This window comes from Stenotrophomonas sp. Steno-C17, assembly GCF_056393165.1.
Genome location: NZ_JBWJPD010000020.1, coordinates 1 through 93,395, shown reverse-complemented (window position 1 = coordinate 93,395; position 93,395 = coordinate 1). Strand labels below are relative to the sequence as shown.

Below are 93,395 nucleotides of genomic sequence, written 5' to 3'. Positions count from 1 at the left end.
GCGTCCCCCGCAACCGGACCCACCCCGCCATCCCACGGATACCCAGCTTTTGACGTTGCTGTTGACGTTGACGTTGATTCAGCAGGTGCAGGGCCGCAGGCCCTGCATCAAACCCCACCCACTGACGTGATGCTCATGCCGCCTGCGCGACCCTGTGGGTTCATGCAATGAGCGAGGGTCTGCGGTGGGCTGGCAACATGTGCAGGACTATCTGTGGCCGATCGGTGCGGCGCTGCTGCTCGGTGGCCTGGCCGCGTGGGGCGTTCTGGCCCTGTATCGGCGCCTGCGTGGGCGCGACCGGCGGCGCGCGCGCATTGGCCGGGTGATCGGGCCGCCATTGGCGATGGCACTGCCGCTGTTGCTGCTGGTGCCGGCGCTGCAGGCCACGCCGCTGCCCGAGCGCATGCTGGACCAGGTGCTGCGCGGCGTGCATATCGGCCTGACTGCCTGTTTCATCTGGCTGCTGGTGCGTGGTGTGGCGGCCGGCGAGCGCGCGATCCTGCGCAGCCATCCCATCGATGTGTCCGACAACCTGGAGGCGCGCCGCATCCAGACCCAGACGCGCGTGCTCAGCCGCGTGTTGATGGGCGGCATCATCGTGCTCGGCGCGTCGCTGGTGCTGCTCACCTTCCCGATGGTGCAGAAGATCGGCACCGCGCTGCTGGCGTCGGCGGGGCTGATCGGCCTGGTTGCGGGTATCGCGGCCAAGCCGGTGTTCGGCAACCTGATTGCCGGCCTGCAGATCGCCGTCACCCAGCCGATCCGGCTGGATGATGTGGTGATCGTGGAAGGCGAGTGGGGCCGCATCGAGGAAATCGGCAGCAGCTACGTGGTGGTGCGCATCTGGGACGAGCGGCGCATGGTGGTGCCCTTGACCTGGTTCATCGAACACCCGTTCCAGAACTGGACGCGGCGCAGTGCCGATCTGCTCGGCACGGCCTTCCTGTGGCTGGACTATCGCGCGCCGATCGCTGCGATCCGTACCGAGCTTGAGCGCATCTGTCATGGCGAGGCGCTGTGGGATGGACGCGTCTGCGTGACCCAGGTGACGGAAACCAGCGAGCGGGCGATCCAGGTGCGATTGCTGGTCAGTGCGCGCAACTCCGGTGATGCCTTCGATCTGCGCTGCCTGGTGCGCGAGCGCATGCTGGATTTCCTGGCCCGTGAACACCCGCAGGCGCTGCCGCAGGTGCGGGCACGGTTGCACCAGGACGATGAGATGGACATGCCGCGCGGGCCGCGCGCGCGTACCGCCGATGTGCGCTCGCCCGGCGCGGAAGATGGCGAGGCGGCGATCGTGCCGGTGGAATCCCTGCCGGACCGGTAGCGCCGGGCCATGCCCAACGCGCGCAGCGGCATGGCGCGATCAGGGATCGCCGGTGTCGATCAGTGCATCGGTGTCGAAATGCGGCGGCCGGCGCGCGCGGGTGCGCTGTTCATAGGCATAGCCCATTTCGATCAGCTTCGGCTCGCTCCACGCGGTGCCCATGAACAGCAGGCCCGCCGGCAGGCCGTCAATCTGTCCCATCGGCACGGTCAGGCTGGGGTAGCCGGCCACGGCGGCGACGCTGTAGCTCTCGCCGGGGAAGTCGTCGCCGCGGCTGCGCAGCGGCCAGGCGGTGCCGGTGGTGGGCGCCACCAGTGCGTCCAGCCGTTGTGCCGCCAGTGCCGCATCAATGCCTTCCGGGCCGGCCAGGCGACGGGCGTCGCTGCGCGCGCGGATGTAGGCCGGGTCGGACAGGCCCGGGGTGGCGTTGGCCTCCTCCAGCAGCGACTGGCCGAAGCGGCCCAGTTCCTGTCCGCGGTTGGCCTGGTTGAAGGCAATCAGCTCGGACAGGCTGCGCAGCGGCGCGTGGTAGGTGGTGAAGTAGCGCTCCAGGCCCGCCTTGAACTCGTACAGCAGCACCAGGCGCTCGGCATCGGCCCAGGCGCCGGCATTGGGCAGTTGCACCGGCACCACTACGGCGCCGGCGCGGCGCAGTTCCGCCGCCGCCTGCTGCATCAACGGGGCCATGCCGGGGTACTGCCACAGCGGGGTCTGCAGCAGGCCGATGCGCTTGCCGCGCAGGCCGTCCGGATCGAGCCGTGCGGTGTAGTCGTAGACCGCGCGGCCAGGCATGGTGGCGGTGGCCGGGTCGGCGGCGTCGCGACCGGCAATGGCGGTCAGGACTGCGGCGGCGTCGGCCACGCTGCGGGTCATCGGCCCGGCCGTGTCCTGGCTGAAGCTGATCGGGATGATGCCTTCGCGGCTGACCAGGCCGACGGTGGGCTTCAGGCCGACCACGCCATTGATGGCCGCCGGGCAGACGATGCTGCCGTCGGTTTCGGTGCCGATCGCTACGCTGCCCAGGTTGGCCGCGACGGCCACCGCACTGCCGCTGCTGGAGCCGCAGGGCGAATGGCTGAGGCGGTAGGGATTGCGGGTCTGGCCGCCGCGTGCGCTCCAGCCGGACACCGAATTGGCGTCGCGGAAGTTCGCCCATTCGCTCAGGTTGGTCTTGCCCAGCACCACGGCCCCGGCCTCGCGCAGGCGCCGCACCAGGTAGGCGTCGCCGGGGCGGAAGCCCTGCAGGGCCAGCGAGCCGGCGCTGGTGGCCATGGGCGCGGCGTTGATGTTGTCCTTCAGCAGCACCGGGATGCCGTGCAGGGGGCCGCGCAGGCGCCCGCTGCGGCGTTCACGGTCGCGCTCGCCGGCTTCCTTCAGGGCATCGGGATTGAGCTCGATGATCGCGCGCAGGCGCGGCCCGGTCCGGTCCAGCGCGGCGATGCGCTGCAGGTAGGCGCCGGTCAGGGTGACGCTGTCCAGTTCCCCGGCGACCATGCGCGCCTGCAGATCGGCCACGTCGGTTTCTGCGTACGGGAAGGGCGCGGTGGCGGCCGCCGGTTCGGCGGCGTGGGCGCTGGGCGCAGGCGAGCTGCAGCCTGCACTGGACAGTGCAGCCAACACAGTGATCAGGCAGACGGACAGGGTAGGCAGGGACAGGCGCATGGCTGGGCGTGCGAGGCTCCGGCAGCCAGTCTAGCCGCTGCTCAGCGCTTGCGCTTGCGCAGGTCGCGCGCCAGCACGTAGACCACCACCAGGTTGATGACCAGCACGCTGGCCGAGGCCCAGCCGGGGTGGCGGATGATGGCGTAGATATCGAAGGGCAGGTAGATCGAGGCGGTCAGGCAGCCCAGCCATGAGGCCCAGGCCTTGGCCTTCCACAGGCCCCAGGCTTCGACCAGGTGCAGCAGGCCGTAGGCGATCATCGCCGCTGCGGCCAGGTGCACCGCGTCGGGACTGATCATGTTCAACAGCGAGGGCAGGGTGCCGTGATCCGGGTCCAGACTGAAACGCCGGATCAGGGCATTGATCCCGTCGCGAAGCGGCTGCGGACCGAGCACTTCCAGCCCGGTCGCGGCCAACAACGCCAGCATCGCCTTGCTCGCTTCGAGCAGGGCGATGACATGGAGGCCCGGATGCCGATGCGGATCCGGGTTGTAGCCATTCTGGCTCACGGTCTGCTGGCTCAGCCGCCGCGCGATGCCTTCTTGCGGTCGCTTTCGGTCAGGAACTTCTTGCGCAGACGGATCTCCTTCGGGGTGATCTCGACCAGCTCGTCGTCTTCGATGAAGTCCAGGGCCTGTTCCAGCGAGTACTTGATCGCCGGGGTCAGCTGGATCGCATCGTCCTTGCCCGAAGCGCGCATGTTGGTCAGCGGCTTGGTCTTGATGGCGTTGACGGTCAGGTCGTTGTCCTTGGAGTGGATACCGACCAGCTGACCTTCATACACGTTGTCGCCTTCAGCAGCGAAGAGCTTGCCGCGTTCCTGCAGCGGGCCCAGCGAGTAGGCGGGGGTGACGCCCGGCGCATTGGCGATCATCACGCCGTTGATGCGCTTGGCGATGGCGCCCTGTTCCTTCGGACCGTAGTGGTCGAACACGTGGAACAGCAGGCCCGAACCCTGGGTGAGGGTCTTGAACTCGTTCTGGAAGCCGATCAGGCCACGGGCCGGGATCGAGTATTCCAGGCGCACGCGGCCCTTGCCGTCCGGCTCCATGTTCTTCAGCTGGCCCTTGCGGGTGCCCAGCTTTTCCATCACGCCGCCCTGGTGCACTTCTTCGATGTCCACCACCAGCTGCTCGATCGGCTCCATCATCTGGCCGTCGATTTCCTTGATGATCACTTCCGGGCGCGACACGGCCAGCTCGTAGCCTTCGCGGCGCATGTTCTCGATCAGCACCGACAGGTGCAGTTCGCCACGGCCGGAGACCAGGAACTTGTCGGCGTCTTCCAGCTGTTCGACCTTCAGGGCCACGTTGTGGACCTTTTCACGGTCCAGGCGGTCCTTGATCTGGCGGCTGGTCAGGAACTTGCCACCGGACAGGTCCTTGTTGCCGGCGAACGGCGAGTTGTTCACCTGGAAGGTCATCGAGATGGTCGGCTCGTCGACGGTCAGGGCCGGCAGGGCTTCCGGGGTGTCCGGGTGGCACAGGGTGTCGGAGATGGTCAGCTCCGGAATACCGGAGATGGCGACGATGTCACCGGCTTCGGCGGTGTCCTGCTCGATGCGCTCCAGGCCCAGGAAGCCCAGCACCTGCGCGACCTTGCCGTTGCGCTTCTTGCCTTCACGGTCGATGACCGCGACCTGCATGTTCTTCTTCAGGGTGCCGCGCTGGATGCGGCCGATGCCGATCACGCCCACGAAGTTGTTGTAGTCCAGCTGGCTGATGCGCATCTGGAAGGCGCCTTCCGGATCGACTTCCGGCTTCGGCGCATGCTGCATGATCGCTTCGTACAGCGGGGTCATGTCGCCGTCGCGCACGGTGTCTTCCAGGCCGGCATAGCCGTTCAGGGCCGAGGCGTAGACGATCGGGAAGTCCAGCTGCTCGTTGGTGGCGCCGAGCTTGTCGAACAGGTCGAACACCTGGTCGATCACCCACTCCGGACGCGAGCCCGGGCGGTCAACCTTGTTGACCACCACGATCGGCTTGAAGCCCATCGCGAAGGCCTTCTGGGTGACGAAACGGGTCTGCGGCATCGGGCCGTCCATCGCGTCGACCAGGATCAGCACGGTGTCGACCATCGACAGCACGCGCTCGACCTCACCGCCGAAGTCGGCGTGCCCCGGGGTGTCGACGATGTTGATCCGGTTCTTGATACCGGTCTTCTTGTCTTCCCAGGTGATGGCGGTGTTCTTGGCCAGGATGGTGATGCCGCGTTCCTTTTCCTGATCGTTGCTGTCCATCACGCGCTCGGCGAGGACGGTGCGCTCGGACAGGGTGCCGGACTGCTTCAGCAGCTGGTCGACCAGGGTGGTCTTGCCATGGTCGACGTGGGCGACGATGGCGATGTTGCGAAGATTTTCGATGGACATGCGAAAGGGGGCCAGTCGGCGCCGGATTTGGAAAAAGAAGTCCAACATTATACGTCTAACTTGACGCTTGGCGAAAACCCATGTTGCAGGACCGCCCGAGCCCCATTCAGCTGGGGCCTGAACGCGGGGCAGGGGCTGCGCCGATGGTCGAAGCCGCCAGCGCCACGGGGCAGGTGTAAACTAGGTGGCTAGACGCGTTCCCCTCTGCATCAAGGATCTTCATGTCCCTCATCGCCACTTTCGACACCACCCAGGGCCCGATCAAGGTCGAGCTGTTCGCCGACAAGGCGCCGCTGACCGTCGCCAACTTCGTGAACCTGGTCAAGCACGGCTTCTATGACGGCCTGATCTTCCACCGCGTGATCGCCGACTTCATGATCCAGGGCGGCTGCCCGCAGGGTCGTGGCACCGGCGGCCCGGGCTACAAGTTCGAAGACGAAACCAACAACGGCGTGAAGCACGAGGTCGGTTCGCTGTCGATGGCCAATGCCGGCCCGAACACCAATGGCAGCCAGTTCTTCATCACCCACATCAAGACCGATTGGCTGGACGGCCGCCACACCGTGTTCGGCAAGGTGCTGGAAGGCCAGGCCATCGTGGATTCGGTCAAGCAGGGCGACGTGATCCATTCGATCACCCTGGAAGGCGATGTCGATGCCGCGCTGGCCGCCAAGGCCGACCGCGTGGCCGAGTGGAACAAGCTGCTCGCCGCCTGATCCCCCTTTGAAACGGCCACCCACGGGTGGCCGTTTCCACGTTCCCCGCCGCCCGCCAGGCCTGCGTGGCCACGCCCGCGGCGTCCTATCCAACGCTTGCAAGCAAGAGGAAACCCCCATGAAAGCACCCGTTCGTGTTGCTGTGACCGGCGCTGCCGGCCAGATCGGCTACGCCCTGCTGTTCCGTATCGCCTCCGGCGAAATGCTGGGCAAGGACCAGCCGGTCATCCTGCAGCTGCTGGAACTGCCGGTGGACAAGGCCCAGGCCGCCCTGAAGGGCGTGATGATGGAACTGGAAGACTGCGCCTTCCCGCTGCTGGCCGGCATGGTCGGCACCGACGACGCCGAAGTGGCCTTCAAGGACGCCGACATCGCCCTGCTGGTCGGCGCGCGTCCGCGCGGCCCGGGCATGGAGCGCAAGGACCTGCTGCTGGAAAATGCCAAGATCTTCACCGCCCAGGGCGCGGCGCTGAACAAGGTCGCCAGCCGTGACGTGAAGGTGCTGGTGGTCGGCAACCCGGCCAACACCAATGCCTACATCGCCATGAAGTCGGCCCCGGACCTGAAGCCGGAAAACTTCACCGCCATGCTGCGCCTGGACCACAACCGCGCGCTGAGCCAGCTGTCGAACAAGCTGGGCAAGCCGGTTGGCGGCATGGAAAAGCTGGTGGTGTGGGGCAACCACAGCCCGACCATGTACCCGGACTACCGTTTCGCCACCGCCGATGGCGCGTCCATCGCCGATGCGATCAACGACCAGGAATGGAACGCCAACACCTTCATTCCGACCGTGGGCAAGCGCGGTGCGGCCATCATCGAAGCCCGCGGCTCGTCCTCGGCTGCTTCGGCTGCCAACGCCGCCATCGACCACGTGCGTGACTGGGTGCTGGGCAGCAACGGCAAGTGGGTCACCATGGGCGTGCCGTCCGACGGTTCCTACGGCATTCCGGAAGGCGTGATCTTCGGCTTCGCCGTGACCACCGAGAACGGCAAGTACACCCTGGTGAAGGATCTGCCGATCGACGACTTCAGCCAGAAGTACATCGACAAGACCCTGGCCGAGCTGGAAGAAGAGCGCTCCGGCGTGGCCCACCTGCTGGGCTGATACGGGCCTCGGCCGGTACGCAGAAAGCGGGGAAGCTTCGGCTTCCCCGTTTTCGTTTGAACGACGACGGACACCGATGATCCACCTGCATTACATCGATGACGCGCTGCTGCTGGCCGAGAAGCCGGCCGGCCTGCTGTCCGTGCCGGGCCGCAGCGAAGAGAACCAGGACTGCGTGGTGGCGCGGCTGCAGGCGCTGTACCCGGACGCGTTGACCGTGCACCGGCTGGACCAGGTCACGTCCGGCCTGCTGCTGCACGCACGCGGCAAGGCGATGCAGGCCGCGTTGTCGATGCAGTTCGAGCAGCGGCGCGTGAGCAAGCGTTACGAGGCGGTGCTGCAGGGCCTGCTGGCCGACGATGCCGGTGAAGTGGATCTGCCGTTGATCGTGGATTGGCCGAACCGGCCGAAGCAGATGGTTGACCACGACCGCGGCAAGCCGGCGCTGACGCGCTGGCAGGTGCTGGCGCGGGATGTGCAGGCGGGCACCACGCGCGTGGCGCTGGAACCGGTGACGGGCCGCAGCCATCAGTTGCGCCTGCACATGGCCAGTGTTGGCCATCCCATCGTCGGTGACGTGCTGTATGGCGCCGCGCCGGCGCAGCGGGTGCATCTGCATGCGTGCGCGTTGGCGTTCACCCATCCGGTAACGGGTGCTGCGCTGGCATTCGAGTCTGCGGCACCGTTCTAGGGGGTTCGGCAGGGCTTGCAGCCCTGCACCTGCTTTGGGGCAACAGCAACAGCAACAGCGCGCATTCCGTGGGATGGCGGGGTGGTGTGGGCTTGCAGGACACGCCGTAAACCCGTCCATGGGGGCTCGTAGGCGCCTTGCTCGCGCGCGCAATCCTGCGCGCGCGGCAAGACCGGGGTTGGGCGTCCTGCCCAACCCGCCCGAGGCATGCCTCGGGCCCATGGCGCCTGCGGTCCTGCAAGCCCACACCGCCCCGCCTCTGACAGATTCACGCGGCTGTTGGTAGGTGTCGACCTTGGTCGACACATCTGTCAGATATCGAATGAATTCATTCGTGTCGACCAAGGTCGACACCTACCAGAGCAGAATGCCTTCCGACAGATCGCAGATAACTGTCGAAGGCGGGGTGGGTCCGGTTGCGGGGGTGTCCGCGGCATGGATGCCGCGGCCAAGCCCCCATGGACGGGTTTACGGCGTCCCCCGCAACCGGACCCACCCCGCCATCCCCAGGAAGCCAGCGTTTGACGTTGACGTTGACGTTGACGTCAGCAGGTGCAGGGCTGCAAGCCCTGCACACCACACCCACCCCCTACCAAGGTAGGGCGGTCCGGGCGCCAGCCCGGCACTATGCTCGATCCCATGACTTTGTCTGGGAGGGCTGCGTCATGAACTACGAGGAAACCTACCGCCGTTCGATCGACGAGCCGGAGGCATTCTGGGGCGAGGAAGCCAAGCGCATCCATTGGCACACCCCGCCACAGCAGGTGCTGGATTACAGCAACCCGCCGTTCCGCCGCTGGTTCGTCGGCGGTGAAACCAATCTCTGCTACAACGCGGTCGATCGCCATCTGGCCGATCGCCCCGATCAACTGGCGCTGGTGGCGGTGTCCACTGAAACCAACGTCACCCGCGAAATCACCTACCGGCAGCTGTACCGCGAAGTGAATGACTTCGCCGCGGTGCTGCAGCACCTGGGCGTGGGCAAGGGCGACCGGGTGGTGATCTACATGCCCAACATGGCCGAAGCCGTGTTCGCCATGCTCGCCTGCGCGCGCATCGGCGCCGTGCATTCGGTGGTGTTCGGTGGCTTCGCCGCGCACAACCTCGCGCTGCGCATCGACGATGCCAGGCCCAAGCTGCTGATCGCCGCCGATGCGGGCATGCGCGGTGGCAAGGTCATTCCCTACAAGGGCATGGTCGATGCGGCCTGCGCCGAGGCGGACAATCCGCCGCCCCATGTGCTGATCGTGTCGCGCGGACTGGATGCGGCCGAGCCGCGCGTGGCCGGTCGCGATGTGGACTACGCCACGCTGCGTGCACAGGTGGGCGAGGTGGACGTGCCGGTGACCTGGCTTGAATCGAGCGAGCCCAGCTACCTGCTGTATACCTCCGGCACCACCGGCAAGCCCAAGGGCGTGCAGCGCGACGTGGGCGGCTATGCGGTGGCCATGGCGCAGTCGATGGAGACGGTGTTCGACTGCCGCCCGGGCCAGGTGATGTTCTCCACCTCCGATGTCGGCTGGGCCGTCGGCCATTCCTACAACGTGTACGGCCCGCTGATCGGTGGCTGCACCTCGCTGCTGTACGAAGGCCTGCCGACCAATCCGGATCCGGGCATCTGGTGGGCACTGTGCGAACAGTATGGCGTGCGCACGATGTTCTCTTCGCCCACGGCGATCCGTGTGCTGAAGAAGCACGATGCCGATTTCATCCATCGCCACGACCTGGATGCGCTGAAGTACCTGTTCCTGGCCGGTGAGCCTCTGGATGAGCCCACCGCGCACTGGATCAACGACGCGCTGGGCAAGCCGGTGATCGACAATTACTGGCAGACGGAAACGGGCTGGCCGGCACTGACCCTGCTGCCCGGCCTGGACATGAAGCCGGTGCGCTTCGGTTCCCCGGGCTTCCCCAATCTCGGTTACCGCATGAAGGTGATCGATGAGAACACCGGTGAAGAAGTCGCCGCCGGGCAGAAGGGCGTGCTGGTGGTTACGCCGCCATTGCCGCCGGGCTGCATGAGCACGGTCTGGAACGACGACGCGCGCTTCCTGCAGAGCTACTTCAGCCACTTCAAGGAACTGCTGTACAGCTCGCTGGACTGGGCGATCCGCGATGACGAGGGCTATACCTTCATCCTCGGCCGCACCGACGATGTGATCAACGTGGCCGGCCACCGGCTGGGCACGCGCGAGATCGAAGAGGCCATTTCCGGCCACCCGCGCGTGGCCGAAGCGGCGGTGATCGGGGTGAAGGATGAGCTGAAGGGGCAGGTGCCGCTGGTGTTCGTCACGCTGAAGCAGGGGTTGCAGGGCGATGATCCGGCGCCGGTGGTGGCCGAGATGATGGCCGCCGTTACCGCCTCGCTCGGTGCGGTGGCGCGGCCGGCGCACATCCACGTGGTCAACGCGCTGCCCAAGACCCGCTCGGGCAAGCTGCTGCGGCGTTCGCTGCAGGCACTGGCCGAACAACGCGATCCGGGCGATCTGTCCACCCTGGATGATCCCGGCGCGCTGGAAGAGATCCGCCGCGCGCTGGGGCGGTAACCCCTGCTCCGGTAGAGTCGAGCTTGCTCGACTGCTCTGAGCAGGGCAGTCGAGCAAGCTCGACTCTACCGGGCTATCTGCAGCAGTCGAGCAAGCTCGACTCTACCGGGCTATCTGGGGCAGTCGAGCAAGCTCGACTCTACGCGTCGGGACATGCGCTAAGCTCGGCCGCAGACAACGCGCACCAGGCAAGGGGGATGCATGGCATTGCTGCATGGCAAGACGGCCGCTGGCCGCCAGGAAATCGAAGATCGGGGCCGGCGCCTGCCGGCGGCGCTGCGTTCGATCCTGCTGATGGTCGACGGGCAACGCAACGACACGGAACTGCAGGTGCTGTTCGACGGCCTGCGTGCACCACCGGATGCCTTGCAGCAGCTCAGCGCGCTGGGGCTGATAGAAGTGGTTGGCGGCGCGGTCGACGTGGTGCCCGCGCGCGGCATCAGCAGCGGGCGCGAACAGGATCCGGCCCTCTACCAGCAGCTGTATGACGCAATGAGCGAGGCGGTGCGCCGCCACCTGGGCCTGAAGGGCTATTTCCTGCAGTTGAAGATCGAGCGCTGCAAGGATGCGCTGGCGTTGGAGCGGCTGTGCCCGGAATTGCTTGCGGCAGTGGGCAGTGCGCGCAGTCCGGCACTGGCCCAGCGCTGGTGGCAGGAAACCCAGGCCCGCCTTGCCGCCACCGTCGCCGGGGTCGTGCCCGGCTGAGGCAGGGCGTACAGTGGTCTGCTTGTTACTCTGGAAGCACCACGTGCAGGACGACATCGACGACACCGACACCCCGGGCTGGGATGCGATCAACGCGGCCCTGGCGCCGCTGTACGCCGGGCAGACGCCGCAGCACTTCGGTACCGCGCTGCCGTACACGCTGGGCGGCCAGGACCCGCTGGACGGCATCAGCGTGTACTGGGCCGACCTGCCGCAGCCGCACTGGCACTACGTGACCTACGGCTTTTCCGAGCTGTATGCCAAGGAAAGCAGCGATGCGCAGGTCAGCGGCTACGGGTTCGAACTGACCTTCCGCCTGGCCGCCCGTGCCGGTGAAAGCGCAGGCAGCACCCCGCCGGTGTGGCCGATGAACCTGCTGCAGAACCTGGCGCGCTATGTATTCGGCAGCGGCAACGTGTTCGAGGATGGCCACCATCTGAATGCCAACGGCCCGATCGCGCTGGAGACTGACACACGCCTGTGCCACCTGGCCTTTGTTTCCGATCCGCAGTTGCCGCCGCGCGATACCGCCAACGGTCACCTGCAGTTCCTGCAGCTGGTCGGCTTGACCGACGAAGAAATGGAAGCGATCAAGCGCTGGTCGACCCGTGGCGTGCTGCAGGTGCTGGAACCGGCCATGCCGCTGTGGATCAGCGATCTGCACCGCGGCAACCTGCTGGACGATCCGGCGCTGGCCGCGCAGGTGCAGGAGGGCAGCCACCGCGAAGGCTCGAGCACCGGCATGCTGTTCGTCGAGACGCTGCACTGGCGGCAGCAGGACGCGGTGACCACGCTGGTGCTCGGCGCGGGCCAGGTGCACAGCGTTGTCGAACTGCTGGGTCTTCGCCTGCGCCACGGCAAGCCGTTGGAACTGGTCAGCGGCGAACGGCAGTGGACGTTCTTTGCGGGGGGCGCGGAAGCGGCCAGCCAGACTGGCGATGACAGTGCGTGCTGGGTGCTGGACGAGGCCAGCCTGCAGGCGGCCGTTGCGGTTCCGGCGCAGCGCGGGGTCTACCCGCTGAACGCGGTGCTGCAGATCGAGGTGGTGCCGACCCAGCTGCGCGATGGCAAGGGCAACGTGATCCGCGAGATCGGCTGAGCGTAGCGGTGAAACCCATGGGGTCGGAGCCGTCTGCTGCGCAGACGGATCCGACCCCGGGGTCAGATCCGTTCGCGCGGCGAACGGCTCCGACCCCGCACTGGCGTCAGGCCAGGCCTTCGGCCTTCAGCACGGCCTGCACGCCGGCGTCGGCGTCCATGCGCGCCTTGTAGGCGGCCAGGTTGTCCAGACCCGAAAGGTCGACCTTGGTGCCGGCGGCCCAGCGCAGGGTGATGTAGAAGTACGGGTCGGCGAAGCTGCGGAAACCTGCCAGCCAGGGCTTGTCGGCCAGCTGCTTGTCGGCGGTTTCGAACAGGGCGCGCAGGCGCTTGTGGGCGGCGGCGCGGATCGCGTCGTACTGGCCTTCGTCGGCAATGAATTTGCCCGGCGCGAACAGCGGCGAGAACGCCGGGTGCACGTCGGAGTTGACGAAGGACAGCCAGCGGGCGGCTTCAGCGCGCTGGCGCGGGCTGCCATCGCCGCCCAGGCCGGCCTGCGGGAAGCTGTCGGCGATGTAGCCCATGATGGCTGCGTTCTGCACCAGCACGAAGTCGCCATCGACCAGCGCCGGGACCGCGCCAGCGGGGTTGATCTTCAGGAATTCCGGACCCTTCAGGGTGTCCTTGTTCAGCAGCTCGACCTCGAACGGCTGGCCGGTCCACTGCAGGGCGATGTGGTCGGCGGTGGAGCAGGCACCGGGCTTGCTGTACAGCTTCATGGGAACTCCAGGGTAGGGCGTGGTGGAAACACCCACTATCCCAGAGCTCCGGCAGCGGCGGCAACGCTGCCGCCGGCAACAGATCGTTACGACTGGCGCGGCTTGAGGTTCTGCACCTTATAGAAGGTGTGATCGCCGATGGTGGCGACCTGGTACGCATTTCGCCAGTTCGGGCTGGCAAGGGCCAGCGCGGCGAAGTGGCTGGCACCGGGCACGATTTCGCGGCGTTCGCCGGCCGGCAGCGCCCAGTTGCGCTCGGCGTCGAAGGCCACGTTCATGGCTTCACTCCAGGCCGCGTCGTTGCCCAGCTGGGTACCGGGCGATACCAGGGTCGGCGCGAACTGCTTGCGCGCGGTGACCACCTGGCACATCGAATCGCCCCACAGCCCGCTGTCGAGGCGGCGCAGGGCCACTTCGGCGACGGCCTGCTGGCCGCGCAGGGTCTGGTCGCGGGCTTCCAGGTAAACGGTGGTGCTCAAACACAGCGAATCAGCCGCCGGCTGCGGCAACAACTGCGACAGCCAGAGAATCCAGGCCAGTTTCATATGACTCCTTGCTCCGTATGGGCCGCACTACGCAGTTCCGGCTGCGGGGGGCGGCCGGGGGGCGGGGTACGACTTGGCGTGATGGGGAGGCGGCCATCGGGGCCGCCCCGTGGGCGGCCTCCGGAAACTTGATCACGAACCGATCAGGGAGGACCGCACCGGCTCACCGGAAACTGGCTGGTGAGCGGAAAGTTGGCGCAAGGTAGGGGGCTGTTACCGAACGTTTCCTGAATCGAGCGGCTTGACATTCAGCTTCGGGGGCGGTGACGGAAATCACACTTGCGCCCCCATTCATCTGCCTATCAGAGCGCGGCGGCGACGCGACTGCCCTGATTGATCGCGCGCTTTGCGTCCAATTCGGCCGCCACATCGGCACCACCGATCAGCTGTGCGGTGATGCCGGCAGCCGCCAGTTCGGCCTGCAGCGCGCGCTGCGGTTCCTGGCCGGCGCAGACCACCACATGGTCCACCGGCAGCAGCTGTTCACTGCCGTCCACGCGGATGCGCAGGCCGGCATCGTCCACGCCCAGGTACTCCACGCCGCCGAGCATGCGCACGCCCTTGGCCTTCAGCGTGGCGCGATGGATCCAGCCGGTGGTCTTGCCCAGGCGGGCACCGGGCTTGCCGGGGCTGCGCTGCAGCAGCCACAGCCGCCGCGGCGAGGCCTCCACTTCGGGCGTGGCCAGGGCGCCGCGCGCCTCGAAGCTGGCGTCCACGCCCCATTCGGCCATCCAGCGTTGCGCGTCCAGCGCGGGGGAGGGGCCGGCATGGCTGAGGAATTCGCCCACGTCGAAGCCGATGCCGCCGGCGCCGATTATCGCCGCGCTCGCGCCGACCTGCACCCGGCCCAGCAGCACGTCCAGATAGTTCACCACCTTGGGGTGGTCGGCACCGGGGAAATCGACCCGGCGCGGCACGATGCCGGTGGCCAGCACCACGTGGTCGAAGCCGGCCAGCGCGGTGGCATCGGCACGGGTGCCCAGACGCAGCTGCACACCGGTTTCTGCCAGCTTGTGGCGGAAGTAGCGCAGGGTCTCGTGGAACTCTTCCTTGCCGGGGATGCGCTTGGCCACGTTGAACTGACCGCCGATCTCATCGCCGGCATCGAACAGGGTGACCTGGTGGCCGCGCTCGGCGGCAACGGTGGCGCAGGCCAGGCCGGCCGGACCGGCGCCGACCACGGCGATCTTCTTCGGCGCGGTGGTGGGGCGGTACACCAGTTCGGTTTCATGCGCGGCGCGCGGGTTCACCAGGCAGCTGGCCAGCTTGTTCTCGAACACATGGTCCAGGCAGGCCTGGTTGCAGGCGATGCAGGTGTTGATGGCTTCGGGACGACCGGCACGGGCCTTGTTCGCCCAGTGTGGATCGGCCAGCAGCGGGCGTGCCAGCGACACCATGTCGGCGCCACCGCTGGCCAGGATGTGTTCGGCCACATCGGGCATGTTGATGCGGTTGGTGGCCACCAGCGGCAGCGTGACGTGCGGCTTCAGCTTGGCGGTGACCCCGGCAAACGCCGCGCGCGGCACCGAGGTGGCGATGGTGGGAATGCGCGCTTCGTGCCAACCAATGCCCGAGTTGATGATCGTCGCGCCGGCGGCCTCGATGGCCTGGGCCTGCTGCACGATCTCTTCCCAGTTGCTGCCGTTGTCCACCAGGTCCACCAGCGACAGGCGGTAGATGATGATGAAATCCGGCCCGCAGGCCTCGCGGATGCGGCGCACGATCTCGACCGCGAAGCGCATGCGCTGGCTGGCATCACCGCCCCAGCGGTCGCTGCGGGTGTTGGTGCGCGGGGCAATGAACTCGTTGATGAGGTAGCCCTCCGAACCCATCACCTCGACGCCGTCGTAGCCGGCCTCGCGGGCCAGCCGCGCGCTGCGCGCATAGTCGGCGATGTGGCGCTCCACGCCGCTGGCGGACAGCGCGCGCGGGGTGAACGGGTTGATCGGGGCCTTCAGCTTCGATGGGGCCACCGACAGGGGGTGGTAGGCATAGCGGCCGGCATGCAGCAGCTGCAGGCAGATCTTCGCGCCGTGCTGGTGGGCGGCGGCGGTGAGCTGGCGGTGCGGGCGGACTTCCCACGGCCAGGACAGCTTGCCGCCGAACGGCTTCAGCCAGCCGACCACGTTCGGTGCGAAGCCGCCGGTGACGATCAGGCCCACGCCGCCCTCGGCGCGCTCGGCGAAGTACGCGGCCAGGCGCGGGAAGTCACGCGCGCGGTCTTCCAGACCGGTATGCATGGACCCCATCAGGACCCGGTTGCGCAGCTGGGTGAAGCCCAGGTCCAGCGGGGCGAACAGGTTCGGGTAGGCGGTTTCGTTGGCTGGCGACATGTCGATACGCTTGCGTACGGAAGCGCGAAGCGTGCCGCGAAACGGCGGCCGGGGCAAGCGCTGGCGCATCGGCAGCGCTTGCTCCGGCCCGGCGACGCGGCTACCCGTGGCCGCGCTGCGCGCTCGCCGGCTGCGGCGAGGCACCCGCTGCCTGCAGCGGCCGACCGATGCCGAACCAGCCCAGGGTGATGCCGCACAACGGTCCGATCGACAGGGCAAAGGCCAGCGTGCCCAGGCCGACGTCGCCGCCCAGCCACCAGCCCAGCAGCAGCACGCTGCCCTCGATCAGGCTGCGCACCTTCCAGATCGGCCAGCCGGTCCGTGCGTGCAGTCCGGTCATCAGGCCGTCGCGCGGCCCCGGGCCCAGGCGCGCGCCGATGTACAGACCGGTGGCCAGCGCGACCAGCAGCAGGCCACTGGCAAACAGCGCCAGTTGCCAGGCCAGACCGGTGGCCGCGGGCAGCAGCCACAGCCCCACCTGTGCCGAGGGCCCGATCAGCAGGACATTCAGGACCGTGCCGGCACCGGGTTTCTGCCGCAGCGGCCACCACAGCAGCAGCACCAGCGCACCGATCGCATTGGTGGCCAGGCCGAACGACAGTGGCGTCTGCGCGGCAATGCCCTGCGACAGCACATCCCAGGGGGCCACGCCGATGCAGGCACGGATCATCAGTGCAGCGCCGAAGCCGTACAGGAACAGACCGGTAATCAACTGCAGCAGGCGCAGGGGCAGGGCGGTGGGCATGGTGGGCTCGGCGGGTGGGGGACTGTTCCCACCCTAGTTCCGATTTCCGCGATGCAGTAGATACAGATGCCAGCCAATCCGCCCGCACAGGTGCAGGTAGAGTCGAGCTTGCTCGACGGTCCTATCCCTCAGTCGAGCACGCGTTGTCAGTCGAGCAAGCTCGACTCTACCCGGCCCTCAATCCCAGCCGGCCAGGGCCAGCTTGCCGATGGTGCGCCCGCTGGCCAGGCGGTCATGGGCGGTCTGCAGGTTGGCGGCGTTGATGCTGCCCAGCGTTTCGCTGAGCGTGCCGCGCAGCTGGCCGGCGTCGATCATGCTGGCCGCGCGGCTCAGGATGCGGTGCTGTTCGATCTGGTCGGCGGTCTGGAAGCGCGCGCGGGCGAACATGAATTCCCAGTGGATGCCGATGCACTTGGCCTTGTAGGGGTCGCCGATGCGCAGTGGCCCGCGCGGCTCGACAACCAGGCCGACATGGCCCTGCGGGGCGACGAGCTGCCCCAGTTCGTCCCAGTAGTGGTCGGTGTCGGCCAGATTCAGCGCCACCTGCACCTGCTCGATGCCCAGTGCCTGCAGCTGCGGTTGCAGCGGCTGGCGGTGATCAATCACCTGCGCGGCCCCCATCCGGCGGCACCAATCGATGGAAGATTCGCGCGAGGCTGTCGCAATCACCTCGAAACCGGCGTGCTGCGCCAGCTGGATCGCCATCGAACCCACGCCCCCGGCGCCGCCGATCACCAGCAGCCGTTGCCCGGCGTGGCGGCGGCCATCGAGCTGCAGGGGCATGCGCTGGAACAGCAGCTCCCAGGCGGTGAGGGTGGTCAGCGGCAGGGCCGCGGCCTCTGCAAAATCCAAGGTGGTCGGCTTGCGGGCGACCAGCCGTTCGTCCACCCACTGGTACTGCGCGTTGCAGCCCGGGCGGGTCACGTCGCCGGCGTAATAGACCTCGTCACCGGAGGCGAACAGGCTGGCCTCCTCGCCGATGGCTTCCACCACCCCGGCCGCATCCCAGCCGAGAACCCGAGGCGCATCAAGCTGGGCGCCGGTGGTGGCCGCGCGCTGCTTGGCGTCGACCGGGTTGACCGAGATCGCCTGTACCCGCACCAGCAGATCACGGCCGCGCGGCGGCAGTGGCGGAGGGAGCTTCACATCGGTCAGCGCAGGCAGAGATTCACGACACAGGGCGACGGCTTTCATCAGGACTCCCGCTCGGTTCGTACGTTCATCATAAGGTTCCTCACCTCGATGGGCGTGCGCTGAATCGTCGCGAGTTTCCCTTTTCCGCAGTTGTCACATTGTGTCCTTAATGCCCCTCAAACCCTTGTGCCACGGGGGGATTGCGGATTTTCATGATCCTGTATAGGGTTTCAACGTCGGACCGGTGGCTGGTCGGGTACGACGCTTCACATGTTACGGGACTGTTAACATGACCTTCACCCGCCTGAGCATAATGTTCGCGGCGGTGGCGTGCTGAATCGGCTGTCTGAACATCGACGCAGTAGTGCTGGCCCATGCCTCTACCGGTTTCATACCCCCGAAATAGGAGCTGTACTCAATGAACAAGAAGATCCTTACTGCCGCGCTGCTGGGCGGTCTGGCTTTCGCCCAGGCTGCGTCGGCGCAGGAGTTCGATGACCGCTGGTACCTGACCGGTTCGGCTGGCTTCAACTTCCAGGACAGCGACCGTCTGACCAACGACGCCCCGTTCGTCACCCTGGGTCTGGGCAAGTTCATCAGCCCGAACTGGTCGCTGGACGGTGAGCTGAACTACCAGAACCCGAACTTCGACGCCAACCAGGACCAGAACTGGTCGCAGTACGGCGTGTCGTTCGACCTGCGTCGCCACTTCATCCAGGAAGGCCGCGGCTGGAACCCGTACATCGTCGGTGGCCTGGGCTACCAGAAGTCGGAAGAAGAGTACCTGAACCCGGTTGGCGTGCTGACTGACCGCAAGGACGGCAACCTGTCGGCCAAGCTGGGCGTCGGCCTGCAGACCACCTTCGAAAAGCGCGTTGCTGTCCGCGCCGAAGTGGCCTACCGCGCTGATTTCGACGACCAGAGCGTTGCCGCTCGCGACGAAAGCTGGTTCGGCGACGTGCTGGCTTCGGTCGGCGTCGTGATCCCGCTGGGCCCGGCCCCGGTGGCTGCTGCTCCGGCTCCGGCTCCGGTTGCCCCGAGCTGCGCCGACCTGGATGACGACGGTGACGGCGTCAACAACTGCGACGACAAGTGCCCGAACTCGCAGCCGGGTCAGACCATCGGTCCGGACGGTTGCCCGGTGCCGGTCTCGATCGACCTGAAGGGCGTGAACTTCGACTTCGACAAGTCGAACCTGCGTCCGGACGCCGTGGCCATCCTGTCGGAAGCTTCGGAAATCCTGAAGCGTTACCCGGATCTGCGCGTTGAAGTGGCCGGTCACACCGACTCGAAGGGTACCGACGCTTACAACCAGAAGCTGTCCGAGCGTCGCGCCACCGCGGTGTACAACTACCTGACCCAGAACGGCGTGGACGCTTCGCGTCTGCAGGGCCCGATCGGCTACGGCGAGAGCCGTCCGATTGCCCCGAACACCAACCCGGATGGTTCGGATAACCCGGAAGGTCGCGCCAAGAACCGTCGTACCGAGCTGAACGTCCAGAACTAAGTTCTGACGCTCTGCCAGTAAGACACAGCAGGACCCGGCTTCGGCCGGGTCTTGTTGTTTGTAGGGCCAGAAAAGGTGATGGTCGGCCCTTGAAGACGACCGTCCATCGGCTTTTTCTCTAGAAAACCAACGAGTTGCCGTATTCATTGAAGGTTCCGCTTGAAAGCTGGGCCGGCATTGCTAAACTCGCCGCGTCACTTCCTTTCCTGGATGCCCCTCATGCTGCGCTCTGCATCGGCCGCCGTTCTGGCGCTGGCCCTGGTTCCCGCTGCCCATGCCGCGGTTGATTGCTCGGTCAACACCAGCGCTTCGCCGCTGCCCCTGCCCGCTACCGCCATCGCGCCGGTGGCCGACGAGCTGTACATCCGAGGCAGCCAGCTGGGCATGTCTGCCGGTGTACTGGGCAGCAGCTATGACCCGTCGCAGTCGCTGGACCAGGTGCTGCAGCGCCTGCGCATCGATGGCTGCCAGAACATCGCCAAGGCCATTCCGAGCGCACCGGCGGTGAAGCCGAACGATCCGGCGGCCTACAAGCCGCAGACCGAGTTCGACAACACGCCGTGGCGCTTTGACATGAGCCAGAACGGCAAGCGCATGACCGCCGAAGAGTTCGACGCCTGGATGAAGGCGCGCGGTGTGCGCGTGGTCAAGGCACGTCCGGCCCCGGCTGCAGCGCCGGCGCCCGCCACCGAAGCACCGGCTGAGACCAAGCCGGGCGAGAAGAAGTAAGCCGCGCGGGGAGCAGAGGCTTGCGTACGCGCCGCCCGCCTGCCACCCCCGCCGCCCGCGCCCACGCACCGCGTGGGCGTGCGACCGCCACTGCCGCACCGGCGGGGGTGCGCCATGGCCTGGCCCGCGTGCTGTCCAAGGCCGGCGTCTGCTCACGCACCGAAGCCGCGCGCTGGATCGCCGAAGGCCGTGTGCGCGTGTCCGGGCGCATCGTGCGTGACCCCGAATTCCCGATTGCCAGCCCGGCGCCGCCGATCGAGGTGGATGGCCAGCCATTGGCACCGCCGCAGCGCCTGTATCTGATGCTGAACAAGCCACGCGGGGTGGTGACCACCGCGCAGGACGAGCGTGGGCGCGACACCGTGTACCGCTGTTTCGATGGCGCCGGCCTGCCGTGGATCGCCCCGGTAGGGCGCCTGGACAAGGCCAGCGAGGGGCTGCTGCTGTTCAGCAACGACCCGCAATGGGCCGCACGCCTGACCGATCCGCAGACCGGGCCGGACAAGACCTACCACGTACAGACCGACCGCCTGCCGGACGACGCCACCCTGGCGGCGCTGCAGGCCGGCATTGAAGACGAGGGCGAATTCCTGGTCGCCCGTGCCGTGCGCGTGCTGCGCAGCGGCGACAAGACCGCGTGGCTGGAGGTGGTGCTCGAAGAGGGCCGCAACCGCCATATCCGTCGCCTGCTGGCGGCCTTCGACCTGCAGGTGCTGCGCCTGGTCCGGGTCGCGATTGGCGGGCTGGTGCTCGGCGATCTCGGCAAGGGGCAATGGCGGGTCTTGCAGGTCAGCGACCAGCAGCAGCTGCAGGCTGCTGTACCGGGCTGAAGTCCGGCCCACGGCTGGCCGCGGCCAGCCACCGTTCCAGGCGTAGGGGGCGCCTGGTTTTCGATTTACTTGAACGGAGTGTGCCCATGTACCCGACCCTCAACCGAACCCTGCGCTGCGCCGGCCTGCTGTTGCCGCTGGCCGTGCTGACCGCCTGCGGCGGCCACAAGAAGGTGGCCAAGGCCGAAACCCCGGCCGAAGCCCCAGTGGTGGAGGTAAAGACCCCGGAACTGGATGGCCGTGGCAGCTACCGCTTCATGATGAGCAACGGCGACCAGAAGATGACCGCCGACCAGTTCGACGCCTGGATGAAGGCCAATGGCATCCGCGTGGCCAAGGGCAACGCGCAGGACGCCGCCGCCAAGCCGGTGGTGGTGGCCAGCAAGGACGAGCCGAAGGGCAAGCAGAAAAAGAAATGACGCGCCACGCGCGTCATTTCGGTAGCGCCGGGCCATGCCCGGCGAGCGCGTAGCGCGGATATCAGGAAGCCGCCGGGCATGGCCCGGCGCTACCGTTGATCAGCCCTTGATCACGCCCAGTTCCACGCCAATGCGGGTGAACGCGTCGATCGCGCGGTCCAGGTGCGCGCGGGTGTGGGCGGCGCTGATCTGGGTACGGATGCGCGCCTGGCCCTTGGGCACCACCGGGAAGAAGAACCCGATCGCATAGATGCCTTCTTCCAGCAGGCGTTCGGCAAACTTCTGCGCCAGCGGTGCGTCGTACAGCATCACCGGGCTGATCGGGTGCACGCCCGGCTTCACGTCGAAGCCGGCCGCGGTCATCTTCTCGCGGAAGTAGGCGGTGTTCTCGGCCAGCGTGCTGCGCAGGTCATCGGCGGCGGCCAGCATCTCGAAGGCCTTGATGCCGGCAGCGACCACGTGCGGTGGCAGCGAGTTGGAGAACAGGTAGGGGCGCGAGCGCTGGCGCAGCAGTTCGATCACCTCGGCGCTGGCGCAGGTGAAGCCGCCCAGCGCGCCGCCCATGGCCTTGCCCAGGGTGCCGGTGATGATGTCGATCTTCTCCAGCACGCCCTTCACTTCGGCCGAACCGCGGCCGGTCGCGCCGAGGAAGCCGGTGGCATGGCATTCGTCGATGTGCACCAGCGCGTTGTACTTCTTCGCCAGCGCGGTGATCTCGTCAAGCGGGGCGATGAAGCCGTCCATCGAGAACACGCCGTCGGTGGTGATCAGCTTGGTCTTGCAGCCGGCCGCATCGGCAGCCTGCAGTTGCGCTTCCAGGTCGGCCATGTCGCAGTTTGCGTAGCGGAAGCGCTTGGCCTTGCACAGGCGCACGCCGTCGATGATCGAGGCGTGGTTCAGTGCATCGGAGATGATTGCGTCGTTCTCACCGAGCAGCGGCTCGAACAGGCCGCCGTTGGCATCGAAGCAGGCCGCGTACAGGATGGTGTCCTGCTTGCCGAAGAAGTCGGCAATCTGCTTTTCCAGCTGCTTGTGCAGGTCCTGGGTGCCGCAGATGAAGCGCACCGAGGCCATGCCGAAGCCGTGGGTATCCAGCGCGTCCTTGGCGGCCTGGATCAGGTCCGGGTGGTCGGCCAGGCCCAGGTAATTGTTGGCGCAGAAATTGAGCACCGTGCGACCGTCGTCGAGGGTGATCTCGGCCGACTGCGGGCTGGTGATGATCCGCTCGGACTTGAACAGGCCCTGGGCGCGGATCGCGTCCAGTTCGTCGGCGTAATGGCGGGTCAGGGCGGAGGAGGCGTCGGTCATGGCGTGGGCACGGCTCAGCACGGGAAACCGCTGATTCTACCGGGCAACCCGGGCCGCCGACCGCGCTGGATGGGCCGCCGCCATGGCCGGCACATGTTGCATCGCAATAGCAAACGGGTTAAAAATTCGTGAACCGGCCCTGTCTGGCCCGGTTGCCGCTTCCGCCTTCCACGCCACCGCCCCCCACCGGAGACGCCCATGAAGCACGCCCGTGCCTGCCTGACCCTTGCCGCCGCCCTTGCCTTGGCCCCGTTTGCCGCCAGCGCGCAGGAGGCCGAATCGCCGTACAGCTGGAATGTCACCGCTGTTTCCGATTACCTGTTCCGTGGCGTCTCGCAGACCGACGAAGATCCGACCCTGCAGGCCGGCTTCACCTACACCAGCCCGGTCGGCCTGTATGCCGGCGTCTGGGGTTCGGGCGTGGATTTCGGCCCGGGCGACCCGAGCGTCGAAGTGGATTACCAGATCGGTTACGGCATCGACGCGACCGAGCGCGTGAACTTCGATGTGCTGCTGAACCGCTACACCTACCCCGGTGCCAGCGAGCTGAACTACAACGAGCTGATCACCACCACCACGCTGGATGACACCTACAAGCTGACGGTGGCCTACAGCAACGATGTGTGGAACAGCAGCACCGATGGCTGGTATTACGCACTGGGCGGCGAATGGGGCCTGCCGCAGGACTTCACGCTGAGCGCCAACGTCGGCCGCAGCACCTTCGAAAAGGGCACTGCCAAGGACTACACCGACTGGAACGTCGGCGTCAGCCGCCAGTTCGGCATGTTCAACGTGGGCCTGGGTTACTACGGCACCGACAGCGATGGCCGCTACAACTCCGGCAAGCTGGCGCACAGCCGCGTGATGCTGTCGGTTGCCATCGGCAACTGATCCGACGCTGCTGTCGTCCACGAAAAAGGCGCCCGATGGGCGCCTTTTTCTTTCCCGCAACGCCGGGCATGGCCCGGCGCTACCGTATGCCGGTCAGTTCCAGCTGAGCACGACCTTGCCGGCCTTGCCTTCTTCCATCAGGTCGAAGCCCTTCTGGAAATCGTCGATCGGCAGCTGGTGGGTCATCACCTTGCCCAGCGGGAAACCGGACAGCACCAGCTGGGTCATCTTGTACCAGGTCTCGTACATCTTGCGGCCGTAGATGCCCTGCACGGTCAGGCCCTTGAAGATGATCTTGTCCCAGTCGCAGCCGGCGCCCTTGGGCATGATGCCGAGCATGGCGATCTTGCCGCCGTGGTACATGCAGTCGAGCATGTCGTTGAACGCGCGCGGGTTGCCGCTCATTTCCAGGCCCACGTCGAAGCCCTCCATGTGCAGTTCCTTCATCACGTCCTTCAGCGAGGTGTTGGCCACGTTCACCACGCGGGTGGCGCCCATGTCGGCGGCCAGCTTCAGGCGGAAGTCGTTGACGTCGGTCACCACCACGTTGCGCGCGCCGATGTGCTTGCAGATGCCAGCGGCGATGATGCCGATCGGGCCGGCGCCGGTGATCAGCACGTCTTCACCGATCACGTCGAACTCCAGCGCGCAATGCGCGGCGTTGCCGTAGGGATCGAAGAAGGCGGCCAGCTCGGACGGAATCTGGTCGGGGATCGGCCACAGGTTGCTGGCCGGCATCACCATGTATTCGGCGAAGGCGCCGTTGACGTTCACGCCGATGCCGACGGTGTTCGGGCACAGGTGCGGGCGGCCGCCGCGGCAGTTGCGGCAGTGGCCGCAGACGATGTGGCCTTCGGCCGACACGCGCTGGCCGATCTCGTAGCCGGTCACGGCCGAGCCCAGTTCGGCAATGCGGCCAACGAATTCATGGCCGATGGTCAGGCCCGGCTTGATGGTGCGCTGGCTCCACTCGTCCCACAGGTAGATATGCAGGTCGGTACCGCAGATGGCGGTCTTTTCCAGCTTGATCAGCACCTCGTTCGGGCCCGGGGTCGGAACCGGAACCTCTTCCAGCCAGATGCCCTTGGCGGCTTCGCGCTTGACCAGGGCCTTCATCGTTTGCTGCGCCATCGGGTGGAACTCGTCAGGGGGAAAACGCGGATTATAGAGCGCTGGGCGCAATTCCCATGCTGCGCTGCGGGTGCGCAGCATCCCCCCGTAGCGCCGGGCCATGCCCGGCGGCCAGGCCCGGCGGACAGCCCATGACTTCCGGGCATCGGGCGGGGCAGGGGGCTGGGCTACACTCGGCGGTTCCATCATCAGGGGCTGCTCGATGCGCTCGAACCTGCTTGCTTTCTCCATCGTTGCCAGCCTTGGGCTGGTCCAGGTCGCCCATGCCGCCGAAGGCATGTGGGTGCCGCAGCAGCTGCCGGAAATCGCCGGCCCGCTGCAGAAAGCTGGCCTGAAGCTGTCGCCTGAACAGCTGGCCGACCTGACCGGCGACCCGATGGGGGCGGTGGTGGCGCTGGGCGGCTGCACCGCCAGCTTCGTCTCGCCGCAGGGCCTGGTGGTCACCAACCACCATTGCGCCTACGGCGCCATCCAGCTCAATTCGACCGCGCAGAAGAACCTGATCAAGGACGGCTTCAACGCGCCGACCCAGAAGGACGAACTGAGCGCCGGCCCGAACGCGCGCGTGTTCGTGCTCGACCAGATCACCGATGTCACCGCCCAGGCCAAGGCCGCTATCGCCGCCGCCGGCAAGGACCCGCTGGCCCGCAGCCGCGCGCTGGATGCCTTCGACAAGGCCCAGGTGGCCGCCTGTGAAGCCGACGCCGGCTTCCGCTGCCGCCTGTATTCGTTCAGCGGTGGCAACACCTACCGCCTGTTCCGCAACATGGAAATCAAGGACGTGCGCCTGGTCTACGCGCCCCCGGGCAGCGTCGGCAAGTTCGGTGGTGACATCGACAACTGGATGTGGCCGCGCCACACCGGCGACTTCTCGTTCTACCGCGCCTATGTGGGCAAGGACGGCAAGCCGGCGGCATTCTCGGCCGACAACGTGCCCTACCAGCCCAAGCATTTCCTGAAGTTCGCCGACCAGCCGCTGGGCGCCGACGACTTCGTGATGGTGGCCGGTTACCCGGGCCGCACCAACCGCTACGCGCTGGCCGGTGAGTTCAACGAAACCGCCAGCTTCACCTACCCGACCATCGCCCGCCACTACAACGCGGTGCTGAAGATGATCGACGAGGCCGGCAAGGCCGACCCGGACGTGAAGGTGAAGTACGCCGCCATCGCCGCCAGCATGAACAACGTGGCCAAGAACTACCAGGGCCAGCTGGAAGGCTTCAAGCGCATCGACGCCGCCGGCCAGAAGCAGGCCGAAGAAGCGGCCGTGCTGGCGTGGCTGAAGAAGCAGGGCGCCGCCGGCAAGCCGGCCCTGGCCGCGCACGCGCAGCTGGTCCAGCACCTGGCCACCAGCAAGGCCACCCGTGAACGCGATCTGTTCGTGGGCCAGTTCAACAACACCTCGGCGGTGGGCGCGGCCATCACCCTGTACCGCCTGTCGATCGAGCGCAGCAAGCCGGACGCCGAGCGCGAAGCCGGCTACCAGCAGCGTGACCTGACCACCATCGAAGGTGGCCTGAAGCAGATGGACCGCCGCTACGTGGCGAAGATGGACCAGCAGCTGCAGACCTACTGGCTGGACCAGTACGTGGCCCTGCCGGCCGCGCAGCGTGACAACGAAGTGCTGAACAAGTGGCTGGGTGGCAGCAACGAGGCCGCCGTGAAGTCGCTGGTGGGCAAGTTGTCGGGCACCGAGCTGGGCAGCCTGGACGCGCGCCTGAAGTGGTTCAACGCCGACCGCGCCGCCTTTGAAGCCAGCACCGATCCGGCCATCCAGTACGCCGTGGCAGTGATGCCGGCGCTGCTGAAGCAGGAAGAGCAGAAGAAGATCCGCGAAGGCGAATCGCTGACTGCCCGTCCGCTGTACCTGCAGGCCGTGGCGGACTACAAGAAGAGCCAGGGCGAGTTCGTCTACCCCGATGCCAACCTGTCGCTGCGCATCACCTTCGGCAACGTGATGGGCTATGGCAAGGACGGCGTGCAGTACACCCCGTTCACCACCCTGGAAGGCGTGGCCGCCAAGGAAACCGGCGAAGACCCGTTCGATTCGCCGAAGGCGCTGCTGGATGCGGTCAAGGCCAAGCGTTACGGCGGCCTGGAAGACAAGCGCATCGGTTCGGTGCCGGTGAACTTCCTGTCCAACCTGGACATCACCGGTGGCAACTCCGGTTCGCCGGTGCTGGACGCGCACGGCAAGCTGGTCGGCCTGGCCTTCGACGGCAACTGGGAATCGGTCAGCTCCAACTGGGTGTTCGACCCGGTGATGACCCGCATGATCGCCGTCGACAGCCGCTACATGCAGTGGATCATGCAGGAAGTGGCGCCGGCGCCGCAGCTGCTGAAGGAACTGAACCTGGCGAAATAATGGTTCACGGTGGTAGCGCCGGGCCGCGCCCGGCGGAATCCGCCTGCACTGCCCGAAACCCCGCGACCGGTGTCGCGGGGTTTTTTCATGCCCGGTCCGGCCCGGCGCGCCGAACAGGTATCATCCCTGTTCCGCGTACTTCACAGGATGTGAACGAAACGGAACCCTCCTCCCCCAGGACCCCTTGTTCGCATGCGCATCCTGCTTGCCCGTCACGGCGAAACGCCGTGGAACGCCGAAGGCCGCTACCAGGGCCAGATCGACATCCCACTTTCGCCCATCGGCGAAGCCCAGGCCCAGGCGCTGGGCGCCCGTCTGGCTTCGGTGGACATCACCCGTGCGGTGGCCTCGCCGCTGTCGCGCGCCCAGCTGACCGCCCAACTCGCCCTGGGCGCCGACCGCGCGGGCATGCTGCAGACCGAGCCGGATCTGCAGGAAATCGCCCACGGTGAGTGGGAAGGCCTGCTGGCCAGCGAGATCAACGAAAAAGACCCGTCGCGCCTGAAGGCCTGGCGCGAGGAACCCGATACCGTGCTGATGCCGGGCGGCGAATCGCTGCGCCTGGTGCTGGAGCGCAGCTGGCGTGGCCTGGCCCGTGCCGCTGAAGGCCTTGGCGAGCACGACACCCTGCTGGTGGTCGCCCACGACGCGGTCAACCGGGTGATCCTGTGCAAGGTGCTGGGCCTGCCGATCTCCCGCCTGTGGACCTTCCGCCAGGCGCCGACCACGCTCAATCTGCTTGAAGGCGCCGACCTGGACAGCCTGGAAGTGGTGCGCCTGAACGATTGCGCCCACCACACGCCGTTCTTCGGCGAAGCCAAGCACCGCGCGCTGTAAACCCTTCCAACGAACCACCTGCTGCTGCTGGAACCCTTGCCGTGACGAACACCCCGACCACCCTGGCCGATTGGCTGGACTACATTGAACGCCAGCACCCGGCGAGCATCGACATGGGCCTGGAGCGCGTGCGCACCGTGGCCGCAGCGATGGGCCTGGGCGCACCGGCCGGGCGCACCATCGTGGTCGGTGGCACCAACGGCAAGGGTTCCACCGTCGCCTTCATCGAAGCCATCGCCCGGGCCGCCGGCTGGAAGGTCGGCGCCTACACCTCGCCGCACCTGCTGCGGTACAACGAGCGCGTGCGCATTGATGGCCAGGACGTGGACGATGCCGCGCTGGTGGCGGCGTTCAACGCGGTGGAAGCGGCACGCGGTCAGACCACGCTGACCTATTTTGAGTACGGCACGCTGGCCGCGCTGCACCTGTTCGCGGCGGCCGGGCTGGACCTGGCCGTGCTGGAAGTGGGGCTGGGCGGTCGCCTGGACGCGGTGAACATCGTCGACGCCGATGTGTCGGTGATCACCACCGTGGATATCGACCATGCCGAGTGGCTGGGCGAGGACCGCGAAGCGATCGGTGCCGAGAAGGCCGGCATCATCCGCGGCTGGAAGCCGGTGATCCTGGGCGAGACCGATCCGCCGTCCAGCGTTCTGGCTCGGGCCTATCTGCTGGGCGCCAATGCGATCCGCGGTGGCAGCGATTATTTCTATGAACCGATCGACGCGCAGCGCTGGCGCTGGCGCGATGTCGGTACCCGGCTGGAACTGCCGACTCCGGCCCTGGCCGGTCCGATCCAGCTGGCCAATGCCGGCGCGGCCATCGCTGCGCTGCGCGCGCTGGACAAGCCGGTGCCGCGTGCGGCGTGGGCCGAAGGCGTTGCCGCCGCGCGCATTGCCGGCCGCCTGCAGGCGTTCGAGCGCGATGGCGTGCAGATCCGCGTGGATGTGGGCCACAACCCGCAGGCTGCGGCGCAGCTGGCGCGTGCGCTGAACGCCGAAGTGGTGCCCGGCCGCACCCTGGCGGTGTACGCCGCGCTGCAGGACAAGGACGCGGTGGGCGTGGTGAACGCGCTGCAGGACGTGGTCGCGCAGTGGACCCTGGCCGGCCTGGACGGCGCCCGCGGGCAGAGCGCGCAGCAGCTGCAGGCGCGCCTGGCCGAGACCGCCGCGGCAGCGGCCACCCTGGCCGGCAACGTCGAGCAGGCCCTGCAGCAGGTGCTGGCGCAGGCGCAGCGTGGCGATCGCGTGCTGGTCTTCGGTTCGTTCCACACCGCGGCACAGGCGCTGGCGTGGCTGCAGGCCTCGGCCTGACCCGCGTTCAGCCGCCGCCGACGCCGTTTCGCCCAGCACCCGTATAATCGACCCAACTTCCGCCTGTCGCCTGCCTCACGTGGATACACCCCTGAAACAGCGTTTGATTGGCGCCATCGTCCTGGTGGCCTTGGCCGTGATCTTCCTGCCGATGCTGGTCAAGGGGCCGGCCCCGGACAGCGGTGTGGCCAATGTGCCGATCACCGCGCCCGACGCGCCGGGCGATGGCCAGTTCGAAACCCGTGAACTACCGCTGGTCGCCCCGGCGGGCGGTGCCACCGGTCTGCAGAGTGGCCAGGCCCGCCCGCTGGACGAAGCGGCCGCGCCTGCAACCCCGCCGACCGTGGACACCTCGCCGGCAGTGGCTGCCGGCAACTACGCCGTCACGTTTGGCGCCTACGCCAGCCAGGCCGACGCCGATGCGGTGATCGCCTACCTGAAGCGCTCGCAGCTGCCGGGCTTCTCGGACACCACCACCATCAATGGCCGCGCTGCGTGGCGGGTGCGCGTGGGGCCGTATGCCGACCGCGCCCAGGCCGAGGCGGCCCGCCTGCAGGCGGTGAAGGTGCGTGCCGACGTGAAGGCCGAGGTGATCACGCTGGACGCAGCACCCGCTGCGGCCGTCGCTGCCAGTCCGGCCGCGCCCAGCGCCAGCACTCCGGTCGCCGCGCCGTCACCGGCCGCCACGACCAACCCGGTGCGCAGCGAAGCCCTGCCAGCCGCCCCGGTGGCCGCCGCGCCGAAGCCGGAAGCGCCCAAGCCGGCCCCCAAGCCGGAAGCGCCGAAGCCTGAAACCGCGAAGTCGCAGCCCAAGCCCGAGGCCACGGCTGCGGCCAAGCCTGCCCCGGCAACGCCCGCGGCGCCGGCGGCCAGCAGCGTCGGTTTCGCCGTGCAGCTGGGCGCCTTCGGCCAGGCCAGCGATGCCAACGCCCTGCGCGACAAGGTGCGTGCAGCCGGTTTCAGCGCCTTCGTCGAACAGGTGCGCACCGACAAGGGCACCCTGCACCGGGTCCGCGTGGGGCCGGTGGCCAACCGCGCCGACGCCGACCAGCTGAAGGCCCAGGTGGCCGCCAAGGTCGGCGTGGCCGGCATGGTGCGCCCGCACCCATGATCTGTCGGCAGCCCCGTTGCCAGCGCCGCCGAAGGAGCGGGGCGCCATGATCGACGTGGTGCTGCTGATCGTGATCGCCGCCTCCACCCTGTTGGGGTTGCTGCGCGGCTTCGTGAGCATCGTCATCGGCACGGTGTCGTGGCTGGTCGCCGCCTGGGCGGCCTTCGCCTTCGGCAACGATGCCGCGCGCTGGTGGGCCGCACCGGCCGCCCCCGGCGGCGAACATTTCGTCGGCGGCTACCTGGGCGTCGGCATCGGCGTGATGATCGTGGTGGCCGTGATCGGCATGGTCATCAAGCACATCGTCCACCGCAACATGCTGGGCAGCCTGGACCGCCTGCTGGGCGGGGTCCTGGGCGCGGTGCGTGGCGGTCTGATCGCCGCCATCCTGCTGCTGCTGGGCAGCTTAACCCCGCTGGCCGGCGAACGGTCGTGGCAGGCCTCGGCCATCCGCCCGGTGCTGAACCCGGCCGTGGCCTGGATGAACAGCAAGCTGCCGCACTGGCAGGTACCCGGCGCCGACCTGCTGCCCAAGGCCTTGCCGATGGACGCTTTGTCCCCATCTGCGTTGATGGAACTGGGCAAGAGCGCCGGCGCCGATTTGGGCAAGCCGGGCGCGACAGGCGATAATGGCATCCTCAACCAGGTAGTGGCGGGCAGCGGATGGCTGCGGCCCGCGAAAGCGGAACAGGGCGAAGCATACGATCCGGCCGAAGTGCGCCCGGATGCCCCTGCACTGCCGGGCAACATCGAGCCGGACGATCCGGCCAACGTCGACCGCAGGCGCGGCGACCACTAAAGGCCAGGCACGGCCACCTTCCTTGTAACTGGGCACCGCCCAGCGGAGACCTCGCACCATGTGTGGCATCGTCGGAATCGTCGGCAACCAGAACGTCGCCGGGCAGTTGTATGACGGCTTGACCGTCCTCCAGCACCGTGGCCAGGACGCGGCAGGCATCGCCACCGCCAGCGGCAGCCGCCTGCGGGTGCAGAAGGCCACCGGCCTGGTGCGCGACGTGTTCGATGCGCGCACCATGTCCACCCTGGAAGGCAGCGTCGGCATTGCCCACGTGCGCTACCCGACCGCCGGTTCGGAAGGCATGGACGAGGCACAGCCGTTCTACGTCAATTCGCCCTACGGCATCGCCCTGGCCCACAACGGCAACCTGATCAACACCGAGGCCCTGCGCCAGCAGGTGTTCGAACAGGACCGCCGCAACGTCAACACCGATTCGGACAGCGAAGTGCTGCTGAACGTGTTCGCCTACGAACTGGAGCAGCAGCGCCAGCTGAGCCCGGAAGCGGCGATCCGCGCGGTGGCCGGCGTACACCGTCGCTGCAAGGGCGGCTATGCCGTGGTCAGCGTGGTGCTGGGCCTGGGCCTGGTCGCCTTCCGCGATCCGCATGGCATCCGTCCGCTGGTGCTGGGCAAGCGCAGCCACGCCGAAGGCGATGAATACATCGTGGCCTCCGAATCGGCGGCGCTGGACATCCTCGGCTTCCAGCGCGTGCGCGACGTGCAGCCCGGCGAAGCGCTGGTGATCACCGCGCGCGGCGAACTGTTCTCGGAAATCTGCGCCGAGCCGGCCGAACACACCCCGTGCATCTTCGAGTACGTGTACTTCGCCCGTCCCGACTCGATGATCGACAACGTGTCGGTGCACAAGGCGCGCATGCGCATGGGCATCAAGCTGGGCGAGAAGATCCTGCGCCTGCGCCCGGACCACGACATCGACACCATCATTCCGATTCCGGATACCTCGCGCGACGCTGCACTGGAAATCTCCAACGTGCTGGGCGTGAAGTACCGCGAAGGCTTCATCAAGAACCGCTATGTCGGCCGCACGTTCATCATGCCGGGGCAGGGCGAGCGGGTGAAATCGGTGCGCCGCAAGCTCAACCCGATCCACCTGGAGTTCCGCAACCGCGTGGTGCTGCTGGTGGATGATTCCATCGTGCGCGGCACCACCAGCCAGCAGATCGTGCAGATGGCGCGCGACGCCGGTGCGCGCAAGGTCTACCTGGCCAGCGCCGCACCGCCGGTGCGCTTCCCGAACATCTACGGCATCGACATGCCGGCGGCCGAAGAACTGGTGGCGCACAACCGCAGCGTGGAAGAGATCGAAGCCCACCTGGGCTGCGACTGGCTGATCTACCAGGATATCGAGGACATGGAAGCGGCGGTGCGCGAAGGCAATCCGGCGCTGCAGAACTTCGATTCGTCGTGCTTCAACGGCCATTACCCCACCGGTATCGAGCCGGGCTACTTCGAGCGCATCCAGCAGTTGCGTTCGGATGACGCCAAGCACAAGCGCCGCGCCTGAGGCGCAGCGGTGTGTGACGTGCCTGACGTGGACGGTGACCTGCTGCGCGCTGCGCAGCAGTGTCTGGCCGAAGCCGATCCGCTGCGCAAGGTGGCCTTGACCCAGGCGTACGCGGCGGCCTTCCGTGCCGGTCGCCTGAAGGTGCCGGCCGAGGCACCGCCGCCCGAGCCGATCCGCATGCCCGGGCGACCGGCACACCTGCGCCTGGTGCATCCGCGCGAAGTGCCGCGGCGTGGGTTGGGTGGCGTGGAAGGGCGGGCTGCCTTCATCCACGCCATCGCCCATATCGAACTGAACGCCATCGACCTGGCCTGGGATGCGGTCTACCGCTTCCGTGGCCTGCCGGCGGCCTTCCATGCCGATTGGGTGAGCTGCGCCGACGACGAATCGCGGCACTTCCTGCTGCTGCGCGAACGCCTGTTGGCGCATGGCCACGACTATGCCGATTTTCCCGCCCACAACGGCTTGTGGGAAATGTGCGAAAAGACCGCGCATGACGGCCTGGCACGCATGGCGCTGGTGCCGCGCGTACTGGAAGCGCGTGGCCTGGATGTCACCCCGGGCATGATCGAAAAGCTGCGCAATGTCGGCGACAGTGCAACCGCCGATGTGCTGGAAGTGATCCTGCGCGAGGAAGTGGCCCATGTGGCGGCCGGTTCGCGCTGGTACCGCTGGTACTGCGACCGCGCTGGCATCGAGCCGCGTGCGCGCTTCAAGGAACTGCTGCACGAGTATGCCGGTGGTTACCTGCACGGGCCGTTCAACCTGGAAGCGCGGCTGCTGGCCGGCTTCGATGAGGATGAGCTGGCCAACCTGGTGGAACAGGCCGGCTGAGCCGCGCCGATGGGTGTCATCCACGCATGGCGTGGATCTACTGCGCGAACCCGCTTCTGGTAGGTGCCAAGCTTGCTTGGCACAGCGCATCAGCGCGCGGCCATCCACGCCATGCGTGGATGCACCTCACGCGTTGGGCAACACCACCCGCCGTCCGTCCACCGTCGGCCGGTTGATGTAGAACAGGCCCGGCCCGGGGCGGTATGGCAGCTCGCTTACCCCCGCATCAGCGGCAAACGTGAGCGCGGTATCGCCCAGTGCATCGAAATTCCAGTGCGCCGACTGCATCAGGTAACGGCGGCGCAGCAGTGCTTCCTGGGTGGGCGTCAGGGCTTGCCCCGCCAGCAGCCTGCGGGCGATCGGCTGCAGCGCCGCAGGCAGTTCCCAGCCTTCCACCTGTGCGGCGTCGGCGCTCCACTGCACCCCGGCCCGTGCGGCATGCTGCTGCATCACCTGCAGCGCGATCAACTGGTAGCGCCAGTCGATGCGCCGCCGCAGCACCACGGCCGCAGTCACATGCAGCACCGGCGCCATCACCACGCTGCGGCTGCCGGCGCGACGCTGCTGCTGCCACTGGTGCCACACATCCACCCACACTTCCTGTTCGGTTGCGCCGAGCTGCTGGCGCCAGCGTTCGGCATCGGCCTGCGCTTCGGCATAGACCGTCGTGGCCTGCAGCATCGCCAGCGAGGGAGTCTGGTAATCGGCCACCGGCGCACGTCGCAGGGGCTGGCGGCGTGGTCGACCCAGCAGCTTCGGGCCTTCCTCGCGCTGGTCGTAGCCACCGCCGATGTTGGCATGCACGCCAGGCAGCGCGATTTCCTCGTGCGAGGGGGCCACGGTGGTCAAGGCGTAGTGCTGGCGGTGCTCATCGCGCGCGCTCAGCTGCACCACGCGCTCGGCAATCCCAGGGGGCAGGGCGATGCGTGGCTGTTCGTCGGCGCGTCGGCCGCTGACCGCGACGACCGTATCGAACAGGCCGATGAAGCGCAGCGCCGGGCGCGGCAACGCGAAGTCGGCGCTGCAGCGCAGGCCGGCGCCCTGCAGGCGCAGGCGCCACTGGCCGGCATCCCAGCCGCGCAGTTGGTTGGCCAGGTCGCGCGCGGCGGCCGCGCCACGTGAGTAGCCAAACAGATCGACCTGCACCGACTGCAAGGGCTGCTGCCAATGCGCCGCCAGGGCCGAAAGCGCGCCCGTCAGCAGTTCGTGCAGGGCGCGCTGTACTTTGGCCCGCACGCCGCTGGCGCCGATGCCGAAGGCCAGGCCGATCAGATCATCCTCGGCATCGTCGCGGGTGCCGACACCTTCCACGTAGATCGCCAGTGAGGGTTCGGCCAGCGGCGCGCGGCGGCTGTCCGGGTACAGCTGGTGCAGGCGCGCGATGTTGGTGGTGCCGTTGTAGTAGCTGCTGGTCAGCCGGCTCTGGTAGGTCGAATCGTCGTCGGCGCGCAGCAGCGCAGGGCGCGGTTGCGGTGGCTGTGCTCGCCCGCGCGCCAGGTTGTGCGCGTTGTTGCGGGTGCCATCGAAGAACAGGCCCAGGTGCAGTACGCCGCTCTGCCCACTGTCTCCGTTGCGGGTCTGGCCTGGAGTCATGTGCATCCCCTGTGGTGGTCATGTCACGACGGCGCGAACGCAGTGTATGGGCGAAGTGTACAGCCGCCCTTGACCTGTCTGAACACCGCTGCCGGCCGTCACAGATCCGCATGCTGGCCGGTTGCGGCGCTTGTATTCACACGGGGCGCGCAGGCCATATGGCTGCACCCGGCGCCGGGTCGTGCTGCATCAACGCTGTCTACTTCACTCCAAGGAGCGACAAGATGATGTCCAGAAACATCGGTCAAGCGGCAGGTGGTGTGTTGTTGGGGCTGTGCATGGCGACGGTGGCGCAGGCGGCGCCGTTGTTCGAACCGGTCACCGTGCTCAGCCGGGCTTCGGCCAGCAGTGAACCACAGCTGGGCAGGTTGCTTTCGGCGCCCTCCACCGCGACGGTGCAGGAAGTGCGCGTGGACGCTGCGGCCACGGCACAGTCGCAGCTGGAATTCGAGCTGCTGGGGCAGAAGGTGGTCGCCACGCGCAGCCGCAGCGAATCGTTGAGCGACGGCGGCAGTGTCTGGTACGGGCAGATCCGCAGTCCTGATGATCGCCTGCAGAAGGCGGGCGCCACCGGCCAGGATGATCCGGCCAACTCGGTCATCCTGGTGCGCTCGGGCAATTCACTCACCGGCTCCATCCGCAAGGACGGCACCCTGTACCGGCTGCGCCCGCTGGGCGACCGCCATGTGCTGGTGGAAGTGGATGAATCGCGCATGCCCGCCGACCATCCGGCCGACTACAACCAGCTGCCGAAGATCAGCATGCCGGCCAACGACCGCATCGGCGCCGCGCAGGCCTCCTCGGGCAGCCCGGCCACGATCCGTGTGCTGGTGGTGGCCACCAACGCCGCGGTGGCGGCCTACGGTGGCAACATGCAATCGCTGGTGCAGCTGGCGGTGGCCGAATCCAACCAGGGCTATACCAACAGCAACGTGGGCATCACCCTGCAGCTGGCCGGGTTTGAAACCACCAGCTACACCGAATCGGGCAACTTCAGCACCGACCTGGCGCGCTTCCGCAACACCAGCGACGGCTACATGGACAGCATCCACACCAGCCGCAACAACACCGCCGCCGATGTCGGCGTGCTGTTGATCAACAACAGCGGTTACTGCGGGTTGGCCTCGGGCATCGGCTCCACGGCGTCCACTGCGTTCGCAGCGGTGTACTGGGACTGCGCCACCGGCTATTACTCGTTTGCCCATGAAATCGGCCACCTGCAGAGCGCGCGGCATGACATCGCCACCGATCCCAGCACCTCGCCGTATGCCTACGGCCATGGCTATCGCTACGAGCCGGCCAGCGGTTCGCGCTGGCGCACCATCATGGCCTACGCCTGCTCGGCCGGCTGCCCGCGACTGAACTTCTGGTCGAACCCGAACATCAGCTACAACGGCGTGCCCATGGGCATTGCCAGCAGCGCCGACAACCAACGCGTGCTGGTGAACACCAAGGCCACCATCGCCGGCTTCCGCTGATTCGCAGAACGGAAACGCCGACCCAGGTCGGCGTTTCTGCTCAATGCCCCCCTCAGTCGCGCTGCAGCGATTCCAGCTGCCAACCGCCGGCGTCCACGCGCAGCACCGAGCCCTGTTCGTACCAGTCGCCCAGCACGATACGGGTGCATGCGCGGCCACCGGCCTGCACGTTGTGGATGGCCGGGCGGTGGGTATGCCCGTGGATCATCGTATCCACGCCGTGGCGTACGAAGGTGGCATCCACCTCGGCCGGGGCGACATCGGTCACCGTTTCGAACTGCGCGCGGTCGCCCTGCTTCATTTCCGACTGGCGTGCCTGGCTGGCGTCGCGTGCCTTCTGCGCGAAGGCAATGCGTGCGGCCAGCGGCTGCGCCAGGAACTGCGCCTGGAATACCGGATCGCGGGTCTGCGCACGGAACTGCTGGTAGGGAATGTCATCGGTGCACAGCAGGTCGCCGTGCTGCAGCATCACTGCGCGGCCGTACAGGTCGATCACGCAGGGGTCGGGCAGGATGCGCAGCCCGGCGCGGCGCGCATAGTCCTCGCCCAGCAGGAAATCACGGTTGCCGCGGATGAAGTAGACCGGCACGCCGCTGTCCGAAAGTGTCTTCAGCGCGTCGGCCACGGCATCGGCTACCGGCGACGGGGTGTCATCGCCGATCCAGGCTTCGAACAGATCGCCGAGGATGTACAGCGCATCGGCGCCAGGCGCTTCCTCGCGCAGGAAGCGCAGGAACAGGTCGGTGATGGCTGGACGGCTGGGGTCCAGATGCAGATCGGAAATGAACAGCGTGGTCATGCGGGCATTCTAGGGCATCATCCGCCGGGCATGGCCCAGCGCTACCGCTGGCGCGGCGCGATGGCCGGCGGATCGACCTCCGGAATCACACCGGCAGCGGCAGCCAGCGCAGGCTGGCCCACGCCAGCAGCGTGGCGATGCCGGTCGCGGCCAGCACATCGCTGGGGTAGTGCAGGCCCAGCACCACCCGCGACAGGCCCACGCCCAGGGTGAAGGGCACCAGCAGCGGTGCCAGCCACGGGTAGTACGCCAGCGCCACGATGGTGAAGGACACCGCGTGCAGGGTATGCCCGGACGGGAAGCTGAACTCGTCCAGCGGCGCTACCCAGGCACGGATGCGCAGGTCGGCCGCGTAGGGGCGCGGGCGCCGGGTCCAGCGCTTCAGGCCCTTGTACAGCAGTAGTGCGGCCAGCCCGGTGGCGGCCATGTGCACCGATGCGCGCAAGCCGTCGAAGCCATCGGCCAGCACCAGCGCGCCCATCAGCAGATACCAGAACACCCCGTCGCCCAGCCGGCTGATGATCGCGAACAGACGGCGCACCCGGCGCCGCCGGCAGTAATGATTGGCACGCCGGCACAGGCGTGCCTCGCGCCCGGCCAGTCCCTCAAGCGGCGTGGTGCGCATGGCCATTCCTCCGTGCCTGGGCCAGTTCGGCCAGCAGCGATTCGAATTCGGCCACGACCTGCTGCGGGTGCAGGCGCTTCATCGCGCGGGCCGCGTTGTCACCCAGCTCGCGGCGCAGCGCGTCGTCGCTGCCCAACTGCACGGCCGCGTCCACGAACTGCGCATCGTCGTCCACCGCCGCGCCGTTTTCGCCGTTGCGCAGGTACTCGCGCGCGGCGCCGTAGTCGAAGGCCACCGTGGCCAGGCCGCTGGCCATGCTTTCCAGAGTCACGTTGCCGAACGTCTCGCTGCGGCTGGGGAAGAGGAACAGATCGCCGCTGGCGAAATGGCGGGCCAGGGCGTCGCCGCGCTGGATGCCGCAGAAGATGAAGTCAGGGTTGTCGTGGGCCAGTTTCTCGCGTGCCGGGCCGTCGCCCACGAACACGAAGCGCGCCTTCGGCCGTACCTGCTGCAGGCGGCGGAATGCCTTCACCGCCAGCCCCAGGTTCTTCTCGGCGGCAATGCGGCCCACGTACAGGGCGACCAGGCCGTTGCCGTCCACGCCCCATTCCTCGCGCAGCGCAGGATCGCGCCGGGTCGGGTCGAACTGCTGGCTGTCCACCGCGCGTGCCAGCAACCGCACCCGCTCGAACCCCTGTTCGCCGAGGAACTGCTGCAGTTCGCGGGTCGGCACCAGGGTAGCGTCGGCCTGGTTGTGGAAGCGGCGCATCCAGCGCATGGCGGCCGACTGCAGCCACGCCACGCCGTAGTCGGGCAGGTATTCGTCGAAGCGGGTGTGGAAGCCGGTGGCGACGGGAATGCCAAGCCGCCGCGCGGTGCGCAGCGCCGACCAGCCCAGCGGGCCTTCGGTGGCGATGTAGATCGCGTCGGGGCGCTGCTGCTGCCAGTGCCGGCCCAGGCGGATCGGGGCGGGCAGGCCGAAGCGCAGGCCGGGGTAGCGGGGCAGGGCGGCGCCCGGCACCAGCAGCGTGCCCGGCGCCGCTTCCAGCGCTTCACTGGCCTGTCGTGGGCGGATCAGATCGACCTCGTGGCCGGCGGCGCGCAATCCCTGCTCCAGGCTCTGCACGGTCAGTGCAACGCCGTTGACCTCCGGCGGATAGGTCTCGGTGACGATGGCATGGCGCATGGCGGGCCTCCGGTTTTCCGGCATGCTCGGGCCTGCCCATGTAGGCGATATGACCGCATTGCGACCCGCAGATGACGGCCGCACCGGGCACAGCAGACCACGGCCCCGAAGGGCCGTGGCGTGGCTCAGAAGCGCTGCTGGTACTTCATGTAGATGAAGCGGCCGATGTCATAGCCACCGTAGTAGGAGAAGTTCGCGCTGGGCTGGCTGTACATGACCGGCCCCTGGCGACCGAACACGTTGTTGGCGCCGATCGAAACCGTCGCCTTCCACGGCAGGGTGTAGCGCGCCTGCACATCATGGAAGGTGACCGAGCCGCGCTGGTTGTAATCGCGGCTGCCGCTGAACCAAGGCGCGCGCTGGTCGGGGTGCGAGCATTCCTCCGGGTATTCCGCTGCGTTCAGACAGCGTTCCTTGACTGCGGAGAAGTAGCGCAGGCTCCAGGTCACACCGAAATCGCCACGCTCCCAGCCCAGCGCGGCGGTGGAGCGCACGCGGAAGCCGATACCGCCGTTGCCGGCGATGCCGTTGCTGGGAATCGGCGGTACATCGGTCTCGTTGCTGGTCCGCTCCTTGGCACTGACCACATAGGTGGTGTTCCAGTCGGCCCGCAGCTTGCCCCAGCGGGTGTCGATCTGGTGGCCGATCTCCAGGTCATACCCCTCGGCCTGGACAAAACCGCTGTTGCGGCTGCCGTAGTTCAGCGAATCGACAATGCCCAGGGTGGGATCGCGGGTGAAGCTGCCGCAACGCTCGGCGATGCCCAGTTCGTAGCAGTCGCGCAGGATGTCGTTGGGATGGTCGGGCACGATGGTGTTGTCGATGCGGATCTTCCACCAGTCCAGCGCAATGTTCAGGCCTTCGGCGAACGTGGGGCTCCAGACCAGGCCCAGCGTTCGGCTGGTCGCCGTTTCCGGTTGCAGGTCGGGATTGGAGCCGTTGGTGAACGGACACGGCGTCTGCCCGCTGCTGCCGGTGATCGGTTCGTTGCCCTGGCCGAGCTGCCGATAGCTGTCTGCGTTGGCGATGTCGGCCGCGCAGCGTGCGCCCACCTCCGGGCTGCTGGCGGCGGCACCGTACACGGTGTCGCACGGATCGCGGAAGCCGGTCGTAAAGGTTTGCGATCCGCCGCCATAGAGGTTGGAGATGGTCGGTGCACGGAAGCCCTGGGCCCAGGTGCCACGGACCAGCAGTTGGTCGATCGGCTTCCAGGTGAAACCGAACTTGCTGTTGAGGGTGCCGCCGAAGGTGGTGTAGTCGGAATAGCGCGTGGCGGCATTCAGGGTGACCTCGCGCGCGCCCGCCACATCACGCAGCACCGGTATGTTCAGTTCCAGATACGCTTCGTCCACGCGGTAGCCACCGCCGGTGGGCCCTGCGGCCAGGTTGGTGGTGGCGCCGGTCTGCGCCAGCGCATCGGGAATGAAACGGCCATCCTCGCGTCGGCTCTCCGCGCCCAGGGCAAAGCCGAGTTCACCGGCGGGCAGGGTGGCGAGGCTTCCGCTCAGGCTCGCAAAGAGCGTGCGCGTGGTGGTGCGGCCGCGGGTGACCTCCTCGGGGAACAGCCAGTCCTGCAGTTCGGGATTGCCGGTCAACCCATACGGGTCGTGCTGGCCATGGGGCACCAGCGGATTCCAGGGCTTGCAGCCGGCAATGGGCGCCTCCGGTGTCCCGCATTCCACCCGGCCGGTTTCAGGGTTGTAGAACGACGGCCCGGTGGCATCGGCCACCCGCTGCTTGTGCAGGTTGCCAGTGGCATGCTGGACCAGCTCGCTGCGGTTGTACTGGTATCCGGCTTCCCAGTCGAAGCTGTGGCCGCCGAACTCGACGTTGCCCTCGAGGGCGGCCACGGCCTGCCAGGTGGTCAGTTCGCTGGTGCTGACGCGCGGAATCTCCCAGGTGCGACGGTTCCACTCCACGTCACTGGGCGTCTCATATCCGTGGTGGCGGCCAAAGGGATTGAACCAGCTGTCAGCCGACATGGGCGTGATGCCCGCTGCCGCGGACTGGAACGGGTAGCCGGCGATCTGCCGCGTCGTGGTGCGCTGGTTGTAGCCCAGTTGCGTGGTGATGCGGAGCTGGTCGTTCAGGTCTGCGCGGGCATCGACGAACACCGAGTCGCGCCGGATCGGCGTCTGCAGGTGCATCTGCTCGTTGCTGTTGCTGACATCACCGGTGAAGGGCGTGTTGTCGCTGTGGTGCATGCTGTCCGGTCCCCCCGGCGCGCTGCCCCGGTTGAGGGAGTAGCTGCAGCCTTGGCGGCTGCTGCAGCCCGGCCCCTGGAAACCGACGATGCGCCCCCATTGACCGACCGTGGTCCAGCCATCGTCAGGGTGGCGATCGGTGTTGGTGTACGCGCTGAATCCGCGATCCTTCGCCCACACGCCTTTTTCCTCGACATGCTCGGCGACGAAGGTAAGCGAGGCGCGGTCATTGGACCAGCCTGCCACCACGTCGAACTGGCTGCGCGCGCCATCGCCTTCGCTGTACTGGCCCTGGTAGACACTGGCCGTCACGCCTTCCACGTTGCGACGGGTGATGATGTTGACCACGCCGGCCATCGCGTCGGAACCATAGATGGCTGACGCGCCGTCCTTCAGGACTTCCATGCGCTCCACCGCTGCGGCGGGAATGCTGGAGATGTCCTGCCGGCCGGTGGTGGTCATGCCCAGCCGCTTGCCGTTGACCAGCACCAGTGTGCGTTCTGAACCCAGCCCGCGCATATCGACGTAGCTGCCGCCGGCGGCTTCGCCGGCACTCAGTGGGCTGGCGCGGCTCAGTGTCGGGCTGCCCATGGCCGTCAGGTTCTGCAGGATGTCTGCCACGGAATTGAAACCCTGTCGCTCGATGTCGGCGCGGCTGATGGTCAACACCGGCTGCGCGGTTTCCAGGTCAACCTGGCGGATACGCGAACCAGTGATTTCGATGCGGTCCAGGGTAGTCGGCGCGGGGGACTCCTGGGCCAGTGCGGGCAGGGCTGCCGCCATGCCGGTGGTCGCCAATGCGCAGTGGATCGCCCAACCCAGCGGGGAGGTTCTCGACGTCATGCAGTCTCTCTCTCTTTGTGTGGAAGCGGACGCCCAAGGTGCGGGCCGGTCCGTCCGCCACGACCGGGGTCGCGACGGCACGCCACTAACGCGTGGCGTTGAATTTCCGTAAAGGCAGAAAGCGACCACGTGCTGCGTGGCGACTGTCGTGTTCCGCACTAGTGGCGGACGTTCAACAACTTGCGCGCGTTGCAGTGCGGAACGAGACACCGCCGAAGGGCGCTGCGCCGCTGGCGCGGCAAACGTTGCGGCGGTTCATTGGCGACAAAAAAAACCACGGCCCCGAAGGGCCGTGGTCGTGTCACTTCACTGCGGCAACGCGCGGGATCAGAAGCGCTGCTGGTACTTCAGGTAGACGAAGCGACCGATGTCGTAGCCACCGTAGTAGGAGAACACCGAGTTCGGCTTGGTGTACATGTTCGGGCCGTACTTCTCGAACACGTTGTTGGCACCGACGGCCACGGTGGCATCCCACGGCAGGTTGTAGCGGAACTGCACGTCGTGGAAGGTGACCGAACCACGCTCGTTGTAGTTGCGCGAACCGGAGAACCACGGTGCACGCACGCCCGGATCGGAGCATTCATCCGGATGCGCGACCACGTTCAGGCAGGTCTCCTTCACGCCGGAGTAGTAGCGGGCGGTCCAGCTGACACCGAAGTCACCCTTGTCCCAACCCAGGGTCAGGTTGGAACGCACGCGGAAGCCGCTGGTGGCGTTGGTGGAGATGCCGTTGACCGGGGTCGGCACCACGGTCGGGTCGTTGGTGGAACGGAAGACGTTCGAGCTGACGTAGGTGGTCGACCACTGGGTGCTGAAGGTGCCCAGCGCGTCGGTGTCCAGACGGTAGGTCAGCTCCATGTCGTAACCTTCGGTTTCCAGGAAACCGGCGTTACGGTTGCCGTAGGTCAGCTTGTTGACGATGCCCAGCACCGGGTCACGGGTGAACTGCGAGCAGCGCGAATCGATGCCCTGCTCGTAGCAGTCGATCAGGATCTGGTTCGGGCTGTCAGCCACGATGGTGTTGTCGATGCGGATCTTCCACCAGTCCAGCGACACGTTGAAGTTCTGGATGAAGTTCGGGCTCCACACCACACCCAGGGTCTTGCTCTTGGACGTTTCCGGCTGCAGCAGCGGGTTGGAGCCGTTGGTGAACGGCACCGGGGTCTGGTCGGTGCTGCTGGTGATCGGCACGTTGCCCTGCTTCAGCTGACGGTAGGTGTCAGCGTTGGCGATGTCGCGGGCGCAGCGCGCGCGCACGGCGGCGCTGGTGCGCGACGGGCCGTAGACGGTGTCGCAGGGATCGGCATAGCCGGTGGTGAAGGTTTCCGAACCACCGCCGTACAGGTCGTTGATGGTCGGGGCGCGGAAGCCTTCAGCCCAGGTGCCACGCACCATCAGCTGTTCGATCGGGCGCCACTTGAAGCCGAACTTGCTGTTCAGCGTGTTGCCGAAGGTGTCGTAGTCCGAGAAACGCGTCGCCGCGTTCAGGGTCAGCTCCTGCGCACCCGGCAGATCGGCCAGGATCGGCGCGTTCAACTCCAGGTAGGCTTCCTTCACCTTGTAGCCGCCACCGGTCGGGCCGGCGGCCAGGTTGGTGGTGGCACCGGTCTGGGCCAGCGCATCGGGAATGAACTCGCCGGTTTCCTTGCGGTTCTCAACACCGAACGCAAAGCCCAAGTCGCCGCCCGGCAGGGTCAGGATGCTGCCGGCGATGGTGGCGAAGAAGTTCTTGCCAACGGTCTTGCCGGACGAATCCTCGGCCGACATCAGGTAGTCGATCAGGGCCTGGTTGCCGGTCAGCCCGTACGGGTTCACCACACCGGCGGCGACCAGCGGGTTCCAGACCATGCAGTTGGCGATCGGTGCAGCGGCGCTGCCGCACTCCACCTTGCCGGTGGTGGCGTTGTAGTACGACGGACCGACCGCGTTCTTCACGCGTTCCTTGTGCAGGTTGCCGGTGGCGTGCTGGCGCAGCTCGTTCTTGTTGTACTGGTAGCCCACTTCCCAGTCGAAGTAGCGCTCGCCGATGTTGAAGGTGCCATCGAAGGCGGCCACGGCGCGGTAGGTCTTCAGTTCACTGTCGCTGACGCGCGGCACTTCCCAGGTGCGGTGGTTCCAGGCCACGGCGGTCGGGGTGGCGTAGCCGTTCTTGCGACCGAACGGGTTGAAGTAGCTGTCGATCGACATCGAACCGATGCCGGCCGTGGACGACTGCAGCGGGTAGCCGGCGATCTGGCGGCTCGACTCGCGCTTGTTGTAGCCCAGCTGGGTGCTGAAGTGCACGTTGTCGGTGATGTTCAGGCGGCCATCGACGAACACCGAGTCCCGCTTCAGCGGATAGTTCAGGTGCATCTGTTCGTTGGTGTTGCTGACATCGCCATCGGGTGCATTGGCATTGGTCAGGTGGTAGTTGGCCGGGTTCAGCGGGTCGGCGCCGCGGTTCAGCGAGTAGCTGCAGGTGCCGTTGTTGGCCGCGGTGCAGCCCGGGCCGCGCAGGCCGGTGATCTGGCCCCACTGGCTGACCGTGGTCCACGCCTCGGTCGGGTGGCGCGAGGTGTTGCCGAAGGCGCTGAAGTCGCGGTCCTTGGCCCACACGGCCTTTTCTTCGGAATGCTCGGCCGACAGCGTGATGGAGCCACGGTCGTTGGCCCAGCCGGCCACCACGTCGAAGCGGTCGCGTGCGCCGTCGCCCTGGCTGTACTGGCCGTGGTAGACGTTGGCGGTCACGCCGGTGACGTTGTGGCGGGTGATGATGTTGACCACGCCGGCCATGGCGTCCGAACCATAGATGGCCGAGGCGCCGTCCTTCAGCACTTCAATGCGCTCCACCGCCGACACCGGCAGGCTCGACACGTCCTGGTAACCGGAGGTGCTGATGCCCAGGCGCTTGCCGTTCACCAGCACCAGAGTGCGCTGCGCGCCCAGGTTGCGCATGTCGATGTAGGTGCCGCCCGCGTTTTCACCGGCACTCAGCACGTTGGCGCGGCTGATGGCCGGGCTGCCCATGGCGGTGACGTTCTGCAGGATGTCGGCCACCGAGCTGAAGCCCTGGCGTTCGATGTCCTTGCGCGAGATCGCCAGCACCGGGTTGGCGTTTTCCACGTCGACCTGGCGGATGCGCGAACCGGTGATCTCGATGCGATCGAGGGTGGTGGGGGCGCCGTCCTGGGCCAGGGCAGGCAGCGCGATGGTCGCGGTGCCGACGATCAGGGCATGGCGGATCGCCTGGCCCAGCACGGTGGAGCGTGAAGTCATCGAGTCTCTCTCTCTCGTTGAGGCTGCAGATGCAGGCCAAAAGGGCCTGCGAAACCCGGTTTCGCCTGTCAGGACTGAGCCGGTGACTTCGATTTATTCTCGTTCGTTAACCATCTGTAAAGGGGGTGTTACGAAATGTGTCGATTCCTGTCGCGTGAAGATCACGCAAAATTAATAAAAGCAAGGGCTTAGCGTCATGCTGATGGCCGTCGCTCAGGTGTCCATCAGAAACCTGAATCCGCATTCAGCTTGCCGATTGCGCAAAACGCAGACGGCAACGGCCCATTTCCGGGCCGTTGTCGGGAGCGTTCGGAGGCCGGCGCGCCGCCGGCGCGGGGTCACACCACGAACGGGCGGAACTGCAGGCCGAGCCCGGCCAGACCCTCGGTTTCGCCGATCAGGTCGGCACGCAGCAGGGGGCGGGCATCGATGAAGGCCTGCGGCACGATCAGCGAAAGGCGGTTGTCGTCGGCGGTCAGTTCCAGCGCCGGGGGCGGCACGTCTTCGTGGGCGCGGTTGAGCAGTACGGCCAGCCGCAGCAGGGCGGTCAACCGGCGCGCCGTCAGCAGCAGACGCTCGGGCAGGGCATCGAAGGTGGACTTGCCCACGTTGCGCCGATGGCTGCGCACCAGGGCGGCCAGCATCTGCTGTTCCTGCCGCGAGAAGCCGGCGATGTCGGAGTTTTCCAGCACGTAGCTGCCGTGCACGTGGTAACCGCTGTGGGCGATCATCAGGCCCAGCTCGTGCAGGCGCGCGGCCCAGCCGAGCATGCGCGCATCGTCGGCATCCAGCTTCCAGCGCTCCTGCACCTGTTCCAGCAGCCCCAGGGCGGTGTCCTGCACGCGGTCGGCCTGGGCGGTATCAATGCCGTAGCGCTGGGTCAGTGCGGCCACCGACTCGTCGCGCGGATCGTTCTCGCCAGCGCGGCCGACGATGTCGTACAGGATGCCTTCGCGCATGGCGGCCTTGCTGACCAGCAGCTTCTGCAGGCCCAGCGCCTGGAACGCCGCCTCCAGCACCAGGATGCCGCCAGCGATGATCGGCCGGCGGTCGCTGGACAGGCCCGGCAGCACGATGTCGTCGATCTTCTTGGCCTTCAGCAGTTCATCGCGCAGCTGTGGCAGGGCTTCGGCGGTGATCGCGCCCTTGCTCAGCTTCATGCTGGCGCAGATCTCGCTGATCGCCTTGTGCGTGCCCGACGAGCCCAGCGCCTCGTGCCAGCCCAGCGCGCGGTACTTGCTGGCAAAGGGCTGGAACTCGCGGCCGATCTCGGCAAGCGCGTCCTTCCAGCGCTTGCGGCTGAGCTTGCCTCCGGGGAAGAAGCGGCGCGTGCTGGCAATACAGCCGGCCTGCAGGCTCTCGCGCTCGAGCGTCTGCATGCCCATGCCGATGATGAATTCGGTGGAGCCGCCGCCGATGTCGATCACCAGGCGGCGCTGGTCGGCCTTGGGCGGCTGTGCATGGGCCACGCCCAGATAGATCAGGCGGGCTTCTTCGCGGCCGCTGACCACTTCGATGGCATGCCCCAGCGCGGTTTCGGCCGGCATCAGGAACGCCTGCGGCGAACGCAGCTGGCGCACGGTGTTGGTGGCCAGGGCACGCACGCGGTGCGGCGGCACGTTGCGGATGCGCTGGCCGAAGCGGGCCAGGCATTCCAGCGCGCGCTGGCGGGCGGCGGCGGACAGACCGCCTTTGCCGTCCAGGCCATCGGCCATGCGCACCGTTTCGCGCAGGCGGTCGATCACCCGCAACTGGCCAAGCGTGTAGCGCGCGATGACCATGTGGAAACTATTGGAGCCAAGGTCGATGGCGGCCAGCAGGTCGCCATCCTGCAATGCGGGCGGAGTCGTGGTGGTATGCGGCATGGGCGAATGTTAGCCGAAGGGGCGGTGTGCTCGTCACCGCGCGGCCTTCACATTGTGGGGGGGCTATGCGGCAGGGCTGCGCCCTGCACCCGCCGGATCAACGTCAACGTCAACGTCAAAGGCGGGCTGTCCGTGGGATGGCGGGGTGGGTCCGGTTGCGGGGGACGGCGCAAGTACGTCCTTGTAAGCTTGGCCGCGGCATCCATGCCGCGGACACCCCCGCAACCGGACCCACCCCGCCTTCGACAGTTCCCGCGGTCTGTCGGAACGGCGAGGGGGCAGATCCCGGTGTTGAATCGCTTCTGTAGAGTCGAGCCATGCTCGACTGCTTCTGCTGCAGGTAGGTGTCGACCTTGGTCGACACGGTAGATTCACGCCATGCGTGGATGGGCCCCAACGTGCCGACCAAGGTCGGCACCTACTGGCTGTCCGGACGGCACGGGGTCGGATCCCGTTGCTGCGCAACGGGCTCTGACCCCGGTGTTGAATCGCTTTTGTAGAGTCGAGCCATGCTCGACTGCCTTTGCTGTTGGTAGGTGTCGACCTTGGTCGACATGGTAGATCCACGCCATGCGTGGATGGGCCCCAACGTGCCGACCAAGGTCGGCACCTACCGGCTGTCCGGACGGCACTGGGTCGGATCCCGTTGCTGCGCAACGGGCTCTGACCCCGGTGTTGAATCGCTTTTGTAGAGTCGAGCCATGCTCGACTGCCTTTGCTGTTGGTAGGTGTCGACTTTGGTCGACATGGTAGATCCACGCCATGCGTGGATGGGCCCCAACGTGCCGACCAAGGTCGGCACCTACCGGCTGTCCGGACGGCACGGGGTCGGATCCCGTTGCTGCGCAACGGGCTCTGACCCCAGTGTTCTGCATGGAGCGCGTTGTGCCGACCAAGGTCGGCACCTACCGGGTCACAGCCCCTGCATCAACGCCATCTGTGCCGAATGCGGCGCTTCATCGTGGGCTGGGGCGCGCTTGTGGTACACGCCTTCGGCGTCCAGCTCCCACGCGTTGAGGTTGTCGTCCAGGTAGTTCTGCAGCACTTCGCGGTACACCCGCTTGGCCAGGTCCGGGTCCAGGATCGGGAAGCCGGTCTCGACCCGGCGCAGCAGGTTGCGTTCCAGCCAGTCGGCGCTGGCGCAGAACAGTTCCGGGGCGCCGTCATTGCCGAACCAGTACACCCGGCTGTGTTCCAGGAAACGGCCGACGATGGAGCGTACGCGGATGTTGTCCGACACCCCCGGTACGCCCGGGCGCAGTGTGCAGGCGCCGCGGATGATCAGGTCGATCTGCACCCCGGCCTGCGAGGCGGCGTACAGCGCGCGCACCACCTGCGGTTCGTTCAGTGCGTTCATCTTGGCGATGATGCGCGCCGGGCGACCGGCCGCGGCGATGCGGGTTTCGCGCTCGATCCGGCCCAGGATGCCGGTGTGCAGGGTGAAGGGCGATTGCAGCAGGCGCTTGAGCTTCATCTTCGAGGCCAGCCCGGACAGCTGCTGGAACAGCAGGTGCACATCGTTGCCGATGTCTGCATCAGCGGTGATCAGGCTGATGTCGGTGTACGCGCGCGCGGTGCCGCTGTGGTAATTGCCGGTACCCAGGTGCACGTAGCGGCGCAGCTTGCGGCCCTCGCGGCGCACGATCAGCAGCATCTTGGCGTGCGTCTTGTAGCCGACCACGCCGTACACCACCTGTACGCCGGCTTCCTGCAGGCGGTCGGCCAGGCCCAGGTTGGCCTCTTCGTCGAAGCGCGCGCGCAGTTCCACCACCACGGTCACGTCCTTGCCGTTGCGCGCGGCCTGGATCAGGGCCTCCACGATCTGCGAATCCTTGCCGGTGCGGTACAGGGTCTGCTTGATCGCCAGTACATTCGGGTCGATCGCCGCCTGCTTGATCAGGTCCAGCACCGCGCTGAAGGCATCGAAGGGGTGGTGCAGCAGCAGGTCCTGGCGGGCCACGGTGTCGAAGATGCCGTCGCTGTCGCGCAGCGTGCGCGGGGTCATCGGCGGGTACTTCAGATCCGGCTGCGCGATCAGGTCGTACAGTTGGATGATGCGGTTGAGGTTTACCGGGCCGTCGATGCGGTACACCGCGTTTTCGGTCAGGCCGAAGTTCTGCAGCAGGGTGCGCACGATCTCGCGCGGCATGTCATGGGCGATCTCCAGACGCACCGCCGGCCGGTAGCCGCGGTCCACCAGTTCGTCGCGCAGGGCCAGCGCCAGGTTCTCCACTTCTTCCTCGTCCACCACCAGTTCCGAATTGCGGGTGACGCGGAACTGGTAGGCGCCCTGGACTTCCATGCCCGGGAACAGCTCGTCCACGAAGGTGGACAGCACCGACGACAGGAACACGAAGTTCTGCGGGCCGCCCAGTTTTTCCGGCAGCTGGATGATGCGTGGCAGCGAACGCGGCGCGCGCACGATGGCCAGGTGGCCGGCACGACCGAACGCGTCGGTGCCCTTCAGCACCACCACGATGTTCAGCGATTTGTTGAGGATCTTCGGGAACGGATGCGCCGGGTCCAGGCCCAGCGGCGACAGCACCGGCATGATCTCGTTGCGGAAGTACGCGCGCAGCCAGCGGCGCTGGCGGTCGCTCCAGGAATGGCGGCCGAGCACGCCGATGCCCGCCTCCATCAGCGCCGGGCGCAGGGTCTCGTTCCAGCAGCGGTACTGCTGGTCCACCAGCTCAGCGGCGCGCTCGTGGATCGCATTGAGGATGGTCTGCGGGCTCATGCCATCGGGCGCCGGCGGCAGGCCGAATTCCTGCGCGTGGCGCACTGCCGCGGCACGGATCTCGAAGAATTCGTCCAGGTTGGTGCAGGAAATGCACATGAAGCGCAGGCGCTCCAGCAGCGGTACCTGCGGGTCCATGGCCTGGGCCAGCACGCGGAAGTTGAAATCCAGCTGCGACAGTTCGCGGTTGATGTACAGCGCCGGGTCGCGCAACGGATCGTTGTCCGGGCTCACGGGGAGGGGGAGGGATCCGAGGCTGCTCATGGCGTCATTCTTCGAGGGAAGTCAGGGGGGCGGTGTCGCGCGTTCGTACGTGGTCGGCATCGAAATGGCAGGCGAACACCGAGCCCTTGCCGACTTCGCTGTCGATCTCCAGCCGGGCGTGGTGCAGGCCAAGGATGTGCTTGACGATGGACAGGCCCAGGCCGGTGCCGCCGCTCTCGCGCGAGCGGCTGCTGGATACACGGTAGAAGCGCTCGGTCAGGCGCGGCAGGTGGTTGGCCGGAATGCCGTAGCCGGTATCGCGCACGGCCAGCACCACGCCATCGCCTTCGCGACGGAACTGCACGTCGATGCGGCCACCGGCCGGGGTGTAGCGCACGGCGTTGGTCACCAGGTTGGAGAAGGCGCTGTGCAGCTCCTTGGTCGAGCCCTGCAGGTCCACCCCGGCCAGATCTTCCACGCTGATCTGGTGGCGGCCCTGGCTGTGCGCCTCGGCCTCGCGGCGCAGGGTGGCCAGCATCGGCTGCATGGCCACGGTCTCTTCCTCGCTGTGCTCCTGCGATTCCAGCCGCGACAGGGTCAGCAGGTCTTCCACCAGCTGGGCCATGCGCTGGCTCTGCTTGCGCATTTCTTCCAGCATCGGGCCGGTGCCCGGGAAATCCTCCGGGTCCATCATGTCCAGGTAGCCATGCACCACGGTCAGCGGCGTGCGCAGTTCGTGCGACACGTTGGCCACGAAATCGCGGCGGACCTGTTCCAGCCGCAGCAGCTTGCTGACATCGCGCGCGATCAGCAGCCAGTAGTCCTGCGAGTAGGGAATCAGCCGCAGGTTCAGGCGGATGGCCGGGTCGACCGGCGAGGGCACATCCAGGATCGGTTCGGCATTGCGCCCACCGGCCAGCCAGTGCGCCAGCGGCATCGGTTGCAGGCGGTCGACCAGTGCTTCGCCCAGATCACCGGGGTGGTGCAGGCCGAGCAGGGCAGTGGCCGCTTCGTTGAACCACTGCACGCGCTGGCTGTTGCGGTCCAGCACCACCACCGCATCGGGCAGCGCGGCGGCGGCGGCACGGTAGCTGCGAAGCATGTCCAGCAGGCGGCGCTTGCGTACGCGCATTTCCACCTGGTTGCGGTACAGCAGGCGGTCCAGCTCGTTCCACACGCCGGACCCTTCCTCGGCGGTTTCCCAGCGCTGGCGCGCGGTCAGCCGGCGCAGCACGCTGCGCAGGCGCCAGTAGTGCCAGGCCAGCGTGGCCAGTGCGGCCAGCGCGACGCACAGCCACAGATGCCCGCTGAACCACCCGACCACGCCGGCCAGCACCAATACCGCTGCCACGGAGGCCAGCGTCTTCAACCAGGCGGAGCGGATGTGGCGGGGCATTGCGGTCTCGTCGTTGGAGGCGGCGGTTCACGCGGTGAACCGAGGGTTATAGCAGAGTTGCCGACACCGGCACCGGCAGGTGCGCGGTGCCGGCACGACGAGGCTCAGGTAGCGGTAGAGAAGCGGTAGCCGGCGCCGCGCACGGTCTGCACCATGTTTTCGGCGTTGAACGGTTCCAGCGTCTTGCGCAGGCGGCGGATGTGCACGTCGATGGTGCGCTCTTCCACGTACACGCTGCCGCCCCACACATGGTCCAGCAGCTGCGCGCGGGTGTACACGCGTTCGGGGTGGGTCATGAAGAAGTGCAGCAGGCGGTATTCGGTCGGGCCGATCGGCACCGGCTGGTCGTTGGCGAACACGCGGTGGGCGGCGCCGTCGATGCGGATCGGGCCGACCGACACGCTGCCGTCCTCGTCGTCATCGCGGGCGCGGCGCATGACGGCGCGGATGCGTGCCAGCAGTTCGCGCGCGGAGAACGGCTTGACCACGTAGTCGTCCACGCCGGCTTCCAGGCCGCCCACGCGGTCGTTCTCTTCGCCGCGTGCGGTCAGCATGATGATCGGCACTTCGCGGGTCAGCGTTTCCTTGCGCCAGCGACGGGCCAGGTCCAGGCCGCTGGTGCCCGGCAGCATCCAGTCCAGCAGGATCAGGTCCGGCACGCGGTCGGCGATGGCGGTCTGGGCTTCACGGGCATCGCCCGCGTGGACCGGCTCGTAATCGCCCTTGCGCAGGGCGAAGGCGACCATTTCTCGGATCGCGGGCTCGTCATCGACGATCAGGATGCGTTTCTGCACGAGGACACCGTAGGGCTCGGTTACTGGAGTGGTGCCAGTAGACTACGGTTTGATGACATGTTTGTGACGGCCTGGCCGGATAAATATCCCGCTGCCATGCACCGGTCATCCGCGCCTCAGCGGCGGTCCAGCTCCGGGTCCTGCACGCCCTGGCGGCGCAGCTCCAGCACGGTGGGGGTGATCGCCTCGATGCGCGCATCCACGCGGGCACGGCCCACGTAGTCCAGTTCCGGGTTGCGCTTCAGGGCCTGCAGCTGCATCAGGGCCTGTTCCGGGCGGCCACCCAGGAAGGCGGCTTCGGCGTAGGCCTCGCTGGCGCGCACGCTGTCCCCGGCCAGTTCGCTGGCACGGGCGTAACGCTGCTGGAAGACCGGATCGTTACCACTTTGCGACAGCAGCGGGCGCAGCATCGCCTGGGCGCGCTGGCCAGCCTCGCGACCCCCCTGTTCGTTGAGGATCTCGGCATAGGTCAGCGCCACCGGCCGGCTGTTGGGGTGCTGGCGCAGCAGTTGTTCAAAGCGCGCGTTGGCCTGGGCAGGCTGGCCCGAGCGGGATTCGGCCTCGGCCAGCGCCAGCGCCACCCACAGATTGTCCGGATGGGTCTGGGCCAGGCTGGCCAGGGTCTGGCGGGACTGCAGTGCACCGCTGCGGCCACCGCGCATGCTGGCCAGTGCCTGGCCATAGCGCTGCGGGTCGGTCAGCCCGGTCTTCTGCCGCTTGGCCAGGTCGGCGTACTCGCGGTCCACTTCGCCGCTGTTGTCGCCGCTGAGCACGCGCAGGCGCTCGCGGGCCCACTCGAAATCGCCGCTGGGGCCACGGTTGAGCTGGCCGATCGGCAGGCGCAGCACGCTGCCGGGCAGCAGCGGGTTGTTGCCGCGCAACAACGGCTCGGACAGGCCGGGGTCGGCAGGATTCACCCGTTCCTTGCGTTCACCGCCGGGCGTGCTGGTGGTCAGTACCACCGTGTCCTTCTTCATCTGCTCGGCGCGCGCCTTGGCTTCGCTGATGCGGGTGGTATTGACCGGGTGGGTGCGCAGGAAGTCGGGAATGCTGTAGCCGCCGTCGTTGCCGCGCATGGCCGCCGACATGCGTTCGAAGAAGCCGGCCATCGCGTCCACGTCATAGCCGCTGCGCGACAGGGTGCGGATGCCCAGGCGGTCAGCCTCGGATTCGTTGGAGCGGGTGTAGTTGATCTGCCGCTGCTGCATCAGCCCCATGCCGGAACTGATGGCGGCCATGGTGGCGTCGCCGGACGAATTGCCGCCGCTGGCCTGGGCTGCCACCACGGCGGCCAGCATGCCCAGCAGGATCGGAATCTGGTCGCGCTGGGCCCGTTCCACTCCGCGCAGCACGTGCTGCTGGGTGACGTGGGCGATTTCATGCGACAGCACCGCAGCCACTTCGTCCTCGCGCTCGGCGGTCAGCACCAGCCCCGCATTCACCCCGATGTAGCCGCCCAGCGTCGCGAAGGCATTGATCTGCCGGTCCTTCATCATGAAGAACGTGTAGGACTGCCGGGGCTGGTCGCTGTTGGAGCCGAGCCGGGTGCCCATGGTCTGCAGCCAGTCGTTCACCAGCGGGTCGTCCAGCAGGTAACCGTAGTTGCGCAGTTCGCGCAGCATCATGGCGCCGTACTCGGCCTGGCGGGCCGGGGTCAGCAGCTCGCCGGCCGACGAGCCGATGTCGGGCAGCTTTTCCTGGGCGCGGGCCAGCGGCATGGCCAGGGCCAGGGTCACGGCGGTGGTCAGCAGCAGGGCTCGCAAGCGGGACATCCTCGGGGCAGGGCGGGCACAGCGTGGCAGGGCGGGGGGCAACCCTTCGTTAATCCACAGTGTTGCGGTGGTGGCGTGGAAATTCCAGCGCACCGGTACCATATACAGACCGTCGATCCATCGTGGAGTTTCCCGTGACAGCCCAGCCCTCCGGCGCCAGCCCCGCCATCACCATCTATTCCACCGCCGTCTGCCCGTACTGCGTGGCCGCCAAGAACTTCCTCAAGAGCAAGGGCCAGCAGTGGACCGAGGTCCGCATCGACCTGGACCCGGCCGAGCGCGAGAAGATGATGGCGCTGACCCGCCGTACCAGCGTGCCGCAGATCTTCGTGGGTGAAGTCCACGTCGGCGGTTACGACGACATGATGGCCCTGCACCGTGAAGGCAAGCTTGAGCCGCTGCTGGCCGGGCAGGGCCAGGCATGAGCGCCGCAGACGACGGCAGCAAGGACCGCATCGCCGAATTCACTGCGTTCCGCAAGCGCATGAACGAGCGCATCCTGGGCGAGCCGAACCAGGTCGTGCGCCGCTTCTTCGCGCTGGACACGCAGACCTACCAGGCCGGCGCGCTGGACGTGAAGACCAAGGAACTGCTGGGCCTGGTCGCCTCGATGGTGCTGCGCTGCGATGACTGCATCAGCTACCACGTGGCCCAGTGCAAGGAAGCCGGGGTGACCCGCGAAGAGTTCTTCGAGACCTTCTCGGTCGGTCTGGTGGTGGGCGGTTCGATCGTCATTCCGCACCTGCGCCGCGCCGTCGACTTCCTCGACCAGCTGGAAGGCGGCGCCGCCGCCCCCGAAGCGCACGAGCACTGAGGCAACGCCGGGCCACGCCCAGCGCCCACCTGAACCAACAGCCGCCGGCCACGCCCCGGCGCCAGCGCCCCCCCACTGCGCGGGGGGCCTTTCCCGCGATCCGACCGCCCAGGAGCCCCTTCTTGTTGAAGGGGCGCGCCGACAGGCGGGGGTAGAGGAGGAATGCGCGGGCAATTCTGCCTGAGCCGGGGACTGGGACCATGGTCTATTTGGGACCTCGGCCCCGGCTCAGGCATAATTGCGGGTGAAACTTCCTTTGCGCCGGCGTTTCCGGGCACGTCCGGACGGCGTACTTCCCCCTGTTCGGAACATCGATCAATGACGCAGAAAATTACGGTCATCCGCGGCGACGGCATCGGCCCGGAAATCATGGACGCCACCCTGTACGTGCTGGACCAGCTGAACGCTGGCCTGGAGTACGAAGACGCCGACGCCGGCCTGGTGGCGCTGGAAAAGCACGGCGACCTGATGCCGGCGGTGACCCTGGAATCGATCGCGCGCAACAAGGTGGCGCTGAAGAGCCCGCTGACCACCCCGGTCGGTGGTGGCTTCACCTCGATCAACGTCAGCCTGCGCCGCCACTTCGACCTGTACGCCAACGTGCGTCCGGCCCACACCTTCCCGAACACCAAGTCGCGTTTCGACAACGTCGACCTGATCACCGTTCGTGAGAACACCGAAGGCGCCTACCTGGCTGAAGGTCAGGAAGTCTCGGCTGACGGTGAGACCGCCTTCTCGGGCACCCGCATCACCCGCAAGGGCTCCGAGCGCATCGTGCGCTACGCCTTCGAGCTGGCCCGCAGCGTCGGCCGCAAGAAGGTCACCGCCGTGCACAAGGCCAACATCATCAAGTCGACCTCGGGCCTGTTCCTGAACGTCGCCCGTGAAGTGGCCGCGCAGTACCCGGACATCGAGTTCCAGGAAATGATCGTCGACAACTGCTGCATGCAGCTGGTGATGCGTCCGGAACAGTTCGACGTGATCGTCACCACCAACCTGTTCGGCGACATCATTTCCGACCTCTGCGCCGGTCTGGTCGGCGGCCTGGGCCTGGCCCCGGGTGCCAACATCGGCAAGGACGCGGCGATCTTCGAAGCCGTGCACGGCACCGCGCCGGACATCGCCGGCCAGGGCAAGGCCAACCCGTGCGCGCTGCTGCTGGCGGCCGCACAGATGCTGGACCATATCGGCCAGCCGGAAAACGCCGAGCGCCTGCGCAAGGCCATCGTGGCCACCATGGAAGCCAAGGATTCGCTGACCGGCGACCTGGGCGGCACCGGCACCACCATGGGCTTCGCCAAGGCCATCGCCACCCGCCTGTAAGCGGAAGGTCGATCGCAATGGGATCCACAGCGGGGCGCCTTCGGGCGCCCCGTTGCGTTTGCAGGCGCATCCACGCCATGCGTGGATGACGGAACAGCCGTCTGTGCGCTCCCCGCACAGATCATGTGCCGGAACAGGGCTGGTCCGTGCGCCAGCGCGTCCGCATCCTGTGCCCACGTTCCCTTGCACAGGCGTTTCCCCATGAATCTTTCCGCGTTTGGTCTGGCCAGCCTGATCGGCATGGCCGTCACCGCCCCGGTCGCAGTTGCCGAGCCGGCCCATCCCACCATCCGCCATATGGCCGGCGCGCCGGGGGGAGCGGCCCTGGATGCCGCCCGCACCGCCGTGCTGGTCATCGACTTCCAGAACGAGTACTTCGACGCCAGCGCCGCGCCTGGCTTCAGCGGGGGGCGCATGGTCATCCCCGATGGCGTGGCGGCGCTGCGACAGGCCAAGCGCGTGGTCGATTTCGCCGATGCCCATGGCATCCGCGTGATCCATGTGCAGCACGTGCTGCCGGCGGGGGCACCGCTGTTCGCACAGGGCAGTGCCAATGCCGCTTTCCACCGTGACCTGCAGCCGCGCAGCGGCGAAACCGTGGTGCAGAAGGACAACGTCAGCGTGTTCGCCGGCGCCTCGGCGGCGGTGCTGGACAAGACGCTGCAGGACGCGGGCATCGACACCCTGATCGTGACCGGCCTACAGACCCATGCCTGCGTGGTCGGCGCGGCCCGGGATGCCGCCGCCGCCCCGCGCGGTTACCGGGTGATCGTGGCCGGCGATGCCACCGCCAGCCGTGACCTGGACCTGGCCGGCGGCCAGCGCATCGGCCATCGCGCGCTGCACGAAGCGTCGTTGGCGCAGATCGAAGATGCCTTCGGCGAGGTCCTCGGCACCGATGCGATCCTGGCACTGCAGGTCCGCAAGCCCGGTAACGGCGCTTGATAAGCTGGCGGGGCCCGCAGCTGGCGGGCCCCGCCGCAGGAGCCGTGCCCGATGGATCATCTTGCTACGTTGCGGGCGCTGCGCGCGATCGTCGAAACGGGCAGTTTCACCGCGGCCGCCGAACGGCTGGGCACCACCCATTCGGCCATGTCACGGCAGCTGCGACAGCTGGAAGAGCACCTGCAGGTGCGGCTGCTTGATCGCAACAGTCGCCGCATGTCGCTCACCGAGGCCGGGCGCGACTACTACGGCGAGGCCGTGGGTCTGCTCGATCGCCTGGAGGCGGCCGATGACCGCGCCCGCGCCGGCCAGGCGCAGCCCAGCGGACGCCTGCGCATCAGCGTGCCGCAGGTGGTGGCCAGCCAGGAGCTGCCGCACTGGTTGCCGGGCTTCCTGGCGCGTTACCCGCAGGTCTCGCTGGATCTGTCAGCCGACGATCAACTGGTAGACGTGGTGGGTGGTGGCTTCGATCTTGCCCTGCGCATCGCGCCATCGCTGCCGGACAGCCAGTTGGTGGCGCGCGAACTGGCCCGTTGCCCACGTATCCTGGTGGCTGCCCCGGTCTATCTGGCCCAGCACGGCCTGCCGCGGCAGGCTTCGGATCTGCAGCAGCACACGCTGCTGGGCTTCAGTCCCACCGCCGCCACTGCGCCCTGGCACCTGCACGGGCCGCGCGGGGCCACGGCCAGCATCGAGGCCGGGCAGCGCCTGCGCGTGGATGCCACGCCGGCGCTGCATGCGGCCGTGCTGGCGGGCATGGGCATCAGCCTGTTCACCGCGCTGACCGTGCAGGAGGACCTGCGCGCCGGCCGCCTTATCCGCGTACTGCCAACCTGGCATGGCGGACAGCGCTGCTACTTCGCGCTGTATCCGCACGCGCGTGCGCTGGCGCCCAAGGTGCGGGCGCTGGTGGACTACCTGGCCACGCACTACGCTGCGTGGCGAAGCGCGTGACCTTCAGGCGGGACGGAACATGCGGAAGCGCTGGTCGGCGCTGACCCGGAAGTAGTCTGCCGGGCCGCCACCCCGCAGGATGGGGTCGCCGGCGGCGGTGTCGTAGATGCCATCGACCAGCAGTCACTGATCGATGTGGACGGCCACCACTTCACCCAGCACCAGCCACCCGTTGGTGTCCTGCCCGGCCGCATCGCGCAGGCGCACGATCTGCGTGCAGCGGCACTCCATGCTGACCGGGCTCTGCGCCACGCGCGGCGGCCGCACCTGGGTGGAGGCCAGTGGGGCCAGCCCGGCCAATGCGAACTCGTCGACCTCTGGCGGCACCGCGCGGCAACTCTCGTTCATCGCTTCGGCCAGCGCGAACGTGGCCAGGTTCCAGACGAACTCGCCCGTGGCCTCGATGTTGTGCAGCGAATCCTTGCGGCCCTGGCTGGAGAAGCCAATGATCGGCGGGGTGTAGTTGAACGCGTTGAAGAAGCTGTAGGGCGCCAGGTTCAGCGCGCCCTCGGCGTTGCAGCTGGAGATCCAGCCGATCGGTCGCGGGCCGATGATGGCGTTGAACGGATCGTGCGGCAGGCCGTGGCCCTCGGCCGGGCGGTAACTGTGGAAGCGGGGGAGGGACGTGTTCTGCATGGCGTGGGGTTCCAGATGAAAAAAACCGCGACCCTTGCGGATCGCGGCTTGTCGTTTACAGCCGTGTCTGCGATCAGCGCTGCTGGATCTTCGACAGCAGGCGCAGGAATTCGACGTACAGCCAGACCAGGGTCACCATCAGGCCGAATGCGCCATACCACTCCATGTACTTCGGCGCGCGCTGGGCGACACCGCTTTCGATGAAGTCGAAATCCAGCACCAGGTTCAGTGCGGCCACCACCACCACGAACAGGCTGAAGGCGATGCCCAGCCAGCCGGAGCTATGGATCACCGGCACGTTGATGTTGAAGAAGCCCAGCACGAACGAGGCCAGGTAGAGCAGGGCAATGCCGCCGGTGGCGGCGACCACGCCCAGCTTGAAGTTCTCGGTCGCCTTGATCAGGCCGCTGCGGTAGGCCATCAACAGGGCGAACAGGGTGCCGAAGGTGAGCAGCACGGCCTGGAACACGATGCCCGGGAAGCGCAGCTCGAACACCGCCGAAATGGCGCCCAGGAACAGGCCTTCCACCAGCGCGTACAGCGGCGCGGTCACCGGCGACCATTCCTTCTTGAACACGGTGATCAGCGCCAGCACCAGGCCGCCGATGGCCCCGCCCATGGCGTACAGCTTCGCCCCGGCCATCACCTGGCCGTAGTCGTCCACGGTCTGGTTCCAGGCGAAGGCAGCGGTCAGCACGGTCAACAGCAGCAGGATGCCGGTCTTGTTGACGGTGCCATTGAGGGTCATGGCCTGGTCGGGGTGGGTGACCACCGAGCCGCTGGCCAGGTCCAGGAAGGTCGACTCGGAAAGAGCCGGGTTGCCGCTGCGCATGCGAAGTCTCCGTGCGAAAAGGGGATCGATACGGCCATCCGGCCGCTGGCTGCGAGCATAGCCGATGGCTGCTTACGCTGCTGTGGCGGTGGTGGCGCGGCGCTCCGGTTCCTGCCGGCCGCGTTGACAGGCTGCGCCACGCTTGGCCACAATGGCCAGCTCGCCGGGCGTCTGCCTGGGGAGACGCATCAACCGGGGTATAGCGCAGTCTGGTAGCGCGCCTGCTTTGGGAGCAGGATGTCGGGGGTTCGAATCCCTCTACCCCGACCAATCCCACGCCATGTCGGATTGGACGCCGTTCCGGTTCGGGCGCCCGTAGCTCAACTGGATAGAGCACCGGCCTTCTAAGCCGGCGGTTACAGGTTCGATTCCTGTCGGGCGCGCCATCGGCGCGACAGTCCAGGGTATCGCCGGTGCGATGTGAAGAAGTGCTTGCAAAAGCGCGGCGGCTGCACCAGAATGTCGGACTCGCTTCGGCGGATCGGAACTTCGGTGACGGCCCCGGGCAACGTATCAAGCTTCAACGCCAGCAGCATGGGCGGTGCAGCGAAAGTTTCAGTGGTGGCTGTAGCTCAGTTGGTTAGAGTACCGGATTGTGATTCCGGTGGTCGGGGGTTCGAATCCCCTCAGCCACCCCACTGATTCAACCGCATCGGCAACGCCGACACGGTATTGCAATAAACAGAATGCACGTTACAATGTGCGTCTGAGTTTCACGGGCTGTTAGCTCAGTTGGTAGAGCAGTTGACTCTTAATCAATAGGTCCAAGGTTCGAATCCTTGACAGCCCACCAAGACGGAAGCCACCTGGTCAGCCAGGTGGCTTTTTTCTTCAGATGTAACCTTTCGCGATGGATCGCCGGTTGCAGTGCTTGTTTCAACAATGTTGAAGAAAGTACTTGCAACGCCCTCGCGGATCGGGCCATAATTCGCGCCCCGATTTCGGGCTGTTAGCTCAGTTGGTAGAGCAGTTGACTCTTAATCAATAGGTCCAAGGTTCGAATCCTTGACAGCCCACCAAGACGAAAGCCACCTGGTCCGCCAGGTGGCTTTTTTCTTTTCTGCGCCATTTGCGACAGGTGCTCGGCGGCTCAACGTCGCATCCGTGCCACATGCGTCAGCGATGTTCTGCAGGGTGTGCGCTGGATCCCAGTGCGCTCCCGGCGGGTACGTCCCAATGGAGATTCCGCGCCGCCGTGCGCAGCTTCCAGGAATGCTCTGATGGCCAAGATGTCCCATCCCGCCGCGGTCGTGGCGATGCTTGTCGCGATGGCCACTGCGGGTTGTGTCGCAGTTGACCCGCCGACGCAGCAGGAGGCCGCCGTGGCAGCGCCGGATCCCGCGCACACCGTCGAACGCCCGGAGGGCAGTGCGTTCCAGCCCGCACAGCCGTTGGATCCTGCCGAAGGGCAGGCGTCCGCCCCCGCAGGTATCGCCGTGCAGCGTTCGGCCGATGGGCAGGCGGTGCAGATCCGTCAGCTGGACGAAGCCGAGGCGGCCGCGGCAGGCGACGATGCCCAGCCGGCCCGGCCGGTCGATCCCGCTCCCTGACCCCGGCAAGGGGGACGGCCAAGCCCTGCACAGTGCCTGCGCAGTGGGGATGGGAAAATACGGGCATGGATCCCGATACCTCCCACTCCCGCCCGCGCTGGCTGGGTTCGCGCCAGCAATGGCTGGAACGCCTGGCCCTGTGGGGTGGTGCGGTGGCCGTGGCGCTGGCCGCGATTGTCTTTGCCAAGGCCAGCGACGCGGCGTTCGCCGTGTTCCGTCGCGTGCACGACGCCTCGCCGTGGTGGCCGCTGCTGCTGACCCCGGCGTTGTTCGCGCTGCTGGCCTGGCTGACCCAGGGCCTGTTGCGTCCGACCCGCGGCAGCGGCATCCCGCAGGTGATCGCGGCGCTGGACACGCCCGATCGCGCCTTCCGCAAGCAGAACCTGTCGTTGCCGGTGTCGCTGGGCAAGCTGGGCCTGACCGTGCTGGCCCTGCTGGGCGGTGCGTCGGTGGGCCGCGAAGGGCCCACCGTGCACATCGGCGCCAGCCTGATGTACGTGATCGGCCGTGCGCTGGGCTTCCGCGATCCGCGCCAGGCGACCCACTTCCTGCTGGCCGGTGGCGCGGCCGGTATCGCCGCCGCCTTCAATACGCCGCTGGCCGGCGTGGTGTTCGCCATCGAAGAGCTGTCCGGCCGCTTCGAACACCGCTTCTCCGGCACCCTGCTGACGGCGGTGATCGTGGCCGGCGTGGTGTCGCTGGGCCTGCTCGGCAACTACACCTATTTCGGCCGGGTCAGTGCCACGCTGCCGCTGGGCATGGGCTGGCTGGCCGTGCTGTTGTGCGGCCTGGTGGGTGGCCTGGCTGGTGGCTTGTTCAGCCGGCTGGTGTTGGCGGCAGTGGATGGCCGGCCACGCTGGCTGGGGCGCAGCCGCGCCGCCCAGCCGGTGCTGTTCGCCGGCGCCTGTGGTCTGGCCCTGGCCGTGCTGGGCCTGGTGTTCGGCCTGGGGGCATTCGGTACCGGTTACGACCAGGCCCGCGAACTGGTGCAGGGCGGTGGCGGGGTGGGGCACAGTTTCGGGGTGATGAAGTTTGCGGCGAACCTGGTGTCGTATGTGGCCGGCATCCCCGGCGGGCTGTTCTCGCCGGCCTTGGCGGTGGGCGCGGGTATCGGCCACAACCTGGCCGTGCTGCTGCCCGGCGTGGACCCGGCTGCGGTGGTGGTGCTGGGCATGTGCGCCTACCTGACCGGCGTGACCCAGGCGCCGCTCACCTCGGCGGTCATTTCGCTGGAACTGACCGACACCAGTGACATGCTGCTGCCGATCCTGGCGGCGGTGCTGCTGGCGCGGGTCGCCTCGTCGTGGATCTGCCACGTGCCGATCTACCGCGCACTGGCCGAGCGCCTGACCGCGGCGATGCCCGCACCGGCGCCGCCTGCCAGCGCGCCAGGCCCCTGAATCCAGCCTGTTCAGCTTTGTCACGCCTTCCGCTTTGCAGCCCCGCCTGCGACAATGAACGTCTGTGCCGGCCACGCGAAAGTGGCGGAATTGGTAGACGCCCTGGATTTAGGTTCCAGTGCCGCAAGGCGTGGGGGTTCGAGTCCCCCCTTTCGCACCAGTGCCGGCCTGTCCCCGCCCTGATCGGGCCCTGCGCGGCCGCTTGACCGCCGCGCGCTGGCAGTGCACGCCGAATTGGGCGAAACTAAAGGGCTGCGGCAATGCAGGCGCGTCCCAGACGCCGTGTCCTTACAACCGATTCATCCAACATCGAGCCGGGGGCCAGGGCGCCACCGGTGGCAGGAGTCAACATGCAAGCTTCTATCGAATCCACCGGCAACCTGGAACGCCGCCTGAGCTTCTCGCTGCCGGAAGACCGTCTGCAGAGCCACATCACCGGCCGCCTGGGCGAAATCGCCCGTACCACCCGCATCAAGGGTTTCCGTCCGGGCAAGGTGCCGGCCAAGGTGATCGAGCAGCGTTTCGGCGCGCAGGTCCGTGGCGAGGCGCTGGACGGCCTGCTGCGCGAAACCTTCGACGCGGCCGTGCGTGAGCACGACCTGCGCATCGTCGGCAGCCCGCGCATCGACAAGGGCGAGGAAGGCGAGTTCTCCTTCGTGGCCACCGTGGAAGTGGTGCCGGACTTCGGCGATATCGACGTCAGCAAGCTGACCGTGGTCCGCCACTCGGCCGAGATCACCGACGCCGACATCGACCAGATGATCGAAAACCTGCAGAACCAGCGTCGTACCTGGGCCCCGGTCAGCCGTGGCGCGCAGGACGGTGACCTGGTTGCGGTGGAAACCTGGTCGCAGGCCGGCGAAGAGCGCCTGCCGGCCGAGGGCACCGAGAAGGGTTCGATCGTGCTCGGCCAGGGCATGATGTTCGACACCATTGAAAAGGGCCTGGTCGGCCTGGCCAAGGGTGAAGAGAAGACCCTGGACGTGGACTTCCCGGCTGACTGGCGCGTGCCGGTGCTGGCCGGCAAGACCGTGCAGGTCACCGTGAAGGTGGCCGAAGTGTCCGAGCCGGTCGTGCCGGCGGTGGACGAAGCCTTCATCAAGAGCTTCGGCGTGAAGGGCGGCGACGTCGAGCAGTTCCGCAGCGACATCCGCGCCAACCTGGAGCGCGAGCTGAAGGGCGCGCTGATGAACCGCCTGCGCCGCGAAGTGGGTGAGCAGCTGATCGCCGCCTATTCGTCGGTGGAAATGCCGCCGCGCCTGGTCGAGAACGAAGCCCGCGCCATGCTGGCCCAGCAGGTCGAACAGGCCCGCCGCAACGGCCAGAACGTCGGCCAGGTGCCGGCCGATGCCCACGAAGGCTTCAAGGACGCGGCTGCCAAGCGCGTGCTGGTCGGCCTGGTGGTGGGTGAAGTGGCCCGCGGCAACGACCTGCGCCTGGATCCCAAGCGCCTGAACGAAACGATGCGCCTGATCGCCTCGACCTACGAAGAGCCGGAGCAGGTCATTGAGATGTACCGCAACGACCCCCAGCTCATGTCGGGTCTGCAGAACCGTGTGATGGAAGAGCAGGTGATCGACTGGATCGCCGAGCGCGCCCAGCACACCGAAGAAAAGCTGTCGTTCCAGGACGCGATCCGCCAGTAAGATCGGGCGGATCGTCCCAAACCCCGCGCCAGCCCTGGCGCGGGGGTGTTTCCCCCCAAGATAGGTACCTCACGAAATGGACAACCGGACCAAAGCCCTGAACATGGTGCCCATGGTGGTCGAGCAGACCAGCCGCGGCGAGCGTGCCTACGACATCTATTCGCGCCTGTTGAAGGAGCGCCTGATCTTCCTCGTGGGCCCGATCGACGATCACATGGCCAACGTGGTGGTGGCGCAGCTGCTGTTCCTGGAAGCGGAAAACCCGGAAAAGGACATCAGCATCTACATCAACTCGCCGGGTGGCGTGGTCACCGCCGGTATGGCGATCTACGACACCATGCAGTACATCAAGCCGGACGTCAGCACCATCTGCGTCGGCCAAGCCGCTTCGATGGGCGCGCTGCTGCTGGCCTCGGGCGCTGCCGGCAAGCGTTATGCGCTGCCGAACTCGCGCGTGATGATCCACCAGCCGCTGGGCGGCTTCCAGGGCCAGGCGACCGATATCGACATCCACGCCCGCGAGATCCTGACCCTGCGTTCGCGCCTGAACGAAGTGCTGGCCAAGCACACCGGCCAGTCGCTGGAAACGATCGCCCGTGACACCGAGCGCGACAACTTCAAGAGCGCGGTCGACTCGGTGGCCTACGGCCTGGTCGACCAGGTGCTGGAGCGTCGTCCGGAAGAGTCGATCCAGGCCGGCTGACCGGCCTTCACGGGGCCAGGGAGGCCTCGTTCCTGCAGGGTCGGACCGGGACTGGCGTCCCTCCGGCCCTGTGCTATTCTCGAATCGAACCCCCGTTCAGCGGGTGGGGTAACTGGGTAAGCGAAGCATGAGCGAAGACCGCCAAGGTCGTTCCACGGACACCGGCAAGATCCTCTACTGCTCTTTCTGCGGCAAGAGCCAGCATGAAGTGCGCAAGCTGATTGCGGGTCCGAGCGTGTTCATCTGTGATGAATGCGTAGAGCTGTGCAACGACATCATCCGCGAGGAACTTGAGGAAAAGGCGCAGTCGGCGCGCAGTTCGCTGCCCAAGCCGCGCGAGATCCTCGAGGTGCTCGATCAGTACGTGATCGGCCAGAACCGCGCCAAGCGCACCCTGGCCGTGGCCGTGTACAACCACTACAAGCGCATCGAGAGCCGGCAGAAGAACGACGACGTCGAACTGGCGAAGTCGAACATCCTGCTGGTCGGCCCGACCGGTTCGGGCAAGACGCTGCTGGCCGAAACCCTGGCCCGCCTGCTCAACGTGCCGTTCACCATGGCCGACGCCACCACGCTGACCGAAGCCGGTTACGTGGGCGAGGACGTGGAAAACATCATCCAGAAGCTGCTGCAGAAGTGCGACTACGACGTCGAGAAGGCACAGCAGGGCATCGTCTACATCGATGAAATCGACAAGATCTCGCGCAAGAGCGAGAACCCGTCGATCACCCGCGATGTGTCCGGCGAAGGCGTGCAGCAGGCCCTGCTGAAGCTGATCGAAGGCACCGTGGCCAGCGTGCCGCCGCAGGGCGGGCGCAAGCATCCGCAGCAGGAATTCCTGCAGGTGGACACCAAGAACATCCTGTTCATCTGCGGCGGCGCGTTCGCCGGCCTGGACAAGGTGATCCAGCAGCGCTCCAACGACGCCGGCGGCATCGGCTTCGGCGCCAAGGTGAAGAGCAGCGAGCGCAAGCAGGAAGTGGGCAAGGTGCTGGCTGAAGTCGAGCCGGAAGACCTGATCAAGTTCGGCCTCATTCCCGAGTTCGTCGGCCGCCTGCCGGTCGTGGCGACCCTGGAAGAGCTGGACGAGCCGGCCCTGATCAAGATCCTGACCGAGCCCAAGAACGCCATCACCAAGCAGTTCAAGAAGCTGTTCGAGATGGAGAACGTGGAGCTGGAATTCCGCCCGGATGCCCTGTCGGCCATTGCCCGCAAGGCGCTGAAGCGCAAGACCGGTGCCCGTGGCCTGCGTACCATCGTCGAGTCGGTCCTGCTGGACACCATGTACGACCTGCCGTCGCAGGAAAACGTCAGCAAGGTGGTGGTGGACGAATCGGTGATCGAACACAAGTCCGAGCCGTACCTGATCTACCAGACCCCGGCGGCCCCTGAACAGAAGGCCGCAGGCGCCGAGTGACGCTTTCAAGCTGCTGATTTGAAAGTAGTTTTCACGAACGCCTTGCATCTGAAAGCCGATGGCCCCATAACGGGGCCATCGGCTTTTTTTGTCTCCGGAAGATGCCCTCCCGGAGACGGTTTTCCCCTTCCCTGGAGCCCCCATGGCCCGTTCCCCAAGTGAGACCCTCGACCTGCCGGTCCTGCCGCTGCGCGACGTAGTGGTGTTCCCGCACATGGTCATTCCGCTGTTCGTCGGCCGTGACAAGTCCATGCACGCGCTCGAACAGGCAATGGAGGCAGACAAGCGCATCCTGCTGCTGGCGCAGAAGTCCGCCGAAACCGACGACCCGCACGCGGCCGACCTGTACCAGGTCGGTACCCTGGCGCAGGTGCTGCAGCTGTTGAAGCTGCCCGACGGCACCATCAAGGTGCTGGTCGAAGGCCTGTCGCGCGTACAAGTCACCCACGTCGACGAGCGCGACGGTTCGCTGCACGGCCAGGCCGTGGAGATCGAGGCCGAGGACGCACGCGAACCGCGCGAGATCGAGGCGATCGCCCGCTCGCTGATGTCGCTGTTCGAGCAGTACGTGAAGACCAACCGCAAGCTGCCGCCGGAACTGCTGCAGACCCTGGCCGGCATCGACGAGCCGGCGCGCCTGGCCGACACCATCGCCGCGCACATCAGCGTGCGCCTGGCCGACAAGCAGCGCCTGCTGGAAACGCTGGCCGTGGGCGAGCGCCTGGAAATGCTGGTCGGTCTGGTCGACGGCGAGATCGACGTGCAGCAGATGGAAAAGCGCATCCGCGGCCGCGTGAAGTCGCAGATGGAAAAGAGCCAGCGCGAGTACTACCTGAACGAACAGATGAAGGCCATCCAGAAAGAACTGGGTGACCTGGACGATGCGCCGGGCGAGCTGGAAGAGCTGGCCCGCAAGATCGCCGAAGCCGGCATGCCGAAGGCAGTGGAAGCCAAGGCGCGCAACGAACTGAACAAGCTCAAGCAGATGTCGCCGATGTCGGCCGAAGCGGCCGTGGTGCGCAACTACCTGGAATGGCTGCTGGGCGTGCCGTGGAAGAAGCGCACCAAGGTGCGCAAGGACCTGAAGGCCGCGCAGGACACCCTGGACGCCGATCACTACGGCCTGGAGAAGGTCAAGGACCGCATCCTGGAATACCTGGCGGTGCAGTCGCGGGTGAAGCAGATGAAGGGCCCGATCCTGTGCCTGGTCGGCCCGCCGGGCGTGGGCAAGACCTCGCTGGGGCAGTCCATCGCCAAGGCCACCAACCGCAAGTTCGTGCGCATGTCGCTGGGCGGCGTGCGTGACGAGGCCGAGATCCGCGGCCACCGTCGCACGTATGTCGGTTCCATGCCGGGCCGCATCGTGCAGAACCTCAACAAGGTCGGCAGCAAGAACCCGCTGTTCGTGCTCGATGAGATCGACAAGATGTCGATGGACTTCCGTGGCGATCCGTCCTCGGCGCTGCTGGAAGTGCTCGATCCGGAACAGAACAACGCCTTCAACGACCACTACCTGGAAGTGGACCTGGACCTGTCCGAAGTGATGTTCGTGGCCACGTCCAATTCGCTGAACATTCCCGGCCCGCTGCTGGACCGCATGGAAGTGATCCGCATCCCCGGCTACACCGAGGATGAGAAGCTCAACATCGCCACCCGTTACCTGTCGCCGAAGCAGATCAAGGCCAACGGCCTGAAGCCGGAAGAGCTGGAGATCGGCAGCGATGCGATCCAGGACATCGTGCGTTACTACACGCGCGAATCGGGCGTGCGCAACCTGGAACGCGAGATCGCCAAGATCTGCCGCAAGGTGGTGAAGGAAATCGCGCTGGCCGGGCCGCAGGCGGCGAAGCCGAAGAAGGGTGCGAAGAAGTCCAAGGCGCTGGTCAGCGTGACCAGCAAGAACCTGGACAAGTACCTGGGCGTGCGTCGCTTCGACTTCGGTCGTGCCGAAGAAGAGAACGAGATCGGCCTGGTCACCGGCCTGGCCTGGACCGAAGTGGGTGGCGATCTGCTGCAGATCGAATCGACCCTGGTGCCGGGCAAGGGCCAGCTGATCCTGACCGGCCAGCTGGGCAACGTGATGAAGGAATCGGCCTCGGCGGCGCTGTCGGTGGTGCGTTCGCGCGCCGATGGTTTCGGCATCGATGGCGACTTCCTGCAGAAGCACGACGTGCACGTGCACGTGCCCGATGGCGCCACTCCGAAGGACGGCCCCAGCGCCGGTGCGGCCATGGTCACCTCGCTGGTGTCGATGCTGACCAAGGTGCCGGTGCGTGCCGATGTGGCGATGACCGGCGAGATCACCCTGCGTGGTCGCGTCACCGCCATCGGTGGCCTGAAGGAAAAGCTGCTGGCCGCACTGCGTGGCGGTATCCGCACGGTCATCATTCCCGAGGAGAACCGCAAGGATCTGGCCGACATTCCGGCCAACGTCACCCGCGATCTGCGGATCGTGCCGGTGAAGTACATCGAGGAAGTGCTCGACCTGGCCCTGGAGCGTCCGCTGGCGCCGAAGAAGGCACGCAAGAGTGCGCAGCGCGTCACGGTGCGTGGCAAGGGCAAACCGGCTTCGAACGCGCGCGTCAAGCATTGACGCGCGCTGTCGAAATGCTCGAAACCCGCGTCGTTGCTGGCTTTCCGGCTTGCGTGGGGGTAGGGCCGCTGGTATAAAAGCAGCACTCGCGAATGAGTGATCGCAATCGCTGATCGCTGAATTCGGCGAACCGTTTCCACATGGCGGCCGTGCGCAGATGGCGTGCGGTTGCTTCCCTGTCGAATAAGCGGAACCCACCGCCAAAGGAGCTGTAAAGAATGAACAAGACCGAATTGATCGATGCCGTTGCTGAAGCCGCCGACCTGACCAAGGCCGAGTCCAGCCGCGCTGTCGATGCTGTCGTTGCCGCCGTCACCAAGGCGCTGAAGGACGGCGATGCGGTCACCCTGGTTGGCTTCGGTACCTTCCAGGTGCGCGACCGTGCCGCCCGTACCGGCCGCAACCCGAAGACCGGCGACACCATCAAGATCGCTGCTTCGAAGAATCCGTCGTTCAAGGCTGGTAAGGCCCTGAAGGATGCTGTAAACTAAGCGGCTCGCTGGGGTGCTTAGCTCAGCGGTAGAGCGTCTCCTTTACACGGAGAGGGTCGGGGGTTCGAAACCCTCAGCACCCACCACAGCACCGTAGTAAAAGTTTGAGTGTGGAGCGGTAGTTCAGCTGGTTAGAATGCTGGCCTGTCACGCCGGAGGTCGCGGGTTCGAGTCCCGTCCGCTCCGCCACTTCAACGCGAGGCCCCCGGGCAACTGGGGGCTTTGTTTTCTTCCAGGCTTCGGCCCGGGGGAAACTGCAGTAAAACTGGAGCGGTAGTTCAGCTGGTTAGAATGCTGGCCTGTCACGCCGGAGGTCGCGGGTTCGAGTCCCGTCCGCTCCGCCAGTTGCAAAGGCTTCCGGGCAACCGGGCGCCTTGTTTCCTTCCCGGCTTTGGCCGGGCGGAAGCAGAAAGGTTTACGACAACGTGGAGCGGTAGTTCAGCTGGTTAGAATGCTGGCCTGTCACGCCGGAGGTCGCGGGTTCGAGTCCCGTCCGCTCCGCCAAGTTGTGAACTGGTTTCAAGGGGTATCCGAAGTTTGTCGTGGAGCGGTAGTTCAGCTGGTTAGAATGCTGGCCTGTCACGCCGGAGGTCGCGGGTTCGAGTCCCGTCCGCTCCGCCATCCCCGGATCCCAACAAGTTCTGCCTATGTGGAGCGGTAGTTCAGCTGGTTAGAATGCTGGCCTGTCACGCCGGAGGTCGCGGGTTCGAGTCCCGTCCGCTCCGCCAGCAGAGTTTGAAGTGTCATCGAAGATGCCCGTCGGTCCTGGACCCGCGGGCATTTTGCTTTTTCGGGGTGTGCCTGCCCCTGTCCGCCGGGCGCGGCCCGGCGCTAGCGTTCAAGCGATGCGACGCGGTCCAGCACCGAATCCGCCGTCGCATACCGCTGCACCGACGCCTGCAGCGCAGCCAACCCGGGAAACGCATCGGCCTGCAATGCCTGCGCGAACACCGTCGGCAGATCTTCCAGCCTGCGCAGCCACAGGCCGGCACCGGCCGCCTGCAGGCGCGCGGCATGGTCGAACTGATCGTAATCCAGCGGATACACCAGCGCCGGAATGCCTGCGCGCAACGCGTGGTACATGACGCCGGCGCCGCCGTGGTGCAGCACCCGGTCATAGCGCGGCAGGTGCTGCGCGTAGTCGACGAAGGGCAGCAGATGCAGGTTCGGCAGCGGTTGCACCCGTGCGGCGTGATCGTGCTGGTGGCCCTGGCTGACATGCACCTGCCACTGTGGAAACTGCCGCGCCAGCGCGGCCGCAGCGTCGGCCAGCCGCGGTTTTACCCAGTCCTGGTGCGTGCCAGCGGTCACCAGCAGGTGACGCGCGCCGTCCACGAACGGCGGTGCTGCGTGGTCGCTGTGCGGGGTGTGCAGCATCGGGCCGATGAACTGCAGCGCTGCCGGCCAGCGCCGCGGGAATTCCAGTTCCGGCACCCCCAGGGCCAGGATGCACTGATCGGAATAGACCTGTTCGCTGCCATCGTCGCGGTAGATGGCGGGCACGCCCAGGCGGCGCATTGCCGGGCGTTGCCAGGCATGCACGCCGCGCTTGAACAGGCGGATCATCTTTCGTCCCGCCGCCTGCTGCACGCGCTGCCAGATGTTGCGCGGCGGCGACAGTCCGCCCAGGTAGGGCGGTGGCCCATCGGCGCAGTCCAGCACGCAGGGCGAGGGCAGGCTGGTCCACCAGGCAATGCCCAGCTCGGCCGCCAGCAGGCCGGCCGGGGGCAGGGTGAAGTCGACGATGACCAGATCCGGGCGCTGCACGGCCCAACGCTGCTGCAGCGCGTGCCGCATCTGCTCCATCAACCGCAGCGCCTGGCGAAGCTGCGCGTGCATGCGCAGCGGGTTGGCCTTCACCGCCACGCCGGGGTTGGCGATCTGCCACAGCGCCGCTTCGTGCGCGGCCGACAGCAGCACATCACCGCGCAGCCCGCTGGCGGCAATCGCCGGCTGCGCGCCGGGCGTACTCAGCACCGTCACCTGGTGCCGTGCCTGCAGTTGTCGGCCGATGGCCAGCAGCGGATGCAGGTGGCCGCTATAGGGCGGTGCCAGCAGTTCGATGTTCATGGCTGCGCGCGTTCGATGCTGGCGATGAATGCCTGCGCCTGCGTCAGCACCGGTGCCTGCTGCAGGTAATCCATGTGGCCACTGCGAACCCAGTGTCGCGGGCCGCGCCAACCCAGTCGGGAAATCCAGTCCTGTCGGCCGACCAGGACGTGCAGCCGTGCGGCGGCAGGGGCCTTTCGTGCAACAGGGCCATAGGCGAATACGCTGATCCGTTGCGCCAGTTCGGCCGGCAACGGCAGGTTGGCCAGCAGTTCCAGGCCGCAGCTGCCGGCCAGCAGCAGGGTATGCGGTGCGGCGTGCAGCAGATCGGTGACCGCTGCAACGTGGCGCTGGGCGAAGCCGGGCCGACGTGCGTGCAGGTACTGGCGGCTGTTATGCCAGCTGGCCGACAGCAGCGACACGCGGTGGAATGGCGGTGTCTGTGCGTCGTACGGGAAGTTGCAGGGGTGCAGTCGTCGGCCCGGTGCCAGCAAGGCCTGGCCAAACTGCTGTTGCACCGGACTGAGCGCGCAGCGCGCCGGATCACTCTGCCCGCACAGGAAGGCGATCTGCAGGTGGGTGGGGGGCGCGTCGGGTTCAGACATCGTGGAAGCGGTCATTGGCGCGCACATGATAGAGATGGGTGCGCCAGCGGATGCGTCGCACGCAGAGGGCGTGCAGCAGGTGCAGCGGCTGCAGCAGTTCGGCCATCACCGAAAGCAGGGGGCGATGGCGCACCCGGCCACTGGCCCGTTGCTGCAGTCGCGCCAGTATGGCGGCACGCACCAGCAGCACGGCGGCCGCGATCAGGGCCGGCGTGCCCAGCGGTGGCCATGCCGCCAACAACAGCACCGCCCACAGCAACAGCGGCGGTAGGCCGTGCAGCAGCCCGATCAGGGCGCGTACCGACCGCGTTTCATCGCGCAGCAACAGCAGCGCGAACAGCATCCAGCGGTGCATCTGCTGCCGATAGCGCTGCAGCGTCGGCACATGGGTCTGCACTTCCACGCAGGCAGTGGACTGGTGCAGCCGCGCGCCCTGGTTGCGCAACGCGCGGGCCAGCGCCAGATCGTCGGCCAGCATGTGCCGCAGCGGCGCAAATCCGCCCAGTTCGCGCAGGCGCGTGGTCCGTAGTGCGTAGCACATGCCATTGATCGACAGCGGCGCCAGCCAGGGCAGCAGGCCCAGGTAGGTCAGTACGGTGTTGTTGTTGACGAACTGCGCCATCAACCGTGAGCCGAACCGGGCGTCGTCGCGGTAGCAGGGCAGGGCGGTGACCAGATCAGCGTGCGGCAGCTCATCCAGCATCTGCGCCAGTGCCGCAGCAGACAGCCGCGCATCGTCGTCCAGCACCAGCACGATCGGCGCCTGTACCTGGGGCAGCACGCGGTCCAGCTTGAAGGTCTTGGGGTTGATGCCCTGCGGCGCCGGCGGATGCAGCAGGCAGGTGATGTGGTGATTGGGGTGCTGCGCGCACAGCTGCACCGCTGCCGCTCGGCCCAGCGCATCGGCCTCATCCAGCAGCCAATGGAAATGCGCGCCCGGAAGCGCCTGCAGGTTCGCCGCCAGCACCTGGGCCAGCAACGGGTCGCCGCCCAGGATCGGCTGCAGGATGGCCACGCCGTGGCCATCGAAGGTGCTGTGCGGGCCGGGCGGTCGTTGCCGCAGCACGCGCATTGCCCCCGTTGCCTTCAGGGCGAGCAGCAGCAGGTAGGCCAGTGCGACTGCGGCGCTGGCGACGGTCACGCTGTCCATTGCGCACGCTGCTCGTGGATAAGCTGTTCGATGGCGGTCTCCATGCTCAACAGGGGCTGCCCCAGATCGGCCAGCATGCGCTGTGGGTTGAAGGTCTTGGAATAGGCGAATGCGGCCACGCCGAAGCGGGTGATCGGCGGCTCGCCGCGCAGGCGCAGCAGGCGCCAGACGCCTTCCAGCGCGCCGGCACCGGCCAGGGCCAGTGGGGTGGGCAGGTGGCGGCCCAGCGGTGGCAGGTCCAATGCGGCCAGCAGGCGCTGCAGCAACGCCTGCAGGTCCACCGGCTGCGCGTTGGTCAGGTTGTAGGCCGGGGCCAGCCGGGGCGCCTGGATGGCCCGCAGCAGGTACTCCACCAGGGTGTCGATGTGGATCAGGTCGATCAGCGGTGGCCCGCCGGCGCTGACCAGCCGTGGCAGTGCCCCGCGACGGGCGGCCTGCAGCAGGCGCGGCATCAGCAGGGTGTCACCCGGGCCGAACACCGCGCGCGGGCGCAGGATGCAGCTGGGCCCCGGATACGCCGATACCAGCGCCTCGGCCTCGGCCTTGCTGCGCGCGTAGTCGTTCAGGAAGGCCGGGCCGATCGGGCTGGTCTCGTCCAGGTCGAGCTGGTGCGCGGCACGGTAGAACACCGCGGTGGTGGACAGGTGCAGCAGCCGCGGCAGGCCGTTGGCCTGGCAGAAGGCGATCAGCTGCGCGGTAGCGTCCACGTTGTGCTGCCGGTACTGCGCCCGGCTGGCCCACGGCGCGGCCAGCGCTGCCGCGTGCACCACCACGTCGGGCCGGAACGGCAGCCGCAGCGGCTGCCGCAGGTCCGCCTGCACGTAGTCAGGGCGATCCAGCGGCCGCCGGCCGAAGCCCAGCGCCTGCACGTGCGGCAGCGCGGCCAGGCGACGCAGCAGGGCGCCGCCGATGAAGCCGGACGCGCCGGTGACCAGAATGCGCATGGGCGTGGTTTCCTCCGCCCTTGCCGCGGGCCGAACGCAGGTCGCATGCCTGCCGGGGCGGCCAGTATGCGCAATGACGGCTGCGGCAGCCATGCCGGAGCGCCGGCGACCTGCCGCAGAGGCTTGTGCCGCCTGCCTTGCGGCCGTTTTTGGTACCGGCGGCGAAGCGGGTTACACTGCCGGGCTCGCCAATCAGGCCATGTGATTCCTCACCATGCTGCAGAAACTCCGCGACAAGACCTCAGGCTGGATCGTCACTGTGATCCTGGGGCTGCTGATGATTCCGTTCCTGTTCGTGATCGACAACAGCTACCTCGGTGGTGTCGGCGCGCAGAACGTGGCCAAGGTTTCGGCACCGCCGACCTGGTGGCGCTCGGCGCCGTCGTGGTGGCCGGTGCGCATGCTGTGGCAGCACCACGAGATCAGTTCGCAGGATTTCCGCACCCGCTTCGAGCAGGAGCGCATGCGCGCCCGCCAGCAGCAGGGCGAGGACTTCGATCCGCGCGCCTTCGAGAGCACCGAGAACAAGCTGGCGGTGCTGGACCAGCTGGTCGACGAGCAGGTGGTGCGCCTGGTGGGTGAACAGGCCGGTGTCGTCATTGGCGACGGCGCGGTGCGCGAGTACATCATGACCATCCCGGCCTTCCTGGGTCAGGATGGCAAGTTCAGCGAAAACAACTACCGCCTGGCCCTGCAGACCGGCAACCCGCCGCGCACGCCCACCCAGTTCCAGGAACTGGTGCGTGAGAGCCTGCAGCAGTCGGTCATTCCGTCGGGCCTGCAGAACTCCGGCTTCGTCACCCAGGCCGAGACCGAGCGCCTGCTGAAGCTGCTGGGTGAAACCCGCGATGTGCAGCTGGTCGGTCTGCCGGAAGTGCCGGCCGATACCGCACCGGTGACCGACGCGCAGATCAAGCAGTGGTACGACAGCCACGGCAAGGATTTCCGCCAGGCCGAATCGGTTTCGCTGGAGTTCGTCGAACTGAACGGCGCCAACCTGCCGGCGCCGGCCGCTGCCGACGAGGCCGCCCTGCGCAAGCGCTATGAAGAAGAGAAGGCCAAGTTCGTGTCGCCGGAACAGCGCCAGGCCGCGCACATCCTGCTGACCGGCGACGGTGCCGAAGCCAAGGCCGCCAAGCTGGCCGCCGAAGCCAAGGGCGGCGCCGACTTCGCCGCGCTGGCCAAGGCCAATTCGCAGGACCCCGGTTCCAAGGACCAGGGCGGTGACCTGGGTTGGGTGGAACGCGGCGCGATGGTGAAGCCGTTCGAAGATGCGCTGTTCGCCGCCAAGGCCGGCGAGATCATCGGCCCGGTGAAGACCGATTTCGGCTACCACGTGATCAAGGTCGCCGCCGTGCGCGGTGGCGAAGGCAAGTCGTTCGAAGAAGTGCGCGACACCCTGGCGGCCGAGCAGCTGAAGGCCGATGGCGAGCGCGGCTTCAACGAGCTGGCCAGCCGCCTGGTCGATGCCATCAACAAGAGCCCGAGCGATCTGGCCGCCGCCGCCAAGGAAGTGGGGCTGCCGCTGCAGACCACCGGTGTGATCAGCCGCGCGACCGCCAGTGGCGTGGTGGCCGATCCGGCCGTGCTGCGCGATGCGTTCTCCGACGTGCGCGTGCAGGACGGTACCGCCAGCGATCCGATTGCGGTGGGTGGCAGCAGCAACCACAGCGTGGTGATCCGTGTGGCCGCGCACACCCCGGAACAGGCCATGCCGCTGGACAAGGCCCGTGAGCAGGTGATCGCCGCGATCCGTGCCGACCGCCAGCGCCAGGTCAGCGACAAGGCCGCCGAGGCCCTGCTGGCCAAGCTGAAGGGCGGCGCCAGCCTGCAGTCGCTGGCCGCCAGCGAGAAGCTGCAGGTCAGCCCGATGCCGGGCCTGCCGCGCAGCCAGCCGGTACCGACCCCGGAAATCAACCGCGCCATCTTCAGCGCGCCGGTGCCGACCGAGGGCAAGCCGAGCTACGGCAAGATTGACGTGAATGGTCACGCGCTGGTGTTCGTGGTGGACAAGGTCACCCCGGGTGACGTGAAGGAAGTGACCGCCGAGCAGCAGAAGCAGTTGAAGGACCAGCTGTCCCAGATCGACGGTGCCGCTGCCGCCAAGGCCTTCGTGGAAGCCATGCGCAAGAAGTTCGTGGTGCAGACCACCGAAGCCAACCTGTAACCCGGGGCGGCGCGCAGAACGAAAAGGCCCGGCAATGCCGGGCCTTTTTTGTTGTGTTGCGGGTTTCGCGTGCCTTGTAGAGTCGAGCCATGCTCGACTGCTTCAGTCGAGCATGGCTCGACTCTAAAAGGTCGGGTAGTCGAGCAACGCTCGACTCTACGGGGGCGGGTAGTCGAGCAACGCTCGACTCTACCGGGCCGTAGTCAGTCTTCTACGCGCAGCACGGCGCCGGGCTTCAGCACGCTGCTGCCGCTCAGGCCGTTCAGCGACAGCAGTGCCTTCACCGGCATGCCGTAGCGGCGGGCGATGGTCCACGCCGATTCGCCGTTGCGCACGGTGTGGCGGCGGCTGCGCGGGCGGTCGGCGGCACTGGCCACTGTCCTGGCCACCTGTGGCGCCGGCGCGGCGACGGGGGCTTCGGCGGCTGCGGTCGCGGCCACCGTAGCGGCCGCGTCCAGCACGTTGGCAGTGGCGGCCGAGGCCGGCGCCAGCACCCGCGCATTGCCGGTCGGGCGCTTGCCCGCGGCCAGGCCGGGGTTCAGGCGGGCGATGCGGGCCGGGTCCAGCGACCGCTGCGCGGCCCACTGCTGCACCGTGGTGCCCGCCGGCAGCGTGTGGTCCTTCAGCACCGGCACGGTGCGGTCCAGCGAGGCCATCACGCCCGGCTGGTCTTCCACGTTCTCCAGCACGCATGCCAGGGCATGCAGCTTTTCCACGTAGGCGTGGGTGACCGGCGACAGGCCGGGCAGGGCGGCAGGCTTGGCGTTCTGTGCGTTCATGCCGGCCTTGCGCATCGACTGCAGCACGCGGTACTCACCGGCGTTGTAGGCCATGGTGGCCAGGCGCCAGTCGCCGCCGAACATGCCGTGCAGGGTCTTCAGGTAGCGCACCGCGGCCTGGGTGGATTCCACCGCCGACAGGCGGCCGTCATAGCCGTTGGACATCGGCACGCGGTGGTTGCGCGCGGTCGTGGCGATGAACTGCCACAGGCCGGTGGGGCCGCTGCCGTTGCGGGCATTGGGGCGGTAGCCGCTTTCCACGAACGGGATCAGCGCGAATTCGGTGGGCAGGTTGGCCTTGCGCAGCTCTTCCACCACATAGCCGAACAGCACCAGGGCGTCATCGTCCTGGTTGGCCAGGCGTGAGGGGGCGTGGGCGAACTGCTTCTGCCAGCGCGGGCTGGTGGCCTCGGCATTGCAGGTGGGCTCGGCCAGGCCGTCGCGGAAGCTGGTGAAGATGTCCTGCCCGTTGCGCACGCTGGCCGCCGGCAGGACCGTCGGGTCCAGCGGCACCGCAGCGGCGGCGGCCAGGTTCTGGCTGATGCCGGCGCCCAGTGACTGCGCGCCCGCACTCCCGGCCAACCCCAGGGCGAGCCCCAGGGCCAGCGTCAGACTTCGGCGCATCATGCGCGGAAGCCGTCTTTCCAGTGCCGGAGACCGGCCATGACGTCGACGTCGTCCACGACTTCCCGACCCAGGTGCGCCGACACCGCCGCGCGGATCGGCGCGGTGTGGGTACGCAGAAACGGATTGCAGTCGAGCTCGTTGGCCAGGGTTACCGGCAGGGTGGAACGGTCATCGCGGCGCATGGCCAAAGCCTCCTCTTGGCGCTGCAGCAACGCAGCGTTGGCGGGGTCGACATGCCGCGCGAAGACGGCATTTGACACGGTGTACTCGTGAGCGCAACACAACAGCAGTTGCGCGGGCAGGGCACCCAGCCTGCGCATCGATGCCAGCAGCTGGGACGGCGTACCTTCGAACAGGCGTCCACAGCCCAGGCTGAACAACGCATCGCCGCTGAAAAGCTGTTCAGCGGTGTGAAACGCGATGTGGCTGCGGGTGTGCCCGGGCACGGATAGTACGTGGAACGTCTGCCCCAGTGCCTGAACGCGTTCACCTTCGCCGACCCGCTCGGTCGCCGTGGGGATGCGTTCTTCCACCGGCGCCACTACCCGCAGGCCGGGAAAACGCGCCTGCAGCGCGGGCACGCCGCCGATGTGGTCATCGTGGTGGTGGGTAAGCAGGAGGGTGTCCACGCGCAGGCCCTCGTCGGCCAGTGCGAGAACCGGCGCGGCATCGCCGGGGTCGATCACGACCGCAGCGCCATCGTCGGCCGTCAACATCCAGATGTAGTTATCCGCAAATGCGGGCAGGGCAGTCAGTCGCATAGAATTGGACCATGCCCCTGCTGCAGAGCCACCGTCAAGCGAGCCTGGTGCCCTGGTTCGACAGCGAGCCGGCACGGGCCCTGCGCGTGCTGGAACGGCAGCTGCTGCTGCCGCAGCTGGCGGCCCTGCCGGTGCAACCCTGGTTGTGGATCGCGCCCAGCCCCGACTGGCTGCAGGATGCGCAGGCGGCCGGCCGCGGCCTGCGCCTGTACCGCAGCGGCCCCGGTTATGCCGGTGATACCCGCTGCGCGCTGCCGTTGCCGCTGGCCAACGAAAGCGTGAACGCGATCGTGCTGCAGCACGTGACCGCTGCCGACGCCGATGCGCTGCTGGACGAATGTGAGCGGGTGCTGATGCCCGGCGGCCACCTGTGGTTGACCAGCCTCAATCCGTTCAGCCCTTACCGCGCCCGCTGGCGCCAGCATGGCCTGGTGGTGCGCACACCGCAGCGCCTGCGCCAGCTGCTGGACCGGCACGGGCTGGACTGTGGCCAGACGCGCTACCTGGGCCCGCTGTGGCAGGGCGAAGGCGGACGTGCGCGGCCCGGTTGGGCACCGCTGCGGGCCGCCTGTCTGTTCCATGCCGAAAAACGTACGCTGGCCCTGCCTGGGCCAACCCCGCTGCCGGTGCGCTGGCACGGCACCGTTGCTACCTGATCTGGAGTTGTATTGAAAACCATTGAAATCCACACCGACGGTTCCTGCCTGGGTAATCCCGGTCCCGGCGGCTGGGCCGCGCTGCTGCGCTACAAGGGGCACGAACGTGAACTGAGTGGCGGCGAAGCGCACACCACCAACAACCGGATGGAGCTGATGGCGGCCATCTGTGCGCTGGAAACGCTGACCGAGCCGTGCAACATCGTGCTGTTCACCGATTCGCAGTACGTGCGGCAGGGCCTGACCCAGTGGATGGCGGGGTGGATCCGCAAGAACTGGAAGACGGCTGGCGGCGACCCGGTGAAGAACCGCGAGCTGTGGGAGCGCCTGCACGCGGCCACGCTGCGCCACCAGATCGACTGGCGCTGGGTGAAGGGCCATTCCGGCGACCCCGACAACGAGCGCGTGGACACCCTGGCCCGCAACGCCGCGATTCAGATCCGCGACGGCAGCCCGGTAAACTGAGCCCATGCGTCAGATCATTCTCGATACCGAAACCACCGGCCTGGAGTGGAAGAAGGGCAACCGCGTCGTCGAAATCGGCTGCGTGGAGCTGTTCAAGCGCCGCCCGTCCGGCAACAACTACCACCAGTACCTGAAGCCGGACTGCGACTTCGAGCAGGGCGCGCAGGAAGTGACCGGGTTGACCCTGGAGTTCCTGGACGACAAGCCCGCCTTCGCCGAGGTGGCCGATGAGTTCCTGGCCTTCATCAAAGGCGCCGAACTGATCATCCACAATGCGGCGTTCGATCTGGGCTTCCTGGACAACGAACTGTCGCTGCTGGGGCCGGAGTACGGCAGGATCACCGACCACTGCACCGTGGTCGATACGCTGGCGCTGGCGCGCGAGCGCTTCCCGGGCCAGCGCAACTCGCTTGATGCCCTGTGCAAGCGCCTGGGCGTGGACAACTCGCACCGCGCGCTGCACGGCGCACTGCTCGATGCGCAGATCCTGGGCGATGTGTACATCGCGCTGACCTCGGGCCAGGAAGAGATCGGCTTCGGTCTGGATGACGAGGGTGGCGGGGCAGGGGCGGCGTTGCAGGCGTTCGATACCAGCGCTTTGCTGCCGCGCCCGCGGGTGGTGGCGACACCGTCCGAACAGGAAGCCCACGCCGCCCGCTTGGAGCGCCTGCGCAAGAAGGCCGGCCACGCGCTGTGGGATGGCCCGAAGGTGGAAGAAGCGGCGAGCGCGTAGGCGGTGGTGGTGGCCGCCGGGCATGGCCTGGCGCTACCACCCTATCCACGCATGGCGTGGATCTACTCTCATCGTATCCACGCATGGCGTGGATCTACAGTATAGCCACGCCATGCGTGGCTTTCAGTGGCAGCGCACCAGGATCACGGTGATGTTGTCCGATGACGCGCCAGCGCATTCGCGCTGACGCCCCACAATTTGCGTTGCAAATCGTGGGCTCCGTCTCATCATCACCCATACCCCCGCCGCTTCGCGTCCGCCCCCTGACTCAGGGGGCTCTCCCCCAGATGCAGCGTGCGTGCGTCAGTATCAGTGGCAGCGCACCAGGATCACGGTGATGTTGTCCGAGCCGCCGCCGTCCAGGGCGGCGGCGACCAGGGTGTCCACGCATTCCTGGGCGCTGGCATCGTCGTAGGCCAGGGTGCGGGCGATGCCGCGGTCGTCCACTTCCTCGGTCAGGCCGTCGCTGCACAGCAGCAGCTGCATGCCCGGGCGCAGTTCACCGCTGGTGGTGGCCACGTTCAGGTGGGTGGGGTCGGTCACGCCCAGTGCCTGGGTCACCACGTTGCGATGGGGATGGGCGCGGGCCTGTTCAGCGGTCAGGTTGCCCTGCGCCACCAGTTCCTGCACCACGCTGTGGTCCTGGCTGAGCTGGGCCAGTTGGCCGTCGCGCCACAGGTAGGCCCGGCTGTCGCCCACCCAGGCCACTTCATAGCGGTTGCCCTGTACCCGGGCCGCGACCACCGTGGTGCCCATGGGCAGGGTGTCGTTGCGTCGGCGCGAGGCGCGGATGATTTCCTCGTCGGCGGTACGGATGGCCTGGGCCAGCGGCGCGCCGCGGCGGATCTCGCGCACGATGGTTTCCCGCGCCAGGGCGCTGGCCACCTCGCCGCAGGCATGCCCGCCCATGCCGTCGGCCACCAGCCACAGCGACAGCTCGCCGTCACCGTAATAGGTGTCTTCGTTGAGCTCCCGGCGCAGGCCGGGGTGGGTGAGGTGTCCGAATTCGATCATGGTGGGGGCTGGGGAAGGGTGATGCCGGGGAGAACGGCATCATCACGGCCAAGCGGACATCCGGCAAGGCATGCAGTCAGAAATATTTCATCGGATGTGCGGCAATGGCTTGTGGTCTGCCTCGCTTCCTCGTATTATTCGCGTCCCCGGTTCGCCGGGGACCATCTGGAGAGGTGGCAGAGCGGTTGAATGTACCTGACTCGAAATCAGGCAGGCGTTTATAGCGCCTCGGGGGTTCGAATCCCCCCCTCTCCGCCAGATTAAAAAAAACGGGCTGCCTTAGGGCAGCCCGTTTTTTTTTAATCTGGCGCGGGATGCGAAACGCGCTTTGCGCGCTTCGCCCCATGCGTGGCTGCGCAACGCATGGGCCCCTCCCTTTGCCTGCCTCTCCCCGCCCCTGTCGGGGCAGCCCCTCAACAGAGGGGCTTGTTCCTCCAGATGGACTCTGCGAACTGGCGATATGCGTGGATGCTGTCCGTGCGCTGCGGGTTACCATGTGCGCATCATTTGCTGGAGCGTCCCCCATGACCGCTGAAATCCTGGTGCCTGTGTCCTTCGGCGAACTGCTGGACAAGATCTCGATCCTGCAGATCAAGTCCGAGCGGATCAGCGACGAAGGCAAGCTGGCCAATGTGCGCCGCGAGCTGTCTGCGCTGGACACCACCTGGATGGGCCACCCGGCTGCGGTGAAGGACATCGCCAAGCTGCGTGCCGAGCTGAAGGCGGTGAACGAGCAGCTGTGGGATATCGAGGACGATATCCGCCTGAAGGAGAAGGCGCAGTCCTTCGACCAGGGCTTCATCGACCTGGCCCGCAGTGTCTACCTGCGCAACGACGAGCGCGCGCGCATCAAGAAGGCGATCAATCTGGCGCTGGGCTCGGTGTACGTGGAAGAGAAGTCGTACCAGGATTACGCGCCCCGCGCGTAATCCCGTAGATCCACGCCACGCGTGGATGGGCCCACCGGACCGCCCATCAACCCCGATGATCGGCCACGTAGCGTTCGAAGGCAGCAATCCCGTCCTCGACCGTGATCAGTTCCATCACATCATCGAACTCGATCTTGGTGCCCCACTTCAGATCGACCGCCTGCTTGCCCAGGTACTTGCGCGCGGCATCGTCGTAGCGGTCCACGCAGTAACGACGGTCCGAGTACGGCCCGCTGCGGTGCGGGTTGCTGGCCGCATGCAGGCCCAGCACCTTGCTGCCCATGGCGTTGGCGATGTGCATCGGCCCCGAATCCGGGGTCATCACCAGATCGGCGCGGGCCAGCAGGGCCGGCAGCTGCTTCAGGGTGTCCTTGCCCACCAGGTCCAGCGCCGGGGTCTCCAGCTGGGCCTGGATCGCATCGGCCATGCTGCGCTCCAGCTCACTGCGCCCGCCGCACAGCACCACACGCCAGCCACGGCCCTGGGCGTGGGTGGCCACGGCGGCGTAGCGGTCGGCATACCAGTTGCGGCGTACGTGGCTGGAGCAGGGCGAGATCATCAGCACCGGGCGGCCGTCATCCTCCCATTGCGCCGCGGCCCATTCGAAGGCCGCCTGCGGCACCGCCAGGTCCCAGCTGACCGTGTCCTGGCGCAGGCCCAGCGGCTCGCAGAAGCTGCCGATGGCATCCAGCACATGGATGCCGGGGCGATCGGGGATGCGTTCGTTGATGAAAAGCCCGTGCAGGTCCTTGGAGCGGCTGCGGTCATAGCCGATGCGGCGCTCGGCCGGAATGAAGGCCGACAGCAGGTTCGCGCGGAAGGCGACCTGCATCTGCAGCAGCGCCTCGAAGCGCCCGGGCGGCAACTGATGGCGCAGTGCCTTCACCCCGGCCATGCCGGTCTTCTTGTCGTAGGCATGGAAGACCACGCCAGGCAGGCCATCCAGCAGCTTGTGGCCGACCTTGTCGATGATCCAGTGGATCGGCGTATCCGGGCGCGCGGCCTGCAGGGTACGCACCAGCGGCACGACATGGGTGACATCGCCCAGGGCAGACAGGCGAAGGAGGCACAAGGATGAGGACGCTGATGCCATGTGTTGTTAGACTCAAAGGAATGGTCGCATTTGACGCCAATGAAGCGCTGACGCCATGCCGCGAGGGTCGCGGCATCGGGGCCATTCTGTTCGACCGCGAGCGGCTGCGGCAAGCCGAGGCGGGTCTGTTCTCGCCCCAGTACTGGGGCAACAAGGCCCGGCCGGTGGGCGAGGGCGGCCGTGGCAGCGCCTGGTTTGTCGATGCTTCCTTCGGCCCCGGGGTGCTGCGCCACTACCTGCGCGGCGGCCTGGCGGCCAAGCTCAGCCACGACCAGTACATCTGGCGGGGCTCGGACCGGACCCGCAGCTTTGCCGAATTCCGGCTGATGCGCGCGCTGCGTGCGCAGAAGCTGCCGGTGCCCCGGCCGATCGCCGCCTTCTACATGCGCGAGGGCCTGCGCTACCGCGCGGCCATCCTGATGGAGCGCATCGAGGGCGTGCGCTCGCTGGCCGACCGCGCGCTGGTGGCTGGTCGGGGCGCGCCCTGGGAAGAGGCTGGCCGCCTGATCGCGCGCTTCCACCGCGCCGGGCTGGACCATGCCGACCTCAACGCGCACAACATCCTGTTCGATGGCAACGGCCATGGCTGGCTGATCGATTTCGACCGCGGGGTAATCCGCATTCCGGCCACCGCCTGGCGCGAGCGCAACCTGAAGCGCCTGCTGCGTTCGCTGCTGAAACTGCGCGGCGAGCGCAGCGTGGAAGATGTGCAGAAGGATTACGCGCGGCTGCGCCGTGCCTATGACATGGCCTGGAACCGGGGCACCTGATGGACTGGTCGTTGCGTTTCCTCGGCGTCGGCAATGCGTCGGCGGTCGAGCTGGGTTCGCCCATGTCGGTGATCGAATGCGATGGCCGCCCATGGCTGACCATCGATTGTGGCGGCGAAGGGCTGACCGCGTTCAAGGCGCACTACGGGCACCTGCCGCAGGCATTGTTCGTGACCCATGTGCACCTGGACCACGTGGCCGGCTTCGAACGCCTGTTCGTGGATGCCTTCTTCAGTGCGCAGCGGCGCGGCAAGGTGCGCCTGTACGTGCCCGCCACGGTAGTGCCGCTGCTGCACAAGCGCATCGGTGACTATCCCAACGTGCTGGCCGAAGGCGGCGCCAATTTCTGGGATGCCTTCCAGCTGATCGTGGTGGGCGATGCGTTCTGGCATGAAGGCGTGCGCCTGGAAGTGTTCCCGGTCCGCCACCACTGGCCGGAAACCGCCTATGGCCTGCGCCTGCAGGGCGCGCTGGTGTGGAGCGGCGATACCCGGCCGATTCCGGAAATGCTGGCGCGCTTTGCCAACGACAATGAACTGATCGCCCATGACTGCGGCCTGCATGGCAATCCGTCGCACACCGGCGTGGACGATCTGGAGCGTGAGTACAGTGCCGAGCTGCAGGCGCGGATGATGCTCTACCACTACGCCAGCGCGGCCGACGGCCAGGCCCTGGCCGCGCGCGGGCATCGCGTGGCGCAGCCGGGGCAGTGCGTGGCGCTGGCAGCGCCGACCGCGCCGAATGTGCTGGCGCAGGACCCGCCGTGAATATCTGCGGCCAGCCTGCCGACGCGGCGCTGGCGGCCGAACTGGAACATCTGGAACGCGCGCTGCACACCCCGCAGGTGCGGGGCGACCGCGCGCGGCTGGCGGAACTGCTGGATGAGGATTTCAGCGAGATCGGCAGTTCCGGCCAGAGCTACGGTCGTGCGGCAGCGCTGGCCGAGATTCCGCTGGAACGGGCGCTGGTGCAGATCGAATCTGAGCAGTACACGGTTGCACTGCTGACGCCTGCGCTGGCCCAGGTGCGTTACCGCAGCCGCTACCACGTGGATGGCCAACCGCAGCGCTGGGTGCTGCGCAGTTCGCTATGGCGCCGGCATGCGCAGGGATGGCGGGTGGTGTTCCATCAGGGCACGCCGGAGGCGGGGTAGCGCCGGGCCATGCCCGGCGAAGGGCGCCAACCAAGGTTGGCAGCTACCAGGGCGAAGGGCGCCAGCCAAGCTTGGTGTCTACGGAGAACGGGGCACGGCCTGAAAAGGCGGTGGCCCCGCCGGCTGACCTCGGCGCCCGCGTCGATCGATACCGTTGCTGCCTTCCGGCCCTGGCGGGATTTTCGACCTAGCGTCGCGAGGGGCCGACGGGGCCACCATAGAGACGTTGGCCGCCTTGTGGCGGCCGGTTCACGGAACAGGGGAAGTGGCGCGCAGCGCGCCGAAGACCACAGCCGGACTGCACATCGACTGGGCCGATGGCAGGGGCGCATTCTAGCGCAGGCGCGGCCGCTTGTGCCAGCGCCGCGCACTGAATCGGCTGTAACCCGGCGCCGCCCGCAGCGGCCCCGGCGCAGCCGCGTTGCTAGAATGCGCGGCAGGAGGAACGGCCTCCCCCACATCGGGAATGAATGACCAGGACGGCCTGGCCCTGCCAAAAGGAGGGCCGTCATGGCCTGGATCCATCTGTTGTTCGCTGGCCTGCTGGAAATCGTCTGGGCCGTTGCAATGAAGCAATCCGAGGGCTTCAGCAAGCCCGTTCCCTCGATCATCACCGTGGTCGGCATGATCGCCAGCTTCTGGTTGCTGGCCCTGGCCATGCGCAACCTGCCGCTGGGCACCGCCTATACCATCTGGACCGGCATCGGCGCGGTCGGTGCGTTCGTGGTGGGTATCGTGTTCCTGGGCGAGCAGGTCAGTGCCATGCGCATTGGCGCGGCGGTGCTGATCGTCAGCGGGCTGGTGCTGATGAAGCTGTCTAGCAGCTGACAGGCCGCCGCTCGATGCGGTGTTCGTGTTCGCCGGGTTGGGCCGGGTGCTGCTGCGTCGTCAATGCGGGTTGCGCGTGCAGGGATCGCGCGTGAGCTGCAGTTCCATTTCGACGGCGTGCAGTCCTGGCCCATGTCCGTCCACGGTTTGCCGGACGACATGAAACCCCAGGGCCGCATAGAACCCCTGGGTATGCTGGCTGGTGCTCAGCACCACGCGATGCACCCGTTCGTCGGCCTGCGCCTGCCGCAACCGCGCGTGGGCGAGCATGCGCCCCAGGCCCCGACCTTGCTGCTCCCGCGCAACCATGCCCCAGCAGAAGCCGGCGCTGCCATCGGCATGCCGCGACAATCCTCCGCAGGCGACGACGAGGCCATCGACTTCGACGACCTGGAAGGCGTGCGCGAGCGCGTGGTCGCGCAGGAATTCGCTGAAATCCTTGCGCTCGGCCGGTGCGAAAAACGCCGGGGTATTGCCATCGAACAGTGCCAGGCAGGCGCTGGCATCGTCCGGCTGGTAGGAGCGCAGCTCAGGTGTCATACGCGCCGCTGTCCCACGGCTCGAAGAACGCCATGTAGTTGCCGGGCTGCATTTCCACCGCCCACAGATCGTCCTCGTCCTCCGGCTCGCGCGCGACCAGGCCGAAGGTGGTGCCGAACTGTTCCAGCGCAAACGGTGCAACCTGCACGCGCTGATGCGCGATGGCGCCCAGATCGTGCAGGTGGGCCTGGCGGATCGCGCGGTGCTGCTGCGCATCCACCTGATCGCGCGGGCCCAGCGAATCGATCTGTGCATCCAGCAGAACGCCGTCCGCATCGAACAGGTACAGCGCGATGTACTCGCAGCCAGGCTGGTGGCGCGTGGCCGGTTCGAACGGTGTGGTCAGGATGAACTGCCGTCCATCTTCCGTGTGGCCGATGCAGTCGGCGTAATGGTCATCCGGGTCGATGGCGATGCGTTCGGGGCGTTGGCTCATGGTGGCGTCCTTGCAGGGGAGCGGCATTGAACCGCGTCTGCCCGGTTCGACTCAAGTGATTGCCGTGGGTATTGGTGTCTGAAGATGGCGAGCAAGCGACGGCAGGCGCCCGCAGACTGCGCGCCTCGCAGACACGGAGTTCCCATGATCGATCGTCATCATCGTTTTGAAGACCTGCACCGCCGCGCCGACCTGCTGGTGCTGCCCACCGTGTGGGATGCAGGCAGTGCGCGCCTGGCCGAGGAGTGCGGTGCGCAGGCGCTGGGGACTTCCAGCGCGGCCATGGCGTGGTCCTGCGGTCATGCCGATGCGTGCGTGCTGCCGGAGGCCGCGCTGCTGGAGCGCGTGCGGCAGATCCTGCGGGTGACGACGCTGCCGCTTACCGTGGATATCGAAAACGGCTACAGCGACGATCCGCAGCAGGTGGCTGCGCGCGTGCTTCGTTTGGCTGAGCTGGGCGTGGTGGGTATCAACATCGAGGATGGCGAGGGCAGCGTCGAACTGTTGGCGGCGAAGATCGCGGCGGTGCGCTGCGCACTGGCGGGGGGTCCGTTGTTCATCAATGCGCGGACCGATGTGTATCTGCGCGGCATGGCCGAGGGTACGCAGGCCGTCGCGCTGAGCGTGCAGCGCCTGCAGACTTATGCGCGGGCCGGTGCCGATGGGGGATTCGTGCCGGGGCTGCAGGTGTTGGCCGAGGTTGCGGCGGTTGCTGCGCAGGTGGCGCTGCCGTTGAACCTGATGGCGTTGCCAGGGTTGGCCGCCGCCGACCTGCTGCGCCAGGCAGGCGTGCGCCGCTTGAGTGCCGGGCCGGCGCTGTTCCTGCAGGCCTGGGCGGCCACGGAAGCGGCGACGCGTGCGTTCCTGCAGGGTGGGGTGCCGATGCTGGGGGATGCAGCGTCTTATCCGGAGGTTGATCGGCGCTTTGCGGTCACTGACGGGCGCCGGGCTCAATAGCGACCGGTGTGGCGATGTCATGCCAGGACGAACAGCGGCCGCATCGATGTCAGTTCCAGATCACGGTGGTTCCATCCGGGCAATTCAACTGCATCGCTTCCGGGCCAGAGTAGCCGCTGTCACTCACATCTACGGTAAGTGATATCCCGCCAGAAAACTGCGCCACCATTGTCTTGTGATCGAATCGATAGTCCACTAGACGCAGTCTCCGTGGAGGCTGCGCAAGGGGCTCCGCAATGCCAGCGCAATGAAGCCTGGCAGCGTTGTAGATATGCAGCTCCCAGCCGTCAAGCGTCCTGATCGTGGTGATGCCGTCTCCCGTTTCAAGCATCACCTCTTTCCCAATCAAGGGCCGCAGTACCGCCATGTGATGTTCAACCATGTTCCTGCCCATGTGATTGGAGAGTGGGACGTTGAACGAGGTGGCGCTGTGCCGGACTATGGGGCCGGTTGGGTCAATCCGGTTGCCGTCCCCGAAGACCGCGCAGTCTTCCGGTGCGACGGGGTCACTCGTCGGTAGCGCTGAGTCCCAATGCGGGTGGGAATGTCGGGGGAACAAAGAGCACATGCCTGGCATGTGCTTCTTCTTTCATGCCGCGTCGGTAATTCATTGCCACCTCAGCGCTTGACCAGTTCCACGCGGCGATTCAAGCGACGTCCTTCCTCGGTTGAATTTTCCGCAACCGGCTGACTCTGGCCGAAGCCCTTGGTGGTGAGTCGATCGGCTGCGATTCCGGCGCCGACAAGGCGATCGCGCACAGACCCTGCTCGCGCTTGCGAGAGTGTCTGGTTGTGCGATGGGCTGCCGCTGTCGTCGGTGTGTCCCTCCACCGAAAGGCGAAGATGTTCATCGGCCTTCAGCAGCTGGGTGACCTGCAGGATCTGCGGCTCCGAGTCAGGCAGGATCTCGGCGGCGTCGGTGGCGAAATTCACCTGGATGGAAACTTTGCCACTGCTGTCCAGTGCCTGTTTCAGGGTGTCGGCTTCAATGACCTTGGCCGTTATCTGCACCGGTTTGGTTTCCGCGATGAGCAGTCCGCCGGAATTTCCACTGGAGCCCAGGTGAATCCAGATATCCCGATCATCACGGTGGATGACGTAGGTTTCTGCCGGCTCGTTGTAGATATCGCCGATGCCGCCGACATAGTTGATTCCAGCCTTGCTGCTGCCGATGTCACCCGATGCATCTGCGGGAACGGTGCCGGAGAAAATGCGTTTGCCACCCAGTGTCTCTACCAGGCTCTGCACATTGCGACTGAGCTCAAGTTGGGAATAAGGGTGGTCGCTGCTGCTCTGCAGGACCGACGAATGGACCTTGCCTTCAATCCACTGCACGCGATCACCGGTCCAGAACGGTACGCGATCAAACGCGCTGTCCACCACATCCTGACTGGCGTAGCCCTGCGGCAGCCCGAGATAGGGGAAGCTGCCCAGCGGTGCCTGGGATACCGGCAGGTCGGCAACAGTGAAGGGGCGGGCCTTCTGGTTTTCCTCGGCAGTCGCCGCAGATTGAGCGGAGGATTTCGCACTGGCGCTGGTCGGAGCGACCGGTGAGGCGCCGCCTTCGGTGGGCGTTTCGGCGGAGCGCTTGCAGGCGCCCAGCGTCAGAATCAGGCTCGCGGCCAACAGGCTTACGCGCGCTGCGGAAAACTTCGATCCGTGCTTCTGCATCATGAACGCACCTGCCTCATCAGTTCGTTGCAGACATCGCTGGTGGGCTTGTACTGGCCCTTCTTCCAGGCATCGGTGATTTTCACCCGCGCCTGCGCTTCGGCAGCGTCATAGGCCTGGTCGAAGTCTGCCTCTGTGCCAAAGATGGTTCTCACCTGTGCCTTGTGCCTGGCGCGCAGCGTTGCGGTCTGTTCGGCTGTCGCGCCGCACGCCAGCGCATTGCCGGTATGTGTGCCTCCCACTGTTCCGTATTGCGCCGCGGCGCCGCCTTGTGCGAATACGGGGCCGCTGCCGATCAGCAAGGCAGCGGTGATCACGAGCTTTGTCATGGAGTACTGCATGTAGATGGTCCTCATCCGGCCCGGTAGCGGGCATCAATCCCTGTGCTGCGAGCATAGCAACAGGCAATGCCAGTCAGGATGGCGCTGCATCGGGCGGCCCTGTGGGCGGCCCCAAGGTGAACAGGCTAAGGATGACGAACAGCCGCAAGGGGCAGCGTCTGGCCAACCCGGCGGCCCTTGAGAGTGGTGCCAAGGGCGTCTGCTCCACGCATGGCGTGGATCTACGGATCTGTCTGGGCGAGCAAGCCCCTCTGTTGAGGGGCTACCCCGACAGGGGCGGGGAGAGGCAGGCAAAGGGAGGGGCCCATTCGTTGCGTAGCAACGCATGGGGCGAAGCGCGCGCAGCGCACTTCGCTTCCCGCGCCAGATAAATGAAAAAGGCTGCCCAGAGGCTCGCTCTCTCACCGCTTGGTAGGAGCGGGAGTGGCCAGCGACTGCTCCACGCATGGCGTGGATCTACGGATCTGTCCGGGCGAGCAAGCCCCTCTGTTGAGGGGCTGCCCCGACAGGGGCGGGGAGAGGCCGGCGAAGGGAGGGGCCCATTCGTTGCGTAGAAACGCATGGGGCGAAGCGCGCGCAGCGCACTTCGCTTCCCGCGCCAGATAAATGAAAAAGGCTGCCCAGAGGGCAGCCTTTTTCATTTATCTGGCGGAGAGAGGGGGATTCGAACCCCCGAAGCGCGGTTTAGACGCTTACACACTTTCCAGGCGTGCTCCTTCAACCACTCGGACACCTCTCCGGATTCCCTGCCATCGGCAAACGCCTCAGCAGGGGCGCAGATTCTAGCGGGCGCCGCGCCCGGACACAAGCACCGTGTTTCAGGGGGAGGGGGCTGGACAGGCATGGCACAATGGAACATCCGATGGAAGACGGTGGCCTGATGTCCTATCTCGTGCTTGCCCGCAAGTGGCGTCCGAAGCGTTTTGCCGAGCTGGTGGGCCAGGAACACGTGGTCCGTGCGCTCAGCAATGCGCTGGACAGTGGCCGGGTCCACCATGCGTTCCTGTTCACCGGTACCCGCGGCGTGGGCAAGACCACCATCGCGCGTATCTTCGCCAAGTCGCTGAACTGCGAGCAGGGCACCAGCGCCGACCCCTGTGGCCAGTGCGCAGCCTGCCTGGACATCGACGCCGGCCGCTACATCGACCTGCTGGAAATCGACGCCGCGTCCAACACCGGCGTGGATGACGTGCGCGAGGTGATCGAGAACGCCCAGTACATGCCCTCGCGCGGCAAGTACAAGGTCTACCTGATCGACGAAGTGCACATGCTGTCCAAGGCGGCCTTCAATGCGCTGCTGAAGACACTGGAAGAGCCGCCGGAGCATGTGAAGTTCCTGCTGGCCACCACCGACCCGCAGAAGCTGCCGGTCACCGTGCTCAGCCGCTGCCTGCAGTTCAACCTGAAGCGGCTGGACGAGGACCAGATCCAGGGCCAGATGACCCGCATCCTGGCCGCCGAGGAGATCGAGTCCGACCCCAGCGCCATCGTGCAGCTGTCCAAGGCCGCCGATGGCAGCCTGCGTGACGGCCTGTCGCTGCTCGACCAGGCCATTGCCTATGCCGGTGGTGCCCTGCGCGACGACGTGGTGCGCACCATGCTGGGCACCGTGGACCGTACCCAGGTGGCGGCCATGCTGGATGCCCTGGCCGATGGCGAGGGCACGCGCCTGCTGCAGGTGGTGGCGGCGCTGGCCGAGTTTTCGCCCGACTGGAGCGGCGTGCTCGAAGCGCTGGCCGAGGGCCTGCACCGTATCCAGGTGCAGCAGCTGGTACCGGGTGCGGCTGCCGCCGCCGAAGGTCTGGACGTGGCCGCCTTCGCCGCCCGCCTGCGCCCGGAAGTGGTGCAGCTGTGGTACCAGATGGCGCTCAATGGCCGCCGCGACCTGCCGCTGGCGCCGAGCCCGCGCGCAGGCTTTGAAATGGCCGTGCTGCGCATGCTGGCCTTCCGCCCGGCGGCCGCGGTGCCGCCGGTCCCGCGCGCGGTGGAGCCGGCCGCAGGCGCTGCCCCGGCCGGCAATGCGCCGACCGGCGGTGTTGCCGGCAGCGGCCACGAGGCCGCTCCGGCCGCCGCTGCCTCGGCCCAGAGCCAGGCCCCGGCAACGCCGGAGGGTGTGAGCGCCGCAGCGCATACGCCGTCGCCGCAGCCCGAGCCGCCGCCGCGCGAACCTGAGCCTGAACCAGAACCGGAACCCACCCCCGAACCTGAACCGGTGCCGGTGGAAGAGCCCGAAACCCCCACGCCGGTGAAGGCTGAAGTTTCCGCGCCGTCGGCCGAAGCCAGCGACGATCTGCCGCCGTGGGCCACCGAGGAGGCCGAAGCCGCTCACGCCCGTGATGCGTCGCTGGCTGCCGCGCACGCCACCCCGGATGCGGCCATGGTCGCCCCCTGGCACGAGCCGCCGGCACCCGCACAGCCCCACGAGGTTGCCCAGGAGCGCCCGTTCCAGCCGGAAGGCATTGCCATTGCCCCCGCGCCTGTGGCCGCCGACCGTGGCCCGCAGGAGGCCGTCAGCGACCTGGCCAGTGCCGAGGACTGGCTGGACCTGGTGGCCAGCAGCGGTCTGAACGGCCCGTCGCGCCAGTTGGCTGCCAATGCCGCGTTCATCAGCTGCCAGCAGGGCACCTTGAAACTGGGTCTTTCGCCCGGATTTGAATACCTGCGTTCCGAGCGCGCGCTGGCGGCGCTGGGCGAGGTGCTGGAAAAGGCCCTGGGCCAGGCGCTGCGGATCGTGGTCGAGACCGTGGAAACCGAACACGTGCCGGCCGAGACCCTGCACCAGCGTGCCGATCGCCAGCGTGGCGAGCGCCAGCAGGCCGCCGAGGCCACCTTCATGGACGATCCGGAAGTCCAGCTGCTGATCCAGCAGCACGGCGCCCGGGTCGTTTCCGATTCCATCCGTACTTTTGACGAGTAAGACGACATGCGCGGGAACATCGCCCAACTGATGCAGCAGGCCCAGAAGATGCAGGAAAACCTGCAGAAGGCCCAGGAAGAAATCGCCAAGATCGAAGTGACCGGCAGCGCCGGTGGCGGCATGGTCAGCGTCACCCTTACCGGTGCGAAGGAATGCCGCAAGGTGCGCATCGATCCGTCGCTGACCAGCGATCCGGAGATGCTGGAAGACCTGATCGCGGCCGCGTTCAACGATGCCTCCAACAAGATCGACGCCGAATCGAAGTCGAAGATGGGCTCGGCGACGGCCGGCATGCAGCTGCCGCCGGGCATGAAGCTGCCGTTCTGATACCCGTAGCGTCGAGCTTGCTCGACGGGTTCTCCCGTAGAGTCGAGCTTGCTGGACTGGTTCTTCCGTAGAGTCGAGCTTGCTCGACTGCATGCATGAATCAGTCGAGCTTGCTCGACTGCATGCATGAATCAGTCGAGCAAGCTCGACTCTACCAAGCCCTTCAGTCGAGCAAGCTCGACTCTACCAAGCCCT

The 93,395-nt window shown here is 67.0% G+C and carries 79 protein-coding genes, 14 tRNA genes, 1 other RNA gene and 1 pseudogene; 57 read left to right on the top strand and 38 right to left on the bottom strand.

The features are described from left to right. Nucleotides 1-184: 184 nt before the first annotated feature. Nucleotides 185-1,327, top strand: coding sequence for a mechanosensitive ion channel family protein (locus AC06FA_RS16690; RefSeq protein ID WP_478069269.1), 1,143 nt, complete (start codon nt 185-187; stop codon nt 1,325-1,327). Between the two features lie 39 nt (nt 1,328-1,366). On the opposite strand, the gene AC06FA_RS16685 is transcribed toward AC06FA_RS16690, so the two are convergent. The 3 genes from AC06FA_RS16685 to typA are packed head-to-tail and all read right to left on the bottom strand — an operon-like array spanning nt 1,367 to nt 5,357. Further along, on the bottom strand, nt 1,367-2,989 hold the full coding sequence (locus tag AC06FA_RS16685) for an amidase (protein WP_478069268.1): 1,623 nt from the start codon (nt 2,987-2,989) through the stop codon (nt 1,367-1,369). 41 nt (nt 2,990-3,030) lie between these two features. After that, entirely contained in the window at nt 3,031-3,498 is a 468-nt protein-coding gene (locus AC06FA_RS16680; protein WP_478069267.1) for a DUF2127 domain-containing protein, read from the bottom strand. A gap of 11 nt (nt 3,499-3,509) precedes the next feature. Beyond that, complete coding sequence (gene typA / locus AC06FA_RS16675; RefSeq protein WP_108748670.1) at nt 3,510-5,357, bottom strand: translational GTPase TypA; 1,848 nt, start codon at nt 5,355-5,357, stop codon at nt 3,510-3,512. A 221-nt stretch (nt 5,358-5,578) separates the two neighbouring features. Between typA and AC06FA_RS16670 the strand changes: the two genes are divergently transcribed. The 6 genes from AC06FA_RS16670 (at nt 5,579) to AC06FA_RS16645 (ending at nt 12,219) form a co-directional block, all read left to right on the top strand. After that, complete coding sequence (locus AC06FA_RS16670) at nt 5,579-6,073, top strand: peptidylprolyl isomerase (RefSeq protein WP_312706743.1); 495 nt, start codon at nt 5,579-5,581, stop codon at nt 6,071-6,073. 118 nt (nt 6,074-6,191) lie between these two features. Then, nucleotides 6,192-7,178, top strand: a complete 987-nt coding sequence (locus tag AC06FA_RS16665; protein WP_108748672.1) for a malate dehydrogenase — start codon at nt 6,192-6,194, stop codon at nt 7,176-7,178. Nucleotides 7,179-7,254: 76 nt separating this feature from the next. Next, nucleotides 7,255-7,869 carry an RluA family pseudouridine synthase gene (locus AC06FA_RS16660; RefSeq protein ID WP_478069266.1) on the top strand — a complete coding sequence of 205 codons (615 nt, stop codon included), beginning with the start codon at nt 7,255-7,257 and terminating at the stop codon, nt 7,867-7,869. 665 nt (nt 7,870-8,534) lie between these two features. After that, nucleotides 8,535-10,415: a propionate--CoA ligase gene (gene prpE / locus AC06FA_RS16655; RefSeq protein ID WP_478069265.1), complete on the top strand. Its 1,881-nt coding sequence runs from the start codon at nt 8,535-8,537 to the stop codon at nt 10,413-10,415. Between the two features lie 201 nt (nt 10,416-10,616). Next, on the top strand, nt 10,617-11,120 hold the full coding sequence (locus AC06FA_RS16650; protein WP_478069264.1) for a hypothetical protein: 504 nt from the start codon (nt 10,617-10,619) through the stop codon (nt 11,118-11,120). A 43-nt stretch (nt 11,121-11,163) separates the two neighbouring features. Further along, nucleotides 11,164-12,219, top strand: a complete 1,056-nt coding sequence (locus tag AC06FA_RS16645) for a suppressor of fused domain protein (protein WP_478069263.1) — start codon at nt 11,164-11,166, stop codon at nt 12,217-12,219. Nucleotides 12,220-12,325: 106 nt separating this feature from the next. On the opposite strand, the gene AC06FA_RS16640 is transcribed toward AC06FA_RS16645, so the two are convergent. The 5 genes from AC06FA_RS16640 to AC06FA_RS16620 all read right to left on the bottom strand — a co-directional run bounded on the left by AC06FA_RS16640 (nt 12,326) and on the right by AC06FA_RS16620 (nt 17,754). Continuing rightward, nucleotides 12,326-12,937 (bottom strand): glutathione S-transferase N-terminal domain-containing protein, encoded by a 612-nt coding sequence (locus AC06FA_RS16640; RefSeq protein ID WP_312706751.1) that lies wholly within the window; start codon nt 12,935-12,937, stop codon nt 12,326-12,328. A gap of 86 nt (nt 12,938-13,023) precedes the next feature. Next, nucleotides 13,024-13,482, bottom strand: a complete 459-nt coding sequence (locus AC06FA_RS16635) for a cell wall hydrolase (protein WP_312706753.1) — start codon at nt 13,480-13,482, stop codon at nt 13,024-13,026. A gap of 302 nt (nt 13,483-13,784) precedes the next feature. Further along, entirely contained in the window at nt 13,785-15,815 is a 2,031-nt protein-coding gene (locus AC06FA_RS16630) for an FAD-dependent oxidoreductase (RefSeq protein WP_478069262.1), read from the bottom strand. Between the two features lie 100 nt (nt 15,816-15,915). Next, nucleotides 15,916-16,560 carry a membrane protein YczE gene (gene yczE / locus AC06FA_RS16625; RefSeq protein ID WP_478069261.1) on the bottom strand — a complete coding sequence of 215 codons (645 nt, stop codon included), beginning with the start codon at nt 16,558-16,560 and terminating at the stop codon, nt 15,916-15,918. Nucleotides 16,561-16,737: 177 nt separating this feature from the next. Next, nucleotides 16,738-17,754: a zinc-binding alcohol dehydrogenase family protein gene (locus AC06FA_RS16620; protein WP_478069260.1), complete on the bottom strand. Its 1,017-nt coding sequence runs from the start codon at nt 17,752-17,754 to the stop codon at nt 16,738-16,740. Nucleotides 17,755-18,112: 358 nt separating this feature from the next. Here AC06FA_RS16620 and AC06FA_RS16615 point away from each other — a divergent pair, with 358 nt between their 5' ends. The 4 genes from AC06FA_RS16615 (at nt 18,113) to AC06FA_RS16600 (ending at nt 21,179) form a co-directional block, all read left to right on the top strand. Further along, nucleotides 18,113-19,201, top strand: a complete 1,089-nt coding sequence (locus AC06FA_RS16615; RefSeq protein WP_478069259.1) for an OmpA family protein — start codon at nt 18,113-18,115, stop codon at nt 19,199-19,201. Between the two features lie 219 nt (nt 19,202-19,420). Then, on the top strand, nt 19,421-19,930 hold the full coding sequence (locus AC06FA_RS16610) for a hypothetical protein (RefSeq protein WP_108748682.1): 510 nt from the start codon (nt 19,421-19,423) through the stop codon (nt 19,928-19,930). A gap of 20 nt (nt 19,931-19,950) precedes the next feature. After that, on the top strand, nt 19,951-20,760 hold the full coding sequence (locus tag AC06FA_RS16605) for a pseudouridine synthase (RefSeq protein ID WP_478069258.1): 810 nt from the start codon (nt 19,951-19,953) through the stop codon (nt 20,758-20,760). Nucleotides 20,761-20,846: 86 nt separating this feature from the next. After that, entirely contained in the window at nt 20,847-21,179 is a 333-nt protein-coding gene (locus tag AC06FA_RS16600; RefSeq protein ID WP_478069257.1) for a hypothetical protein, read from the top strand. Nucleotides 21,180-21,278: 99 nt separating this feature from the next. Here the strand turns inward: AC06FA_RS16600 and kbl are convergent, their stop codons facing one another. Further along, nucleotides 21,279-22,487 (bottom strand): glycine C-acetyltransferase, encoded by a 1,209-nt coding sequence (kbl, locus tag AC06FA_RS16595; protein WP_478069256.1) that lies wholly within the window; start codon nt 22,485-22,487, stop codon nt 21,279-21,281. A gap of 198 nt (nt 22,488-22,685) precedes the next feature. Here kbl and AC06FA_RS16590 point away from each other — a divergent pair, with 198 nt between their 5' ends. After that, nucleotides 22,686-23,378 carry a TorF family putative porin gene (locus AC06FA_RS16590; RefSeq protein ID WP_478069255.1) on the top strand — a complete coding sequence of 231 codons (693 nt, stop codon included), beginning with the start codon at nt 22,686-22,688 and terminating at the stop codon, nt 23,376-23,378. 93 nt (nt 23,379-23,471) lie between these two features. Here AC06FA_RS16590 and tdh read toward each other — a convergent pair whose 3' ends face one another. Then, a complete protein-coding gene (gene tdh, locus AC06FA_RS16585; RefSeq protein WP_478069271.1) occupies nt 23,472-24,494 on the bottom strand; it encodes an L-threonine 3-dehydrogenase in 1,023 nt (340 codons plus the stop codon). A 217-nt stretch (nt 24,495-24,711) separates the two neighbouring features. Between tdh and AC06FA_RS16580 the strand changes: the two genes are divergently transcribed. The 7 genes from AC06FA_RS16580 (at nt 24,712) to AC06FA_RS16550 (ending at nt 33,293) form a co-directional block, all read left to right on the top strand. Next, nucleotides 24,712-26,874, top strand: a complete 2,163-nt coding sequence (locus AC06FA_RS16580) for a S46 family peptidase (protein WP_478069254.1) — start codon at nt 24,712-24,714, stop codon at nt 26,872-26,874. Between the two features lie 192 nt (nt 26,875-27,066). Then, entirely contained in the window at nt 27,067-27,711 is a 645-nt protein-coding gene (locus tag AC06FA_RS16575) for a histidine phosphatase family protein (RefSeq protein WP_079220782.1), read from the top strand. Between the two features lie 41 nt (nt 27,712-27,752). After that, nucleotides 27,753-29,024, top strand: coding sequence for a bifunctional tetrahydrofolate synthase/dihydrofolate synthase (gene folC / locus AC06FA_RS16570; RefSeq protein WP_478069253.1), 1,272 nt, complete (start codon nt 27,753-27,755; stop codon nt 29,022-29,024). A 79-nt stretch (nt 29,025-29,103) separates the two neighbouring features. After that, a complete protein-coding gene (locus AC06FA_RS16565; protein WP_478069252.1) occupies nt 29,104-30,135 on the top strand; it encodes an SPOR domain-containing protein in 1,032 nt (343 codons plus the stop codon). Nucleotides 30,136-30,181: 46 nt separating this feature from the next. Next, complete coding sequence (locus tag AC06FA_RS16560) at nt 30,182-30,934, top strand: CvpA family protein (RefSeq protein ID WP_478069251.1); 753 nt, start codon at nt 30,182-30,184, stop codon at nt 30,932-30,934. A 58-nt stretch (nt 30,935-30,992) separates the two neighbouring features. Continuing rightward, nucleotides 30,993-32,459: an amidophosphoribosyltransferase gene (gene purF, locus AC06FA_RS16555; RefSeq protein ID WP_478069250.1), complete on the top strand. Its 1,467-nt coding sequence runs from the start codon at nt 30,993-30,995 to the stop codon at nt 32,457-32,459. A 9-nt stretch (nt 32,460-32,468) separates the two neighbouring features. Next, on the top strand, nt 32,469-33,293 hold the full coding sequence (locus tag AC06FA_RS16550) for a ferritin-like domain-containing protein (protein ID WP_478069249.1): 825 nt from the start codon (nt 32,469-32,471) through the stop codon (nt 33,291-33,293). Between the two features lie 126 nt (nt 33,294-33,419). Here AC06FA_RS16550 and AC06FA_RS16545 read toward each other — a convergent pair whose 3' ends face one another. Continuing rightward, entirely contained in the window at nt 33,420-34,892 is a 1,473-nt protein-coding gene (locus AC06FA_RS16545) for a DUF2235 domain-containing protein (RefSeq protein ID WP_478069248.1), read from the bottom strand. A 218-nt stretch (nt 34,893-35,110) separates the two neighbouring features. On the opposite strand from AC06FA_RS16545, the gene AC06FA_RS16540 reads away from it, so the two are divergent. Next, on the top strand, nt 35,111-36,364 hold the full coding sequence (locus AC06FA_RS16540) for a M12 family metallo-peptidase (RefSeq protein ID WP_478069247.1): 1,254 nt from the start codon (nt 35,111-35,113) through the stop codon (nt 36,362-36,364). A 52-nt stretch (nt 36,365-36,416) separates the two neighbouring features. On the opposite strand, the gene lpxH is transcribed toward AC06FA_RS16540, so the two are convergent. The 10 genes from lpxH to AC06FA_RS16490 form a co-directional block, all read right to left on the bottom strand. Further along, complete coding sequence (gene lpxH / locus AC06FA_RS16535; protein ID WP_478069246.1) at nt 36,417-37,163, bottom strand: UDP-2,3-diacylglucosamine diphosphatase; 747 nt, start codon at nt 37,161-37,163, stop codon at nt 36,417-36,419. Nucleotides 37,164-37,248: 85 nt separating this feature from the next. Further along, entirely contained in the window at nt 37,249-37,788 is a 540-nt protein-coding gene (locus AC06FA_RS16530) for a phosphatase PAP2 family protein (RefSeq protein WP_478069245.1), read from the bottom strand. Continuing rightward, the gene (locus AC06FA_RS16525) at nt 37,769-38,914 is read right to left on the bottom strand and encodes a glycosyltransferase family 4 protein (protein ID WP_478069244.1); all 1,146 of its coding nucleotides are present in this window, start codon (nt 38,912-38,914) and stop codon (nt 37,769-37,771) included. Before AC06FA_RS16525 ends, AC06FA_RS16530 begins: the two co-directional genes overlap by 20 nt. Nucleotides 38,915-39,039: 125 nt before the next feature. Further along, on the bottom strand, nt 39,040-41,961 hold the full coding sequence (locus tag AC06FA_RS16520) for a TonB-dependent receptor domain-containing protein (RefSeq protein ID WP_478069243.1): 2,922 nt from the start codon (nt 41,959-41,961) through the stop codon (nt 39,040-39,042). A gap of 327 nt (nt 41,962-42,288) precedes the next feature. Continuing rightward, entirely contained in the window at nt 42,289-45,216 is a 2,928-nt protein-coding gene (locus tag AC06FA_RS16515) for a TonB-dependent receptor domain-containing protein (protein ID WP_478069242.1), read from the bottom strand. A 338-nt stretch (nt 45,217-45,554) separates the two neighbouring features. Continuing rightward, nucleotides 45,555-47,081, bottom strand: a complete 1,527-nt coding sequence (gene ppx, locus AC06FA_RS16510) for an exopolyphosphatase (RefSeq protein ID WP_478069241.1) — start codon at nt 47,079-47,081, stop codon at nt 45,555-45,557. A gap of 913 nt (nt 47,082-47,994) precedes the next feature. Then, complete coding sequence (gene ppk1, locus AC06FA_RS16505) at nt 47,995-50,082, bottom strand: polyphosphate kinase 1 (RefSeq protein ID WP_478069240.1); 2,088 nt, start codon at nt 50,080-50,082, stop codon at nt 47,995-47,997. Nucleotides 50,083-50,086: 4 nt separating this feature from the next. Next, nucleotides 50,087-51,418 carry a phosphate regulon sensor histidine kinase PhoR gene (gene phoR / locus AC06FA_RS16500; RefSeq protein WP_478069239.1) on the bottom strand — a complete coding sequence of 444 codons (1,332 nt, stop codon included), beginning with the start codon at nt 51,416-51,418 and terminating at the stop codon, nt 50,087-50,089. Between the two features lie 104 nt (nt 51,419-51,522). Continuing rightward, on the bottom strand, nt 51,523-52,212 hold the full coding sequence (phoB, locus tag AC06FA_RS16495; RefSeq protein WP_108748700.1) for a phosphate regulon transcriptional regulator PhoB: 690 nt from the start codon (nt 52,210-52,212) through the stop codon (nt 51,523-51,525). 116 nt (nt 52,213-52,328) lie between these two features. Next, entirely contained in the window at nt 52,329-53,975 is a 1,647-nt protein-coding gene (locus AC06FA_RS16490; RefSeq protein WP_478069238.1) for a M48 family metalloprotease, read from the bottom strand. A 143-nt stretch (nt 53,976-54,118) separates the two neighbouring features. Here AC06FA_RS16490 and grxC point away from each other — a divergent pair, with 143 nt between their 5' ends. The 5 genes from grxC (at nt 54,119) to AC06FA_RS16465 (ending at nt 58,020) form a co-directional block, all read left to right on the top strand. After that, nucleotides 54,119-54,409, top strand: a complete 291-nt coding sequence (gene grxC / locus AC06FA_RS16485) for a glutaredoxin 3 (RefSeq protein WP_199934492.1) — start codon at nt 54,119-54,121, stop codon at nt 54,407-54,409. After that, entirely contained in the window at nt 54,406-54,798 is a 393-nt protein-coding gene (locus AC06FA_RS16480; protein ID WP_053519434.1) for a carboxymuconolactone decarboxylase family protein, read from the top strand. Before grxC ends, AC06FA_RS16480 begins: the two co-directional genes overlap by 4 nt. 318 nt (nt 54,799-55,116) lie before the next feature. After that, nucleotides 55,117-56,121 (top strand): isocitrate dehydrogenase, encoded by a 1,005-nt coding sequence (locus AC06FA_RS16475; protein ID WP_108748704.1) that lies wholly within the window; start codon nt 55,117-55,119, stop codon nt 56,119-56,121. A gap of 201 nt (nt 56,122-56,322) precedes the next feature. Beyond that, complete coding sequence (locus AC06FA_RS16470) at nt 56,323-57,066, top strand: cysteine hydrolase family protein (RefSeq protein ID WP_478069237.1); 744 nt, start codon at nt 56,323-56,325, stop codon at nt 57,064-57,066. Nucleotides 57,067-57,117: 51 nt separating this feature from the next. Then, the gene (locus AC06FA_RS16465; protein ID WP_478069236.1) at nt 57,118-58,020 is read left to right on the top strand and encodes a LysR family transcriptional regulator; all 903 of its coding nucleotides are present in this window, start codon (nt 57,118-57,120) and stop codon (nt 58,018-58,020) included. A 3-nt stretch (nt 58,021-58,023) separates the two neighbouring features. On the opposite strand, the pseudogene AC06FA_RS16460 reads toward AC06FA_RS16465, so the two are convergent. Both AC06FA_RS16460 and AC06FA_RS16455 read right to left on the bottom strand, forming a co-directional pair. Further along, nucleotides 58,024-58,656, bottom strand: a pseudogene (locus AC06FA_RS16460) (flavin reductase family protein). 73 nt (nt 58,657-58,729) lie between these two features. Next, nucleotides 58,730-59,488 (bottom strand): Bax inhibitor-1/YccA family protein, encoded by a 759-nt coding sequence (locus AC06FA_RS16455; protein ID WP_478069235.1) that lies wholly within the window; start codon nt 59,486-59,488, stop codon nt 58,730-58,732. Between the two features lie 193 nt (nt 59,489-59,681). On the opposite strand from AC06FA_RS16455, the gene AC06FA_RS16450 reads away from it, so the two are divergent. From AC06FA_RS16450 to AC06FA_RS16360, 19 genes are all read left to right on the top strand, one after another. Continuing rightward, nucleotides 59,682-59,758 (top strand) — tRNA-Pro (locus tag AC06FA_RS16450). Nucleotides 59,759-59,797: 39 nt separating this feature from the next. Then, nucleotides 59,798-59,874, top strand: a tRNA-Arg gene (locus AC06FA_RS16445). 175 nt (nt 59,875-60,049) lie between these two features. Next, a tRNA-His gene (locus tag AC06FA_RS16440) sits at nt 60,050-60,126 on the top strand. A gap of 79 nt (nt 60,127-60,205) precedes the next feature. Further along, nucleotides 60,206-60,281, top strand: a tRNA-Lys gene (locus AC06FA_RS16435). 150 nt (nt 60,282-60,431) lie between these two features. After that, nucleotides 60,432-60,507: transfer RNA gene (locus AC06FA_RS16430), tRNA-Lys, on the top strand. Nucleotides 60,508-60,708: 201 nt separating this feature from the next. After that, nucleotides 60,709-61,038: a hypothetical protein gene (locus AC06FA_RS16425; RefSeq protein WP_478069234.1), complete on the top strand. Its 330-nt coding sequence runs from the start codon at nt 60,709-60,711 to the stop codon at nt 61,036-61,038. A 65-nt stretch (nt 61,039-61,103) separates the two neighbouring features. Then, nucleotides 61,104-62,438: a chloride channel protein gene (locus tag AC06FA_RS16420; protein WP_478069233.1), complete on the top strand. Its 1,335-nt coding sequence runs from the start codon at nt 61,104-61,106 to the stop codon at nt 62,436-62,438. A 75-nt stretch (nt 62,439-62,513) separates the two neighbouring features. Next, nucleotides 62,514-62,598: transfer RNA gene (locus AC06FA_RS16415), tRNA-Leu, on the top strand. Between the two features lie 190 nt (nt 62,599-62,788). Continuing rightward, nucleotides 62,789-64,084, top strand: a complete 1,296-nt coding sequence (gene tig / locus AC06FA_RS16410) for a trigger factor (RefSeq protein WP_478069232.1) — start codon at nt 62,789-62,791, stop codon at nt 64,082-64,084. A 76-nt stretch (nt 64,085-64,160) separates the two neighbouring features. Then, nucleotides 64,161-64,787 carry an ATP-dependent Clp endopeptidase proteolytic subunit ClpP gene (gene clpP / locus AC06FA_RS16405; protein WP_079220811.1) on the top strand — a complete coding sequence of 209 codons (627 nt, stop codon included), beginning with the start codon at nt 64,161-64,163 and terminating at the stop codon, nt 64,785-64,787. 127 nt (nt 64,788-64,914) lie between these two features. Next, nucleotides 64,915-66,204, top strand: a complete 1,290-nt coding sequence (gene clpX, locus AC06FA_RS16400; RefSeq protein ID WP_108748713.1) for an ATP-dependent Clp protease ATP-binding subunit ClpX — start codon at nt 64,915-64,917, stop codon at nt 66,202-66,204. Nucleotides 66,205-66,346: 142 nt separating this feature from the next. Continuing rightward, complete coding sequence (gene lon / locus AC06FA_RS16395) at nt 66,347-68,797, top strand: endopeptidase La (protein ID WP_478069231.1); 2,451 nt, start codon at nt 66,347-66,349, stop codon at nt 68,795-68,797. A gap of 218 nt (nt 68,798-69,015) precedes the next feature. Further along, complete coding sequence (locus tag AC06FA_RS16390; protein WP_004146343.1) at nt 69,016-69,288, top strand: HU family DNA-binding protein; 273 nt, start codon at nt 69,016-69,018, stop codon at nt 69,286-69,288. An 11-nt stretch (nt 69,289-69,299) separates the two neighbouring features. Further along, nucleotides 69,300-69,374: transfer RNA gene (locus AC06FA_RS16385), tRNA-Val, on the top strand. Nucleotides 69,375-69,400: 26 nt separating this feature from the next. Beyond that, a tRNA-Asp gene (locus AC06FA_RS16380) sits at nt 69,401-69,477 on the top strand. A 78-nt stretch (nt 69,478-69,555) separates the two neighbouring features. Then, nucleotides 69,556-69,632 (top strand) — tRNA-Asp (locus tag AC06FA_RS16375). A gap of 83 nt (nt 69,633-69,715) precedes the next feature. After that, nucleotides 69,716-69,792: transfer RNA gene (locus AC06FA_RS16370), tRNA-Asp, on the top strand. 40 nt (nt 69,793-69,832) lie between these two features. Further along, a tRNA-Asp gene (locus AC06FA_RS16365) sits at nt 69,833-69,909 on the top strand. A 30-nt stretch (nt 69,910-69,939) separates the two neighbouring features. Next, nucleotides 69,940-70,016 (top strand) — tRNA-Asp (locus tag AC06FA_RS16360). Between the two features lie 103 nt (nt 70,017-70,119). On the opposite strand, the gene AC06FA_RS16355 is transcribed toward AC06FA_RS16360, so the two are convergent. Genes AC06FA_RS16355 through AC06FA_RS16340 form a run of 4 tightly spaced genes read right to left on the bottom strand, consistent with a single transcriptional unit; the run spans nt 70,120 to nt 74,036 of the window. Continuing rightward, a complete protein-coding gene (locus AC06FA_RS16355; RefSeq protein WP_478069230.1) occupies nt 70,120-71,358 on the bottom strand; it encodes a glycosyltransferase in 1,239 nt (412 codons plus the stop codon). Then, the gene (locus tag AC06FA_RS16350) at nt 71,355-71,942 is read right to left on the bottom strand and encodes a hypothetical protein (RefSeq protein ID WP_478069229.1); all 588 of its coding nucleotides are present in this window, start codon (nt 71,940-71,942) and stop codon (nt 71,355-71,357) included. The genes AC06FA_RS16355 and AC06FA_RS16350 overlap by 4 nt, the downstream gene beginning before the upstream one ends. Beyond that, nucleotides 71,935-73,092, bottom strand: a complete 1,158-nt coding sequence (locus AC06FA_RS16345) for a glycosyltransferase family 21 protein (protein ID WP_478069228.1) — start codon at nt 73,090-73,092, stop codon at nt 71,935-71,937. Before AC06FA_RS16345 ends, AC06FA_RS16350 begins: the two co-directional genes overlap by 8 nt. After that, nucleotides 73,080-74,036, bottom strand: a complete 957-nt coding sequence (locus tag AC06FA_RS16340; RefSeq protein ID WP_478069227.1) for an NAD-dependent epimerase/dehydratase family protein — start codon at nt 74,034-74,036, stop codon at nt 73,080-73,082. The genes AC06FA_RS16345 and AC06FA_RS16340 overlap by 13 nt, the downstream gene beginning before the upstream one ends. A 214-nt stretch (nt 74,037-74,250) precedes the next feature. On the opposite strand from AC06FA_RS16340, the gene AC06FA_RS16335 reads away from it, so the two are divergent. After that, complete coding sequence (locus AC06FA_RS16335) at nt 74,251-76,203, top strand: peptidyl-prolyl cis-trans isomerase (protein ID WP_478069226.1); 1,953 nt, start codon at nt 74,251-74,253, stop codon at nt 76,201-76,203. Between the two features lie 203 nt (nt 76,204-76,406). Here AC06FA_RS16335 and AC06FA_RS16330 read toward each other — a convergent pair whose 3' ends face one another. Together AC06FA_RS16330 and gloB are read right to left on the bottom strand one after the other, a co-directional pair. After that, on the bottom strand, nt 76,407-77,609 hold the full coding sequence (locus tag AC06FA_RS16330; protein ID WP_478069225.1) for a lytic transglycosylase domain-containing protein: 1,203 nt from the start codon (nt 77,607-77,609) through the stop codon (nt 76,407-76,409). Then, complete coding sequence (gene gloB, locus AC06FA_RS16325) at nt 77,606-78,370, bottom strand: hydroxyacylglutathione hydrolase (protein ID WP_478069224.1); 765 nt, start codon at nt 78,368-78,370, stop codon at nt 77,606-77,608. The genes AC06FA_RS16330 and gloB overlap by 4 nt, the downstream gene beginning before the upstream one ends. Nucleotides 78,371-78,381: 11 nt before the next feature. Here gloB and AC06FA_RS16320 point away from each other — a divergent pair, with 11 nt between their 5' ends. From AC06FA_RS16320 to dnaQ, 3 genes are read left to right on the top strand one after another with little or no spacing between them, the layout of a single operon-like run. Beyond that, nucleotides 78,382-79,026, top strand: a complete 645-nt coding sequence (locus AC06FA_RS16320) for a methyltransferase domain-containing protein (RefSeq protein ID WP_478069223.1) — start codon at nt 78,382-78,384, stop codon at nt 79,024-79,026. 12 nt (nt 79,027-79,038) lie between these two features. Next, nucleotides 79,039-79,491 (top strand): ribonuclease HI, encoded by a 453-nt coding sequence (gene rnhA, locus AC06FA_RS16315; protein WP_478069222.1) that lies wholly within the window; start codon nt 79,039-79,041, stop codon nt 79,489-79,491. A 4-nt stretch (nt 79,492-79,495) separates the two neighbouring features. Next, complete coding sequence (gene dnaQ, locus AC06FA_RS16310; protein WP_108771214.1) at nt 79,496-80,224, top strand: DNA polymerase III subunit epsilon; 729 nt, start codon at nt 79,496-79,498, stop codon at nt 80,222-80,224. Between the two features lie 309 nt (nt 80,225-80,533). Here dnaQ and AC06FA_RS16305 read toward each other — a convergent pair whose 3' ends face one another. Continuing rightward, entirely contained in the window at nt 80,534-81,238 is a 705-nt protein-coding gene (locus tag AC06FA_RS16305) for a PP2C family protein-serine/threonine phosphatase (RefSeq protein WP_108752324.1), read from the bottom strand. Nucleotides 81,239-81,405: 167 nt separating this feature from the next. Between AC06FA_RS16305 and AC06FA_RS16300 the strand changes: the two genes are divergently transcribed. Together AC06FA_RS16300 and AC06FA_RS16295 are read left to right on the top strand one after the other, a co-directional pair. Beyond that, nucleotides 81,406-81,496: transfer RNA gene (locus AC06FA_RS16300), tRNA-Ser, on the top strand. Nucleotides 81,497-81,762: 266 nt separating this feature from the next. Next, nucleotides 81,763-82,167, top strand: coding sequence for a DUF6165 family protein (locus tag AC06FA_RS16295; RefSeq protein ID WP_108752325.1), 405 nt, complete (start codon nt 81,763-81,765; stop codon nt 82,165-82,167). Nucleotides 82,168-82,213: 46 nt separating this feature from the next. On the opposite strand, the gene AC06FA_RS16290 is transcribed toward AC06FA_RS16295, so the two are convergent. After that, complete coding sequence (locus AC06FA_RS16290) at nt 82,214-83,260, bottom strand: glycosyltransferase family 9 protein (protein WP_478069221.1); 1,047 nt, start codon at nt 83,258-83,260, stop codon at nt 82,214-82,216. A gap of 20 nt (nt 83,261-83,280) precedes the next feature. Here AC06FA_RS16290 and AC06FA_RS16285 point away from each other — a divergent pair, with 20 nt between their 5' ends. Genes AC06FA_RS16285 through AC06FA_RS16275 form a run of 3 tightly spaced genes read left to right on the top strand, consistent with a single transcriptional unit; the run spans nt 83,281 to nt 85,183 of the window. After that, complete coding sequence (locus AC06FA_RS16285) at nt 83,281-84,030, top strand: 3-deoxy-D-manno-octulosonic acid kinase (protein WP_108748728.1); 750 nt, start codon at nt 83,281-83,283, stop codon at nt 84,028-84,030. Further along, on the top strand, nt 84,030-84,797 hold the full coding sequence (locus AC06FA_RS16280) for an MBL fold metallo-hydrolase (protein WP_478069220.1): 768 nt from the start codon (nt 84,030-84,032) through the stop codon (nt 84,795-84,797). The genes AC06FA_RS16285 and AC06FA_RS16280 overlap by 1 nt, the downstream gene beginning before the upstream one ends. After that, nucleotides 84,794-85,183, top strand: a complete 390-nt coding sequence (locus AC06FA_RS16275; protein WP_478069219.1) for a nuclear transport factor 2 family protein — start codon at nt 84,794-84,796, stop codon at nt 85,181-85,183. Before AC06FA_RS16280 ends, AC06FA_RS16275 begins: the two co-directional genes overlap by 4 nt. A 113-nt stretch (nt 85,184-85,296) precedes the next feature. Here AC06FA_RS16275 and ffs read toward each other — a convergent pair. After that, an RNA gene (ffs, locus tag AC06FA_RS16270) (signal recognition particle sRNA small type) lies at nt 85,297-85,393 on the bottom strand. Nucleotides 85,394-85,693: 300 nt separating this feature from the next. On the opposite strand from ffs, the gene AC06FA_RS16265 reads away from it, so the two are divergent. Further along, on the top strand, nt 85,694-86,011 hold the full coding sequence (locus tag AC06FA_RS16265) for a DMT family transporter (protein WP_478069218.1): 318 nt from the start codon (nt 85,694-85,696) through the stop codon (nt 86,009-86,011). Between the two features lie 60 nt (nt 86,012-86,071). On the opposite strand, the gene AC06FA_RS16260 is transcribed toward AC06FA_RS16265, so the two are convergent. Then, the gene (locus AC06FA_RS16260) at nt 86,072-86,551 is read right to left on the bottom strand and encodes a GNAT family N-acetyltransferase (RefSeq protein WP_478069217.1); all 480 of its coding nucleotides are present in this window, start codon (nt 86,549-86,551) and stop codon (nt 86,072-86,074) included. After that, on the bottom strand, nt 86,541-86,987 hold the full coding sequence (locus AC06FA_RS16255; protein ID WP_478069216.1) for a hypothetical protein: 447 nt from the start codon (nt 86,985-86,987) through the stop codon (nt 86,541-86,543). Before AC06FA_RS16255 ends, AC06FA_RS16260 begins: the two co-directional genes overlap by 11 nt. Nucleotides 86,988-87,131: 144 nt before the next feature. On the opposite strand from AC06FA_RS16255, the gene AC06FA_RS16250 reads away from it, so the two are divergent. Then, on the top strand, nt 87,132-87,944 hold the full coding sequence (locus tag AC06FA_RS16250; protein ID WP_478069215.1) for an isocitrate lyase/PEP mutase family protein: 813 nt from the start codon (nt 87,132-87,134) through the stop codon (nt 87,942-87,944). A 49-nt stretch (nt 87,945-87,993) separates the two neighbouring features. Here AC06FA_RS16250 and AC06FA_RS16245 read toward each other — a convergent pair whose 3' ends face one another. The 4 genes from AC06FA_RS16245 to AC06FA_RS16230 form a co-directional block, all read right to left on the bottom strand. Beyond that, complete coding sequence (locus AC06FA_RS16245; RefSeq protein WP_478069214.1) at nt 87,994-88,326, bottom strand: hypothetical protein; 333 nt, start codon at nt 88,324-88,326, stop codon at nt 87,994-87,996. A gap of 236 nt (nt 88,327-88,562) precedes the next feature. Then, nucleotides 88,563-89,618 carry an OmpA family protein gene (locus AC06FA_RS16240; protein ID WP_478069213.1) on the bottom strand — a complete coding sequence of 352 codons (1,056 nt, stop codon included), beginning with the start codon at nt 89,616-89,618 and terminating at the stop codon, nt 88,563-88,565. Beyond that, nucleotides 89,615-89,944 carry a hypothetical protein gene (locus tag AC06FA_RS16235; protein WP_478069212.1) on the bottom strand — a complete coding sequence of 110 codons (330 nt, stop codon included), beginning with the start codon at nt 89,942-89,944 and terminating at the stop codon, nt 89,615-89,617. Before AC06FA_RS16235 ends, AC06FA_RS16240 begins: the two co-directional genes overlap by 4 nt. A 658-nt stretch (nt 89,945-90,602) precedes the next feature. Then, nucleotides 90,603-90,695 (bottom strand) — tRNA-Ser (locus tag AC06FA_RS16230). Nucleotides 90,696-90,836: 141 nt separating this feature from the next. Between AC06FA_RS16230 and dnaX the strand changes: the two genes are divergently transcribed. Together dnaX and AC06FA_RS16220 are read left to right on the top strand one after the other, a co-directional pair. Next, complete coding sequence (dnaX, locus tag AC06FA_RS16225) at nt 90,837-92,873, top strand: DNA polymerase III subunit gamma/tau (RefSeq protein ID WP_478069270.1); 2,037 nt, start codon at nt 90,837-90,839, stop codon at nt 92,871-92,873. Between the two features lie 6 nt (nt 92,874-92,879). Continuing rightward, nucleotides 92,880-93,200, top strand: coding sequence for a YbaB/EbfC family nucleoid-associated protein (locus AC06FA_RS16220; RefSeq protein WP_005408298.1), 321 nt, complete (start codon nt 92,880-92,882; stop codon nt 93,198-93,200). Nucleotides 93,201-93,395 lie beyond the last annotated feature (195 nt).

What these genes read in the sequence shown, in the direction of transcription:
- AC06FA_RS16685 (WP_478069268.1), bottom strand. Translation starts at nt 2,989, where the DNA reads ATGCGCCTGTCCCTGCCTACCCTGTCCGTCTGCCTGATCACTGTGTTG.
- typA (WP_108748670.1), bottom strand. Translation starts at nt 5,357, where the DNA reads ATGTCCATCGAAAATCTTCGCAACATCGCCATCGTCGCCCACGTCGAC.
- AC06FA_RS16670 (WP_312706743.1), top strand. Translation starts at nt 5,579, where the DNA reads ATGTCCCTCATCGCCACTTTCGACACCACCCAGGGCCCGATCAAGGTC.
- AC06FA_RS16665 (WP_108748672.1), top strand. Translation starts at nt 6,192, where the DNA reads ATGAAAGCACCCGTTCGTGTTGCTGTGACCGGCGCTGCCGGCCAGATC.
- AC06FA_RS16660 (WP_478069266.1), top strand. Translation starts at nt 7,255, where the DNA reads ATGATCCACCTGCATTACATCGATGACGCGCTGCTGCTGGCCGAGAAG.
- prpE (WP_478069265.1), top strand. Translation starts at nt 8,535, where the DNA reads ATGAACTACGAGGAAACCTACCGCCGTTCGATCGACGAGCCGGAGGCA.
- AC06FA_RS16650 (WP_478069264.1), top strand. Translation starts at nt 10,617, where the DNA reads ATGGCATTGCTGCATGGCAAGACGGCCGCTGGCCGCCAGGAAATCGAA.
- AC06FA_RS16640 (WP_312706751.1), bottom strand. Translation starts at nt 12,937, where the DNA reads ATGAAGCTGTACAGCAAGCCCGGTGCCTGCTCCACCGCCGACCACATC.
- AC06FA_RS16635 (WP_312706753.1), bottom strand. Translation starts at nt 13,482, where the DNA reads ATGAAACTGGCCTGGATTCTCTGGCTGTCGCAGTTGTTGCCGCAGCCG.
- AC06FA_RS16630 (WP_478069262.1), bottom strand. Translation starts at nt 15,815, where the DNA reads ATGTCGCCAGCCAACGAAACCGCCTACCCGAACCTGTTCGCCCCGCTG.
- yczE (WP_478069261.1), bottom strand. Translation starts at nt 16,560, where the DNA reads ATGCCCACCGCCCTGCCCCTGCGCCTGCTGCAGTTGATTACCGGTCTG.
- AC06FA_RS16620 (WP_478069260.1), bottom strand. Translation starts at nt 17,754, where the DNA reads ATGAAAGCCGTCGCCCTGTGTCGTGAATCTCTGCCTGCGCTGACCGAT.
- AC06FA_RS16615 (WP_478069259.1), top strand. Translation starts at nt 18,113, where the DNA reads ATGAACAAGAAGATCCTTACTGCCGCGCTGCTGGGCGGTCTGGCTTTC.
- AC06FA_RS16610 (WP_108748682.1), top strand. Translation starts at nt 19,421, where the DNA reads ATGCTGCGCTCTGCATCGGCCGCCGTTCTGGCGCTGGCCCTGGTTCCC.
- AC06FA_RS16600 (WP_478069257.1), top strand. Translation starts at nt 20,847, where the DNA reads ATGTACCCGACCCTCAACCGAACCCTGCGCTGCGCCGGCCTGCTGTTG.
- kbl (WP_478069256.1), bottom strand. Translation starts at nt 22,487, where the DNA reads ATGACCGACGCCTCCTCCGCCCTGACCCGCCATTACGCCGACGAACTG.
- AC06FA_RS16590 (WP_478069255.1), top strand. Translation starts at nt 22,686, where the DNA reads ATGAAGCACGCCCGTGCCTGCCTGACCCTTGCCGCCGCCCTTGCCTTG.
- tdh (WP_478069271.1), bottom strand. Translation starts at nt 24,494, where the DNA reads ATGAAGGCCCTGGTCAAGCGCGAAGCCGCCAAGGGCATCTGGCTGGAA.
- AC06FA_RS16580 (WP_478069254.1), top strand. Translation starts at nt 24,712, where the DNA reads ATGCGCTCGAACCTGCTTGCTTTCTCCATCGTTGCCAGCCTTGGGCTG.
- AC06FA_RS16575 (WP_079220782.1), top strand. Translation starts at nt 27,067, where the DNA reads ATGCGCATCCTGCTTGCCCGTCACGGCGAAACGCCGTGGAACGCCGAA.
- AC06FA_RS16560 (WP_478069251.1), top strand. Translation starts at nt 30,182, where the DNA reads ATGATCGACGTGGTGCTGCTGATCGTGATCGCCGCCTCCACCCTGTTG.
- purF (WP_478069250.1), top strand. Translation starts at nt 30,993, where the DNA reads ATGTGTGGCATCGTCGGAATCGTCGGCAACCAGAACGTCGCCGGGCAG.
- AC06FA_RS16545 (WP_478069248.1), bottom strand. Translation starts at nt 34,892, where the DNA reads ATGCACATGACTCCAGGCCAGACCCGCAACGGAGACAGTGGGCAGAGC.
- AC06FA_RS16540 (WP_478069247.1), top strand. Translation starts at nt 35,111, where the DNA reads ATGATGTCCAGAAACATCGGTCAAGCGGCAGGTGGTGTGTTGTTGGGG.
- lpxH (WP_478069246.1), bottom strand. Translation starts at nt 37,163, where the DNA reads ATGACCACGCTGTTCATTTCCGATCTGCATCTGGACCCCAGCCGTCCA.
- AC06FA_RS16530 (WP_478069245.1), bottom strand. Translation starts at nt 37,788, where the DNA reads ATGCGCACCACGCCGCTTGAGGGACTGGCCGGGCGCGAGGCACGCCTG.
- AC06FA_RS16525 (WP_478069244.1), bottom strand. Translation starts at nt 38,914, where the DNA reads ATGCGCCATGCCATCGTCACCGAGACCTATCCGCCGGAGGTCAACGGC.
- AC06FA_RS16520 (WP_478069243.1), bottom strand. Translation starts at nt 41,961, where the DNA reads ATGACGTCGAGAACCTCCCCGCTGGGTTGGGCGATCCACTGCGCATTG.
- AC06FA_RS16515 (WP_478069242.1), bottom strand. Translation starts at nt 45,216, where the DNA reads ATGACTTCACGCTCCACCGTGCTGGGCCAGGCGATCCGCCATGCCCTG.
- ppx (WP_478069241.1), bottom strand. Translation starts at nt 47,081, where the DNA reads ATGCCGCATACCACCACGACTCCGCCCGCATTGCAGGATGGCGACCTG.
- ppk1 (WP_478069240.1), bottom strand. Translation starts at nt 50,082, where the DNA reads ATGAGCAGCCTCGGATCCCTCCCCCTCCCCGTGAGCCCGGACAACGAT.
- phoR (WP_478069239.1), bottom strand. Translation starts at nt 51,418, where the DNA reads ATGCCCCGCCACATCCGCTCCGCCTGGTTGAAGACGCTGGCCTCCGTG.
- AC06FA_RS16480 (WP_053519434.1), top strand. Translation starts at nt 54,406, where the DNA reads ATGAGCGCCGCAGACGACGGCAGCAAGGACCGCATCGCCGAATTCACT.
- AC06FA_RS16475 (WP_108748704.1), top strand. Translation starts at nt 55,117, where the DNA reads ATGACGCAGAAAATTACGGTCATCCGCGGCGACGGCATCGGCCCGGAA.
- AC06FA_RS16470 (WP_478069237.1), top strand. Translation starts at nt 56,323, where the DNA reads ATGAATCTTTCCGCGTTTGGTCTGGCCAGCCTGATCGGCATGGCCGTC.
- AC06FA_RS16465 (WP_478069236.1), top strand. Translation starts at nt 57,118, where the DNA reads ATGGATCATCTTGCTACGTTGCGGGCGCTGCGCGCGATCGTCGAAACG.
- AC06FA_RS16455 (WP_478069235.1), bottom strand. Translation starts at nt 59,488, where the DNA reads ATGCGCAGCGGCAACCCGGCTCTTTCCGAGTCGACCTTCCTGGACCTG.
- AC06FA_RS16425 (WP_478069234.1), top strand. Translation starts at nt 60,709, where the DNA reads ATGGCCAAGATGTCCCATCCCGCCGCGGTCGTGGCGATGCTTGTCGCG.
- AC06FA_RS16420 (WP_478069233.1), top strand. Translation starts at nt 61,104, where the DNA reads ATGGATCCCGATACCTCCCACTCCCGCCCGCGCTGGCTGGGTTCGCGC.
- tig (WP_478069232.1), top strand. Translation starts at nt 62,789, where the DNA reads ATGCAAGCTTCTATCGAATCCACCGGCAACCTGGAACGCCGCCTGAGC.
- clpP (WP_079220811.1), top strand. Translation starts at nt 64,161, where the DNA reads ATGGACAACCGGACCAAAGCCCTGAACATGGTGCCCATGGTGGTCGAG.
- clpX (WP_108748713.1), top strand. Translation starts at nt 64,915, where the DNA reads ATGAGCGAAGACCGCCAAGGTCGTTCCACGGACACCGGCAAGATCCTC.
- lon (WP_478069231.1), top strand. Translation starts at nt 66,347, where the DNA reads ATGGCCCGTTCCCCAAGTGAGACCCTCGACCTGCCGGTCCTGCCGCTG.
- AC06FA_RS16390 (WP_004146343.1), top strand. Translation starts at nt 69,016, where the DNA reads ATGAACAAGACCGAATTGATCGATGCCGTTGCTGAAGCCGCCGACCTG.
- AC06FA_RS16355 (WP_478069230.1), bottom strand. Translation starts at nt 71,358, where the DNA reads ATGAACATCGAACTGCTGGCACCGCCCTATAGCGGCCACCTGCATCCG.
- AC06FA_RS16350 (WP_478069229.1), bottom strand. Translation starts at nt 71,942, where the DNA reads ATGTCTGAACCCGACGCGCCCCCCACCCACCTGCAGATCGCCTTCCTG.
- AC06FA_RS16345 (WP_478069228.1), bottom strand. Translation starts at nt 73,092, where the DNA reads ATGGACAGCGTGACCGTCGCCAGCGCCGCAGTCGCACTGGCCTACCTG.
- AC06FA_RS16340 (WP_478069227.1), bottom strand. Translation starts at nt 74,036, where the DNA reads ATGCGCATTCTGGTCACCGGCGCGTCCGGCTTCATCGGCGGCGCCCTG.
- AC06FA_RS16335 (WP_478069226.1), top strand. Translation starts at nt 74,251, where the DNA reads ATGCTGCAGAAACTCCGCGACAAGACCTCAGGCTGGATCGTCACTGTG.
- AC06FA_RS16330 (WP_478069225.1), bottom strand. Translation starts at nt 77,609, where the DNA reads ATGATGCGCCGAAGTCTGACGCTGGCCCTGGGGCTCGCCCTGGGGTTG.
- gloB (WP_478069224.1), bottom strand. Translation starts at nt 78,370, where the DNA reads ATGCGACTGACTGCCCTGCCCGCATTTGCGGATAACTACATCTGGATG.
- AC06FA_RS16320 (WP_478069223.1), top strand. Translation starts at nt 78,382, where the DNA reads ATGCCCCTGCTGCAGAGCCACCGTCAAGCGAGCCTGGTGCCCTGGTTC.
- dnaQ (WP_108771214.1), top strand. Translation starts at nt 79,496, where the DNA reads ATGCGTCAGATCATTCTCGATACCGAAACCACCGGCCTGGAGTGGAAG.
- AC06FA_RS16305 (WP_108752324.1), bottom strand. Translation starts at nt 81,238, where the DNA reads ATGATCGAATTCGGACACCTCACCCACCCCGGCCTGCGCCGGGAGCTC.
- AC06FA_RS16295 (WP_108752325.1), top strand. Translation starts at nt 81,763, where the DNA reads ATGACCGCTGAAATCCTGGTGCCTGTGTCCTTCGGCGAACTGCTGGAC.
- AC06FA_RS16290 (WP_478069221.1), bottom strand. Translation starts at nt 83,260, where the DNA reads ATGGCATCAGCGTCCTCATCCTTGTGCCTCCTTCGCCTGTCTGCCCTG.
- AC06FA_RS16285 (WP_108748728.1), top strand. Translation starts at nt 83,281, where the DNA reads ATGGTCGCATTTGACGCCAATGAAGCGCTGACGCCATGCCGCGAGGGT.
- AC06FA_RS16280 (WP_478069220.1), top strand. Translation starts at nt 84,030, where the DNA reads ATGGACTGGTCGTTGCGTTTCCTCGGCGTCGGCAATGCGTCGGCGGTC.
- AC06FA_RS16265 (WP_478069218.1), top strand. Translation starts at nt 85,694, where the DNA reads ATGGCCTGGATCCATCTGTTGTTCGCTGGCCTGCTGGAAATCGTCTGG.
- AC06FA_RS16260 (WP_478069217.1), bottom strand. Translation starts at nt 86,551, where the DNA reads ATGACACCTGAGCTGCGCTCCTACCAGCCGGACGATGCCAGCGCCTGC.
- AC06FA_RS16255 (WP_478069216.1), bottom strand. Translation starts at nt 86,987, where the DNA reads ATGAGCCAACGCCCCGAACGCATCGCCATCGACCCGGATGACCATTAC.
- AC06FA_RS16250 (WP_478069215.1), top strand. Translation starts at nt 87,132, where the DNA reads ATGATCGATCGTCATCATCGTTTTGAAGACCTGCACCGCCGCGCCGAC.
- AC06FA_RS16245 (WP_478069214.1), bottom strand. Translation starts at nt 88,326, where the DNA reads ATGGTTGAACATCACATGGCGGTACTGCGGCCCTTGATTGGGAAAGAG.
- AC06FA_RS16240 (WP_478069213.1), bottom strand. Translation starts at nt 89,618, where the DNA reads ATGATGCAGAAGCACGGATCGAAGTTTTCCGCAGCGCGCGTAAGCCTG.
- AC06FA_RS16235 (WP_478069212.1), bottom strand. Translation starts at nt 89,944, where the DNA reads ATGACAAAGCTCGTGATCACCGCTGCCTTGCTGATCGGCAGCGGCCCC.
- dnaX (WP_478069270.1), top strand. Translation starts at nt 90,837, where the DNA reads ATGTCCTATCTCGTGCTTGCCCGCAAGTGGCGTCCGAAGCGTTTTGCC.
- AC06FA_RS16220 (WP_005408298.1), top strand. Translation starts at nt 92,880, where the DNA reads ATGCGCGGGAACATCGCCCAACTGATGCAGCAGGCCCAGAAGATGCAG.